Annotated in this window: 112 protein-coding genes and 2 pseudogenes (2 of these 114 running past the window's edge); 42 read left to right on the top strand and 72 right to left on the bottom strand. The window is 70.7% G+C overall.

From position 1 onward, the window contains the following. The 5 genes in view from Q7X29_RS22525 to Q7X29_RS22545 are tightly spaced (at most 36 nt apart) and all read right to left on the bottom strand, a layout consistent with a single transcriptional unit that may run on beyond the window. Positions 1-906: the 5' portion of a cysteine desulfurase gene (locus Q7X29_RS22525; RefSeq protein ID WP_316575296.1), read on the bottom strand. The gene continues 372 nt to the left of window position 1, outside the view; 906 of the gene's 1278 nt are visible here — the first part of the coding sequence; its start codon is at positions 904-906; its stop codon lies off the left edge, out of view. 5 nt (positions 907-911) lie between these two features. After that, positions 912-1679: a Fe-S cluster assembly ATPase SufC gene (sufC, locus tag Q7X29_RS22530; protein WP_316575297.1), complete on the bottom strand. Its 768-nt coding sequence runs from the start codon at positions 1677-1679 to the stop codon at positions 912-914. A gap of 36 nt (positions 1680-1715) precedes the next feature. Then, a complete protein-coding gene (sufD, locus tag Q7X29_RS22535; protein WP_316575298.1) occupies positions 1716-2894 on the bottom strand; it encodes a Fe-S cluster assembly protein SufD in 1179 nt (392 codons plus the stop codon). Further along, a complete protein-coding gene (sufB, locus tag Q7X29_RS22540) occupies positions 2894-4330 on the bottom strand; it encodes a Fe-S cluster assembly protein SufB (RefSeq protein ID WP_218718234.1) in 1437 nt (478 codons plus the stop codon). The genes sufD and sufB overlap by 1 nt, the downstream gene beginning before the upstream one ends. Next, positions 4327-5121 (bottom strand): helix-turn-helix transcriptional regulator, encoded by a 795-nt coding sequence (locus Q7X29_RS22545; RefSeq protein ID WP_308248463.1) that lies wholly within the window; start codon positions 5119-5121, stop codon positions 4327-4329. The genes sufB and Q7X29_RS22545 overlap by 4 nt, the downstream gene beginning before the upstream one ends. A 290-nt stretch (positions 5122-5411) precedes the next feature. Between Q7X29_RS22545 and Q7X29_RS22550 the strand changes: the two genes are divergently transcribed. From Q7X29_RS22550 to Q7X29_RS22570, 5 genes are all read left to right on the top strand, one after another. After that, complete coding sequence (locus Q7X29_RS22550; RefSeq protein ID WP_316575299.1) at positions 5412-6344, top strand: rhomboid family intramembrane serine protease; 933 nt, start codon at positions 5412-5414, stop codon at positions 6342-6344. An 82-nt stretch (positions 6345-6426) separates the two neighbouring features. Beyond that, positions 6427-8145 (top strand): polyprenol phosphomannose-dependent alpha 1,6 mannosyltransferase MptB, encoded by a 1719-nt coding sequence (gene mptB, locus Q7X29_RS22555; protein WP_218718237.1) that lies wholly within the window; start codon positions 6427-6429, stop codon positions 8143-8145. After that, the gene (locus tag Q7X29_RS22560; RefSeq protein ID WP_218718238.1) at positions 8142-9074 is read left to right on the top strand and encodes an ABC transporter ATP-binding protein; all 933 of its coding nucleotides are present in this window, start codon (positions 8142-8144) and stop codon (positions 9072-9074) included. Before mptB ends, Q7X29_RS22560 begins: the two co-directional genes overlap by 4 nt. Further along, entirely contained in the window at positions 9071-9853 is a 783-nt protein-coding gene (locus Q7X29_RS22565; RefSeq protein WP_218718239.1) for an ABC transporter permease, read from the top strand. Before Q7X29_RS22560 ends, Q7X29_RS22565 begins: the two co-directional genes overlap by 4 nt. A gap of 66 nt (positions 9854-9919) precedes the next feature. Beyond that, the gene (locus Q7X29_RS22570) at positions 9920-10894 is read left to right on the top strand and encodes a COX15/CtaA family protein (RefSeq protein ID WP_316575300.1); all 975 of its coding nucleotides are present in this window, start codon (positions 9920-9922) and stop codon (positions 10892-10894) included. 63 nt (positions 10895-10957) lie between these two features. On the opposite strand, the gene Q7X29_RS22575 is transcribed toward Q7X29_RS22570, so the two are convergent. Then, positions 10958-11326, bottom strand: a complete 369-nt coding sequence (locus Q7X29_RS22575) for a hypothetical protein (RefSeq protein WP_218718241.1) — start codon at positions 11324-11326, stop codon at positions 10958-10960. 76 nt (positions 11327-11402) lie between these two features. On the opposite strand from Q7X29_RS22575, the gene Q7X29_RS22580 reads away from it, so the two are divergent. Then, complete coding sequence (locus tag Q7X29_RS22580) at positions 11403-12368, top strand: quinone oxidoreductase family protein (RefSeq protein WP_316575301.1); 966 nt, start codon at positions 11403-11405, stop codon at positions 12366-12368. Between the two features lie 76 nt (positions 12369-12444). Beyond that, positions 12445-13155 (top strand): FAD-dependent monooxygenase, encoded by a 711-nt coding sequence (locus Q7X29_RS33115; protein WP_394358714.1) that lies wholly within the window; start codon positions 12445-12447, stop codon positions 13153-13155. Here Q7X29_RS33115 and Q7X29_RS22590 read toward each other — a convergent pair. Next, complete coding sequence (locus Q7X29_RS22590) at positions 13074-14063, bottom strand: heme o synthase (protein ID WP_218718243.1); 990 nt, start codon at positions 14061-14063, stop codon at positions 13074-13076. The genes Q7X29_RS33115 and Q7X29_RS22590 overlap by 82 nt on opposite strands. Positions 14064-14505: 442 nt before the next feature. Between Q7X29_RS22590 and tkt the strand changes: the two genes are divergently transcribed. The 7 genes from tkt (at position 14506) to Q7X29_RS22625 (ending at position 24313) form a co-directional block, all read left to right on the top strand. Further along, positions 14506-16647 carry a transketolase gene (tkt, locus tag Q7X29_RS22595; protein ID WP_218718244.1) on the top strand — a complete coding sequence of 714 codons (2142 nt, stop codon included), beginning with the start codon at positions 14506-14508 and terminating at the stop codon, positions 16645-16647. Between the two features lie 5 nt (positions 16648-16652). Continuing rightward, on the top strand, positions 16653-17789 hold the full coding sequence (gene tal / locus Q7X29_RS22600; protein ID WP_316575302.1) for a transaldolase: 1137 nt from the start codon (positions 16653-16655) through the stop codon (positions 17787-17789). 4 nt (positions 17790-17793) lie between these two features. Beyond that, on the top strand, positions 17794-19365 hold the full coding sequence (gene zwf / locus Q7X29_RS22605) for a glucose-6-phosphate dehydrogenase (protein WP_218718246.1): 1572 nt from the start codon (positions 17794-17796) through the stop codon (positions 19363-19365). Further along, the gene (gene opcA, locus Q7X29_RS22610; protein ID WP_218718247.1) at positions 19362-20270 is read left to right on the top strand and encodes a glucose-6-phosphate dehydrogenase assembly protein OpcA; all 909 of its coding nucleotides are present in this window, start codon (positions 19362-19364) and stop codon (positions 20268-20270) included. The genes zwf and opcA overlap by 4 nt, the downstream gene beginning before the upstream one ends. Continuing rightward, positions 20263-21048 (top strand): 6-phosphogluconolactonase, encoded by a 786-nt coding sequence (gene pgl, locus Q7X29_RS22615; RefSeq protein WP_218718248.1) that lies wholly within the window; start codon positions 20263-20265, stop codon positions 21046-21048. The genes opcA and pgl overlap by 8 nt, the downstream gene beginning before the upstream one ends. 112 nt (positions 21049-21160) lie before the next feature. Then, positions 21161-21919 carry a PaaI family thioesterase gene (locus tag Q7X29_RS22620; protein ID WP_316575303.1) on the top strand — a complete coding sequence of 253 codons (759 nt, stop codon included), beginning with the start codon at positions 21161-21163 and terminating at the stop codon, positions 21917-21919. 240 nt (positions 21920-22159) lie between these two features. Then, positions 22160-24313, top strand: a complete 2154-nt coding sequence (locus Q7X29_RS22625) for a thiamine pyrophosphate-dependent enzyme (RefSeq protein ID WP_316575304.1) — start codon at positions 22160-22162, stop codon at positions 24311-24313. A 74-nt stretch (positions 24314-24387) separates the two neighbouring features. Here the strand turns inward: Q7X29_RS22625 and secG are convergent, their stop codons facing one another. Continuing rightward, positions 24388-24621 carry a preprotein translocase subunit SecG gene (secG, locus tag Q7X29_RS22630; RefSeq protein ID WP_218718250.1) on the bottom strand — a complete coding sequence of 78 codons (234 nt, stop codon included), beginning with the start codon at positions 24619-24621 and terminating at the stop codon, positions 24388-24390. A 34-nt stretch (positions 24622-24655) separates the two neighbouring features. Next, a pseudogene (locus tag Q7X29_RS22635) lies at positions 24656-26241 on the bottom strand (MFS transporter). Between the two features lie 117 nt (positions 26242-26358). Between Q7X29_RS22635 and Q7X29_RS22640 the strand changes: the two are divergent. Then, on the top strand, positions 26359-27147 hold the full coding sequence (locus Q7X29_RS22640) for an META domain-containing protein (protein WP_255587655.1): 789 nt from the start codon (positions 26359-26361) through the stop codon (positions 27145-27147). Positions 27148-27209: 62 nt separating this feature from the next. Here the strand turns inward: Q7X29_RS22640 and tpiA are convergent, their stop codons facing one another. The 7 genes from tpiA to uvrC form a co-directional block, all read right to left on the bottom strand. After that, positions 27210-27995 carry a triose-phosphate isomerase gene (tpiA, locus tag Q7X29_RS22645; protein WP_255587656.1) on the bottom strand — a complete coding sequence of 262 codons (786 nt, stop codon included), beginning with the start codon at positions 27993-27995 and terminating at the stop codon, positions 27210-27212. Positions 27996-27998: 3 nt separating this feature from the next. Beyond that, positions 27999-29213 (bottom strand): phosphoglycerate kinase, encoded by a 1215-nt coding sequence (locus tag Q7X29_RS22650; protein ID WP_316575305.1) that lies wholly within the window; start codon positions 29211-29213, stop codon positions 27999-28001. A 5-nt stretch (positions 29214-29218) separates the two neighbouring features. After that, positions 29219-30235 (bottom strand): type I glyceraldehyde-3-phosphate dehydrogenase, encoded by a 1017-nt coding sequence (gap, locus tag Q7X29_RS22655; protein ID WP_218718252.1) that lies wholly within the window; start codon positions 30233-30235, stop codon positions 29219-29221. Positions 30236-30438: 203 nt separating this feature from the next. Next, entirely contained in the window at positions 30439-31422 is a 984-nt protein-coding gene (gene whiA, locus Q7X29_RS22660) for a DNA-binding protein WhiA (RefSeq protein ID WP_019047780.1), read from the bottom strand. Then, the gene (locus Q7X29_RS22665) at positions 31413-32459 is read right to left on the bottom strand and encodes a gluconeogenesis factor YvcK family protein (protein WP_218718253.1); all 1047 of its coding nucleotides are present in this window, start codon (positions 32457-32459) and stop codon (positions 31413-31415) included. The genes whiA and Q7X29_RS22665 overlap by 10 nt, the downstream gene beginning before the upstream one ends. Further along, entirely contained in the window at positions 32456-33412 is a 957-nt protein-coding gene (rapZ, locus tag Q7X29_RS22670) for an RNase adapter RapZ (RefSeq protein WP_255587660.1), read from the bottom strand. The genes Q7X29_RS22665 and rapZ overlap by 4 nt, the downstream gene beginning before the upstream one ends. Positions 33413-33531: 119 nt before the next feature. Then, positions 33532-35520 (bottom strand): excinuclease ABC subunit UvrC, encoded by a 1989-nt coding sequence (gene uvrC / locus Q7X29_RS22675; protein ID WP_218718254.1) that lies wholly within the window; start codon positions 35518-35520, stop codon positions 33532-33534. Positions 35521-35643: 123 nt separating this feature from the next. Here uvrC and Q7X29_RS22680 point away from each other — a divergent pair, with 123 nt between their 5' ends. Beyond that, on the top strand, positions 35644-36057 hold the full coding sequence (locus Q7X29_RS22680; RefSeq protein ID WP_218718255.1) for a hypothetical protein: 414 nt from the start codon (positions 35644-35646) through the stop codon (positions 36055-36057). Positions 36058-36114: 57 nt separating this feature from the next. Here the strand turns inward: Q7X29_RS22680 and Q7X29_RS22685 are convergent, their stop codons facing one another. Continuing rightward, on the bottom strand, positions 36115-36819 hold the full coding sequence (locus Q7X29_RS22685) for an HAD family hydrolase (protein WP_218718256.1): 705 nt from the start codon (positions 36817-36819) through the stop codon (positions 36115-36117). 124 nt (positions 36820-36943) lie between these two features. Here Q7X29_RS22685 and Q7X29_RS22690 point away from each other — a divergent pair, with 124 nt between their 5' ends. Beyond that, the gene (locus Q7X29_RS22690; RefSeq protein WP_316575306.1) at positions 36944-38890 is read left to right on the top strand and encodes a gamma-glutamyltransferase family protein; all 1947 of its coding nucleotides are present in this window, start codon (positions 36944-36946) and stop codon (positions 38888-38890) included. On the opposite strand, the gene Q7X29_RS22695 is transcribed toward Q7X29_RS22690, so the two are convergent. The 5 genes from Q7X29_RS22695 to Q7X29_RS22715 all read right to left on the bottom strand — a co-directional run bounded on the left by Q7X29_RS22695 (position 38887) and on the right by Q7X29_RS22715 (position 42442). Further along, a complete protein-coding gene (locus Q7X29_RS22695) occupies positions 38887-39372 on the bottom strand; it encodes a GNAT family N-acetyltransferase (RefSeq protein ID WP_316575307.1) in 486 nt (161 codons plus the stop codon). The two genes, Q7X29_RS22690 and Q7X29_RS22695, sit on opposite strands and share 4 nt — an antisense overlap. 58 nt (positions 39373-39430) lie before the next feature. Next, entirely contained in the window at positions 39431-39928 is a 498-nt protein-coding gene (locus tag Q7X29_RS22700; protein WP_394358715.1) for a PH domain-containing protein, read from the bottom strand. Positions 39929-39939: 11 nt separating this feature from the next. Beyond that, on the bottom strand, positions 39940-40416 hold the full coding sequence (ribH, locus tag Q7X29_RS22705) for a 6,7-dimethyl-8-ribityllumazine synthase (protein WP_218718260.1): 477 nt from the start codon (positions 40414-40416) through the stop codon (positions 39940-39942). Between the two features lie 31 nt (positions 40417-40447). Continuing rightward, positions 40448-41692 (bottom strand): bifunctional 3,4-dihydroxy-2-butanone-4-phosphate synthase/GTP cyclohydrolase II, encoded by a 1245-nt coding sequence (locus Q7X29_RS22710; RefSeq protein WP_218718261.1) that lies wholly within the window; start codon positions 41690-41692, stop codon positions 40448-40450. 126 nt (positions 41693-41818) lie between these two features. After that, positions 41819-42442 carry a riboflavin synthase gene (locus Q7X29_RS22715; RefSeq protein WP_218718262.1) on the bottom strand — a complete coding sequence of 208 codons (624 nt, stop codon included), beginning with the start codon at positions 42440-42442 and terminating at the stop codon, positions 41819-41821. Between the two features lie 542 nt (positions 42443-42984). On the opposite strand from Q7X29_RS22715, the gene Q7X29_RS22720 reads away from it, so the two are divergent. Next, positions 42985-43455 (top strand): hypothetical protein, encoded by a 471-nt coding sequence (locus Q7X29_RS22720; RefSeq protein WP_308248466.1) that lies wholly within the window; start codon positions 42985-42987, stop codon positions 43453-43455. A gap of 13 nt (positions 43456-43468) precedes the next feature. Here Q7X29_RS22720 and rpe read toward each other — a convergent pair whose 3' ends face one another. Continuing rightward, positions 43469-44122, bottom strand: coding sequence for a ribulose-phosphate 3-epimerase (gene rpe / locus Q7X29_RS22725; protein WP_218718275.1), 654 nt, complete (start codon positions 44120-44122; stop codon positions 43469-43471). Between the two features lie 98 nt (positions 44123-44220). On the opposite strand from rpe, the gene Q7X29_RS22730 reads away from it, so the two are divergent. Continuing rightward, positions 44221-44643: an ATP-binding protein gene (locus tag Q7X29_RS22730; protein ID WP_218718264.1), complete on the top strand. Its 423-nt coding sequence runs from the start codon at positions 44221-44223 to the stop codon at positions 44641-44643. Continuing rightward, on the top strand, positions 44643-45518 hold the full coding sequence (locus Q7X29_RS22735) for an RNA polymerase sigma factor SigF (RefSeq protein ID WP_218718265.1): 876 nt from the start codon (positions 44643-44645) through the stop codon (positions 45516-45518). Before Q7X29_RS22730 ends, Q7X29_RS22735 begins: the two co-directional genes overlap by 1 nt. 1 nt (position 45519) lies before the next feature. On the opposite strand, the gene Q7X29_RS22740 is transcribed toward Q7X29_RS22735, so the two are convergent. The 7 genes from Q7X29_RS22740 to Q7X29_RS22770 all read right to left on the bottom strand — a co-directional run bounded on the left by Q7X29_RS22740 (position 45520) and on the right by Q7X29_RS22770 (position 51461). Next, entirely contained in the window at positions 45520-45894 is a 375-nt protein-coding gene (locus Q7X29_RS22740; RefSeq protein ID WP_218718266.1) for an MmcQ/YjbR family DNA-binding protein, read from the bottom strand. A gap of 158 nt (positions 45895-46052) precedes the next feature. Further along, a complete protein-coding gene (locus Q7X29_RS22745; protein ID WP_218718267.1) occupies positions 46053-47417 on the bottom strand; it encodes an RsmB/NOP family class I SAM-dependent RNA methyltransferase in 1365 nt (454 codons plus the stop codon). A 170-nt stretch (positions 47418-47587) separates the two neighbouring features. Continuing rightward, a complete protein-coding gene (locus tag Q7X29_RS22750) occupies positions 47588-47851 on the bottom strand; it encodes a hypothetical protein (protein ID WP_218718268.1) in 264 nt (87 codons plus the stop codon). A gap of 318 nt (positions 47852-48169) precedes the next feature. After that, positions 48170-49093: a methionyl-tRNA formyltransferase gene (fmt, locus tag Q7X29_RS22755; protein ID WP_316575308.1), complete on the bottom strand. Its 924-nt coding sequence runs from the start codon at positions 49091-49093 to the stop codon at positions 48170-48172. Continuing rightward, positions 49093-49632, bottom strand: a complete 540-nt coding sequence (gene def / locus Q7X29_RS22760) for a peptide deformylase (protein WP_218715832.1) — start codon at positions 49630-49632, stop codon at positions 49093-49095. The genes fmt and def overlap by 1 nt, the downstream gene beginning before the upstream one ends. Before the next feature lie 77 nt (positions 49633-49709). Continuing rightward, on the bottom strand, positions 49710-50726 hold the full coding sequence (locus Q7X29_RS22765) for an esterase/lipase family protein (RefSeq protein WP_374104811.1): 1017 nt from the start codon (positions 50724-50726) through the stop codon (positions 49710-49712). Between the two features lie 66 nt (positions 50727-50792). Next, entirely contained in the window at positions 50793-51461 is a 669-nt protein-coding gene (locus Q7X29_RS22770; RefSeq protein ID WP_218715833.1) for a PadR family transcriptional regulator, read from the bottom strand. A gap of 279 nt (positions 51462-51740) precedes the next feature. Between Q7X29_RS22770 and Q7X29_RS22775 the strand changes: the two genes are divergently transcribed. Next, positions 51741-52142, top strand: coding sequence for a nuclear transport factor 2 family protein (locus Q7X29_RS22775; RefSeq protein ID WP_316575309.1), 402 nt, complete (start codon positions 51741-51743; stop codon positions 52140-52142). A gap of 2 nt (positions 52143-52144) precedes the next feature. On the opposite strand, the gene Q7X29_RS22780 is transcribed toward Q7X29_RS22775, so the two are convergent. Further along, positions 52145-52735, bottom strand: a complete 591-nt coding sequence (locus tag Q7X29_RS22780) for a TetR/AcrR family transcriptional regulator (protein WP_218721697.1) — start codon at positions 52733-52735, stop codon at positions 52145-52147. A gap of 73 nt (positions 52736-52808) precedes the next feature. On the opposite strand from Q7X29_RS22780, the gene Q7X29_RS22785 reads away from it, so the two are divergent. Further along, a complete protein-coding gene (locus Q7X29_RS22785; protein ID WP_218721695.1) occupies positions 52809-53654 on the top strand; it encodes an SDR family oxidoreductase in 846 nt (281 codons plus the stop codon). Positions 53655-53671: 17 nt separating this feature from the next. On the opposite strand, the gene Q7X29_RS22790 is transcribed toward Q7X29_RS22785, so the two are convergent. From Q7X29_RS22790 to Q7X29_RS22830, 9 genes are all read right to left on the bottom strand, one after another. Continuing rightward, a complete protein-coding gene (locus Q7X29_RS22790) occupies positions 53672-54322 on the bottom strand; it encodes a maleylpyruvate isomerase family mycothiol-dependent enzyme (protein ID WP_316575310.1) in 651 nt (216 codons plus the stop codon). A gap of 89 nt (positions 54323-54411) precedes the next feature. Then, positions 54412-55194 carry an acyl-CoA thioesterase domain-containing protein gene (locus Q7X29_RS22795; RefSeq protein ID WP_308248679.1) on the bottom strand — a complete coding sequence of 261 codons (783 nt, stop codon included), beginning with the start codon at positions 55192-55194 and terminating at the stop codon, positions 54412-54414. Positions 55195-55341: 147 nt separating this feature from the next. Next, the gene (locus tag Q7X29_RS22800) at positions 55342-57480 is read right to left on the bottom strand and encodes a primosomal protein N' (protein ID WP_316575311.1); all 2139 of its coding nucleotides are present in this window, start codon (positions 57478-57480) and stop codon (positions 55342-55344) included. A 14-nt stretch (positions 57481-57494) separates the two neighbouring features. Continuing rightward, a complete protein-coding gene (gene metK / locus Q7X29_RS22805) occupies positions 57495-58706 on the bottom strand; it encodes a methionine adenosyltransferase (RefSeq protein ID WP_218721692.1) in 1212 nt (403 codons plus the stop codon). Positions 58707-58952: 246 nt separating this feature from the next. Then, positions 58953-60170 carry a bifunctional phosphopantothenoylcysteine decarboxylase/phosphopantothenate--cysteine ligase CoaBC gene (gene coaBC / locus Q7X29_RS22810; protein ID WP_218721690.1) on the bottom strand — a complete coding sequence of 406 codons (1218 nt, stop codon included), beginning with the start codon at positions 60168-60170 and terminating at the stop codon, positions 58953-58955. Between the two features lie 28 nt (positions 60171-60198). Further along, entirely contained in the window at positions 60199-60558 is a 360-nt protein-coding gene (rpoZ, locus tag Q7X29_RS22815; RefSeq protein WP_374104921.1) for a DNA-directed RNA polymerase subunit omega, read from the bottom strand. Next, entirely contained in the window at positions 60506-61090 is a 585-nt protein-coding gene (gene gmk, locus Q7X29_RS22820; protein ID WP_218721686.1) for a guanylate kinase, read from the bottom strand. Before gmk ends, rpoZ begins: the two co-directional genes overlap by 53 nt. A gap of 5 nt (positions 61091-61095) precedes the next feature. After that, a complete protein-coding gene (gene mihF, locus Q7X29_RS22825) occupies positions 61096-61416 on the bottom strand; it encodes an integration host factor, actinobacterial type (RefSeq protein ID WP_043653536.1) in 321 nt (106 codons plus the stop codon). A gap of 347 nt (positions 61417-61763) precedes the next feature. Next, the gene (locus Q7X29_RS22830) at positions 61764-62354 is read right to left on the bottom strand and encodes a TetR family transcriptional regulator (RefSeq protein WP_316575312.1); all 591 of its coding nucleotides are present in this window, start codon (positions 62352-62354) and stop codon (positions 61764-61766) included. 30 nt (positions 62355-62384) lie between these two features. Between Q7X29_RS22830 and Q7X29_RS22835 the strand changes: the two genes are divergently transcribed. After that, positions 62385-62732, top strand: a complete 348-nt coding sequence (locus Q7X29_RS22835; RefSeq protein ID WP_316575313.1) for a DUF6463 family protein — start codon at positions 62385-62387, stop codon at positions 62730-62732. Between the two features lie 16 nt (positions 62733-62748). Here Q7X29_RS22835 and Q7X29_RS22840 read toward each other — a convergent pair whose 3' ends face one another. The 3 genes from Q7X29_RS22840 to Q7X29_RS22850 form a co-directional block, all read right to left on the bottom strand. Continuing rightward, on the bottom strand, positions 62749-63405 hold the full coding sequence (locus tag Q7X29_RS22840) for a response regulator transcription factor (protein WP_218721683.1): 657 nt from the start codon (positions 63403-63405) through the stop codon (positions 62749-62751). After that, the gene (locus tag Q7X29_RS22845) at positions 63396-64520 is read right to left on the bottom strand and encodes a sensor histidine kinase (protein ID WP_316575314.1); all 1125 of its coding nucleotides are present in this window, start codon (positions 64518-64520) and stop codon (positions 63396-63398) included. The genes Q7X29_RS22840 and Q7X29_RS22845 overlap by 10 nt, the downstream gene beginning before the upstream one ends. Before the next feature lie 127 nt (positions 64521-64647). Further along, on the bottom strand, positions 64648-65295 hold the full coding sequence (locus Q7X29_RS22850; protein ID WP_316575315.1) for a DedA family protein: 648 nt from the start codon (positions 65293-65295) through the stop codon (positions 64648-64650). A gap of 155 nt (positions 65296-65450) precedes the next feature. Here Q7X29_RS22850 and Q7X29_RS22855 point away from each other — a divergent pair, with 155 nt between their 5' ends. After that, positions 65451-66545 carry a serine hydrolase domain-containing protein gene (locus Q7X29_RS22855; RefSeq protein WP_218721679.1) on the top strand — a complete coding sequence of 365 codons (1095 nt, stop codon included), beginning with the start codon at positions 65451-65453 and terminating at the stop codon, positions 66543-66545. A 65-nt stretch (positions 66546-66610) separates the two neighbouring features. Here Q7X29_RS22855 and pyrF read toward each other — a convergent pair whose 3' ends face one another. Genes pyrF through pyrR form a run of 7 tightly spaced genes read right to left on the bottom strand, consistent with a single transcriptional unit; the run spans position 66611 to position 75311 of the window. Continuing rightward, the gene (gene pyrF / locus Q7X29_RS22860; RefSeq protein ID WP_316575316.1) at positions 66611-67435 is read right to left on the bottom strand and encodes an orotidine-5'-phosphate decarboxylase; all 825 of its coding nucleotides are present in this window, start codon (positions 67433-67435) and stop codon (positions 66611-66613) included. A gap of 1 nt (position 67436) precedes the next feature. Beyond that, positions 67437-70799 carry a carbamoyl-phosphate synthase large subunit gene (gene carB / locus Q7X29_RS22865; RefSeq protein ID WP_218721675.1) on the bottom strand — a complete coding sequence of 1121 codons (3363 nt, stop codon included), beginning with the start codon at positions 70797-70799 and terminating at the stop codon, positions 67437-67439. Beyond that, complete coding sequence (gene carA / locus Q7X29_RS22870) at positions 70799-71914, bottom strand: glutamine-hydrolyzing carbamoyl-phosphate synthase small subunit (protein ID WP_218721673.1); 1116 nt, start codon at positions 71912-71914, stop codon at positions 70799-70801. The genes carB and carA overlap by 1 nt, the downstream gene beginning before the upstream one ends. Further along, complete coding sequence (locus Q7X29_RS22875) at positions 71911-72417, bottom strand: PH-like domain-containing protein (protein ID WP_218721672.1); 507 nt, start codon at positions 72415-72417, stop codon at positions 71911-71913. Before Q7X29_RS22875 ends, carA begins: the two co-directional genes overlap by 4 nt. Before the next feature lie 13 nt (positions 72418-72430). Next, a complete protein-coding gene (locus Q7X29_RS22880) occupies positions 72431-73729 on the bottom strand; it encodes a dihydroorotase (RefSeq protein WP_218721670.1) in 1299 nt (432 codons plus the stop codon). Continuing rightward, positions 73726-74682 carry an aspartate carbamoyltransferase catalytic subunit gene (locus Q7X29_RS22885; protein WP_218721669.1) on the bottom strand — a complete coding sequence of 319 codons (957 nt, stop codon included), beginning with the start codon at positions 74680-74682 and terminating at the stop codon, positions 73726-73728. The genes Q7X29_RS22880 and Q7X29_RS22885 overlap by 4 nt, the downstream gene beginning before the upstream one ends. Further along, positions 74679-75311 carry a bifunctional pyr operon transcriptional regulator/uracil phosphoribosyltransferase PyrR gene (gene pyrR, locus Q7X29_RS22890; protein WP_255588659.1) on the bottom strand — a complete coding sequence of 211 codons (633 nt, stop codon included), beginning with the start codon at positions 75309-75311 and terminating at the stop codon, positions 74679-74681. Before pyrR ends, Q7X29_RS22885 begins: the two co-directional genes overlap by 4 nt. A 646-nt stretch (positions 75312-75957) precedes the next feature. On the opposite strand from pyrR, the gene Q7X29_RS22895 reads away from it, so the two are divergent. Further along, entirely contained in the window at positions 75958-76245 is a 288-nt protein-coding gene (locus tag Q7X29_RS22895) for a hypothetical protein (RefSeq protein ID WP_316575317.1), read from the top strand. A gap of 46 nt (positions 76246-76291) precedes the next feature. Here the strand turns inward: Q7X29_RS22895 and Q7X29_RS22900 are convergent, their stop codons facing one another. Both Q7X29_RS22900 and Q7X29_RS22905 read right to left on the bottom strand, forming a co-directional pair. Further along, positions 76292-77227, bottom strand: coding sequence for a MerR family transcriptional regulator (locus Q7X29_RS22900; RefSeq protein ID WP_316575318.1), 936 nt, complete (start codon positions 77225-77227; stop codon positions 76292-76294). A gap of 5 nt (positions 77228-77232) precedes the next feature. Further along, the gene (locus tag Q7X29_RS22905; protein WP_316575319.1) at positions 77233-78027 is read right to left on the bottom strand and encodes a helix-turn-helix domain-containing protein; all 795 of its coding nucleotides are present in this window, start codon (positions 78025-78027) and stop codon (positions 77233-77235) included. 44 nt (positions 78028-78071) lie between these two features. On the opposite strand from Q7X29_RS22905, the gene Q7X29_RS22910 reads away from it, so the two are divergent. Continuing rightward, entirely contained in the window at positions 78072-78455 is a 384-nt protein-coding gene (locus tag Q7X29_RS22910) for a hypothetical protein (RefSeq protein ID WP_316575320.1), read from the top strand. A gap of 80 nt (positions 78456-78535) precedes the next feature. Here the strand turns inward: Q7X29_RS22910 and Q7X29_RS22915 are convergent, their stop codons facing one another. The 3 genes from Q7X29_RS22915 to Q7X29_RS22925 are packed head-to-tail and all read right to left on the bottom strand — an operon-like array spanning position 78536 to position 80755. Beyond that, complete coding sequence (locus Q7X29_RS22915; protein WP_316575321.1) at positions 78536-79324, bottom strand: MerR family transcriptional regulator; 789 nt, start codon at positions 79322-79324, stop codon at positions 78536-78538. A 29-nt stretch (positions 79325-79353) separates the two neighbouring features. Next, entirely contained in the window at positions 79354-79860 is a 507-nt protein-coding gene (locus Q7X29_RS22920) for a VOC family protein (RefSeq protein WP_316575322.1), read from the bottom strand. Between the two features lie 43 nt (positions 79861-79903). Further along, a complete protein-coding gene (locus Q7X29_RS22925; RefSeq protein ID WP_316575323.1) occupies positions 79904-80755 on the bottom strand; it encodes an SAM-dependent methyltransferase in 852 nt (283 codons plus the stop codon). A gap of 100 nt (positions 80756-80855) precedes the next feature. On the opposite strand from Q7X29_RS22925, the gene Q7X29_RS22930 reads away from it, so the two are divergent. Then, positions 80856-81413, top strand: coding sequence for a TetR/AcrR family transcriptional regulator (locus Q7X29_RS22930; RefSeq protein ID WP_316575324.1), 558 nt, complete (start codon positions 80856-80858; stop codon positions 81411-81413). A gap of 7 nt (positions 81414-81420) precedes the next feature. On the opposite strand, the gene Q7X29_RS22935 is transcribed toward Q7X29_RS22930, so the two are convergent. Continuing rightward, complete coding sequence (locus Q7X29_RS22935; RefSeq protein WP_218721657.1) at positions 81421-82332, bottom strand: EamA family transporter; 912 nt, start codon at positions 82330-82332, stop codon at positions 81421-81423. Between the two features lie 127 nt (positions 82333-82459). Here Q7X29_RS22935 and Q7X29_RS22940 point away from each other — a divergent pair, with 127 nt between their 5' ends. Further along, positions 82460-83350 carry an RNA polymerase sigma-70 factor gene (locus Q7X29_RS22940; protein WP_218721655.1) on the top strand — a complete coding sequence of 297 codons (891 nt, stop codon included), beginning with the start codon at positions 82460-82462 and terminating at the stop codon, positions 83348-83350. A gap of 15 nt (positions 83351-83365) precedes the next feature. Here Q7X29_RS22940 and Q7X29_RS22945 read toward each other — a convergent pair whose 3' ends face one another. Beyond that, the gene (locus Q7X29_RS22945; RefSeq protein WP_316575325.1) at positions 83366-84892 is read right to left on the bottom strand and encodes an FAD-dependent monooxygenase; all 1527 of its coding nucleotides are present in this window, start codon (positions 84890-84892) and stop codon (positions 83366-83368) included. A gap of 162 nt (positions 84893-85054) precedes the next feature. Then, positions 85055-85753, bottom strand: coding sequence for a MerR family transcriptional regulator (locus Q7X29_RS22950; protein WP_218721653.1), 699 nt, complete (start codon positions 85751-85753; stop codon positions 85055-85057). A gap of 110 nt (positions 85754-85863) precedes the next feature. Between Q7X29_RS22950 and Q7X29_RS22955 the strand changes: the two genes are divergently transcribed. Beyond that, complete coding sequence (locus Q7X29_RS22955) at positions 85864-87087, top strand: erythromycin esterase family protein (RefSeq protein ID WP_218721651.1); 1224 nt, start codon at positions 85864-85866, stop codon at positions 87085-87087. A gap of 36 nt (positions 87088-87123) precedes the next feature. Next, complete coding sequence (locus Q7X29_RS22960) at positions 87124-87747, top strand: alpha-ketoglutarate-dependent dioxygenase AlkB (protein ID WP_218721649.1); 624 nt, start codon at positions 87124-87126, stop codon at positions 87745-87747. A 40-nt stretch (positions 87748-87787) separates the two neighbouring features. Here the strand turns inward: Q7X29_RS22960 and Q7X29_RS22965 are convergent, their stop codons facing one another. Next, complete coding sequence (locus Q7X29_RS22965) at positions 87788-88363, bottom strand: TetR/AcrR family transcriptional regulator (protein WP_218721647.1); 576 nt, start codon at positions 88361-88363, stop codon at positions 87788-87790. A gap of 97 nt (positions 88364-88460) precedes the next feature. Here Q7X29_RS22965 and Q7X29_RS22970 point away from each other — a divergent pair, with 97 nt between their 5' ends. From Q7X29_RS22970 to Q7X29_RS22980, 3 genes are all read left to right on the top strand, one after another. Continuing rightward, positions 88461-89426 carry a quinone oxidoreductase family protein gene (locus Q7X29_RS22970; protein WP_316575326.1) on the top strand — a complete coding sequence of 322 codons (966 nt, stop codon included), beginning with the start codon at positions 88461-88463 and terminating at the stop codon, positions 89424-89426. A 152-nt stretch (positions 89427-89578) separates the two neighbouring features. Continuing rightward, positions 89579-90730 carry a serpin family protein gene (locus Q7X29_RS22975; RefSeq protein WP_394358726.1) on the top strand — a complete coding sequence of 384 codons (1152 nt, stop codon included), beginning with the start codon at positions 89579-89581 and terminating at the stop codon, positions 90728-90730. 114 nt (positions 90731-90844) lie between these two features. Continuing rightward, complete coding sequence (locus Q7X29_RS22980; protein WP_316575328.1) at positions 90845-93361, top strand: NERD domain-containing protein; 2517 nt, start codon at positions 90845-90847, stop codon at positions 93359-93361. 139 nt (positions 93362-93500) lie between these two features. Here Q7X29_RS22980 and Q7X29_RS22985 read toward each other — a convergent pair whose 3' ends face one another. The 5 genes from Q7X29_RS22985 to Q7X29_RS23005 all read right to left on the bottom strand — a co-directional run bounded on the left by Q7X29_RS22985 (position 93501) and on the right by Q7X29_RS23005 (position 97092). Beyond that, complete coding sequence (locus Q7X29_RS22985; RefSeq protein ID WP_316575329.1) at positions 93501-94496, bottom strand: hypothetical protein; 996 nt, start codon at positions 94494-94496, stop codon at positions 93501-93503. An 81-nt stretch (positions 94497-94577) separates the two neighbouring features. Then, positions 94578-94844: a YciI family protein gene (locus Q7X29_RS22990; RefSeq protein WP_308248675.1), complete on the bottom strand. Its 267-nt coding sequence runs from the start codon at positions 94842-94844 to the stop codon at positions 94578-94580. Beyond that, positions 94841-95356: a transcription antitermination factor NusB gene (gene nusB, locus Q7X29_RS22995; protein ID WP_218721639.1), complete on the bottom strand. Its 516-nt coding sequence runs from the start codon at positions 95354-95356 to the stop codon at positions 94841-94843. The genes Q7X29_RS22990 and nusB overlap by 4 nt, the downstream gene beginning before the upstream one ends. Before the next feature lie 2 nt (positions 95357-95358). Beyond that, complete coding sequence (efp, locus tag Q7X29_RS23000) at positions 95359-95922, bottom strand: elongation factor P (RefSeq protein WP_218721637.1); 564 nt, start codon at positions 95920-95922, stop codon at positions 95359-95361. A gap of 48 nt (positions 95923-95970) precedes the next feature. After that, positions 95971-97092, bottom strand: a complete 1122-nt coding sequence (locus tag Q7X29_RS23005; protein WP_316575330.1) for a M24 family metallopeptidase — start codon at positions 97090-97092, stop codon at positions 95971-95973. A 175-nt stretch (positions 97093-97267) separates the two neighbouring features. Between Q7X29_RS23005 and Q7X29_RS23010 the strand changes: the two genes are divergently transcribed. From Q7X29_RS23010 to aroB, 4 genes and pseudogenes are all read left to right on the top strand, one after another. Continuing rightward, positions 97268-97741: an A24 family peptidase gene (locus Q7X29_RS23010; RefSeq protein ID WP_316575331.1), complete on the top strand. Its 474-nt coding sequence runs from the start codon at positions 97268-97270 to the stop codon at positions 97739-97741. 179 nt (positions 97742-97920) lie between these two features. Then, entirely contained in the window at positions 97921-99138 is a 1218-nt protein-coding gene (aroC, locus tag Q7X29_RS23015; RefSeq protein WP_218717195.1) for a chorismate synthase, read from the top strand. A gap of 245 nt (positions 99139-99383) precedes the next feature. After that, a pseudogene (locus tag Q7X29_RS23020) lies at positions 99384-99890 on the top strand (shikimate kinase); the annotation flags it as partial. 584 nt (positions 99891-100474) lie between these two features. Then, positions 100475-101590 carry a 3-dehydroquinate synthase gene (gene aroB, locus Q7X29_RS23025; protein ID WP_218717161.1) on the top strand — a complete coding sequence of 372 codons (1116 nt, stop codon included), beginning with the start codon at positions 100475-100477 and terminating at the stop codon, positions 101588-101590. Between the two features lie 49 nt (positions 101591-101639). Here the strand turns inward: aroB and Q7X29_RS23030 are convergent, their stop codons facing one another. Genes Q7X29_RS23030 through alaS form a run of 5 tightly spaced genes read right to left on the bottom strand, consistent with a single transcriptional unit; the run spans position 101640 to position 107737 of the window. After that, positions 101640-102086, bottom strand: a complete 447-nt coding sequence (locus tag Q7X29_RS23030) for a B-4DMT family transporter (RefSeq protein WP_218717162.1) — start codon at positions 102084-102086, stop codon at positions 101640-101642. Between the two features lie 57 nt (positions 102087-102143). Further along, on the bottom strand, positions 102144-102968 hold the full coding sequence (locus tag Q7X29_RS23035) for a shikimate dehydrogenase (protein WP_316575332.1): 825 nt from the start codon (positions 102966-102968) through the stop codon (positions 102144-102146). Continuing rightward, the gene (locus tag Q7X29_RS23040; protein WP_316575333.1) at positions 102961-104514 is read right to left on the bottom strand and encodes an endolytic transglycosylase MltG; all 1554 of its coding nucleotides are present in this window, start codon (positions 104512-104514) and stop codon (positions 102961-102963) included. Before Q7X29_RS23040 ends, Q7X29_RS23035 begins: the two co-directional genes overlap by 8 nt. Further along, complete coding sequence (gene ruvX / locus Q7X29_RS23045) at positions 104511-105074, bottom strand: Holliday junction resolvase RuvX (RefSeq protein WP_218717165.1); 564 nt, start codon at positions 105072-105074, stop codon at positions 104511-104513. Before ruvX ends, Q7X29_RS23040 begins: the two co-directional genes overlap by 4 nt. Next, entirely contained in the window at positions 105074-107737 is a 2664-nt protein-coding gene (alaS, locus tag Q7X29_RS23050) for an alanine--tRNA ligase (RefSeq protein ID WP_316575334.1), read from the bottom strand. The genes ruvX and alaS overlap by 1 nt, the downstream gene beginning before the upstream one ends. 71 nt (positions 107738-107808) lie before the next feature. On the opposite strand from alaS, the gene Q7X29_RS23055 reads away from it, so the two are divergent. Together Q7X29_RS23055 and Q7X29_RS23060 are read left to right on the top strand one after the other, a co-directional pair. Continuing rightward, positions 107809-108531 (top strand): helix-turn-helix transcriptional regulator, encoded by a 723-nt coding sequence (locus tag Q7X29_RS23055; RefSeq protein ID WP_218717167.1) that lies wholly within the window; start codon positions 107809-107811, stop codon positions 108529-108531. A 54-nt stretch (positions 108532-108585) separates the two neighbouring features. Continuing rightward, on the top strand, positions 108586-108984 hold the full coding sequence (locus tag Q7X29_RS23060; RefSeq protein WP_316575335.1) for a nuclear transport factor 2 family protein: 399 nt from the start codon (positions 108586-108588) through the stop codon (positions 108982-108984). Positions 108985-109111: 127 nt separating this feature from the next. Here the strand turns inward: Q7X29_RS23060 and Q7X29_RS23065 are convergent, their stop codons facing one another. Next, positions 109112-110488, bottom strand: coding sequence for a replication-associated recombination protein A (locus Q7X29_RS23065; RefSeq protein WP_316575408.1), 1377 nt, complete (start codon positions 110486-110488; stop codon positions 109112-109114). 86 nt (positions 110489-110574) lie between these two features. Here Q7X29_RS23065 and Q7X29_RS23070 point away from each other — a divergent pair, with 86 nt between their 5' ends. From Q7X29_RS23070 to Q7X29_RS23080, 3 genes are all read left to right on the top strand, one after another. Next, entirely contained in the window at positions 110575-112251 is a 1677-nt protein-coding gene (locus tag Q7X29_RS23070) for an alkaline phosphatase D family protein (RefSeq protein WP_316575336.1), read from the top strand. A gap of 127 nt (positions 112252-112378) precedes the next feature. Then, the gene (locus Q7X29_RS23075; protein WP_218717170.1) at positions 112379-112732 is read left to right on the top strand and encodes a YciI family protein; all 354 of its coding nucleotides are present in this window, start codon (positions 112379-112381) and stop codon (positions 112730-112732) included. Next, a complete protein-coding gene (locus Q7X29_RS23080; RefSeq protein WP_316575337.1) occupies positions 112729-113976 on the top strand; it encodes an RNA polymerase sigma factor in 1248 nt (415 codons plus the stop codon). Before Q7X29_RS23075 ends, Q7X29_RS23080 begins: the two co-directional genes overlap by 4 nt. 101 nt (positions 113977-114077) lie before the next feature. On the opposite strand, the gene Q7X29_RS23085 is transcribed toward Q7X29_RS23080, so the two are convergent. Together Q7X29_RS23085 and Q7X29_RS23090 are read right to left on the bottom strand one after the other, a co-directional pair. Further along, on the bottom strand, positions 114078-114896 hold the full coding sequence (locus tag Q7X29_RS23085) for a siderophore-interacting protein (protein WP_316575338.1): 819 nt from the start codon (positions 114894-114896) through the stop codon (positions 114078-114080). A 76-nt stretch (positions 114897-114972) separates the two neighbouring features. Further along, on the bottom strand, positions 114973-115343 hold the end of the coding sequence (locus Q7X29_RS23090) for a phosphotransferase family protein (RefSeq protein ID WP_218717173.1). 799 nt of this gene lie beyond the right edge of the window; 371 of the gene's 1170 nt are visible here — the last part of the coding sequence; its start codon lies beyond the right edge, outside the window; its stop codon occupies positions 114973-114975.

Here is a 115343-nt window from a genome sequence, read left to right on the forward strand (position 1 = left end):
GTAGCGGACCGCGGCGGCCAGCCCGACGACCTGCGAGGTCATCGGCGTGCCCGCCTCGAAGCGCTGCGGCGGCGGCGCGTAGGTGGTCCGCTCCATCGTGACGGTCTCGATCATCGACCCGCCGGTGATGTAGGGCGGAGTCTCCTCGAGCAGCGCCCGACGGCCGTACAGTCCGCCCACACCCATCGGGCCGAGCATCTTGTGGCCGGAGAACGCGGCGAAGTCCACGCCGAGCTCCCGGAAGTTCACCGCCATGTGCGGCACCGACTGGCAGGCGTCGAGCACGACCAGCGCGCCGACATCCTTGGCCCGGCGGACCAGCTCGGCCACCGGCGCGACCGCACCGGTCACGTTCGACTGGTGGGTGAACGCGAGCACCTTGGTCGCGGGCGACAGTTCGAGCGAATCCAGGTCGATGCGGCCGTCGTCGGTGATGCCGTACCACCGGAGCGTGGCGCCGGTGCGGCGCGCGAGTTCCTGCCACGGCACGAGATTCGCGTGATGCTCGAGCTCGGTGATGACGATCTCGTCGCCCGGGCCCACCTTGTAGGGGAATCGGTCGTCACCGAAAGCGTTGGCCACCAGGTTCAGCGACTCGGTCGCGTTCTTGGTGAACACGATCTCCCCGGCGTCGGCACCGACGAAGCGGGCGATGGCGACGCGGGCGTCCTCGTAGGAGTCGGTCGCCTCCTCCGCCAGCTGGTGCGCACCGCGGTGCACGGCCGAGTTACGGGTGAGCAGGAAGTCACGCTCGGCGTCCAGCACCTGCAGCGGACGCTGCGAGGTCGCCCCGGAATCCAGGTACACCAACGGTTTCCCGTCCCGGACCGTGCGGTTCAGGATCGGGAAGTCGGCCCGGATCCGGGCGACGTCGAGGGCGGGACCCGAGAGAGACACAGCGGTCATCGTCGTCAGGCTCCAGCGGTGGCGGAGGTGAAGCGCACGTAGCCGTTCGCGTCGAGTTCCTCGGCCAGCTCGGAGCCACCCTCGGCGACGATCTTGCCGTTGACGAACACGTGCACGAAGTCGGGCTTGATGTAGCGCAGGATGCGGGTGTAGTGCGTGATCAGCAGCACGCCGCCGTTCTCGCGCTCCTTGTAGCGGTTGACGCCCTCGGAGACGATGCGCAGCGCGTCGACGTCGAGGCCGGAGTCGGTCTCGTCGAGGATCGCGATCTTCGGCTTGAGCAGGCCCAGCTGCAGGACCTCGTGGCGCTTCTTCTCGCCACCGGAGAAGCCCTCGTTCACGCTGCGGTCGGCGAAGGCCGAGTCGATCTCGAGCTCCTTCATCGACTCCTTCACCTCCTTGACCCAGGTGCGCAGCTTGGGGGCCTCGCCGCGGACCGCGGTCGCGGCGGTGCGCAGGAAGTTCGACATCGAGACACCGGGGACCTCGACCGGGTACTGCATGGCCAGGAACAGGCCGGCGCGAGCGCGCTCGTCGACCGACATCTCCAGCACATCCTCACCGTCGAGGGTGATGGTGCCCTGGGTGACGGTGTACTTCGGGTGACCGGCGATCACATAGGACAGCGTCGACTTGCCCGAGCCGTTGGGGCCCATGATGGCGTGCGTCTCGCCGGACTTCACGGTCAGGTTCACGCCGTTGAGGATCTGCTTGGACTCACCCTCGGGGGTGGTGATCTCGGCGTGCAGGTCCTTGATTTCCAAGGTGGTCATCGAATTCGAATTCCTTCGTGGGGAGTATGAGGGGTGTCAGATGCCGACAGTGGCGAGCTCGGCCTCGATGGCCGCCTCCAGCCGCTCCCGGACCTCGGGGACCGTGATCTTCTGGATGATCTCGTGGAAGAAGCCACGCACCACCAGACGGCGGGCGACGTCTTCGGGAATGCCGCGCGAGCGCAGGTAGAACAGCTGCTCGTCGTCGAAACGGCCGGTGGCACTGGCGTGTCCGGCACCGGCGATCTCACCGGTCTCGATCTCCAGGTTCGGCACCGAGTCGGCGCGCGCGCCGTCGGTGAGCACCAGGTTGCGGTTGGCCTCGTAGGTGTCGGTGCCCTCGGCGGCCGCGCGGATGAGCACGTCGCCGACCCACACGGTGCGGGCATCGCCCTTGGGGGACTTCGGATCGCCCTGCAGCGCACCCTTGTACAGCACGTTGGACTTGCAGTTGGGCTCGGCGTGGTCGACCAGCAGGCGCTGCTCGAAATGCTGGCCCGCGTCGGCGAAGTACAGGCCGAACAGCTCGGCCTCGCCGCCGGGACCGGCGTAGCGCACGGTGCCGGTGAGACGCACCAGGTCGCCACCGAGGGTGGCGGCGAAGTGGCGCACGGTGGCGTCGCGGCCCAGCTTCAGGTGGTGAGCGGTGGCGTGCACGGCGTCCTCGGCCCACTCCTGGACGGCGACGACGGTCAGCTTGGCGCTGTCGCCCAGCACGAATTCGACGTTCTCGGCGTAGGTTCCGCTGCCGCGCTGGTCGAGGACCACCGTGGCGACGGCGAAGTTGTCCAGGCGCACCTGCAGGTGGCCGTAGGCGGTCTTGCCCTCGCCGGGACCGGTGACGGTCACGGTGATCGGGTCGGAGACCTCGGTCTCCTGGCCGACGGTGATCACGGTCGCCGACTCGAAGCCCGAGTAGGCCTGGGCGGCGACGCGATCGGCGGGGGTACCGGCCTGGCCGAGGCGGACGTCGGTGCGGTCCACCGTCTCCACGGTGAAACCGGCGACCTCGCTCACCTCGACGGTGGCCCGACCGTCGCGCACCGCGGTGCCGTCGTGCAGGCCGCGCAGCCGGCGCAGCGGGGTGAACCGCCACGCCTCGTCACGGCCCGACGGCACCTCGAACTGGTCGACGTCGAACGAGGTGAAGACCTCGCCCTTGTTGACCGCGGCACCGGCGCCCGGATTCTGAATCGGCGTCTCGAGCGACGACATCAGCCAACGGCCCCTTCCATCTGCAGCTCGATGAGCCGGTTCAGTTCCAACGCGTATTCCATCGGCAGTTCCTTGGCGATGGGCTCGACGAAGCCGCGCACCACCATCGCCATCGCCTCGTCCTCGGTCAGACCGCGGCTCATCAGGTAGAACAGCTGATCCTCGGAGACCTTGGAGACGGTCGCCTCGTGGCCCATGGTCACGTCGTCCTCGCGGATGTCGACGTAGGGGTAGGTGTCGGAGCGGCTGATCGTGTCGACCAGCAACGCGTCACACTTCACGGTCGACTTCGAGCCGTGGGCGCCCTTGTTGATCTGGACCAGACCGCGGTACGACGCGCGACCGCCGCCACGCGCCACCGACTTCGACACGATGGTCGAGGAGGTGTGCGGGGCCAGGTGCAGCATCTTGGCACCGGTGTCCTGGTGCTGGCCGACGCCGGCGAACGCGACCGAGAGCACCTCGCCGTGGGCGTGCTCGCCGGTCATCCAGACCGCCGGGTACTTCATGGTGACCTTGGAGCCGATGTTGCCGTCGACCCACTCCATGGTGGCGCCCGCCTCGGCCTTGGCCCGCTTGGTGACCAGGTTGTAGACGTTGTTCGACCAGTTCTGGATGGTCGTGTAGCGGCAGCGGCCGCCCTTCTTCACGATGATCTCGACGACCGCGGAATGCAGCGAGTCGGACTTGTAGATCGGGGCTGTACAACCCTCGACGTAGTGGACGTAGGCGTCCTCGTCGACGATGATCAGCGTCCGCTCGAACTGGCCCATGTTCTCGGTGTTGATCCGGAAGTAGGCCTGCAGCGGGATGTCGACGTGCACGCCCGGCGGCACGTAGATGAACGAGCCACCCGACCAGACGGCGGTGTTGAGCGCGGAGAACTTGTTGTCACCGGCGGGGATCACCGAGCCGAAGTACTCCTGGAAGATCTCCGGGTGCTCCTTGAGCGCGGTGTCGGTGTCGAGGAAGATGACGCCCTGCTTCTCCAGGTCCTCGCGGATGGAGTGGTAGACGACCTCGGACTCGTACTGCGCGGCGACACCGGAGACCAGCCGCTGCTTCTCTGCCTCGGGGATGCCCAGCTTGTCGTAGGTGTTCTTGATGTCCTCGGGCAGGTCTTCCCAGCTCTCGGCCTGCTTCTCCGACGAGCGCACGAAGTACTTGATGTTGTCGAAGTCGATGCCGTCGAGGTTGGAACCCCAGTTCGGCATGGGCTTGCGATCGAAGATGCGCAGGGCCTTGAGGCGGATGTCGAGCATCCACTCCGGCTCGCTCTTCTTGGCCGAGATGTCGCGAACGACAGCCTCCGACAGGCCGCGTTGCGCGCTGGCACCGGCCACATCCGAATCGGCCCAGCCGTAACCGTAGTTGCCCAGCGAGGCGATGGTCTCGTCCTGGGTCAGCGGTTGCACCTGGTCGGTGGTCGTCGTCATTCGGCACTCCTTCCGGAGTCGTTCGTTCGTCCCGCCGCGGGCTGTGCGGCGGATGGGGTGGAAGCTGTTTTCGGGAGCGCGACCAGCGGTACGTGGGTGGTGCAGGCGCAATCGCCGTTGGCGATGGTCGCAAGTCGCTGGACGTGGGTGCCGAGCAGGTCCCGGAAAGCGTCCAGTTCGGCGTCGCACAACTGCGGGAACTCCTCGGCCACGTGGGCCACGGGGCAGTGGTGCTGGCAGATCTGCACACCGGCGCCGACCTGGCGGGTGGTGGCGGCGAAGCCGGCCTCGGCGAACGCTTCCGCGATCTCCTCGACCTTGGCCTCGATGACGGGGGCCGTGTGCTCGGCGGCCGGCTCGATGCCGTCGACGATGGTGCGGACCCGCTTGCGCGCGAACTCGGCGATGGCCGCCTCGCCGCCGATCTCGCCGAGCTGGCGGATCGCCGCGCCGGCCAGATCGTCGTAGGCGTGGCCGAGATTGCCCCGGCCCGCCGCGGTCAGCTGGTACTGCTTGGCCGGGCGGCCGCGGCCCTTCTGCTGCCACGGCGCCGACCGGCTCGCCCGTGCCTGTCCGGCGTCGATGAGCGCGTCGAGATGCCTGCGCACGCCCGCGGGCGCGAGCCCGAGCGCGGCGCCGATCGCGGTCGCGGTGATCGGGCCGTCTTCGAGCAGCAACTGGACGATGGCCGCCCTGGTGTGCCCTTCCTGCGCGGTCGCCGCTGGACCGGCGGACGACCGGGCGCCGGTCGTCTTACGACCGGTCCCGTCCACGTCTGTCCGCAAACCCACGGTTTTCACAACACCAGTGTGGCGGAATTGCTTCCCTAAATCTAATAAGGGTCACCTGACAAAGGGTGCCCTGACCTGCGATGAAGATCGTCCGACACCGCAACCGCCGGGTAAAACCGCTGGTGCGGACCACGTGCACGCGCCGGACCGCGCCACCGGGGTGACCCATCGCACACCACCGACGACCGTTCCGATGCCCGCCGAATTACGCAATACCGGTGTTGCGCCCCGGCGCCCTGTCGCGCCGCGGTCGGCCCGACAGGGCGCCGGGGCCGTGGCACGATGACGAGGTGTCCAACCCGCCCGCACCGACGTGTGTCCGCCATCCCGACCGCCCCACCGGCCTCGCGTGCACCCGGTGCGGCAGGCCCGCCTGCCCCGAGTGCCTGCAGCCCGCCGCCGTCGGTCAGCACTGCGTGGACTGCGTGCGCCAGGGCCGACGCGACGTGCGCCAGGTGCGCACCGTCGGCGGCGCCGCGGCCGGGGCCGCCGCGGTCCCGTATATCACCTACGGGCTGATCGCGGTCAACGTGCTCGTCTATCTCGTGACCGCCGCCCAGGCGGGCAGCCCGATGGACAACTATCGCGGCTCGGCGCTGTTCCGGGAGTTCGTGCTGGTCCCGCTGCTGGTGGCCGACGGCGAATGGTGGCGTCTGCTCGGCTCGGGCTTCCTGCACTACGGCGCGATCCACCTGCTGGTCAACATGTTCGCGCTCTATGTCGTCGGCCGTGACCTCGAGCGGGTGCTCGGCCGGGTGCGGTTCGGCTGTGTCTACCTGATCTCCCTGCTCGGCGGTTCCGCCGCGGTGATGGCCCTGTCCGACACGGTCGTCGCGACCGCGGGCGCCTCGGGTGCGGTGTACGGCCTGTTCGGCGCGGTCACCGTGACGCTGATCCGGCTGCGCCAGAGCCCGACGCCGATGCTGGTCGTGATCGGCGTCAACGTGCTGATCAGCTTCTCGCTGCCCGGCATCTCGCTGTGGGGTCACCTCGGCGGACTGGCCGCGGGCACGCTGGCCGCGCTGGGCATCCTGTTCGTGCCCGAATGGCTGTCGGCGCGCTCGCCCGAGGCCGCGCGGCGGATCGGGTGGGCGTCGCTCGGTGCGGTGGCGGTGGCGTGTGTGGCCGTCATCGTGGCGGCCACGCTGACGGTGCGCAGCGACATCCCGGCCGTGCCCATCCAGGTGTCGGCCCCCGGCACCGAGGCGCCGGCGCCGCGCTAGCCGCCCCGATCCGCGCTGGTCGCCGACGCGGCCCCGACCGGAGCGCCACCGGTCGCGGCGCGTCACACTAGGCTCGCTCACCGTGGCGGTACTGGAGGGCGCGGCGCGCAAGACACTGGCGTTCGGGAGGCGAGCTCTCGGGCTCGATGTGTCGACGCCCGATCACACCGTCGCGGTGCTGCACCGCGACGAGAACGAGGTGCCCGGGCTCGATCGGCGCGAGCGCGCGCAGCTGGATCGCATCCGCCTGATGGGCGCCACCGGCGCGGTCCTCATGGCGATCGCGGCGCTGGGCATCGGCGCGCAGCCCGTCCACCAGAACCCCGTCTCCGGCATGCGGGTGCTCGGCATCTTCGCGCGAGCGCACACCGGTTCGCTGGCGATGTGCATGTTCGGCACCGTGCTGGTGATCGGGGCGTGGCTGTTGCTGGGCCGCTTCGCGGTCGGCGGCCTGGCCGGGTCGCCGGTGCACCGGCTGACCCGATCGCAGCTGGACCGCACGCTGCTGCTGTGGATCATCCCGCTCAGCGTGGCGCCGCCGATGTTCAGCAACGACGTCTATTCCTATCTGGCGCAGAGCGAGATCGCCGCGCGCGGCATCGACCCGTATCTGGAGGGTCCGGTCGCCGGTCTCGGCATCGACAACGTCCTGACCAACAATGTGCCGACCATCTGGCGCGACACCCCCGCGCCCTACGGCCCACTGTTCCTCTGGATCGGCCGCGGCATCGCGGAACTGACCGGGGACAACATCATCGCCGGGGTGTGGGTGCACCGGCTGCTCGCGCTCGCGGGCGTCGCCCTGATCGTGTGGGCGCTGCCGCGGCTGTCGGTGCGCTGCGGTGTCGCCCCGGTGAGCGCGTTGTGGCTGGGCGCGGCCAACCCGCTGGTGCTGTTCCACCTGGTCGGCGGCGTGCACAACGACGCGCTGATGCTCGGTCTGATGCTGGCGGGTGTGGAGCTGATGCTGCGCGCGATCTACGGGGAAGGCGGCACACCCGACCGGCTGACCGAGACCGGACTCGCGCCGTTCGACGCCCGCGCCTACGGACTGCTGATCGGTGGCGCGGTGGTGATCACGCTGTCGTCGTCGATCAAGTTCACCTCGATCATCGCGCTCGGCTTCGTCGGGATGGCACTCGCCCGCCGCTGGGGCGGCGATCTCAAAGCCGTCGTCAAGGCCGCGCTGCTGCTCGGCGTGATCGCCGGGGTGACAACACTGTTCGTGAGTTCGGTCAGCGGCCTGGGCTTCGGCTGGATCTTCACCCTCAACACCGCCAGCGCGGTGCGCAGCTGGATGTCGCTGCCGACCGTCATCGGCATCATCACCGGCTTCGGCGGCGTGCTGCTCGGCCTCGGTGACCACACCACCGCGCTGCTGTCGATCACCCGTCCGATCGCGGCGGCGGTCGCGGCCTACATCACGGTGCGCATGCTCGTCGCCACCGGCACCGGGCGCCTGCATCCGGTCGGCGCGCTCGGCGTCTCGCTCGGCGCGATCGTGCTGCTGTTCCCGGTGGTGCAGCCCTGGTACCTGCTGTGGGCGATCGTGCCGCTGGCCGCCTGGGCCACCCAGCCGGTGTTCCGCGTCCCCGCCGTCGCGTTCTCCGCGGTCGTCTCGATGCTGGTGATGCCGCGCGGCGCGGAGTTCCAGGTCTTCCAGATCATCGGCGCCGCACTGGCCGCCGCGGTCTGCTTCGCGTTGTTCTTCGCGCTCACCCGGCACTCCCTGCCGTGGCGGGCTCAGCCGGGGGTGTCGGCTCCGTCACAGGAGGGCACGGCTTACCGTGTGACATCGTGACAAGTCGCTCCGGACCCGCTGTTAGCGTCGACGGCGTGGTCAAGCGCTACGGCGAGACCACCGCGGTCGACGGCCTGCGGTTCGATGTCGAACAGGCCCAGGTGTTCGCGCTGCTCGGTCCCAACGGCGCGGGCAAGACCACCACCGTCGAGATGTGCGAGGGCTTCGTGCGTCCCGACGCGGGCACGGTCCGCGTCCTCGGCCTGGACCCCCTCGCCGATTCCGAGCAGCTGCGCCCGCGCATCGGCGTCATGCTCCAGGGCGGCGGCGCCTATCCGGGCGCGCGGGCGGGCGAGATGCTCGACCTGGTCGCCGCCTACTCCGCCGACCCGATCGACCCCGACTGGCTGCTGTCCACCCTCGGCCTGCAGGACAACCGGCGCACGCCCTACCGCCGCCTGTCCGGCGGCCAGCAGCAGCGGCTGGCGTTGGCCTGCGCGCTGGTCGGCAGGCCCGAGATCGTGTTCCTCGACGAGCCGACCGCCGGTCTGGACGCCCAGGCGCGCCTGATCGTGTGGGAGCTGATCGACGCCCTGCGCCGCGACGGCGTGAGCGTCGTGCTGACCACGCACATGATGGACGAGGCCGAGCAGCTCGCCGACCAGCTGGTGATCATCGACCACGGCGAGATCGTCGCCCAGGGCACGCCCGCCGAGGTCACCGCGCACGGCGCCGCCGGCCAGCTGCGCTTCTGCGCGCCACCGAAACTCGATATCGGCCTGCTGAAATCGGCTCTGCCGGAAGGCTTCTCGCCCCGGGAGACGACACCCGGCACCTACCTGGTCGAGGGCGAGATCAACCCGCAGGTGCTGGCGACCGTCACCGCCTGGTGCGCCAGGATGAACGTGCTCGCCACCGACATCCGCATCGATCAGCGCCGCCTCGAGGACGTCTTCCTCGAACTGACCGGACGGGACCTGCGCGGATGACCGAGACCACCGGCCGATTCCGGCCCGGCACCTTCGCCCCCGCCCCGCGCCCGGCCGCCCGGCGCGCGATGCTCCTCGCGCAGACCGGCCTCGAACTGAAGCTGCTGCTGCGCAACGGCGAACAGCTGCTGCTCACCATGTTCATCCCGATCACGCTGCTGATCGGCCTCACGCTGCTGCCGTTCGGCGAGCTCGGCGAGCACCGGGTCGACAAGGTGGTGCCGATGGTCATGATGACCGCGGTGATGTCGACCGCGTTCACCGGCCAGGCCATCGCCGTCGGCTTCGACCGGCGCTACGGCGCGCTCAAGCGGCTGGGCGCGACCCCGCTGCCCCGCTGGGGCGTGATCGCGGGCAAGTGCGCGGCGGTGCTGATCGTCGTGGTGTTGCAGGCGATCCTGCTCGGCGCGATCGGCGTCGCCCTGGGCTGGCGACCGGGCATCGGCGGCCTGGCGCTCGGCGCACTGGTGATCGCGCTCGGCACCGCGACCTTCGCCGCGATGGGCCTGCTGCTGGGCGGGACGCTCAAGGCCGAGGTCGTGCTGGCGCTGGCCAACATCCTCTGGTTCATCATGCTCGGCGTCGCCAGCCTGGTGCTCGTCGGCGACTCGCTGCCCGATGTGCTCACGGTGCTCGTGCGGTTGGTGCCCTCCGGCGCGCTGGCGTTCGCGCTGGAGTCGGCGCTGACGGGCGTGGTCGACTGGTTCGGAGTCGCGGTGCTCGCCGTGTGGGGCGTGGTGTGCGGCTGGCTCGCGACCCGCCTGTTCCGGTTCAGCTGAGTGATCAACGACGCACTGTAGTAGCCCTGGTATCGGTCGGGATTTCGCGGCCAGTACCATCGTGACGTGCTGTATCGCGCCTTCGTTGGCCTCGTCGACCGGCTGCCGCTCCCCTCGCTGCGGGTGCAGCGGCTCCTCGCGCTCGCGGTGATCCTCAGTCAGGCCGGAATCTCGGTGACCGGCGCCGTCGTGCGCGTCACCGCCTCGGGCCTGGGCTGCCCGACCTGGCCGCAGTGCTTCCCCGGCAGCTTCACCCCGGTGGGGGTGTCGGAGGTGCCGGTCCTGCACCAGACCGTCGAATTCGGCAACCGGATGCTCACCTTCGCGGTGACGCTGTGCGCCGCGCTGATCGTGCTCGCCGTGGTCAGGGCGCGGCGGCGGCGCGAGGTCCTCGTCTACGCGTGGCTGATGCCCGGTGGCACCGTCGTGCAGGCGATCATCGGCGGGATCACCGTGCGGACCGGCCTGCTGTGGTGGACCGTGGCCGTGCACCTGCTGGCCTCGATGGTGATGGTGTGGCTGGCGGTGGTGCTGTACGCCAAGATCGGCCAGCCCGACGACGGCATCGACACCGTCCAGGTCCCCACTCCCCTGCGCTGGCTCACCGCGCTGAGCGGCGTCGCCCTCGCCGGCGTGCTGATCGCGGGCACCCTGGTCACCGCGGCGGGCCCGCACGCGGGTGACAAGAGCATCGAGCGGCCGGTCGCCCGGCTCGAAGTCGAGATCGTCACGCTGGTGCACCTGCACTCGCAGCTGCTCGTCGGCTATCTGGCGCTGCTGATCGGCCTGGCCTTCGGCCTGTTCGCCGTCGGCATCACCCCGGCGATCCGCACCCGCCTGTACGTGCTGCTCGGCCTGGTGCTGTCGCAGTCCCTCGTCGGCATCGTCCAGTACTTCACCGACGTTCCCGCCGCGCTGGTCGCCCTCCACGTCGGTGGCGCGGCCGCGTGCACCGCGGCCACCGCCGCGCTGTGGGCCGCGCTGCGAATCCGCGAGACGGTGGACGCACCCGCCGCGGTGTCCCCGGCCGCCGCGCACTGACCTCCCACGACGACGACAGCCCGCGATCCGAGGATCGCGGGCTGTCGTGCGTTCGTGCCGGGCTCAGGCGCCGGCGAACAGCTTCCAGTTGCGCGCCTTGGGGAACTTGGTCTGATGGGCGACCCAGCCCGCCATCTTCTTCCAGTGCGACGCGGTCGGCGTCACCACGGAGACCAGCTCGCGGTTCCACTCGTCGGTCGCGGTGAGCCCGTCGACCCGCTCGACGAGGGCCTTCGCGGTCGCCAGGTCGGCCACCACCCGGTCACCGAGGATGCCGTCGGCGCCGACCAGCGTGATGCGCACGCCCTGCTCGCCGAGGTACTGCAGCACGGCCGTGCCCGAACCGCCGTGCTCGGCGACGAACTCGGCCACGGACTTCTCGACCTCGGCAGGCACCTTCACGGCGACCGGGGCGGCGGTGGTAGCACTCATGGCCGAGAGTTTACCGGCCGGTAGTCGCGAGTCCACCCCCGAGTGGCGTCGAACACGGGGTGTACAAAGGAGACTCATGCGCGCGATTCAGGTTTCCGAGCACGGTGGTCCCGAGGTTCTGCGGTACGTCGAGGTGGCTGATCCGCAGATCGGGCCCGGTCAGCTGCTGGTCGATACCCGGGGTGTCGGCGTCAACTACATCGACATCTACTTCCGCACCGGCCAGTACCCGCAGGCCACGCCCTATATCCCGGGCTCGGAGGGCACCGGTGTCGTGACGGCGGTCGGCGCGGAGGTCACCGAGTTCGCGGTGGGCGACCGGGTCGCCTGGGCCGCGGCGCCGGGCAGCTACGCGGACCGGGTCGCCGTCGACGCGGCGGTGGCGGTGCGGGTACCCGACGGCGTCGACACGACCGTGGCGGCCGCCGCGCTGCTGCAGGGCATGACCGCCCACTACCTGGTGGAATCGGTGTTCCGGCCCGAGCCGGGCGACCCGGTGCTGATCCACGCGGGCGCGGGCGGGGTGGGCCTGCTGCTCACCCAGATGGCCGCCGCCAAGGGCGCGCGGGTGATCACCACCGTCTCCACCGACGACAAGGAGAAGCTGTCCCGCGAGGCGGGTGCCGCCGAGGTCCTGCGCTACGGCGACGACCTGGCCGCGCGGGTCCGCGAACTCACCGACGGCGAGGGCGTCGCCGCGGTCTACGACGGCGTCGGCGCGAGCACGTTCGAAGCCGGCCTCGCATCGCTGCGGGTACGGGGCACGCTGGCCCTGTTCGGCGCGGCCAGCGGCGCGGTCCCGCCGTTCGACCCGCAGCGCCTCAATCCCGCCGGTTCCCTGTGGCTGACCCGTCCGTCCCTGGGCGCTTACACCCGTACCCGCACCGAATTGCTGTGGCGCGCAACGGATGTCTTCGACGCCATCGCGGCGGGCACGCTGACCTTCCGCATCGGCGCGACCTACCCCCTCGCGGACGCGGCCCAGGCCCATCGGGATCTCGCCGCCCGCAAGACCACGGGTTCGCTGGTCCTGCTGCCCTAGGCACACGGCCCAGGAGCTGGCCGACCGGAACGCGCCCGCGCTGAGCCTGACCCTGACCGATCTGTCCTGGGTCACGGTGTGGCGCACCGACATCCGCCTCGCCGCGCGGTTGCGCGACGGCCGGATCCTGCTCGCGGGCGACGCCGCCCACGTCCACCCGCCGACCGGCGGCCAAGGCCTCGATACCGGGGTCCAGGACGCCGACAACCTCGGCTGGAAACTGGCGGCGGCGCTGGCGGGCGACCCGGCCCCGCTCGACACCTACGAGCCGGAACGCCGCACCGTCGCGGCCCGGGTCCGCGGCCTGAGCACCGAGCTGCTGGACAAGCTGGTCGACGGCGACGAGGACGCGATGCGCCGCGGCCCCGAGACCCGCCAGCTCGGCATCTCCTACCGCTCCCCCACCGACCGGGGTCCGCTCGTCGCAGGCGATCGCGCGCCGGACGCACCGCTCGCGGACGCCACGGGCACGCTGCTGCGTTTCGCGCCGACGACCGAGGCCGCGGGCACACCGCCGCCGTCCGGGCTCGCGGCGAACAGCGCCTCCCTCCGCACGTGCCCCGTGCGCACGGTCGAGATCCGCCCCCGGCACGTCGGTGCTGATCCGCCCGGACGGACATCTCGCCCGCCGCTGGTGAGCCCGAGGTGGACCGACAACGACGGCGGCCGGGCAGTCACTGCCCGGCCGCCGTTGGTCCGAGAGAGCTACAGCCCGATGAACGAGCCCACCGTGTCCCAGCCGAGCACCGAGTCCACGGCCAGACCACAGAACACCACGGCCAGGTAGTTGTTCGACTGCAGGAACAGCCGCAGCGGCTTCACCGACTCGCCGCGGCGCACCCCGGCGTAGAGCTGGTGCGCCATCAGCAGGAACCAAGCGCCCGCGACCAGCGCGACGGCGGCGTAGATGACACCGGTCGCCGGGACCAGGGCGAGCGTGGCCAGCACGGTCAGCCAGGTGTAGATGACGATCTGCTTGGTGACGACCTGCTCGGTCGCGACCACCGGCAGCATCGGCACGCCCGCCGCGCGGTAGTCCTCCTTGTAGCGCATCGCCAGCGCCCAGGTGTGCGGCGGCGTCCAGAAGAAGATGACGGCGAACAGCACGATCGCGGGCCAGCCGATGGTGCCCGTGACCGCGGACCAGCCGACCAGCGCGGGCATGCAGCCCGCGGCGCCGCCCCAGACCACGTTCTGCGAGGTCCGGCGCTTGAGGCCCTTGGTGTAGACGAAGACGTAGAACAGGATCGTCGCGACGACCAGTACGCCGCTGAGCAGGTTGGCCTGCCACCACAGCCACGCGAACGAGATCGCGCCCAGGGCCACACCGAAGACGAGCGCGTGCCTGGTCGGCACCGCATCGCGGGCCAGCGGGCGCCGCGCGGTCCGCTTCATCACCTTGTCGATGTCGGCGTCGGCGACGCAGTTGAGGGTGTTGGCGCTGGCCGCGCCCATCCAGCCACCGAACAGGGTGACCAGGATCAGCCGGATGTCGACGGTGCCGCGATCGGCCAGCAGCATGGTCGGGATGGTGGCGACCAGCAACAGCTCGATGACGCGCGGCTTGGTGAGCGCGATGTAGGCCAGCGGCTTGCGCAGTACCTTGGAGACGAGACCGTCTCCGGTGAGGCGATCGGCCAGTGCCGTCGAGGAATTGTGCGCACCGCTACTACCCGGCTGGGGATCGATCCGCACTGTTTCTCCTCGCACGCTGTGCTTCGCATCCGGCATTGGAACGAGCAGCGCGCGGCTGCGGCGCGGCCACTACTACAGACGATGGTAGACCCACGCCGGTGCCGCTCCACGCCAGGGCCCCGCCACCGTGGGCGCGGTCACTGCGCCGTCGATGGCCTCGCGGCGGCCCCACCCGGTGGTGAACCGGCATCGACATGCAGGTGAACGGCACCGCGGACACGCCACCGTCCGGCGCGCCGATCGATGCCGCCCACACCGGGAGACGACGCCCGGGTCGGCACTAGACTCACAACCAGGGTTCGCGCCGGTCCCACCGAGCACCACCACTAGGGTATGGATGTACATCGGTACGCACCCCCGGCCGCGTGCGATCCGCATCAGACACCCATCGCCGCTGCCATGTATCGCCGTCGACGAAACCTAGGTCAGGAGAACCACGGTCGTGTCAGTCACAGACGACATTCGCGCCCTCACTCAGCGGAACTACCCCAGCGACTGGACGGACCTCGACACCAAGGCCGTCGACACCGCCCGCGTGCTCGCCGCCGACGCGGTGCAGAAGGCGGGCAACGGGCACCCCGGTACCGCGATGAGTCTCGCGCCGGTCGCCTACACGCTCTTCCAGCGCACCATGCGCCACGACCCGGCCGAGCCGCGCTGGGTGGGCCGCGACCGGTTCGTGCTCTCCTGTGGGCATTCCAGCCTCACCCTCTACGTGCAGCTGTACCTGGCCGGTTTCGGCCTGGAGCTGACCGACCTCGAGAACCTGCGCCAGTGGGGCTCGCTGACCCCGGGCCACCCCGAGTTCCGCCACACCGACGGCGTCGAGATCACCACCGGCCCGCTGGGGCAGGGTCTGGCCTCCGCGGTCGGCATGGCGATGGCCGCCCGCCGTGAGCGTGGCCTGTTCGATCCCGAGGCCGCGCCGGGCACCAGCCCGTTCGACCACTTCATCTACACCATCGCCTCCGACGGCGACCTGCAGGAGGGCGTCACCGCCGAGGCCTCCTCGATCGCGGGCACCCAGCAGCTGGGCAACCTCGTGGTGATCTACGACGACAACGAGATCTCCATCGAGGACGACACCGACATCGCCTTCACCGAGGACGTCGCCAAGCGCTACGAGGCCTACGGCTGGCACGTGCAGATCGTCGAGGGCGGCGAGGACGTCGTGGCGATCGAGGCGGCCATCGCGGCGGCCAAGGCCGAGACCGGCAAGCCGTCGATCATCATCCTGCGCACCATCATCGGCTTCCCCGCGCCGAACAAGATGAACACCGGTGGCGTGCACGGCGCGGCGCTGGGCCCCGACGAGGTCGCCGCCGTGAAGAAGGCGCTCGGCTTCGATCCCGAGAAGTCCTTCGACGTCGACCCGGCCGTCATCGAGCACACCCGTGCGGCCCTCGGCCGCGGCGCCGAGGCGAAGGCGAAGTGGCAGCAGAGCTTCGACGCGTGGGCCGAGGCCAACCCGTCGAACAAGTCGCTGTTCGACCGCCTGCAGGCCCGTGCGCTGCCCCAGGGCTGGGTCGAGGCGCTGCCGACCTTCGAGACCGACCCGAAGGGCATGGCCACCCGCAAGGCGTCGGGCAAGTTCCTCGCCGCCGTCGCCGACGAGCTGCCGGAGCTGTGGGGCGGTTCGGCCGACCTGGCCGAGTCCAACAACACCACCATGCCCAACCAGCCGAGCTTCGGTCCGGAGTCGATCTCGACCGGCATGTGGAAGGCGCAGCCCTACGGCCGCACCCTGCACTTCGGTATCCGTGAGCACGCGATGGGCTCGATCCTCAACGGCATCGCGCTGCACGGCCCGACCCGCCCCTACGGCGGCACCTTCCTGGTGTTCTCCGACTACATGCGCCCGGCCGTGCGCCTGGCCGCGCTGATGCGGGTGCCCGCCATCTACGTCTGGACCCACGACTCCATCGGTCTCGGCGAGGACGGCCCCACCCACCAGCCGATCGAGCACCTGGCCGCGCTGCGCGCGATTCCCGGCCTCAACGTGGTCCGGCCCGGCGACGCCAACGAGACCGTGCACGCCTGGCGCACCATCCTCGAGCGCGACTCCGACGAGCACACCTCGCACTTCGCGACCTACGACGCGCCGCACCAGGACGGCCCGTCCGCGCTGGCGCTGACCCGTCAGGACGTCCCGACCCTGGCCGGCACCAGCTACGAGGGTGTCAAGAAGGGCGGCTACATCCTGGCCGAGGCCTCCACCGGCACCCCGCAGGTCATCCTGATCGGCACCGGTTCCGAGCTCCAGCTCGCCGTCGCCGCGCGCACTACGCTGGAGGAGCAGGGCATCCCGACCCGTGTGGTCTCGATGCCGTGCGTGGAATGGTTCGACGCGCAGGAGCAGGGGTACCGCGACGAGGTGCTGCCGCCCTCGGTGCGCGCCCGGGTGGCCGTCGAGGCCGGTATCGCGATGCCGTGGCACCGGTTCGTCGGCGACGCGGGTGAGGTCGTCGGGATCGAGCACTTCGGCGCCTCCGCCAACTTCAAGAAGCTGTACTCCGAGTTCGGTATCACCGCCGATGCCGTCGTCGCCGCCGCGCTGCGTTCGACCGACAAGGTGAAGGGGTAAAACCAATGGCACAGAACGAGAATCTCGCCGCGCTCTCGGCCGCGGGGGTCTCGGTGTGGCTCGACGACCTGTCCCGTGATCGGATCAAGTCCGGCAATCTCGCCGACCTGATCGCGACCCGCAGCGTCGTCGGTGTCACCACGAACCCGAGCATCTTCCAGGCCGCGCTGAGCCAGGGCCACGACTACGACGGTCAGCTGAAAGAGCTGGCCGCTCAGGGCGCCGACGCCGACGCCGCGATCCGCACCATGACCACCGACGACGTGCGCGCCGCCTGCGACGTGCTCGCCCCGGTGTTCGAGGCCAGCAACGGTGTCGACGGTCGGGTGTCGATCGAGGTCGACCCGCGCTTCGCCTTCGACGCGGACAAGACCGTCGCCCAGGCCATCGAGCTGTGGAAGATCGTCGACCGCAAGAACCTGTTCATCAAGATCCCGGCCACCGAGGCGGGCCTGCCCGCCATCACCGCGGTGATCGGCGAGGGCATCAGCGTCAACGTGACGCTGATCTTCTCGGTGCCGCGCTACCGCGCGGTGATGGGCGCCTACCTCGACGGCCTGCGCAACGCCAAGATCGGCGGCCACGACCTGGCCAAGATCCATTCCGTCGCTTCGTTCTTCGTCTCGCGCGTGGACACCGAGATCGACAAGCGGCTGGAGGCCATCGGCACCCCCGAGGCCCTGGCGCTGCGCGGCAAGGCCGGCGTCGCGAACGCCCGGCTCGCCTACGCCGAGTACCAGGACGTGTTCGACGGTGGGGCGCACACCTCCACCTACAACCACCTGGCCGCGCAGGGCGCCAACCGGCAGCGGCCGCTGTGGGCTTCGACCGGCGTGAAGAACCCGGACTACTCGGACACCCTCTACGTCACCGAGCTGGTCGGCCCGAACACCGTGAACACGCTGCCGGAGAAGACGTTGCAGGCCTTCGCCGATCACGGCGAGGTGCGCGGCGACACCCTCAGCGGTCTGGCCGTGGAGGCCGCGCAGGTCTTCGCCGACCTGAGCGCGGTCGGCATCGACCTCGACGACGTGTTCGCCCTGCTCGAGCGCGAGGGCGTCGACAAGTTCGAGGCGGCCTGGAACGAACTGCTGGAAGCCACCACCGGCGAGCTGAACTCCGCGGCGGCGGGGGGCAACTGACCCGATGGCCGGCACAGCATCGACGGATCAGGCGGGGCTGTGGCATAACCCGCTGCGCGACGAACGAGACAAACGGGTTCCCTTCATCGCGGGCCCCTGCTGCATGGTGATCTTCGGTGTCACCGGAGATCTGTCCCGCAAGAAGCTGATGCCGGCCATCTACGACCTCGCGAACCAGGGCCTGTTGCCGCCCGGGTTCGCCCTGGTCGGCTTCGCCCGGCGCGACTACGCCGACGAAGACTTCGCCGCCGTCGTCCTCGACGCGGTGAAACAGCACGCGCGCACCCCCTTCCGCCAGGAGGTCTGGGACCACCTGGCGGAGGGGCTGCGGTTCGTCCAGGGCAGTTTCGACGACGACGCCGCCTTCGCGACGCTCGCCGACACCCTGCGCACCCTGGACGCCACCCGCGGCACCGGCGGCAACTACGCCTTCTACCTGTCGATCCCACCGAACATGTTCCCGGTGGTGCTCGACCAGCTCTCCGAGCACAAGCTCGCCCAGCCCGCCGGCACCGACGCCGACGGCTACCTGCCGTGGCGCCGGGTGGTGATCGAGAAGCCCTTCGGCCACGACCTGGCCAGCGCCAAGGAACTCAACGCGCTGGTCAACCGGGTGTTCCCGGAGGAGCAGGTCTTCCGCATCGACCACTATCTCGGCAAGGAGACGGTGCAGAACATCCTGGCGCTGCGCTTCGCCAACGAATTGTTCGAGCCGCTCTGGAACGCCAACTACGTCGACAGCGTGCAGATCACCATGGCCGAGGACATCGGCCTGGGTGGACGCGCCGGGTACTACGACGGCATCGGCGCCGCCCGTGACGTCATCCAGAACCATCTGCTGCAGCTGCTGGCGCTCACCGCGATGGAGGAACCCACCTCCTTCGAGCCCCAGCAGCTGACCACCGAGAAGATCAAGGCGCTCTCGGCCACCAAACTCGTCGAGCCGCTGGACGAGACGACCGCGCGCGGCCAGTACACCGAGGGGTGGCAGGGCAGCGAGCACGTGGTCGGCCTGCACGAGGAAGAGGGTTTCGATCCGCAGTCGCGGACCGAGACCTACGCCGCGATCACCCTGCACGTGGAGAACCGCCGCTGGGCCGGTGTCCCGTTCTATCTGCGCACCGGAAAACGCCTGGGCCGCAGGGTCACCGAGATCGCGGTGATCTTCAAGCGCGCCCCGCACCTGCCCTTCGACCAGACGATGACCGAGGAGCTCGGCCAGAACGCGCTGGTCATCCGGGTGCAGCCGGACGAGGGCATCACCCTGCGCTTCGGTTCCAAGGTGCCGGGCTCGGGCATGGAAGTGCGCGACGTGAACATGGACTTCAGCTACGGCGAGGCGTTCACCGAATCCTCCCCCGAGGCCTACGAGCGGCTGATCCTGGACGTGCTGCTCGGTGTGCCCTCGCTGTTCCCGGTCAACGCGGAGGTCGAATTGTCCTGGCGCATCCTCGATCCGGTGCTCGCGCACTGGGCCGCCGAGGGCAAGCCCGAACCCTACGAGGCCGGCACCTGGGGTCCGGTCTCGGCCGAGGAGATGCTCGCGCGCAGCGGGCGGGAGTGGCGGCGCCCGTGATCGTCGACATGCCCGACACCACCACGGTCGATGTGGCCAAGAAGATGGTGCAGCTGCGCGAGACCAACGGCGTCATCACCCAGGGCCGGGTGCTCACCCTGGTGGTCTGCACCCTGGACTCCTCCGAGGCCGAGGACGCGATCGACGCCGCCAACGACGCCAGCCGCGAGCACCCCTGCCGGGTGATCGTGCTGGCCCGCGGTGACCGCGACGCCGACACCCGCCTCGACGCCCAGATCCGGGTCGGCGGCGACGCCGGCGCGGCCGAGGTGATCGTGCTGCGGCTGCAGGGTCCGCTGGTGAACCACGAGAGCAGCGTCGTCACCCCGTTCCTGCTGCCCGACACCCCGGTGGTGGCGTGGTGGCCGCGCGGCGCGCCGGAGTTCCCGTCGATGGACTCGGTGGGCAAGCTGGCCAAGCGCCGGATCACCGACGCCACCTTCGCGCCCGATCCGCAGGCCGCGATCAAGAAACGCCGCTACTCCTACGCGGTGGGCGACACCGATCTGGCGTGGAGCCGGATCACCTACTGGCGGGCGCTGCTGGCCGCCGCGCTCGACGAGCCGCCGTTCGAACCGGTCACCTCGGTGACCGTGTCGGGCCTGGCCAGTGAGCCCGCGCTGGACACCCTGGCGGGCTGGCTGGCCGCGCGACTGAACTGTCCCGTCGTCCGCAAGACGGGTGAGCTGCGGGTGGAACTGCACCGCGGCACGGATTCGATCGCCATCAGCCGACCGCAACTAGGAAGGACCGCCACGCTGACCCGCACCGGTGAACCCGACCAGCGCATCGCGCTGGCGCGCCGGGAAACTCGCGACTGCCTCGCCGAGGAACTGCGCCGGCTCGACGCCGACGAGATCTACGCCGAGGCGCTCGCCGGAATCGAGAAGGTGACCTATGAGTGACCACATCGACGTGCACGACGAGCTCGGCGCCGAATTCCCCGCCAACACCATCGAAGTCCACGACGACCCCGACGGTTTGGCCGATGCCGCGGCCGAGCGCTTCGTCGACGTGATCGTCGCCGCCCAGGCCGAGCGCGGCACCGCCTCGGTGGCGCTCACCGGCGGCAGCGACGGCATCCGGCTGCTGGAGCGGGTCCGGCAGAACCCGGGCGACATCGACTGGTCGGCCCTCTACGTCTACTGGGGCGACGAGCGTTTCGTGCCCGACGGCGACCCGGACCGCAACGAGCTGCAGGCCAGGCAGGCGCTGCTCGACTTCGTCCCGCTGAACCCCGCGCACGTGTTCCCGATCGCCCCGTCCGACGGGACCTACGGCTCCCCGGAGGCCGCGGCGGCCGCATACGCGCAGATCGTGCACACCGAGCTCGACGAGCGCGGCGAGTTCGACCTGACCGTGCTCGGCATGGGTCCCGAGGGGCACATCAACTCGCTGTTCCCGCATTCCCCGGCGATCAGGGAGACCACGGATTACGTTGTGGCGGTTCACGACTGCCCGAAGCCGCCGCCCACCCGGGTCTCGCTGACGTTGCCGGCGATCCATCGCTCCCGCCACGTCATGCTGGTGGTCAGCGGGGTCGGTAAGGCCGCCGCGGTCGCCGCCGCCGTCAACGGGGCCTCCCCCGACGACGTCCCGTCGGCCGGCGCGGTCGGCATCGAATCGACCACCTGGGTCGTCGACGAGGCCGCCGCCGCCGACCTGCTCCTCGACGAGGAGTAATCGCGTCGCCGAAGGGCCGGGTCCCGCTGGGCCCGGCCCTTTCGCGTGCGCACCCTGCCTGCCGGCGCCGACGACACATCGATATCGTCGGGGGTGTTCCACGGCCGAAAGGGTGACCATCAGCATGATCCAGACCGAGACGGTGACGATTCCGGCCCATGTGCACGGCTATCCGCAGGTGGCGTTCGGCGGTTACGTCGCCGGACTGCTGGCCCGCCGCTCCGGCGCCGATACCGTGCGCGTCGATTTCCGCCGCGCGGTCCCGATCGAGACGCCGATCGCCCTGCCCACCGCCGAACCGGGACACGCGATCCTGACCGACGCCGCCGGTGCCGTCCTGGCTCAGGCCGCTCCCGCCACTCTCGACATCACCGCGCCGCCCGGCCCGTCCTGGTCGGCGGCCAAGCGCGCGGCCGACGCCGCGCTCGCGAGCCCGCACCGCCCGGTCACCGACTGCTTCGGCTGTGGTGTGGAGTGCTCCCCCGGCCACGGTCTGCGTCTGTTCCCCTGGCCGGTCCCGGACCGGCCGATGGTCGCCGCCGCGTGGACACCCGACCTGAGCCTCGCCGACGACTCCGGCGAACTGCCACCGGAGATCGTCTGGTCCGCTCTCGACTGCCCCGGCGGCATCGCCGCCTGGACGTTCCAGAAGATGGCCCGCGGCGCGGTCACCGCGGCCCTCACCGCCACCCGATTCCGGCCGGTCCCGGCAGGGGCGGAGTACATCACCCACGCCTGGGCGATCCGCAGCGAGGGCCGCAAACACACGGTGGGCGTTGCCCTTTCCACCCGCGACGGCGACCTCTGCGCCCTCGCGGAGGCCCTGTGGGTCGTCCCCCGCGAGCAGACACCGCCGCCTGCCGAGCAGTAGCGCCCGCTCAGGCGGCCCGATCGCCGAGCCGAGCCCGTTCGACGACACCGACGGCAGGTGCTGGTGCCGCGACCACGACATCCACCGGTCGACCTCGCGTGAACGCCCTGGTTCGACCACCGGAGCGCCTAGCATCGGAGTCCTGGGCAGGCCGGCGGAACGGACGTCGACTCGACTCGAGCGAGGAGTGCTGACGATGCGCGAGATTCGTGGAGTCGCCGCTTCGGGTCGGGTTCGACCATGAGCGGGCCGGTCGACCTCGACGCGGCATTCCGTACCGCCCTCACGGAGCTGACGGTCCCGCTGCGCACCGACGGGCCGCCGGCGATCGACGCGGCCGTCGGGATCGAGATCTTCGAATCCCAGGTCACCAGCAGGCATCTCGACCTGACCGCGCGCCGGCTCGGCGCCGCCCGGCAGGGGTATTACAGCATCGGATCCTCGGGACACGAGGGCAACGCGGCGGTGGCGGCGGCTCTGCGCGTCGACGACCCCGCCCTGCTGCACTACCGCTCCGGCGCCTTCTTCGTGCAGCGGTGCCGCCGGGTGATCGGCCTCGACCCGATCCGGGACGTGCTGCTCGGTGTCGTCGCCGCGGCCGCCGATCCCATCTCCGGTGGCCGGCACAAGGTCTTCGGCAGCAAGCAGGCCGCGATCATCCCGCAGACCTCGACGATCGCCTCGCACCTACCGCGCGCCGTCGGTCTGGCCTTCGCGCTGGATCGGGCCGCGCGCGGGGAGGTGGCGTGCCCGTGGCCGGCCGACGCGGTGGTGGTGTGCAGTTTCGGTGACGCCTCGGCCAACCATTCCACCGCGGCGGGGGCGATCAACGCCGCCGTGCACGCGTCGCACCAGGGCGTGCCGATGCCGATCGTGTTCGTCTGCGAGGACAACGGTCTGGGCATCAGCGTGCCGACACCGCCGGACTGGATCGAACGCGACTACGGTCCCCGGCCGGGCCTGACCTACCTCGCCGCCGACGGCTGCGAGCTGCCCGACGTCCTCGGTGCCGCCGACGACGCGGTGCATCTCGCGCGGACCTGGCGGGTGCCGGTCTTCCTGCACCTGCGCACGGTGCGGCTGGGCGGGCACGCGGGTTCCGATGTCGAGGCGGCCTATCGCGGCCCGGCCGAGATCGCCGCCGACCTGGCCCGCGATCCGCTGCTCGGCACCGCCCGCTACCTGGTGTCCGCCGGGATCGCCGACACCGCCGACCTGCTGGCCCGCTACGACCGCATCGGCGGGCTCGTGCGGGAGACGGCCGAGAAGGTGGTGCGCGAACCCCGCCTGAGCTCGGCGGGCGCGGTCACCGCGCCGCTGGCGCCCGCCACCCCCGACGCGGTCCGGGCCGATGTGCTGCGGGGCCACGCCGATTCACCGGTGCCACCGATGACGCTGGCCCAATCGATCAACCACACCCTGGGCGAACTGCTGGCCCGCGATCGCGACGTGCTGGTCTTCGGCGAGGACGTCGGTCGCAAGGGCGGGGTCTACGGCGTCACCAAGGGGCTGCGCAAACGGTTCGGCGCGCGCCGGGTCTTCGACACGCTGCTCGACGAACAGAGCATCCTCGGGACCGCGCTGGGCACCGCGCTGGCGGGCTTCGTGCCCATTCCGGAGATCCAGTACCTGGCCTATGTTCACAATGCCGCCGATCAGATCCGGGGTGAGGCGGCGACGCTGTCGTTCTTCTCGAAGGGGCAGTACCGCAATCCGATGGTGGTACGGATCGCGGGGCTCGCCTATCAGAAGGGCTTCGGCGGCCACTTCCACAACGACGATTCCCTGGCGGCGCTGCGGGACATCCCCGGCGTCGTGCTGGCCGTACCCGCCCGCGCCGACGACGCGGCGGCGATGCTGCGGACCTGTGTCGCCGCCGCCAGGGTCGACGGCCGCGTATGCCTGTTCGTCGAGCCGATCGCGCTGTACCACACCCGAGATCTGCATCCCGGCGACGAATCCTGGCTCGCCGCACCGACATCCGACCATGTCCCGATCGGCCGCGCCCGCGGCTACGGGGAAGGCACCGATCTCACCCTGGTCACCTTCGGCAACGGGGTGCCGATGAGCCTCCGTACCGCGGATCGGCTGGCCGCGCAGGGGATCCGGGTGCGGGTCCTGGATCTGCGCTGGCTCAATCCGCTCCCGGTCGCCGACCTACTCCACCACGCCGAGGCGAGCGGACGCGTGCTCGTCGCCGACGAGACCCGCCGCAGCGGCGGGGTGTCGGAATCGGTGTTCGCGGCCCTCGTCGACGCGGGATTCCAGGGCACGCTCGCCCGCGTCACCAGCGCGGACAGCTTCGTTCCACTCGGCCCGGCGGCGGACACGGTCCTGCTGAGCGAGGACGCCATCGAGGCCGCGGCACAGCGGGTCGTCTGGTCGGTGCGCTGACGACCTCGGCGCAGACGAAAACCTGCCGTCACGCGGTGCGTGGCGGCAGGGTCGAGCGCGGAGTTCGGGCGAACTCAGGCGAACTTGATCTCCAGGCCGATGCCGAGGATCGCGATCAGCCAGACCAGGCCGACGAAGATCGTGATGCGGTCGAGGTTCTTCTCGACCACGGTGGAGCCGGACAGGCTCGACTGGACGCCGCCACCGAACAGGCTGGACAAGCCGCCGCCCTTGGCGCGGTGCAGCAGCACCAGCAGCACCAACAGCACGCTGGTGATCACAAGGAGGATATCGAGGAACAGCGACATGGCGACCATCCTATGGGGTCGACGGGCGGTGGGTCTAACCAGGCTCGACCGCGACCAGGTGGGAGACCGTCTGCGCCCCGGCCGACCAGCCCGCGACCATCAGCTCGATCTCCTCGTCACGCGCGGTCAGGCGGACCCGATGCTGGTGCATGTGCTCGGCCCACGACCGCACGACGAACGCCTCGACGAATCGGTCGACGGTGCCGACATCACGGTAGAGCCGCCATTCCATCGCCCCGGTGCGCTGGCGGGACCGCCCGACCAGCGCCATCGACTCGGTGAACACCGCGACGTCCTCGGGCGGCACGTCGTAGCCGCGCATCACCAGGACCGGGCCGTCCTCCGGGTCGGGTTCGACGACGAGCTGCGGTTCCGGCCAGAAGGCCGCCGGGGAGAGGTCGATCTCCTCCACGTTGTGCCGGATCGGCCACCACACCGTGCTCACCGCGCAGCAGGCCAGCAGGACCGCCGCGATCAGCAGCGCCGCCACCGCACCGTACGCGCCGGCGACCAGGCCCCACAGCAGTGAGCCGATGGCCTGCCCACCCATGAACACCAGCATGTACACCGACAGCCCGCGGGCCCGCACCCAGGCGGGCAACAGCAGCTGCATCGTCGAGTTCAGCGTCGACATCGCCAGCAGCCAGGCCAGCCCCGCCCCGATCAGCAGGATCAGCACGACCGGCACGCTGGGCACCAGCGCGGTCGCCACCGCGCCGAGTCCGAACAGCACCGCCGCCAGCGCGAGCCGCTGGGTGGGCGTGAACAGCACCCGCAGCCGGGACAGCGCCAGCGCGCCGCAGACGGCGCCGAGTCCGAGCGCGCCGAGCAGCAAGCCGTAGCCGTCGGAGGCCAGGCCCAGCCGATCGTGCGCGATCACCGGCAGCAGCGACCACACCGCGCTCGCCGGCGCGATGAACAGGATGGCGCGAAAGAGCACCCGCCGGATCGCGGGCGCCGCGCGGATGAACCGGGTGCCCGCCTGTAGCGCCGCGAGCGGACGTTCGCTGGGCAGGATGCGCGGCCGCGTCGGCCACGTCGACATCAGCAGCACCACGACGATGCCGACGAACGAGACGGTGTTGAACCCGAAGACCACTGTCGGCCCGGCGATCGAGACGATCACACCGGCCACCGCGGGCCCCACCGCGCGGCCGATATTGACGCTCATGCTGCCCAGCGCCGCCGCGGAGGTGATCTGGTCGCGCGGCACCAGCTCGGGCTGGATCGCCTGCCAGGCGGGCGCGGTGAGCGCCTGTCCACAGCCGAGCAGGAACAGCAGGGTCAGCAGGACCGCGGGCGTCGTGTGCCCGGTCGCGGTGGACACGGTGAGGGTCAGCGAGGCCAGCGCCATGCCGGTCTGCGCACCGATCAGCAGTCTGCGCCGATCGACCAGATCGGCGAGCACCCCGGACGGGATGACAGCAGCATCACCGGCAGCGCGAGCGCGGTCTGCACGAACGACACCAGGGCCGCCGCGTTCGGCGCGTCGACCAGGATCCACTGCGCGCCGACCGTCTGCATCCAGGTGCCCAGATTCGACACCAGCTGCGCGATCCACAGCGCCCGGTACACCGGCGACCGCAACGGCGCCCACGTCGACACCGGTTCGGCCGCCACGCTGCTCACCCGCCGAGCATATCCCTGGCGAACGACCGGGAACGGGTGCGCAACGGTGCGCGACCCGGTGCGGTCGGACGACGGATTCGCCGCACCCCGAGACGTACGATGGGCGACATGTCGGCAACACTGATCCGTCTCGCCGCGCTCTGTGTGCTCGCCACCGCCGCGGCCACGGCCTGTTCGTCCGCCGAGGAGCCGAAGGCACCCGACGACACGGCCACCCCGATGGGACACACGTATATCTCCACCGAGGTGGACGGCGACACGATCCCCGGCGGCGGCCCGATGACGCTGACCTTCGCCGACGGCCGTATCTCGGCGAACTCCGGCTGCAACACCAGCAGCGGCACCGTCGACCTGAGCGACCACGTCCTGCGCACGTCCCCGCTGGCGGGCACCATGATGGCGTGCGCCGGCGAGCGCGGCCGCGCCGACGCCTGGCAGAACACTTTCCTGGAGTCCGCCCCCACCTGGCGCCTCGACGGCGACAAACTGACACTGACCGGCACGTCGGTCACCGTCCATCTCACCGACAAGAAGATCGTCACCCCGGACAAGCCGCTGACCGGCACCACCTGGGTGGTCACCACGCTGATCACGCCGCAGGGACAGGTCCGCTCCACCACCCTCGACGAAGTGAGCCCGAACCTGACGATCGGCGAGGGCGGCACCGTCAACGGCATGGCCGGCTGCAACCGGATGACCGGCACGGCCGGCGTCGGCCCCGGCGACGCGGTGAACTTCGCGATCGCCACCACCAAGATGATGTGCGCGCCGGAGGTCATGGAGGTGGAGAGCAGCGTGCTGCGCGCCCTCGACGGCCGCACGACCGCCACCATCGACGGCGACACCCTCACCCTGCGCAACGACAACGGCAACGGCCTGGTCCTGCACGCGCAGTAGCGGCGAACGACACAGGGCCGGAAACCTCGTCGGTTTCCGGCCCTGTGCGTGGCTCTACCCGATCAGGGCAGCGGCCCACCCGCGGCGATCGCCGACAGGGTGGCGAACTCGTCCGCCTTGAGCGAAGCGCCGCCGACCAGCGCGCCGTCGATGTCGGCCTGACCGACCAGCTCGCCGACGTTCTTGGCGTTGACCGAACCGCCGTAGAGCACGCGGACACCCGCGGCGACCTCCGGCGAGGCCAACTCGGCCAGTTCGGCCCGGATCGCGCCACAGACTTCCTGCGCGTCCGCCGCCGAGGCGACCTTGCCCGTACCGATCGCCCAGACCGGCTCGTAGGCGATGACGACCTGCGAGATCTGCTCGGCCGTCAGGCCTTTCAGCGAACCGCGCAGCTGCTCGAGGTTGTACTCGACGTGCGTGCCCGCCTCGCGGATGCCCAGACCCTCACCGATACAGACGATCGGGGTGATCTCGTTCTTCAGCGCCTGCTTGGCCTTGGCCAGCACGGTCGCGTCGTCCTCGTTGTGGTACTGACGACGCTCCGAGTGCCCGACCACCACGAAGGTGCAACCCAGCTTGGCCAGCATCGACCCGCTGATCTCACCGGTGTAGGCGCCCGAGTCGTGCACCGACACGTCCTGCGCGCCGTAGGTGAGCAGGAGCTTGTCGCCCTCGACCACCGACTGCACACTGCGCAGGTCGGTGAACGGCGGGATCACCGACACGTCGACCTTGGCGAAGTACTTCTCCGGCAGCGCGAAGGCCACCTTCTGCACCAGCGCGATGGCCTCGAGGTGGTTGAGGTTCATCTTCCAGTTGCCCGCGATGAGCGGCTTACGTGCCATCGCTCAGCCCTCCAGCACCGAAATACCGGGCAGCTCTTTGCCTTCCAGATATTCCAGGGACGCGCCACCACCGGTGGAGATGTGCGAGAAGCCGTCGTCGGGCAGGCCGAGCGTGCGCACGGCGGCCGCCGAGTCGCCGCCGCCCACCACGGTGAACGCGCCCTTGCCGGTCGCGGTCACGATGGCCTCGGCCACCCCGCGGGTGCCCGCGGCGAACTTCTCGAACTCGAACACGCCCATCGGGCCGTTCCAGAACACCGTCTTCGCCTCGGTCAGCAGCGCGGCGAACCGGGCCACCGACTCGGGGCCGATGTCCAGGCCCATCCAGCCGTCGGGGATCTCGGTCGAGGCGACGGTCTTCGCATCGGCGTCGGCGGCGAACTTGTCGGCCGCGACGATGTCGACCGGCAGGTGCAGCACGTCGCCGAAGCGCTCGAGCAGATCCTTGCAGGTGTCGATCATCTCTTCCTGCAGCAGCGAGGTGCCCACCGAAAGGCCCTGTGCGGCAAGGAAGGTGAAGCACATGCCGCCGCCGATCACCAGGGTGTCGACCTTGGGGGCCAGCGCCTCGATGACCGCGAGCTTGTCGGAGACCTTGGAGCCGCCGAGCACCACGGCGTAGGGACGAGCCGGGTCCTGGGTGAGCTTCTGCAGCACCTCGACCTCGGCCGCCACCAGCGTGCCCGCGTAGTGCGGCAGCTGCTGGGCGACGTCGTAGACCGAGGCCTGCTTGCGGTGCACCACACCGAAACCGTCGGAGACGAACGCGCCGTCGTCGCCGACCAGCTCGACATAGGCGGCCGCCAGCTTCGCCCGCTCGGCGTCGTCCTTGCTGGTCTCGCGCGCGTCGAAACGCACGTTCTCCAGCAGCAGCACGTCGCCGTCGGTGAGGCCTTCCGAACGCGAGAGCGCGTCGTAGCCCACCACGTCACCGGCCAGCTGGACGTTGCGGCCCAGCAGCTCCGCCAGCTTCACGGCCACGGGGGCCAGCGAGTACTTGGCGTCCGGCTCGCCCTTGGGGCGGCCCAGGTGGGCCATGACGACCACCTTGGCGCCGGCCTCCACCAGCGCCTGGATGGTCGGCACCGAGGCGATGATGCGGCCCGGGTCGGTGATCTGTCCGTTGTCGTCGAGGGGGACGTTCAGGTCGGAGCGCACGAGCACGCCCCGGCCCTCGACACCCTCGGCCAGGAGATCCTGCAGTGTCTGAACAGTCATCGCGGTCAGAGCGACTTGCCGACGAGACCGATGAGGTCGGCGAGGCGGTTGGAGTAGCCCCACTCGTTGTCGTACCAGGACACGACCTTGACCTCGTTGCCGATGACCTTGGTCAGCGGGGCGTCGTAGATCGAGGAGTGCGGGTCGGTGACGATGTCGCTGGACACGATCGGGTCCACGTTGTACTTCAGGATGCCCTGCAGCGGGCCCTCGGCGGCAGCCTTCATCGCGGCGTTGATCTCGTCGATGGTGGCCGGCTTCGCCAGGGTCGCGGTCAGGTCGGTGACCGAGCCCGTCGGGACCGGAACGCGAAGCGCGTAGCCGTCGAGCTTGCCCTGCAGCTCGGGAAGCACCAGGCCGATGGCCTTGGCCGCGCCGGTGCCGGTGGGCACGATGTTCAGGGCCGCGGCGCGGGCGCGACGCAGGTCCTTGTGCGGCGCGTCCTGCAGGTTCTGGTCCTGGGTGTACGCGTGGATGGTGGTCATCAGGCCCTGTACGATGCCGAACTCGTCGTTGAGGACCTTGGCGATGGGGCCGAGGCAGTTGGTGGTGCACGAGGCGTTGGAGATGATGTTCTGGCTGCCGTCGTACTTGTCGTCGTTGACGCCCATCACGATGGTGATGTCCTCGCCGGAGGCCGGCGCGGAAATGATGACCTTCTTGGCGCCCGCGGACAGGTGGCCCTTGGCCTTGGCGGCGTCGGTGAAGATGCCGGTCGACTCCACGACGATGTCGACACCCAGGTCACCCCACGGCAGCGCCGACGGGCCCTCCTTGATGGCCAGCGCCTTGATGCGCTGCTCGCCCACGACGATCACGTCACCGTCGACGGAGACGTCCTGCGGCAGCCGACCCAGGATGGAGTCGTACTTCAGCAGCGTGGCGAGGGTGTTGATGTCGGTGAGGTCGTTGACCGCGACGATCTCGATATCGGTCTTGCCGACAGCCTTCAGCGCCTCCACCGCACGGAAGAAGTTACGTCCGATACGACCGAAGCCGTTGATACCTACCCGGACAGTCACGTTATCGCTCCTCAGCTTTCAAGCGGATTCATTCCGACGGGAACCACAGTAGTAGCCGACACCGGCTTCACGACAGCCACCTGCGATTTGTGAGGTTCCCGGCCCCCTGCCTGCGGGAACCACAGAATAGAGGGCAGAGCGGTCATGTATGACCGCTCTGCCCTAAACGTCGGATTCGCCACAGCGCACGGCGAATGCCCGGGTTACGCGTCGTCGAGCAGCTCCGCCGTCACCGCCGACTCGGTGTCGGGAATACCCAGGTCCTTGGCCCGCCGATCGGCCATCGACAGCAGGCGCCGGATCCGGCCCGCCACCGCGTCTTTCGTCATCGGCGGCTCGGCCAGCTGCCCCAGCTCCTCGAGCGAGGCCTGCCGGTGCTGGACCCGCAGCCTGCCCGCGGCGGCCAGATGGTCGGGCACGTCGTCGGCGAGGATCTCCAGCGCCCGCTCCACCCGCGCGGCCGCGGCGACGGCCGCCCGCGCCGACCGACGCAGGTTGGCGTCGTCGAAGTTGGCGAGCCGGTTCGCGGTCGCCCTGACCTCGCGGCGCATCCGGCGCTCTTCCCAGGTGAGCCTGGTGTCCTGCGCGCCCATCCGGGTGAGCAGGGCGCCGATCGCCTCGCCGTCGCGCACCACGACTCGGTCGGTGCCGCGCACCTCACGAGCCTTGGCGGTGATGCCGAGCCGACGAGCCGCACCGACCAGGGCCAGCGCGGCCTCCGGGCCGGGGCAGCTCACCTCGAGCGCCGAGGACCGGCCCGGCTCGGTCAGCGAGCCGTGCGCGAGAAACGCTCCGCGCCAGGCCGCTTCGGCGTCGCCGATACTGCCGCCCACCACCTGGGCGGGCAGGCCGCGAACCGGGCGTCCGCGCACGTCGAGCAAACCGGTCTGACGGGCCAGCGCCTCACCCTCCTTCGACACCCGCACCACGTAGCGGGAGGTCTTGCGCAACCCTCCCGCGCCGAGCACGTGCACGTCGGAGCCGTACCCGTAGAGCTCGAAGATCTCCCGGCGCAGTCGCCGCGCGATGGAACCCATGTCCACCTCGGCCTCGACGATCACCCGGCCCCCGACGATGTGCAGACCGCCCGCAAATCGCAGCAGGGCAGACAATTCCGCCTTGCGCGAGCTGACCTGCGACACCACGAGCCTGCTCAGCTCGTCCTTCACCTCGGCTGTCATCGCCACGAGACGCGCTCCTTTCCCACCGACCCGGAACGCACATCCGATCCCGTGTGCCGTCCCTCGACTCGAAGCCCTGCCAGTTGCGGCCGCGGCGCCCGGATCAGCTGATCCAGTGCGGCGGCAAGTTTTCCGGGATGATGCCGATCCGTTCCCGGCTCGGCGACATCGCAGAACGTTACCCGTGCGCGCAACTGTTCGGCGGCTCTTGCCACATGTTCCCGTTGCCGCCCCTCGGGCACCGACGCCGAGTCGACGAGCACCTCGTCGACCGCGAAATCCGGTGCGTGCTGGGACAATACATGCAGGTGACGTTCGGCGGAAAAGCCGGCCGTCTCGCCCGGCTCGGCGGCCAGGTTCAACACGAGCACCTTGCGTGCCCTGGTGTGTACCAGCGCGTCGTGCAGTTGCGGCACCAGCACATGCGGGATGACGCTGGTGAACCATGAACCCGGGCCCAGCACAACGACATCCGCGTGCTCGATGGCCGAGGTGGCCTCGGGGCTGGCAGGCGGATCGGACGGAATCAGCCGCACCCGCCGGACCTTACCCGGCGTGGTCGCCACCGCAACCTGGCCCCGCACACTGCGCCCGATCCGCGGATCCGATTCCAGGCCCGAGACTTCGGCCTCGATGTCGAGCGGAACCGGCGACATCGGCAGCACCCGGCCGGTGATCCGCAGCAGTCTGCCCACCTCGTCGAGTGCGGCCACCGGATCACCGAGGACATCGGTGAGGCCGGCCAGGATCAGATTGCCCACCGAATGGCCTGCCAGCGCGCCGGTGCCGCCGAAGCGGTGCTGCACCGTCGTCGTCCACACGCCGTCGGCGTCCTCGGACAGCGCGGCCAGCGCCATCCGCAGGTCGCCCGGCGGCAGCATGCCCAGTTCGCCGCGCAGCCTGCCCGAAGACCCGCCGTCGTCGGCCACCGTGACGACCGCGGTGATCCGCCTGGTCAGCCTGCGGACCGCCGTCAGGGTCGCGTAGAGCCCGTGTCCGCCGCCCAGCGCGACGACGGCTGGGTCGGCTTCCCATCCGCTCATTCGCGCCCCAGATCCCGGTGCACGACGCGGACGACGTCCACGGCCGCGTGCCCGGTATCGGCGCCGATGCGCTCACCGAGTGCCTCGGCGATCGCGACGCTGCGATGCTTGCCGCCGGTGCACCCCACTGCCACCGTCATGTATCGCTTCCCCTCTTGGCGGTATCCGGTCGTGGTCAGGTCGACGAGATGGTGGCAGGTCTGCAGGTAGTCCTGCGCACCCGGCCTCGACAACACGTAGTCGCTGACCACCGATTCCTGACCCGTGTGTTCCCGCAGTTCGGGAATCCAATGCGGGTTGGGCAGGAATCGAACATCCAACACCATGTCGGCGTCGAGTGGAACACCGTACTTGAACCCGAACGACTGCACGGTCAGTTGCAGCGCGGCGGGCGCGCCCGCGCCGTAGACCTCCTCCAGCTTGCGGTGCAGCTGGTGGATCGACAGCTCGGTGGTGTCGATGACGACATCGGCCGCCGCCTTGACCGCCGCGAGCCGGACCCGCTCGGCGGTCAGACCGGCCGAAAGGGTGCCGTCGGGGCTGTCGCTCTGTAGTGGATGCCTGCGCCGGGCGAAACCGAATCGCCGGATCAGCACGTCGTCGGAGGCCTCGAGGAACAGCACTCGTGTCCGGATGCCCGCCGAGCGCAGTTGCTCGGTGACACCGGAGAGGTCACCGGTGAAGAAACGGCTGCGCACGTCCATGACCAGCGCCAGACGCCGGATCGGTGGTTCGGCGGCGGCGCCCAGCTCGATCATCCGCCCGATCAGTTCGGGCGGCAGGTTGTCGGTGACGTACCAGCCGAGATCCTCCAATACGCGCGCGGCGGTGCCGCGGCCCGCGCCGGACAAGCCGGTCACGATGACCACTTCTACTGGTTGCTGTGTATCGGAGACCGCCCCGGCCTGTCCGGGTACCGCCCCCGCATTATTGTTCGATTCGACGCGTGTCATGTCCTACCGGATCCGTTTCTGGGTGCCTTTCGATCATCCCGCACCGGTTCGGGTATCGGGCGCAGACACACAACGTACGGCACTCGCAATGTTGCGTCCTGCGATCCGCCCCTCCTCGGCTACGGGCTGTTCAGCGCTTCCAGCACTGCTTTCGCCGTGGAGACCCCGATGCCGGGCACCGATGTGATCTCGTCGACAGTCGCGTCCTTGATCCGGGCGACCGAACCGAAGTGGGTGACCAGCGCGGTCCGCCTCGCCTCACCGAGTCCCTTCACCGAGTCCAGCGCCGAGGCCGTCATCCGGCGCGAGCGCTTGCTGCGGTGGAAGGTGATCGCGAAGCGGTGCGCCTCGTCGCGCACGCGTTGCAGCAGGTAGAGCGCCTCGCTGTTGCGCGGCATGATCACCGGGTCGGGTTCGCCCGGCACCCACACCTCTTCGAGGCGCTTGGCCAGGCCGATCACCGCGACATCGGTGATGCCGAGTTCGTCGAGCACCTCGGCGGCCGCGGCGACCTGCGGCGCGCCACCGTCGACGACGTAGAGGTTCGGCGGATAGGCGAAGCGGCGCGGCTTGCCGGTGGTCGGATCGACCCCGGGGCGCGAGGTCGGCTCGTCGGCGTCGTCGACCTCGACGTCGACGGCCTGCTGCCGGTCCTTGGCGAGCCGGGCGAAGCGGCGCCGGGTCACCTCGGCGATGCTGCCGACGTCATCGGAGCGGCCGTCGCCCGCCGCCTCCTTGATCGCGTAGTGCCGGTAGTCGGACTTGCGGGCCAGCCCGTCCTCGAAGACCACCAGCGAGGCGACGACATCGGTGCCCTGCACGTGACTGATGTCGACGCACTCGATCCGCAGGGGCGCGCTGTCGAGATCGAGGAAATCCTGGATATCTTGCAGCGCTTGGGATCTGGAGGTCAGATCGCCCGCGCGCTTGAGTTTGTGCTGGGCCAGCGCCTCGCCCGCGTTGCGCTGCACGGTCTCGGCCAGCGCCTTCTTGTCACCGCGCTGCGGCACGCGCAGCGAGACGGCCGAGCCGCGCAGCCTGCTCAGCCAGTCCTGGATCTCCTCGGCGTCGGCGGGCAGTTCGGGGACCAGCACCTCGCGCGGCACCACCACCACGTCGCCGTCGGCGTTCTGGTCGGCCAGCGCGGCCTGCTCGCCGTAGAACTGGGTGAGGAACTGCTCGACCAGCGCCGCGAGTTCGGTGCCGGACTCGGCGACATCGAGCGCGTCACCGGACTTGTCGACCACCCAGCCGCGCTGGCCGCGCACCCGCCCGTCGCGGACGTGGAAGATCTGGACGGCGGCTTCGAGTTCGTCGGTGGCGAAGGCGATCACGTCGGCGTCGGTGCCGCTGCCGAGGACCACGGCCTGCTTCTCCAGCGCGCGCCGCAGCGCCTGCACGTCGTCGCGCAGCCGGGCCGCGGTCTCGAAGTCCAGGTCGTCGGCGGCCTCGTGCATACGCCGTTCCAGCGCGCGCACCATCTTGTCGGTCTTGCCGGAGAGGAAGTCACAGAAGTCGTCGACGATCTGGCGGTGCTCGCCGGCGGTGACCCGACCGACGCACGGCGCCGAGCACTTGTCGATGTAGCCGAGCAGGCAGGGTCGTCCGATCTGGTTGTGCCGCTTGAAGACTCCGTTGGAACAGGTGCGCGCGGGGAACACGCGCAGCAGCAGGTCGAGGGTCTCGCGGATCGCCCAGGCGTGCGCGTAGGGACCGAAGTAGCGCACGCCCTTCTTGCGCGCGCCGCGGTAGACGAACAGCCGCGGATACTCCTCGTCGAGCGTCACCGCGAGCACCGGATAGGTCTTGTCGTCGCGGTAGCGGACGTTGAACCGCGGATCGAATTCCTTGATCCAGTTGTATTCGAGCTGCAGAGCCTCCACCTCGGTGGACACCACGGTCCACTCGACGCTCGCGGCCGTGGTCACCATCTGCCTGGTCCGCGGGTGCAGCGAGTACACGTCGGCGAAATAGGAGTTCAACCGGCTGCGCAGGCTCTTGGCCTTGCCGACGTAGACGACGCGGCCGTGCACGTCCCGGAACTTGTAGACACCGGGTTCGACGGGAATGGTGCCCGGCGCCGGCCGGTACGTCGCGGGATCTGCCACCCATCCAGCCTAGCGAGCGCGTCCGACAGAACGGCACCGCCGACCGCGCACCGGCGGTGGGCCGGCCGGGCGCACGCGCTGTGTAGCGTGGAGGCCCGGACTCCGTGCCGGAAAGGACCTTCGATGACCAACGCGCCCACCCTCCCCGCCGACGACCTGTTCGACGACGAGGCGACCCCGGCCGGGGTGATGCCGGGCAGCGTGCGCGGTGCCCGGTTGATCGCCTGCGTCGCGACGCTGGTCGGCATCGTGCTGATCGCGGTCACCGTCGCGCTCGGCACCCACGGTTCACTCGGCGTCCTGATCGCGGGCTACCTGCCGACGTTCGCGCTGGTCCCGTTGGCGGTGCTGTTCGGACGCGGTGGCGACCTCGTCAGAAAGGCCGCGATCGGCGTCGCCGGGCTGGCCGGGCTGGTCTCGTGCACCGGGATCCTCACCGGGCTCCCACCGGGTGCGGTCGGCATCGTCGCCAACGGCGCGATCGTCGCCCTGCTGCTGCGTCCCACGGCCTCGGCCTGGTTCACCCGCGAGCGCTGAGCGGACGCGCGCTCCCGGTGACCGTCGTACCGCGGTGGTTCGCCGGCCCCGCCCCGATCAGGTGGTCGCGGCGCCGTCGAGACCGATGCCGTGGGCACTGAGCGCCGCGATCAGGGCGCGCGGACGGTCAGCGGTCGGCAGTGGCTCGACGAGGGCGAACCGCGCGCCCAGCGCGGCGGCGCCGCCGTCGGCCTCGGCGCTGTCGCCGATCATCAGCACCCGTTCCGGGTCGACGCCGAGCCGGTCGGTGGCGTCGCGGAAGATCGCGGCGTTCGGCTTGATCGCGCCGACCTCGTAGGACAGCGTCATCGCGCCGACCAGTGCGTCCCAGCCGTGTTTCGCGAAGGCGGGGCGGATGTCGAAGGCGATATTGCTGACGATGCCGATCGGAATGCCCTGGGCGGACAGGGCTTCCAGCACGAGGCCGGTGTCGGGGTACGGGGTCCACGCCAGCGGGTCGATGAGGCGGTCGTACAGGCGCGTGGCCTGGGTGTCGGGGACACCGGAGCCGCGCAGCACCTCGAGGTAGGCGTGCCGGTGCAGGGCCGGGTCGAGATCGCGGTGGTCCCAGGCATGCTGACCCGCCGCGTCGAAGGTCATGAACTGCTCGACGGGGGCCGTCATCCGGCGCAGCACTTCGGCTTTCGCGGCGACGTCGAACGGGGTGCCGTCGTCGCCGATCAGCTCGTCGGCCCAGGTCCGATCGTCCTCCAGGCGGAAGACCGTGCCGGAGAAGTCGAACAGCACCGCGTCGATGTCCATGTCGCCAGGGTAGCGAGCCCGCGACCGGTCGCCGGGCGGAAACTGGTTCGTCAACCGAACATTCGCGTGCCCGTCACCGGGAAATAATCGGCCGGGCCGGGCCGCGCGGGGTTACGCTGCCAGGATGACGCCAAGGCGACAGACGTGGATCGGGGCCGCGGCGGCCGGACTTCTCACGGTGGGTCTGCTGACGGGCTGCTCGTCCGAGGACTCCGCGGCAGCCGAGTGCACGAGTACGCCGAACGGTACGCCCGTCTCGGCCGCTCCGGCGACGAACGCCCCGACCACGCAGAACCTCAGCACGAACCCGGAGATCGCGTCGGGCTACCGCTCGGGCATGACCGCGGTGCGCACCCGCACCTACGCGGTCTCCACCGCGAACCCGCTGGCCACCGAGGCCGCGTGCCGGGTACTGCGGGACGGCGGCACCGCTGCCGACGCGCTGGTCACCGCACAGGCGGTGCTCGGGCTGGTCGAGCCGCAGGCCTCCGGCATCGGCGGTGGCGCGTTCCTGGTGCACTACGACGCGAAGTCACGCACCGTCGAGGCCTACGACGGCCGCGAGACCGCGCCCGCCGCGGCCACCGAGAACTACCTGCGCTGGGTCAGCGACACCGACCGCACCGAACCGGCCCCGAACACCCGGGCCAGCGGACGCTCGATCGGAGTGCCCGGGGTGCTGCGGATGCTCGAACTCGCCCATCGCGACCACGGGCTGACCGCGTGGAAGGAACTGTTCGACCCGGCGATCAGCCTGGCCGACAGCGGTTTCGAGATCAGTCCCCGGCTGGCGGGCCAGATCGCCGAGTCGGCCAAGGACCTGGCCGCCGACGAGGACGCCCGCGGGTACTTCCTCGAGGCGGACGGCTCGCCGAAGAAGTCCGGCACCGTCCTGACCAACCCGGCCCTGGCCAAGACGCTGTCCGCGATCGCGGGCGACGGCGCGCAGGCGTTCTACAGCGGCGCCATCGCCCAGGACATCGTCGAGGCGGCGGGCAGCACCGCGGGCGGGCGCACGCCCAGCCTGCTGACCGCCGGCGATCTGGCCGGGTACCAGGCCAAGAAGCGCACCGCGCTGTGCACCGGCTACCGCAAGTTCGAGCTGTGCGGCATGCCCGCGCCGTCCTCGGGCGGCAGCACCGTCGCCGCCACGCTGGGCATCCTGGCCAACTTCGACATCCCGTCGTTGCGCCCCCAGGACCTCGACGCCGACGGCGGTCGGCCCGACGCGCAGGCCGTGCACCTGATCTCCGAGGCCGAGCGGCTCGCCTACGCCGACCGCAACAAGTACGTCGCCGACCCGGATTTCGTTCCACTGCCGGGCAATTCGGTGCTCTCGCTGGTGCATCCGCAGTACCTCAAGCAGCGGTCCACCTTGATCGACCCGCAGCGCAGTATGGGCACCGCGAAGCCGGGCGACCTCGGGCCGGTCCCGCTGGGCAACGGCCCGCAGCCGCCCGAGCACGGCACCAGCCACATCTCCGTCGTCGACAAGTACGGCAACGCCGCCGCCATGACCACCACGGTCGAGTCGGCGTTCGGTTCGTTCCACTTCGTCGACGGTTTCGTGCTCAACAACCAGCTCACCGATTTCGCCGCCGACCCGCTCGACCCGGACGGCACCCCGGTGGCCAACCGCCTGCAGCCCGGCAAGCGCCCGCGCAGTTCGATGGCGCCCACCCTGGTCTTCGACCGCGACGACGCGGGCAACCGCGGCGACCTCACCTTGGTCACCGGCTCCCCCGGCGGCTCGGTGATCATCCAGTTCGTGGTGAAGACCCTGATCAACACCCTGGACTGGGGCCTGGACCCCCAGCAGGCGGTCTCGGGCGTCTCCTTCGGCGCGGGCAACACCCCGGTCACCGGCATCGGCGGCGAACACCCCGCCATCGACGCCACCGACAACGGCGACCACGACCCCCTCGTCCAGCGCCTGCGCGCGATGGGCCACCAGGTCTCGGTAGCACCGCAATCGAGCGGCCTGAGCGCCCTGCAACGGGACGGCAAGGACGGCTGGATCGGCGGCGCCGACCCCCGCCGCGAAGGCGCCGTCCTCGGCGACACCCGCTAAGGCCGCGCCCCCATCGGATACAGCTCGACCTCGGCCACCCGCACCGGGTCGGTCACCCGGAAGCCGAACCGCTCGTAGAACGGCACGTTCGACGCCCGGGTCGCCACCAGGAACGCAGGCCCGGCGGCGCTGTCCATGCGCCGCCGGATCAGCTCGGCCGCGTGCCCACGACCCTGCCGATCCGGGCGGGTGCCGATGGTCGCGAGATACAGGTGCGGCTCGTGCGGCCGGGTGCCGTCGATACTGCGCAGCGCGGGCAGCGCCTTGGGCAGGCTCCGGCCGAGGGCACGCAGCAGCGTGATCCGCTTGGCGAGGGTCGACTCCACCCCGGGCGGCTCCCACATCGCGACGGCGGCGACGGAGCCGTCGTCGGCGTAGGCGAGGTCGACCGCGCCGTGCCGGCGACGAGAGGCGAGACGCGATTCCCACAGCAGCGGCAACGCTTTTCGGCGGCGTGCCGGGTCCGGCCAGACGTAGCTCATCAGTGGGTCGTCGGCGAAGGCGGCGGCCAGGACCTACGCGGGCGTCATGCCCGCGAGACTACCGAGCCGGGTCGGTGCCGGGTGCGGTGTACTTGGCGCCGAGTTCGCGGAGGCGTTCGATGGCGTCGGCGGCGTGGGACTTGTCGTTGGAGCGGATCGCGAGCATGGGGACGTAGTCGTCGTCGGCCAGTTCGAGGCGGGCCCAGGACTTGCGGTCGGGGAAGGACGCGCCACGGATGTAGGACCAGGGGTACTCGTGGTCACCGAGGATGTTGCGGACCGAGACGCCCGCGGCGCCCGCGCGCACCCGGGGACGGGTGAGCAGCAGGACCGCGGCCGCGCCCAGCACGCCGATCAGGATCATCGCGATCTGGTCGGCGAAGCGGAAATTCACACCGGTCGAGCCGGTGCGCAGCAGCAGACCGCCGAAGGTGAAGAAGACCAGGATGACGATCGCGACGACCACCGAGGTCCGGATCGCCCGGCGCGGACGGACCTCGAACTCCCAGGCCGACTCCGGTTCGGGGGCACCCGAACCGCGCCGCCAGGTCCGCACCACCGGCACGGTCACGCCGATCGCAGCGCGCGCAGGGTGAGCGCGGCGTCGAGGGCGGCGGCACAGGCCTGCTCGCCCTTGTCCTCTGCCGAACCGGGCAGCCCGGCGCGGTCGCGCGCCTGCTCCTCGTCGTTGGTGGTCAGCACACCGTTGGTGACGGGAGTGGCCGCGTCCAGCGACACCCGGGTCAGGCCCGCGGTCACCGCGTCACACACGTACTCGAAATGCGGTGTGCCACCACGGATCACCACGCCCAGCGCGACGACGGCGTCGTGCGTGCGGGCCAGTTCCTGGGCGACCACCGGCAGTTCCATCGCACCGGCGCAGCGCACCACGGTCACCTGCTCGACGCCGGCTTCCTTCGCGACCCGCTGCGCGTTGGCGACGAGGGTGTCGCAGATCTCGGTGTGCCAGCGCGAGGCGACGATGCCGAGCTTGAGGTCTTTGGCCTGGGCCAGCGCGAAGGACGGGACACCCGTGCCGCTCATCGTTGTCGCCTTTCGGGAGTGTGCGTGGTGATCACTGCGCGGTTTCGCCCAGATCCAGGTCGTCCAGGCCGATCAGGTCGTGGCCCATCCGATCCCGTTTGGTGCGCAGGTAGTGCAGGTTCTCGGCGTTGGCGCGCAGCGGCATCGGCACCCGCTCGGTGATCCGCAGGCCGTACCCGTCGAGCCCGACACGCTTGGCCGGGTTGTTGGTGAGCAGACGCATCGACCGGATGCCGAGGTCGACCAGGATCTGCGCCCCGGTGCCGTAGTCGCGCGCGTCGGCGGGCAGGCCCAGATCGAGGTTGGCGTCGACGGTGTCGCGGCCGGTGTCCTGCAGCTGATAGGCCTGCAGCTTGTGCATCAGGCCGATGCCGCGGCCCTCGTGCCCGCGCATGTAGAGCACGACACCGCGGCCCTCGGCGTCGACCATCTCCAGCGCCGCGTCCAGCTGCGGACCGCAGTCGCAGCGCAGCGAACCGAAGACGTCGCCGGTCAGGCACTCGGAGTGCACGCGCACCAGCACGTCCTCGCCGTCGGCGATGTCGCCGCGCACCAGCGCGACGTGCTCGGCCTCGTCGAAGATGCTCTGGTAACCGACCGCCTTGAAATCGCCGTGCGCGGTCGGGATCCGCGCCTCGGCCACCCGCACGACGTGCTTCTCGTGCTTACGCCGCCAGGCGATCATGTCGGCGATCGAGATCATCGCCAGGTCGTGTTCGTCGGCGAAGACCCGCAGCTCGTCGGTGCGGGCCATGTGGCCGTCGTCCTTCTGGCTGACGATCTCGCAGATCACGCCCGCCGGGCGCAGTCCGGCCATCCGGGCCAGATCGACCGCGGCCTCGGTGTGGCCGGGGCGACGCAGCACGCCGCCGTCCTTGGCGCGCAGCGGCACCACGTGACCCGGCCGGGTGAACTCGTCGGCCTTGGCCTGGGCGCTGGCCAGCAGCCGCATGGTGACCGCGCGGTCCGCGCCGGAGATGCCGGTGGTGATGCCCTCGCGCGCGTCGACCGAGACGGTGTAGGCCGTGCCGTGCTTGTCCTGGTTCATCGCGTAGGCGGGCGGCAGGCCGAGGCGGTCACAGTCGTCGCCGGTCAGCGGCACGCAGATGTAACCGGAGGTGTAGCGGATCATGAACGCGACCAGCTCCGGGGTGGCCTTCTCGGCCGCGAAGATGAGATCGCCCTCGTTCTCACGATCCTCGTCGTCCACGACGACGACAGCCTTACCGGCCGCGATATCGGCGACCGCGCGCTCGATGCTGTCCAACCTGGTCACGTCTGCTTGCTCCGTAATCTTGGCGGCCGGGGCCGCGTGTTTCTCGGCCTGCCGGCCTCGATTCGCATCGGATACCACATTACGACGTGCGATCGGTGGTTCCGATGACCGCATGCCGCCTGGTGGTCATCCGCGCTGGGCGAGTCGCTCCACGTACTTGGCGATCACATCGACCTCGAGATTCACCATGGTGCCGACCGGGGCGGTGCCCAGCACGGTCAGCGCCAGCGTGGTCGGGATCAGCGACACCTCGAACCAGTCGCGATTGCCGTCCGCGGCGGGCTCGTCGGCGATGCCGAGGCCCGAGACGGTGAGGGAGACACCGTCGACGGTGATCGAGCCCTTCTCCACCACATACCGCGCGATCGCGTCGGGCAGCGAGATCCGCACGACCTCCCAGTTCTCCGACGGGGTCCGCGAGAGGACGGTGCCGGTGCCGTCGACGTGGCCCTGCACGAGGTGACCGCCGAGGCGGCTGTCGAGCGCCGCGGCCCGCTCGAGGTTGACCCGGGAGCCGGCGACCAGCGCGCCGATGCTCGACCGGTTCAGTGTCTCGGCCATGACGTCCACGGTGAAGCTGTCGCCGTCGACCACGTCGACCACGGTCAGACAGACACCGTTGACGGCGATCGAATCACCGTGTCCGGCATCGGAAGTCACCAGCTTGCCGCGGATCGTCAACCGGGCGGCGTCGGCCAGCTGTTCGGTGGCGACGATCTCGCCCAGCTCTTCGACGATCCCTGTGAACATGCCTGCACTCCCTTGTCGCGTCATCCGTACCCGTTGGGCCCAACAGCAGGTGCGTGGCCGCTATTCCCGGCGGTACCCGCTCGCGCACAGCCTAGTGGCGGGGTCCGTGAGCCCCGACGGGTCGGGGTCGAATCAGACCTCGAGCATGATCACGTCCGGGAAAACGAGCGGCGGCGCATCGAACGGTCGGCAAACAGACATCGACATGACGCAACCCCACCGTTAATCATTCCGGCGGTAATCGTTCAATCGAATTTTCGGCGAACCGGTCCCGGCCATTCACTCCACGGCTCTAACCTGGCTTTTACCCCGGAATTCCGAACTCGAAACACGGTGATTCGAATGCTTGCGCCGCGGATGCCATTGACGCAATATTGTTACGTCACCGATTCTTGCCGTTCAACTGATGATCATGGGCAGGTCGGTGGCGCATCCGACCTGCGGCCAGGCCGCGGGGAGTTCGACCCAGGGATAGTCCACCACTCCAGGAAGTCAGACAACACTGTGGGTCACAACAGGTTCGAAAGATGTGGGGGTGCCGCGTGAGCACATTGGTCGATTCCACGCTGGAAATTCGTTGCGTCCGTTATCGGCGGGAACTCCACCTGCCCGCGACGATCGATCCGGACTCCCGTCGCATTCTGCTCCAGATCGGCGCGCATTACGGCGCGGTCACCATGCCGGGTGATCTCGGCGAGCGGGTGCAGGCCCGGTTGCGCGGCGCCGCGATCGCGGGCCCGGTGGTCGACCACCCACGGGCCAGGCGCTGGACGTTCCTGACCGGCCCGTGCCGCCCCGAGACCCTGACCGCCACCGCCTCCGCCGAGTTGTTCCGGCTCTACGCCACGGTCGCGTGCAACGGCAGCCAGATCGTGCTGCCCTCGCCCGACGACGAGCGCACCGGCTACCGCACCTGGGTGCAGGCTCCGGAGGCCGCCGACAACCGGCCCCCGCTGCACGCCGTGATCGACGCGGCGCGGGCGCTGGGCACCCGCAAACTCCGCTCCCTCTGACCGGATTCGCGCGCTACAGCCAAGCCGACGTCGCCATGCTGCGCAGGGTCTGCACGGCGGCGCCGGGATCGGCGGTGTTGTAGACGGCCGAGCCGGCGACGAAACAATCGATGCCGGCCGCGGCGGCCTGTTCGATGGTGTCGGTATTGATGCCGCCGTCGATTTCCACGACGAGCCGCAATTCGCCCGCGTCGACGAGATTGCGCACGATCCGCGCCTTCTCCAGCACGCCCGGGATGAACGACTGCCCGCCGAAGCCGGGTTCCACGCTCATCACGAGCAGGGTGTCGAATTCCTTGAGGATTTCCAGGTACGGCTCGATCGGGGTGTTCGGCTTGACCGAGAGCCCGGCCTTGGCGCCCGCGGCGCGGATGTCGCGGGCCACCGCGATCGGGTCGTCGGTCGCCTCCGCGTGGAAGGTGACGTTGTAGGCGCCCGCCTCGGCGTAGCCCGGCGCCCAGCGGCCCGGGTCGTCGATCATCAGGTGGCAGTCGAAGGGGATGTCGGTCGCCTTGAGCAGACTCTGCACGACGGGCAGGCCGAGTGTGAGGTTCGGCACGAAATGGCCGTCCATCACGTCGACGTGGAGCCAGTCGGATCCTTCGACAGCGGCGGCCTCGGCGGCCAAATTCGCGAAGTCCGCAGACAGGATGGACGGGGCGATCATCGGCGCGGCCGGGCGGGTGAACGTCGGTGTGGACACAGCGCGCAAGTGTAGCGACCAAATGGTGATTGCCCTGCCGGGATGTGGGTAGCCTCCATAGGGTGACCAATTTTTCGGCGGAACAAGGGCTGTTCAGCGCCCCGGTGGAGATTCGCGTAGCAGCATCACTGAACCAGCTGCCGATCCTGCGCGGGCTGGCCGAAACCCTGGTCCTACTCAGCGATTTCACCCTCGACGAGGTCGCCGACGTGCGCCTGGCCGTGGACGAGGTCTGCTCGACGCTCATCGCGATCGCCGCGCCCGATTCGGCGCTCACCTGCGAATTCGTCGTCGGTGACACCGAACTGCTGGTGCGCGTCGACGGGGTGGCCGCGACCGAGGGCATGCCCGACCAGCGCAGCTTCGGCTGGCATGTGCTGCGCACGCTCAGCGACGAGGTGACCGCCGATCAGGCGGGCTTCGACGCGGCCGTGTCCGGCTATCCGACGACGGTCCGATTCCGTCGGGTCCGGGGGAAGGCGTAGTGCACGGCGAAGACACCACCGAAGACCACAAGCCCGACCAGGAGACCCGCGCCGACACCGTCACCGAACCGGAGAACCCCGCCGAGGACACCGTCGACGACACCGAGACCGAGGAACCGGTCTCTGGATACGACGACGTCAGCGTCCTGTTCGAGCGGCTGGCGGCGACCACGCCCGGCAGCGTCGAGCACGCGGTGGCGCGTGACGCGCTGATCAACCGCTGCATCCCCCTGGCCGACCACATCGCCAGGAAGTTCAGCGGTCGCGGCGAACCGTTCGACGATCTGTCGCAGGTGGCGCGTGTCGGCCTGGTGCACGCGGTGGACCGGTTCGACCTCAGCCGCGGCTCGAACTTCCTGTCCTTCGCGGTGCCCACGATCATGGGTGAGGTCCGGCGCTACTTCCGCGACAACACCTGGGCGATGCGGGTCCCGCGCCGGGTCAAGGAGACCCACCTCCGGATCGGGGCCGCGGTCGACCAGCTGTCGCAACGGCTGGGCCGCTCCCCCACCGCGAAGGAGATCGCGGCCGAGCTCGAGGTCGACCCCGACGAGGTCACCCAGGCGGTCATCGCGGGCAACGCGTATCAGCCGACCTCGATCGATGCCGCGTCGGTCGGTCGCGACAGCGACGCGTCGCTGCTCGACACCCTGGGCGAGGAGGAATCGCAGTTCGACCGGGTCGAGGAGTACATCGCGGTTCGTCCGCTGCTGGCCGGGCTGCCCGAACGCGAGCGCCGCATCCTGACGATGCGCTTCTTCGAATCGATGACCCAGACCCAGATCGCCGCCCAGCTGGGAATCTCCCAGATGCACGTCTCGCGCATCCTCGCGAAAACCCTTGCCCGCCTGCGCGAATTGTCCGAACGGGACTGAGCTACCCGTCGCGCCGGGACAACGACGTCCCCGCCGCGCCCTGCCGTTCGCGCCGCATCCGGGCCGGCGCCCGCAGCCACCAGGCACTGTCGACGAGTTCGGCGAGCTGGTCGGGATCGACCGCCGTGAGATCGATCAGGATGAACGGATGCCCGTCGTAGTGCGGTGTCGTATAGAACGCCGGGTCGCCGGCGGCCAGCAGCGCTTCCTTCTCGGCCGGTTCACACAGCAGGGCCAGGCCGCCCTCGGCCTCGACGCGTAACCGCGCGAAGCCCTTGCCACCGACTTTCAGTCCCGGAGTGCGCCACCAGGTGCCTTCCTCGACACCCGGTAGCGCCGTCGCCACCGCGACCACCTGTTCCCATGTCATCGCCATGCACCGATTCTGCGCCGCCGCGGGGCGCGACGATTGGACGAATGTCGCGTGTCTGCCCGTCGCCGGGTCCAACTCCGACGAGGGCAGCGCGGCCCGCGGCGACGCAGCGCAGCGGGTACCTGGCGTGATGTCGACACCGCCGCGTCGGCGGCGCCGGGTCAGCCGAGCGGTTTGCGCAGGGCCGCGAGGAACATCGCGTCGGTGCCGTGGCGATGCGGCCACAACTGTGCCGACGGGCCGTCGCCCAGATCGGTGACACCGGGCAGGTACTCGCGGGTGTCGAGTTGCTCGGCGCCCGAGCGGCGGACGAAATCGCCGACGACGCCGACGGTTTCGGCCAGATGCGGCGAGCAGGTCGAGTACACGACCACCCCGCCGGGGCGCAGCAGGTCCCAGGCGGCGGCGAGCAGTTCGCGCTGCAGGGTGACCAGTTCCGGCACATCGGCCGGGGTGCGCCGCCAGCGCGCTTCCGGACGGCGGCGCAGCGCGCCGAGACCCGTGCACGGCGCATCGACGAGGATACGGTCGTAGCCTGGGGTCAGCCCGCTGTCGCGGCCGTCGGTGACATGCACGGTGACCGGCAGCCCACGGGTGGACTTGCGGACCAGTTCGGCCCGGTGCTCGGCCGGTTCGACGGCGTCGACGGTGAACAGGTCGATCGCGGCCAGCGCGCCCAGCAGGGCCGCCTTGCCACCCGGGCCCGCGCAGAGATCGAGCCAGCGGCCCTGATCCGGGCCGTCCAGGGGCGCCCTGGTCAGCGCGAGGGCGACCAGCTGACTGCCCTCGTCCTGGACGGCCGCGATGCCCTCGCGGACCGGCTCCAGCTGACCGGGGTCGCCGCCGTCGAGGTACACCGCGTACGGCGACCAGCGCCCCTCCTCGCCGCCGGTGACCAGCGCGAGTTCCTCGGCGGTGATCTCACCGGGCCGCGCGACCAGGTGCACGACCGGGCGCTCGTCGTCGGCGGCCAGCAGCGCGCCCAGCTCGCCCGCCCGCGCGCCGAGCGCGTCGGCGAAGGACTGGGCGATCCAGGTGGGATGGGCGTATTCGAAGGCGAGACCGCCGACGGGATCGGCGGGCGCCAGTTCGGCCACCCACTGCTCGACCGTCTTCTCCCCCGCCCGGCGCAGCACCGCGTTGACGAAACCGGCACGGCCCTGGCCGAATTCGGCGCGGGCCAGGTCGACGGAGGTGTCGACCGCGGCGTGCGCGCTCGTGCGGGTGCGCAGCAGCTGGTAGACGCCCAGGCGCAGGATGTCGAGGATCGGCCCGTCGATCTCGGCGACCGGGCGGCCGGCGCACGCCGCGATCACCGCGTCGAGCTGCCCCTGCGACCGGCTCGCACCGTAGGTGAGTTCGGTCGCGAACGCGGCATCGCGTCCGCTGATCTTGCGCTCGCGCAACAGCTTCGGCAGCACCAGGTTGGCGTAGGCATCGCGATCACGTACCGCGCGCAGCACATCGAGGGCCACTTCGCGCGCCGGATCGACGGGCTCGCCGCGCCGCTTGCGCGGACTCGGCACACTCGGATCCGGCCGATCCTCACGCCTGCGCTCGGTACCTCGCCCGGCCTGGCTACCGCCACGCTCACTCGCCGGCCGTTTGCCACCACGCGCGGCATCGCCGCCCGTGCGAGCACCACCGTCGCGCCCCGCGCCCCCACGAGAATCCCCGGCGCCACCGCGCGAATCCGTCACGCGCGCACCGCGATCCCCGGCAGGCCGACCGCCGGTCGCACCACCACGACCCTGCGGACCACCCGATCGGTCGTCCCGACCACGCCGATCGTCGGCGCGACCGCTCGCCCGTGTGCCGTCGCCACCGCGATCATCCGCAGACGCGCGCCGGTCGTCCCCACGACTCCGATCGCCACCGCGACCCCGGAGATCGCTCGCACGACCCCTCTCGCCGCCACCGCGCGAATCGTCCGCGCCACGCCGCCGGTCGCCCGCGCCACGAGCGCCCTCGTCGCTGCCGCTCGAGCCCCGGCCCCGCTCGTCCCGACGCCAGTCGCTCGCGCCACGCCCACTGGCACTCTCGCGCCGGTCGTCCGTACCGCCGTACCGCCGGTCGGCGGCCTCACCGCGAGCGTCCGCCCAGCGCGCACCGCCGGTGCGCTGCGGAGCTGCGCCGCCCGCGCGGACCGTCCCGCCGCCCTTGGCGGCACGCGCCGCCCAGCCGCCGTCGACGTCCTTGCCGGCGACCTTCTTCTCGTCCCGGGGCGTCGTGCCGCCGCGGGCGTCGGCTTCCCGGCGGCGCCGGCGATCGGAGGCGCTCATCCGATCACCTGACCCGGTGCCAGGCGCGCGCCGCGGGCCCAGTCGAGGGCGTTCATCATCTTCTTACCGGGTGGCTGGACCTGCCCGAGCCGGATCGCTGTGGTCGACGTACCGACGAAGACGCCGGACTTGCGCACCTCGATCTCGCTTTCGGGCAAGGTTTCCTCCACCATCTCGACCGGGCCCAGTTTGAGCCGCAGTCCGTTCATCTCGGTCCACGCGCCGGGCGCCGGGGTGACGGCCCTGATGCGGCGGTGGATGGCCAGTGCGGGCTCGTCGAACCGGATCCGGCCCGCTTCCACGGTCACCTTGGGCGCGTAGGACACGCCGTCGGTGGATTGCGGAATCGCTTGCAGCGTCCCGTCTTCCACTCCGTCGAGGGTCCGCTCCAGCAGGACCGCGCCGCCCTCGGCCAGCCGACCGAGCAGCTCGCCCGCGGTGTCGGTGACGTTGATCTTCTCGGTCATCACGCCGTACACCGGGCCGGTGTCGAGCCCGGCCTCGATGCGGAAGGTCGACGCGCCGGTCATGTCGTCACCGGCGTCGATCGCCGCCTGCACCGGTGCCGCGCCGCGCCAGGCGGGCAGCAGCGAGAAGTGCAGGTTGATCCAGCCGTGGACGGGAATATCGAGCACCTGCTGGGGCAGCAGCGCACCGTAGGCGACCACGGGGCAGCAGTCCGGCGCGAGCTCGGTCAGCGCGGCGACGAACTCGGGGTCGGCCGGCTTGCGGGGGGTGAGTACCGGAATGCCGTGCTCGTCGGCGAGCTGACCGACCGGCGAGCGCAGCAGCTTGCGACCGCGACCGGCGACGGCGTCGGGCCGGGTGACCACGGCGATCACCTCGTGCCGATCGCTGTCGATGAGCCGCCGCAGCGACGGCACCGCGGGTTCGGGGGTGCCTGCGAAGACGACGCGCATCAGCGGCCACCGCCGACACCGCTGGACTCACGCACGGTGACGCCGTTGCGGAACCAGTCGGATTCGCGGATGGTCCGCATCGCGTCCTTCCGGTCGCCGGGCTCGAGCTTGCTGACGAACAGCACGCCGTCGAGGTGATCGGTCTCGTGCTGCACACACCGCGCGAGCAGCCCCTCGGCCTCGAATTCGACCGGCGCACCGGCGCTGTCGACGCCGGAGACCTCGACCCGCAACGCCCGGCGCACGTCGTAACGCACGCCGGGGATCGACAGGCAGCCTTCCGGCCCGACCTGCTCCTCGTCGCCGATCGCCGACCACTGCGGGTTCACCACGTGGCCCGCGGCGTCGCCGGTGTCGTAGACGAACACCCGCAGCCCGACCCCGATCTGCGGCGCCGCCATCCCGACCCCGCCGTCGTCGTGCATGGTCTCGGTGAGATCGGCGATGAGCTGACCGAGTTCGGCACCGAACTCGGTGACCGCATCCGCACGGGAACGCAGAATCGGATCGCCGAACAGGCGAACGGGCTGAATGGTCACGCGGCGGCTCCCGGCTGGACGAAGTGCGGTCGTCCCATTCTAGTGACCGCGGCCGATGCTCCCGCCCGGCGTGGTCGTCAGGAGTTCCCGGCGATGATCACCTGGGGAATGCCGGTGCCGAGCGCGACCGGTGTGCACACGGGCGCCGGCGCGTGGGCCGGATCCAGCACCCGCAGCAGCAGCTGCTGCACGAACGGGTCGTAGACCATGTGGAAGTGTCCGGTCAGGTCGTCGGCGCACAGATCCTGCAGGACCAGGTTCTCCGCGCCCGGGCCGTGCAGGGCGATGTTGTCGAAGGGCTGGATCATCTCGTCCACGCGGCTGCCGACGGTGACGTAGCGGACGCCGGGCACGGTGTCGCCGCCCGCGTTGAGCTCGACCATGAGCGGCTCGCCCTGCGCCTGCTGGACCGCCGCCGTCGAGGTGACCTCGGCGAAGACGTCCATCATCCCGGGCACCGCCTGCCCCACCGGGACCAGGCCGTACATGACGCCGCCGTAGCTGGGCGAGGCGAGGCCGACCCAGGTGCCGACCTTCGCCGCCCCGCCGAGCTTGTTGACGTAGTAGCGGCTGACCGTGGCGCCCTGGGAGAAGCCGACCAGGTCGACCTTCGTGGTCCCGGTGACCGCCAGCACGTCGTCGACGAACGCGGCGAGCTGGGCGAAGCTGACCCGCATGTCCTCGGTGCCGTAGGTGTCGGCGCCCGGCGCGCCGCCGTAGTTGAGCGCGAACACGCACATGCCCGCGTCCACGAGCTGCGGACCGATACCCGCCCAATCGGAGTACGCGCTCGAGTCGGTACCGTGCACGAGCACCACCGGACGCGGATGGTCGGCGGTCGGCTTACAGCCGAAGTTGTTGACCCCCAACGGAACCGCGGTGGGATGCGTGTCGAGGTAGCGGGCGGCGGCGAGATGGTCGGTTTGCCGGGGACCCGGCTCGTTCGGCACCAGGGCGGGCCGGTATCCGGCCGGTTCGGCGGCGGCGGGCGAGGTCAGCGTCGCCGCGAACACCGCGGCCACGGCTAAGGCGATCGCGCCCGTTCGTCGCCTTTGTGCCGTTCCCCAAACCCACCTGCGCCGCGGCTGTTCCATATCCCAAAGAATTACACCGTCCGCACAGGTTTCGCACCCCCGGGAAGAGGGTATGAGTGCCCTGAATTATCGGGGGTCGTCCCCGGGCGTGACATCGTCCTCGGCGAGGATCCGATACAGCGCCCGCCGGGTCTCGGTGAGCACCTCGGCGGCCTTGGCCGCCTGCTCCGCCGTCCCGACCTGGGCGACCTGACCGACCGCGCCCATGACCTGCCCGACCAGGCCGCGCAGATCCAGCGCCTGGGCGCCGACGTCCTGCTTGACCTCGGCCCACGGGTCACCGAGTTCCTCGCGATTGGCCTCGACATAGGCCTTGCCCTCGCCGGTGAGCTGGGCGGTCTTGCGACCGGCCACCTTCTCGATAAGCACCAGTCCCTCGTCCTCCAACTGGGCCAGGGCGGGGTAGATCGACCCCGGGCTCGGACGCCAGATGTCGTCGCTGCGCTCGCGGATCTGCTGGATCAGCTCGTAGCCGTGCATGGGCCGCTCGACGAGCAGCAGCAGCACCGCGGCGCGCACGTCACCGCGCCTGCCCCGGCCGCCGCGGCCGCGTCCACGACCGAAGCCGGGACCGAAACCCGGGCCGAACCCGGGGCCGAAGCCCGGCCCGAACTCGGGACCGTGCCCGTGTCGCCCGCCCCGGCGGAACTGCCGCCGATCGGGACCGAATTCCGCGGGGCCGGGTCCACGACCGCGACCGAAGTGTCCGAATTCTCGATTCTCTGCGTTGTGCATGACAGCCTCCTCAGGCTCTCTCGTTGTTCTTGACGTTATCGACGATATATCGACAATGCATCGAGCGCAAGGGGTCCTCTGAAATCACCATGACGGAGCCGCGCCTGGCGCACCGCGGGCAGCCACATCGAGCACATCTACACCAAGATCGGGGTGCACAGCCGTGGCTCGGCCGCGGTGTTCGCGATGCGCCACGGTCTGCTGCCGGACGAGGATCAGCGCGCGAAGATCGGGTGATCGCCCGATGTCCGGCCGCCCCGCGGAGCCGACACTTCCGATATGACCACGTCCACCCTCCCCCCGAAGTCGACCGAATCCCCGGTCGCCGACGCGTTTCTCGCCGCACTGATCCGGCGCGACTTCACCGCCATGACCGCCTGCCTCGCTCCCGAAGCGCGCCTGCGCGGCCTCATCCCGCCCGGCCCGTTCGACGCGCTGGGCCCGGACGCGACCATCGACCGGTTTCGCGGCTGGTTCGGCGGACCGGACGACTTCGCCGTCGTCGACGCCGGTCACGAACGCCGCGGCGACAAGCTCGCCCTGCACTGGCTGGTCCGGATGCGGCCGACCCACGATCCCGGCGCGGCCAGGATCGCCGAGCAGCGGGCGTTCCTGACGACCGCTCGGGACCGGATCACCACGATCGATCTGCTGTGCTCGGGTTGGCAGCCCGCCGGGTGAGCTCAGCCCCGCCCGGCCAGCTCGTCGATCCAGCGCGCCAACCGCGCACCCTCGGTCACCATCAGGCCGGGGTCGCGGAAGGTGTTGGCGAGCAAGGAGATTCCCTGATATGCCGCGACGAAGGCGACGGCGAGTTCGGCAGCGTCGGGCCTGCCGAGTTCGGCGAACTGCCCCCGAGCCCAGTCGATGAGCAGGCTCATCAGCCGTGCCGGTTCGCCGCCGAAGGCATCGGGACGCTTGTCGAGTTCGGCGGCCAGCGAGCCGGTCGGGCAGCCGTAGCGCGCGGCGAGATCGCGCTGCTCCACCCAGCTCGCGACCATCGCCTTCAAACGCTCGGCCGGGCCGGGCAGCGGCTCGATCCCGGCGACGATCTCCGCCAGCACCCCCGCGTGCGTGTCGATGACGGCCTGGACGAACTGATCCTTGGTCTTGAAGTAGTAGTAGACGTTGCCGACCGGCACGTCGGCCGCGGCGGCGATGTCGGCGATGGTCGTCTTCTCGACGCCCTGCTCGTAGAAGACCCGCGCGGCCGCCGCCACGAGCCGCTCCCGCTTCCCGATCTTCGGCCGCCCCTGCGCCACTGAGTCAGTCATGCAACTAACTATAGACAGCCCCGTCGATCGTTGCTACGGTGAGTTAGTCAGCCAACTAACTCAAGGAGTTCTCATGATCGTCGTCACCGGTGCCACCGGCAATATCGGCCGCACGCTCGTCGGCCTGCTCGCCGAGGCGGGTGAGCGGGTCAGGGCCGTGTCGCGTGGCGCCGCGCCCGTCGACCTGCCCGCGGGGGTGGAGCACGTCGTGGCCGACCTGGGCGACCTCGACAGCCTCTCCCCCGCGCTCCAGGGCGCGGACGCACTGTTCCTGCTGATCACCGGCGAGCAGCTGATGACCGGGCCCGAGCCCGCTCAGCTGCTGAAGGCCGCGTCCGCGGCCGGTATCGGCCGGGTGGTGTTCGTGTCCTCGCAAGGCGCGGTGACCCGGCCCGACTCCGCCGGCTACGCGCGCACCATCGCGTTCGAGCGGGCGCTGGCGGAGTCCGACCTCGCCTGGACCGTGCTGCGGCCGGGCGCGTTCTTCTCCAACACCTATGCCTGGATCGAGCCGGTGCGCACCGCGCGCACTGTCGCCGCGCCGTTCGGCGACGTCGGCCTGCCCGCGGTCGACCCGGGCGACATCGCCGCGGTCGCCGCCGTCGCCCTGCGCGCCGATGGGCATGCCGGACGCGCCTACACGCTGACCGGTCCGGCGCTCGTGACCCCGCGAGAGCAAGCGGCCGCGATCGCCGCGGCCGTCGACGAGCCGATCAGCTTCGTCGAACTCGACGCCGCGCAGGCGAAGGCGAACATGCTGCGCTTCATGCCGGAGGCGGTCGCCGACCACACGCTGACCATCCTGGGCACGCCGACCACGGCCGAGCAGGAGGTCAGCGGCGATATCGAGCGGGTGCTCGGTCGCCCGGCGACCTCGTACGCGCAGTGGGTGCTGCGGCAGCGCGCGCTGTATCTCTGAGCAGGGTCCAGGCCCGCTCAGGGCTTCTCGGCCAGGCGGGCTCGCAGCGTCGGCAGGCCGGGCCCGGTGAGGTCGTCGGCGTAGGTGCTGCGGCCCGCCATGACCATCACCAGCGCGATCGTCGGACCGGTGACCAGCGGACCGGCGCCCGTGGCGAAGGGCCCGTCGGTGGCGTCCAGGCGCAGGCCGGCGATGGTGGTCCGGCTGGGCACGGTGAAATCGCGGCTCGCGTAGAAGTCGGCGACCGCGGTGGCGGCGGCCGTCGTCGGGGTGGTGGGCAGCCCGAGCGGACGCCGGATGTCCTGACCGTGCACGACGACCTCGCCGAGCCAGGCCGCGGTGTGCCCGGACGCCGCGGTCGTGCTGGTGGCGATCGATCGGAACCGGGCGAGCGTCTCGGCGGGTGTGGCCCCGCGGTGCTCGGCCAGCCGCCGGGCATTGTGCAGATCGAAGTCGAAGCGGGCGCCGAGCACACTGGCCAGCCAGCGCAGTCGCCCGATGCTCGCCGCGGCGGTCAGGTGGGCGACGACCTCCTCGACCACCCAGGTCCCGCACAGCGACGGCCGGGCCCACTGCGCGTCGTCCAGACCGGCGAGATCGTCGGCGAGGGCCGCCCGTTCGGCGTGGGTCATCGCCCACAGCTCGTCGCGGGAGAGAGGTGTCGCCACGGGGCCTCCAGGCACGGTTCGGGGACGCGCGGGCGTGCGCCGTCGTCAGTGCAGACGACGCGGGCACCCCGAATTCATCGGTGCCGGTCTCAGCCCTCGGCGGTCGCGGGCACCGGTTCGCCACGGTGCGCGGGGGCCGACCGGCGCCGGTCGTTGGCCACGGCGGTGATCACGCAGGTGCCGAGCGGGCCTTCGCGGTCGTACATCGTCGCGGTACTCACCGCGACACCGGCGTTGCCGACGTGGTCGAGGGCCTGCATGCCGAGTTCCGGGCCCACCGGCAGGCGGGACAGGGTGAGCGTCATGTCGGCGTTGATGTAGCCGACACCGCGCGAACCCCAGTGGCAGACGAGGTTGGTGAGGTCGCCGGTGGCGGCGGCCCGCTGGAACGGGGTGAACGGTTCCCCGGCCACCAGCGGCGGCAGGTTCTGCCAGGTGACCTTGCGCTCGGCGTCACGCGCCGCGCCGAAGTCGGTGATCCAGTCGCCGTCACCGGACTTGAACAGTGGAAGGGCACCCCGCGGATCGTCGCGTCGTTCCGTCGGGACCGGCAGCGTCCGCAGCGGTTGCCAGACCGTTCCCGGCGGGTCGTCGGCGGCGGCCAGGAAGGTCACTGTCGCCCTGGCCCGCGTCTGGTCCTGCTGGACGAGCCAGGAATCGACGACCTTGATGCGATTGCCCGCCCGCACCACCGCGCTGTGCAGCGTGATCGGGTCCCGGGTGACCTGCTGGAACAGGTCGACCGAGAGCCGCGCCGGGACGAATCCCGTTCCCGGACTGTGCTTCTCGGCCTCCAGCGCGAGCAGGCCGCACACCGCGACGCCGTGCAGCTGATTCGGCGACCAGCGGCTCACCGCCAGATCGTTCGCCACGTACGTCCCGTCGCGTGTCGTGAAGAACTCCACCACGATCCTCTCTGCTCACCCGAGGTCATGGTAGGACAGGGTTCGGGACCACCACTGCGGCAGGCGCGCGACGACCAGGCCGACCGCTGTCGCCGGGCGCCTCCGACCCGACCGTCAGCCGATGTCGACCGGGTCGATCTGCACCCGCAACGGCGCGTCGGACCGATGCGAGCTGCGCACCGCCTGAGCCGCCGTGAGCGCCCGGGCGAGGGGACCGCCCTCGGTCCGGCCCACCCGCAGCAGCATGCGCTCGACCTCGGCCGGTTGGTCGGAGCCGGAGAAGGGTTTGCGGGCCGTCGGCGGCAGCGGCACCGGTCCGAGGATGTCGACCCGGTCCGGCAGCTGGGTGGCCTCGAGCAATTCGGCGATGGCGGCGGTGGTGCCGTCGATCGCCGCCAGCCGCACCGCGGGCGGGAAGCCGACCTCGGCGCGCGCCGCCAGCTCGGCGGCGGCGTGATGGACCGGGTCCCAGCGCACGAGCGCCTGCACGGTGGGCAGCGACGGCTCGGCCATCACGATCACCTGCCCGCGCGGGCGGACCAGCGCGGCGGCGCCCATCCACCGACGCAAGGTGTCCTCGGTCGCGCGCAGGTCGGCCCGTCCCAGCAGGGCCCAGCCGTCCAGCAGCAGCGCGACCCCGTAGCCGCCCCGCACCAGCGGTTCCGCGCCGACGGTCGCGACCACGACCTGCGCACCCGGTTCGACACTGTCGAGCACTTCCCCGCCACCCGAGCCACGGATCGGGACACCGGGGAAGGCGCGGCCGAGTTCTTCGGCGGTGCGGGCGGCGCCGATGACCATCGCGCGCAGTGCGCGCGCACCGCACGCCTGGCAGCGGAAGGCGGCCTCGGTGATGCCGCACCAGCGGCACTGCGGGCTCGCGGCTTCGCCCGTGCTCGACTGTGGCAACGCCAACGGCCCGTTGCAGTGTCTGCAGCGCGCGGGGGTCCGGCACTTCGCGCAGGCCAGCGAGGGGACATAGCCGCGCCGGGGCACCTGGACCAGGACCGCGGCGTTCTCCTTGATCGCCGCGCGGGCGGCGGCGAACGCGACACCGGGCATACGGACCGCCCGCGCCAGCGCGTCGCGTTCCAGCGCGAAGTCGGTGTCGCCGGGCGCGCTGATCCGGGGCATCACCTCGCGCAGCACCTGGCGTTCGGCGAGCAGGTCCCGCGCCCAGCCGGACTCGACGACGGCCTGGATCTCCGCGGTCCTGGCGAAACCGGCCGCGACGAAGGCGGCGCCGGTCTCGTGGGCACGCAGCATCGCCACTTCCCTGGCATGCGGATACGGTGCCCGCGGCTCGGCGTAGGTGTCGTCACCGTCGTCCCAGAGGGCGATCAGTCCGAGATCACGCGCGGGCGCGAAGACGGCCGCGCGGGTACCGACGACGACGCGCGCCTGTCCGCGCAGCACCGCCAGCCACCGCCGATACCGCGCGGCGGGCCCCAACCCGGCCGACAGCCCGACGGCCGAATCCCCCACCAGCCGAACGCATTCGGCGAGCAGCCGATCCAGGTCGCGCTGATCCGGCACCATCAGCACGGCACTGCGACCGCTCGCGACCACGGTCGCGGCGAGCTCGGCCAGCCGCGCCGCCCAGTCCTCCCCGGGCAGCGCCTGCCAGGCCGCCCGGGGTGCGCGTCCGGCGCTCAGCGCGGCCACGAAGGCGCCGCCGTGCTGGTACCTGTTCCACGCGGTGGTATCGACAGGATCGCTCGCCACCGCGTCCGGAACCGCTGCGGGCGAATCCTTTTCGACGCAATCGCCCGGACCCACCGCTGGTGACGACGGGCCGTCCGCCGGCGAATCGGCTTCAGCAGCAGCCGGTTCCGCTTCGTCGAGCGCGGATTCTGTTGCAGCAGTGGACTTCTTGGTTCCGCCGGTCTCGGTACGGGCGTGGCGGGGCGGGATGGCCAGGCGCAGGACATCGGCGCGGGTGCCCGCGTACCGGGCGGCGACGGCGGTGGCCAGCCGCAGGATCTCCGGGGTGAGGACGCGCTCCGGGGAGACGACGCGTTCGAGCTTCACCATCTTGCCGGTGTGCTCGCTGTGCGGGAGACGTTCGAGCAGGTACCCGTCGACGAGGCGGCCGGCGAACCGGACTCGGACCCGAACCCCCGGCTGCGCGATCTCGTCCAGTTCCGGGGGGACCAGATAGTCGAAGTCGCGGTCCAGGTGCGCAGGCGACAGCAGCGGGAGCACCCGAGCGATCGGGTGTCCCGCTGCTGTCGTCGTGTCGTCCGCTGCCACGCGGGCGGTGGGTCTTACAGGCCGACGGCCGCGCGCAGCTTGTCGGCGCGGTCCGTGTGCTCCCAGGGCAGATCGACGTCGGTGCGGCCGAAGTGACCGTAGGCCGCGGTCGGCGCGTAGATCGGGCGCAGCAGGTCCAGGTCGCGGATGATCGCGCCCGGACGCAGGTCGAAGACCTCCGAGATGGCGGCTGAGATGCGGGCCGGATCGACCTTCTCGGTGCCGAAGGTCTCGACGAACAGGCCGACCGGCGCCGACTTGCCGATCGCGTACGCGACCTGCACCTCGACGCGCTCCGCCAGCTCGGCGGCCACGACGTTCTTGGCGACCCAGCGCATGGCGTAGGCGGCCGAGCGGTCGACCTTCGACGGGTCCTTGCCGGAGAACGCGCCACCACCGTGGCGTGCCATGCCGCCGTAGGTGTCGACGATGATCTTGCGGCCGGTCAGGCCCGCGTCACCCATCGGGCCACCGAGCACGAACTTGCCGGTCGGGTTGACCAACAGGCGGATGTCGGAGGTGTCCAGGGTCGGCAGGTTCAGATCGCCGATGACGGCGTCGACGACCTTCGACCGGATGTCGGGGGCCAGCAGGTTGTCCAGGTCGATGTCGGCCGCGTGCTGGGTCGAGATGACCACGGTGTCCAGCCGGACCGGCTTGTCACCGTCGTATTCGATGGTGACCTGGGTCTTGCCGTCGGGACGCAGGTACGGCAGCACGCCGGACTTGCGGACCTCGGTGAGCTTGCGCGAGAGCCGGTGCGCGAGCGCGATCGGCAGCGGCATCAGCTCGGGGGTGTCGGTGGTGGCGTAGCCGAACATCAGGCCCTGGTCACCGGCGCCCTGCCGTTCGATCTCGTCGTCGGAACCGCCGACACGCGCCTCGTGCGAGGTGTCGACACCCTGCGCGATGTCGGGCGACTGGGCACCGATCGCGATGTTCACACCACAGGAGTTTCCGTCGAAACCCTTTGCGGAGGAGTCGTATCCGATCTCGAGGACCTTCTCGCGGACGATCCGCGGGATGTCGGCGTAGGCGGAGGTGGTGACCTCGCCCGCGACATGCACCTGACCCGTGGTCACCAGGGTCTCCACCGCGACCCGGCTGCGCGGGTCCGCCGCGAGCAGCGCGTCGAGGATGGAATCGCTGATCGCGTCACAGATCTTGTCCGGATGCCCCTCGGTCACGGACTCACTGGTGAATAGCCGACTACCTGTCGTACGCACAGTTATTCCCTCTCCCTCAACGGGTTACTCGTGTCGGCTTGTGACGGTAACTTCTCGGTGCTACCGCACAACCCTTCTTCTCAGACTATTCCAAACCACCGACGAGGTGGCGCAGTGCACACAGACTGTCCCGGACTGTTCACCGAACCGGCGAAGGCGCCCACGGACGGCGTCCACACGCCGTACACTGCGCGACGATCCTTGCAGCGCAACAGATCTCGCGAAGCTATCGGCGACCGTACCCGGTCAGCGCAGGAGCGGGACGAGCGCGTCGAGCACCCGGCTGGCCAGCAGCGCCTTGGACCCGTGATCGAGGGCCTGTTCGGTGCCGTCGGCGCCGAGCAACCAGCCGTCGTTGGTGTCCACCTCGAACGCCTTGCCCTCCCCGACCGCGTTGACCACGAGCAGATCGCAGCCTTTACGGGCCAGTTTGGCGCGCGCGTGGGTGAGCACGTCACCGTTGTCGTCCCCGGTCTCGGCGGCGAAGCCGACGATCGCGGTGCCGGCGAGCCTGCCGTCGGTGCGGGCGTCGACCAAGCCGGCGAGGATGTCCTCGTTCTTGGTCAGCGGGATCACGTCGGGCTCGTCTGCGCCCTTCTTGATCTTCGCAGCGGCCACATGGGTCGGACGGAAATCGGCGACCGCGGCCGCCATGATCACCGCGTCCGCGCCCAGCGCGTGCTTGTCGACCGCGGTCTTGAGCTGGTCGGCGGTGGTGATGTGGACCAGGTCCACGGCGGCGGGCGGCGCGAGCTCGATGGTGTTGCCCGCGATCAGCGTCACCTGGGCGCCACGCTGGGCGGCGACCCGGGCCAGGGCGTAGCCCTGCTTGCCCGAGCTGCGATTGCCGAGGAAACGCACGGGATCGAGCGGTTCCCTGGTGCCACCGGCGGTGATCACCACGCGGCGACCGGTCAGGTCGCGGGGCAGCGCGTCGGGGCGTTCGAGCAGCAGCGAGGCCAGGCCGAAGATCTCCTCCGGCTCGGGCAGCCTGCCCGGACCGGTGTCGGTGCCGGTGAGCCGGCCCGACGCGGGTTCCATGACATTGGCGCCGTGCGCTCGCAGCGTCGCGACATTGGCCACCGTCGCCGGATGCTCCCACATCTCGGTGTGCATCGCGGGCGCGAACAGCACCGGACATCGAGCCGTCAGCAAGGTGGCGGTGAGCAGATCGTCGGCGCGCCCCTGTGCGGCGCGCGCCATCAGATCCGCGGTGGCGGGGGCGATGACGACGAGATCGGCCTCCTGGCCGATCCGGACATGCGGCACCTCGGGCACATCGGCGAACACACCGGTGTGCACCGGTTGGCCGGACAGTGCCTCGAAGGTCGCCTTACCGACGAACTGCAGGGCCGACTCGGTGGGGATGACCCGCACCTGATGGCCGGTCTCGGTGAACCGGCGAACGAGGGCACACGCCTTGTAGGCGGCGATGCCCCCGCCGACCCCGACGACGATCCGCATGGTCTCTACGCCTCCGGAAAAGAGATTGTCACTCGCCCTCGGTGTGCTCGAGCAGGTCGGAGTGGATTTCACGCATGGCGACCGACAGCGGCTTCTCCTGCAGGCCGGGCTCGACGAGCGGGCCGACGTACTCGAGGATGCCGTCACCGAGCTGGTTGTAGTAGTCGTTGATCTGACGCGCGCGCTTGGCCGCGTAGATCACCAGGGCGTACTTGGACGACGTGCGCTCGAGCAGCTCGTCGATCGGCGGGTTGGTGAGGCCGATCGGGGTGTCGTACGCGGGCGCGGCTGCGGTGTCCGTACTCACTAGGGGAGGCTCCTGCGGGGTTAGTGGGTCAAGAACTCGAATTTGTGCTAACGAATAACGATACCAACTGCTCGCAGGCAGTCGTCACCTCGCTGTTCACGATGACCGTGTCGAACTCGTCACAGGCCGCCAATTCGACCCGGGCGGTCTCGAGTCTGCGCTCGATCACCTCGGGTGTCTCGGTGCCGCGGGACCGCAGGCGCGAGACCAGTTCTTCCCAGCTCGGCGGTGCGAGAAACACCAGCAGTGCTTCGGGCATCGCCTGCCGAACCGATCGCGCACCGGCCAGATCGACCTCGAGCAGGACGTGATGTCCGGCCTCCAGCGCTTCGCGCACCGGGGCCGCGGGGGTGCCCGAGCGCTGCAACCCCCCGTGGATGTCTGCCCATTCGAGCAGTTCGTCCGCCTCGATCATGGCGTCGAACTCGGCTCGGGAAACGAAACGGTAGTCCCGGCCGTCGACTTCCCCGGGCCGGGGGGCCCGGGTCGTCGCCGACACGCTGAAAACCAGTTCGGGCAGGCGTTCCCGCACGCACCGCACGACCGTGGACTTACCCACGGCCGAGGGGCCGACCAGTACAACCAGCCGACCCTTCCGCGTGTGTTCGACCACCTGAATCAGGCGTCGAAGTCGAAGCGAGCCAGCAGCGCCTTGCGCTGACGGTCGCCCAGGCCACGGAGCCGCCGGGTGGGGGCGATCTCCAGCTCGGTCATGATCTCGGCAGCCTTGACCTTGCCCACCTTCGGCAGAGCCTCGAGCAGCGCAGAGACCTTCATCTTGCCGAGAATCTCATCGGATTCGGCGTCGGTGAGGACCTGCTTCAGGTTGGTACCGCCACGCTTCAGGCGCTCCTTGAGCTCCGCCCGAGCACGGCGAGCGGCAGCCGCCTTCTCCAAAGCAGCGGCGCGCTGCTCGTCAGTCAGCTGGGGAAGGGCCACGGTTCCTCCGTCTCATCGTTCATTGCTAGATCTACCGCCGGTTACCCGGACGGTCTGTGCGACCGTACCCACGACGCCCGCCGATTGCGAACCCGACCCCCAGGTCAGGGCCGGATTACGCATGCCGTATGGGGCGCGCGGGCCCGATGCGGTGACCGGCGATTCTTCCGCCCCGATCGTACCGCCGAATTCACAAAATGCATCTCCACCTGCGGTTATGCCGATATGGGCGATGTTAGCCATTCGGTTGCGCCCGTGGCGGTCACAGGCCCCGCAAACCCGGTGGCGCGCGACCAGCGGGTTTCCGGAAAATCCCCGCGTGTCGCAGGATTTCGCACAGTGTGTCGTCAAGATCGGGAATGGAAACGATCCAGAACTGCGCCGGTGGCGGTCGCGGCGACCTCGTCGATCCACGCCGGAATCGGCGCCGCGCGGGCGATGTAGTCACGTACCAGGCCGTACGGAATCGCCTTCACCGCGGCCTCTGCGACGGCGGTGGTCTCGGCGTCGGCGGTGCCGAATTCGGTGACCACCGCGGCCAGCAGGGCGGCGTTCATGGCGTCGTTGACCGTGGCGATCTCGTGCCGCAATTCGTCGGGACCGACCGCGAGCAGTTCGTCGCGATGGAACATCTTCATCGCCCTGGCCTCGGTCGGGTGCTCGCGGCAGTACCGGGGCAGGTAGGTCGCCGCGGCCAGCAGCGGCGACGGCCCGGCGAGCGCGTCGAGCAGGCCCTCGTGGAAACGCCGGATCGAGCGCAGCCAGAGCCGGGCGAGCAGTTCGTCACGTGAGGCGAATCGCACATAGATCGACCCGGTGTGCACGCCGGCGGCCTTGCCGATCGCGGCGATGGCGGGCCGGATGATCGCCGGATCGACCAGCAGGTCACGGGCCGCGTCGAGCACCTGGTCGTCGGTGAAGAGACGGGGTCTTGCCACCGGCTCAGCCTAGTGGCACTGTTTATGAACATGAATTCAAGAACTAGATTTCCGCTGGCTGGGGCCGCCCTGGTGTTCATCGCGACCGTGCACACGATCATGGGGGTGGCGTTGCTCGCGGCCGGCGATCAGGGCACCGAACTGTCGTTCTGGTTCACCCTGTTCGGTGTGGTCGGCATCGGACTCGGCCTGGCCATGATCGAGCTGGAGCGCGCTCGCGGTTTCGTCCCGGTGCCGGTCCTCGCCGCCCTCGCCGTCACGACCGTCGCCGGGCTGGCGTACATGCCGCTGTCGGGGTTCCTCACCCTGCTGGTGCCGCTCGGTGTCGGCGCGCTGGGCTGGTGGCGCGGCCGGATTCCCGCCGCGGCGCACGCCTGACCGCGACGAGCACCGGCTAGGCGTCGACCGCACCCGCGCGCAGGTGCTGCAGGATCGCGAGAACGCGCCGGTTGTGCGCTTCGCCCGCGGGAAGGTCCAGCTTGGTGAAGATCGCGTTGATGTGCTTCTCGACGGCGCTACGAGTGACGAACAGCTGCTGACAGATCGCGGCATTGCTCAGGCCCTGCGCCATGAGCTCGAGCACCGCGCGCTCACGCTCGGTCAGCCGGTGCAGCGGCGCATCGGCGCGATTGCGCAGCAGCAGCTGACGCACCACCTCCGGATCGAAGGCGGTGCCGCCCGCGCCGACCCGCTCGACGGCGTCCAGGAACGCGCCGATCGCGGCGACCCGGTCCTTGAGCAGGTAGCCGATGCCGCCCGTGCCGGTCAGGAATTCCGCGGCGTGCCTGCGCTCGACGTACTGCGAGAGCACCAGGACCGCGATACCCGGCTGGTCCCGGCGGATCTCCAGTGCCGCTCTGATGCCCTCGTCGACGTGATCGGGCGGCATCCGGACATCGGCGATGACCAGATCGGGCGGCCGGACCCGCACGGCGGCGAGCAGCTCGGTCGCGGTGCCGACGGAGTCCACGATCTCGTGGCCCTCGGCGGTCAGCAGCTGGGCCAGGCTCTCGCGCAGCAGCGCGGAATCCTCGGCCAGGGTTATTCGCACGGAACCTCCACGGTGACGGTCGTCGGGCCGCCCGGCGGGCTGTCCACCCTCATCGTGCCGTCCATCGCGGTGACCCGGGTGGCCATCCCCGCGAGCCCGTGGCCGGTGGGGTCGGCGCCACCGATGCCGTCGTCGCGCACCCGCAGGCGCACGACCGGCCCGTCGCGCTCGACGCCGACCGCGACGGCCGCGGCCCCGGAGTGTTTGATCGCGTTGGTGATCGCCTCGCTGGCGGCGAAGTAGCAGGCCGATTCGACCCGGTGCGGGGCACGCTCGGTGAGCGCGTAGTCGAGCCGGGTCGGCAGCGGGGTCCGATCGACCAGGGCCTCGAGCGCGGCGTGGAGTCCGTCGCGGGCGAGCATCGCCGGGTAGATGCGCCACGACACCTCACGCAATTCGTCGAGGATGTGGCCGGTCTCGGTGATCGCGCGCCGCTGCAGCTCGGCCCTGGCGGCGCCGTCGGATTCGCGCTCCACCCGCCCGAGCAGGATGGACAGGGCGACCACGCGCTGCTGTACGCCGTCGTGCAGGTCGCGTTCGATGCGGCGGCGCTCGTCGTCGATGATGTCGACCACCTCGGCCCGGGTCGTGGTCAGCTGCGCCACTCGCTGGGCCAGCTCGCCCGAGCCCGGCCGCACGCTGCGCCGCAGCGCCCACGCCTCGGCCCGCACCACTCCGACCAGCCCCTGCACCCCGAGAAAACACAGCACCGCGCCGGGCAGCACGACCACCGCCACCGTCGTCCAGGTGATCTGCCCCGGTGCGGTGGCATCGACGATCGCCACCGCGGCGCCGGTGCTCGCCCCGTACACCAGGGCCGCCGCAACCACGACGCCCGCACCGCACAGCGCGAGCACCACCGCCCCGACCGACCCGATCACCGCGCGAACCGCCAGATATCCGGCCGCCCGCGCGCCCCCGGGGGCAGCGGTCGCGCGAACACCGAGCAGCCGCGTCACCCGCCACCGCTCGACCGCCACGATCCGATCGGTGACCGGCATCGCGACCGGCGCGGCCAGCACACCGAGCAGGTCGAGCGGCGCGGTGACGACGCCGAGCAGATACCCCGCGATCGCCGCGGCGCCGCGCGACGATCGCGCCGGAGAAGAACCCATCACCCGATCCTCCCGTGCCCCGGCCACATCGATGACCGCCGCACGGTCACAGCAACGTACGGGGCGAACGGCGGCGACACGACGGTCTCGGCCCGCCGCCCCGACATCGGCGGTGCGGTAACCGTCGTCATCGGACGTCGATCCGGCCGCGTCGGTCACGAAGACGGCCGACCAGCAACCACGTCGTGGCCACGAGCACCGCGGCGATGACCAGTTTCTGCAGCACACCGGCGTAGGTCTGCACGACGTGCCAGTTCTCCCCGAGAAAGTACCCCGCGAACACGAAGACCGCGTTCCACAGCAGACTGCCCGCGGTGGTCAGCACGGTGAAGCGCCCCACCGGCATCCGTTCGACACCGGCCGGGATCGAGATCAGGCTGCGGAAAATCGGGATCATGCGGCCGAAGAACACCGCCTTGTCGCCGTGGCGGGCGAACCAGTCCTCGGTGCGGTCCAGGTCGGACAGGCGCAGCAGGGGCAGCCGGTCGACGATGCGGCGCAGCCGGTCGCGGCCCAGGGCGGCACCGAGGCCGTAGAGGGCCAGCGCGCCGAGGACCGAACCGAGCGTCGTCCACAGCAGCACCTCGGCGAGGCCGAACCGGCCGCGGCCGGCCGTGAACCCCGCCAGCGGCAGGATCACCTCGCTGGGCAGCGGGGGGAAGAGGTTCTCGAGTGCGATGGCGACGCCGGCGCCGAGTCCGCCGAGCTGTTCCATCAACTGGACCGCCCATCCCGCGATGCCGGTCAGTTCGGTCGAAGTGCCTGTCGTTTCCATGCTTTCGACGCTAGGAACGCGGCGCTCGGCGATCAGTAGCGCCAACCATCCGGTCGGCGGGGTGCGACCGCAGTCGAGGGGTGGGGTTTTCCGCACCCCGGTCGCGGGGCCTGCACCCTCGTTGGCGGCACGGAGCGCCCCTAGCGTCGAACCCTATGCGACAGAAACTGTTTCGTGCCTCTGCGGTCGTTCTGGGCACCGTGCTGACGGCCGTGCTGGTGGCCGCCACCGTCCTCGTGACGGCGCGTTGGCGGGTGGTCGGGGACACGGTCGAGGCCGCGGCGCGGTGGACCGATACCGACATCGTGCTTCGGATCTCCGAGGGGGAACGGCAACGGGAGTGGCAGTACGGCGGCACCGGGCAGTCCACGCCCGACCCACACAGCAGGTTCCGGATCGGCAGCATCACCAAGACCTTCGTCGCCACCGTGGTGCTGCAACTGGTCGACGAAGGCAAGGTCGACCTGGATGGTTCGATCGCGGCACAGCTACCCGACCCGATTCCCGACGGAAACCGGATCACGGTGCGGCAGTTGATGAATCACACCAGCGGGCTCTACGACTACATGAAGGAACCCGGCCTGTCGACGAACCGGTGGCGCGGCGACGATCGATTTCGCAGTCACGCGCCCCGCGATCTGCTCGCCACCGCGGTGCGCCACGACCCGTATTTCGCGCCGGGCGCCCGCTTCCGGTACTCGAACACCAACTACATCGCGCTCGGCCTGCTCATCGAGCACGTGACAGGCCACCGCTACGGCGACGAGATCCGCAACCGCGTTCTCACTCCCCTGCGGTTGACCGCCACCACCGTGCCCGGCGACGACCCCCGCCTCCCCGCACCCGCCCTCACCGCACATCGCGACATCGACGGCGCGGGCCGCGTGGACGTGACCGAGATGAACCCGTCGCTGGACTGGGCCGCAGGCGAAATGCTCTCCACCACAGCCGATCTCGATGCGTTCTACGCCGCGTTGCTGGGCGGGCGGCTGATCAGCCCCGCCTCGCTGGACCGGATGCGCGAGACCGTCCCGATGGGCATGGGTTTCCACTACGGTCTGGGCCTGCAGCGTTTCGCCCCACCGTGCGGTGACGAGCTGTGGGGGCACGGCGGTGAGCTGCTCGGATACGTCTCGTATGCGTTCCGGTCGACCGATGGCCGCTCGCTGACGATGGTCCTCGGCTCGGCGGCGTCGTCGGACGCGTTGTCGCTGTTCGCGACGGTCACCGCGACCTACTGCCTCGCCTGACCGCGGAACGCGATGGAAACGACGAGGCCGGGGCAGCATTTCGCCACCCCGGCCCCTCGTTGTCGTCAGGCCTGAAGGAAGGCGAACTCCTCCTGCAGCTGAGTCATCTTGTCGCACAGCTCCGTCACCGACGGGCCCGCGTTGAGAACTTCGCGCGACACATTGGGCACCACGGCCGTCAGGTTCGCCGCGGGGACCAGGGCGCGGATGGAGTCCGCTCCCCCGCCCTGCGCGCCGACCCCGGGCATCAGGATGGGGCCGTTGAGTGCCGACAGGTCCGGCGCCTCGGTGAGCGTCGCGCCGACGACCACGCCGACCGAGCCGAAGCCGTGGCCCGCGTTGCGGGCCGCCGCCTCGTCGACCATGGTCTGGGCGATCGTGCGGCCGTCCGCGGCGGTGATCCGCTGCAGTTGCGCGCCTTCGGGATTCGACGTCGCCGCGAGGACGAACACGCCGCGATGGTTGGCCTGCGCCAGACTCAGCGCCGGGTCCAGGGACCCGAACCCGAGATACGGCGAGACCGTCACGGCGTCGGAGCCCAGCGGGCCGTCACCGAGCCAGGCGTGCGCGTAGGCGTCCATGGTGGAACCGATGTCGCCGCGTTTGGCGTCGGCCAGCACCAGGGTGCCCGAGGCCCGCAGCACCTCGATGGTCCGCTCGAGCACCGCGAGACCGCCCGAGCCGTAGGTCTCGAAGAACGCGACCTGCGGCTTGACCAGGGCGACGCGGCCGTCGAAGGCCTCGACGCAGATCTCGGCGAACGCCTCGAGCCCGTCGACGTCCTCGGTGAGCCCCCACGCCCGGAGCAGGCCGGGGTGGGGGTCGATGCCGACGCACAGCGGGCCGAATTCCCGCATGGCGTGCTGCAACCGGTGACCGAAGCTGTGCATGTCAGCCCCGCAGCACCGAGTGCAGCTGCTGCAGCGAGCGCACGCCGATGCCGCCGTTGATGCTCGCCTCGATGCCCTGCACCGCCGCGGCCGCGCCCTGCACGGTGGTGATGCACGGGATGTTCGCGCCCACCGCGGCGGTGCGGATCTCGTAGCCGTCCACGCGGGGGCCCGAGTTGCCGTAGGGGGTGTTGAACACGATGTCGATCTCGCCGTCGCGGATCTGCTCGACGATCGAGGCCTCCGGCATGCCGGTCGCCGGGTCGGTGGCTTCCGGGTCGGAGTGCTTGCGCACCTGCTCGCACGGAATGCCGTTGCGGCGCAGGGTTTCCGCGGTGCCCTCGGTGGCGAGGATGCGGAAGCCCAGATCGTGCAGGCGCTTGATCGGGAACACCATGGCGCGCTTGTCGCGGTTGGCGACGGAGACGAACACGGTGCCCTCGGTCGGCAGCGAGCCGTAGGCGGCGGCCTGGCTCTTGGCGAAGGCGGTGCCGAAGTCGGCGTCGATGCCCATGACCTCGCCGGTGGACTTCATCTCCGGCGACAGCAGCGAGTCGACGCCGGAGCCGTCGGCGCGACGGAACCGATGGAAGGGCAGCACGGCTTCCTTCACCGCGACCGGCGCGTCCAGCGGCACGTGGCCGCCGTCGCCCTCGGGCGGCAGCATGCCTTCCTTGCGCAGCTCGGCGATGGTGGCGCCGAGCATGACACGCGCGCAGGCCTTCGCCAGCGGCACCGCGGTCGCCTTGGAGACGAACGGCACCGTGCGGCTCGCGCGCGGGTTGGCCTCGAGCACGTAGAGGATGTCGTCCTTGAGGGCGTACTGCACGTTGAGCAGGCCCTTCACGCCGATGCCCTTGGCCAGCGCGATGGTCGAGCGGCGCACGGCCTCGATGTCGCTGCGGCCCAGGGTGATCGGGGGCAGCGCGCAGGCGGAGTCACCGGAGTGGATACCGGCTTCCTCGATGTGCTCCATGACGCCGCCGAGGTAGACCTCCTCGCCGTCGCACAGGGCGTCGACGTCGATCTCGATGGCGTCTTCCAGGAAGCGGTCGACCAGCACCGGGTGCTCGGGGTTGAGCTCGGTCGCGCGGGAGATGTAGCCCTCGAGGGAGGTCTCGTCGTAGACGATCTCCATACCGCGACCGCCCAGCACGTAGGAGGGGCGCACCAGCACCGGGTAGCCGATCTCGGCGGCGATCTTCTTGGCCTGCTCGACCGTGGTGGCGGTGCCGTACTTGGGCGCGGGCAGCCCGGCGGCGACGAGCACGTCACCGAACTCGCCGCGGTCCTCGGCCAGGTCGATCGCGGCCGCGGAGGTGCCGACGACCGGCACGCCCGCGTCGGTCAGCCGCTGCGCCAGGCCCAGCGGGGTCTGTCCGCCGAGCTGCACGATCACACCGGCGACGGTGCCCGACTCGGTTTCGGCGTGGTACACCTCGAGGACGTCCTCGAAGGTGAGCGGCTCGAAGTAGAGGCGATCGGCGGTGTCGTAGTCGGTGGAGACGGTCTCGGGGTTGCAGTTGACCATGACGGTCTCGTAGCCCGCGGCCGAGAGGGTCTGCGCCGCGTGGACACACGAGTAGTCGAACTCGATGCCCTGGCCGATGCGGTTGGGGCCCGAGCCCAGGATGATCACCTTGTCGCGCTCACGCTGCGGCGCGACCTCGGACTCCGCGCCGGGATCCAGCTCGTAGGAGCTGTAGTGGTACGGGGTCTTGGCCTCGAACTCGGCGGCGCAGGTGTCGACGGTCTTGTAGACCGGCCGCACACCCAGGCGGTGGCGCAGCGAGCGCACGCCCGACTCGCCCGCGAGCTCGGGCCGCAGGGCGGCGAGCTGACGGTCCGACAGGCCGTAGTGCTTGGCGCGGCGCAGCAGGTCCTCGTCCAGGACCGGCGCGTCGAGCACTTCCTGGCGCAGCGCGACCAGGCCGGCGACCTCGGCGACGAACCACGGGTCGACACCGGAGGCCAGCGCGACTTCCTCGATGCTCGCGCCGAAGCGCAACGCCCGCTCGACCTGGTAGATGCGACCTTCGGTGGGCACGCGCAGGTCGGCGAGGATAGCCTCGATGGCGTCGCGCACCGACGCCGGATCGCTGGGATCCTGCGGGGCCCACTGTCCGTCGTCGAGGGTCCAGAAGCTGGCGGCCTTGGTCTCGAGCGAACGCAACACCTTGCCCAGCGCTTCGGAGAAGTTGCGGCCCATCGACATCGCCTCGCCCACCGACTTCATGGTGGTGGTCAGGGTGGCGTCGGCGCCGGGGAACTTCTCGAACGCGAACCGCGGCGCCTTGACGACGACGTAGTCCAGGGTCGGCTCGAAACAGGCCGGGGTCTCACCGGTGATGTCGTTGACGATCTCGTCGAGGGTGTAGCCGATGGCCAGCTTGGCGGCGATCTTGGCGATCGGGAAGCCGGTGGCCTTCGACGCCAGCGCCGAGGAGCGCGAGACGCGGGGGTTCATCTCGATGACGATCAGGCGACCGTCCTTCGGGTCGACCGCGAACTGGATGTTGCAGCCGCCGGTGTCGACGCCGACCTCGCGCAGGATCGCGATGCCCAGATCGCGCATCTTCTGGTACTCGCGGTCGGTGAGCGTCATGGCCGGGGCGACGGTGACCGAGTCACCGGTGTGCACGCCCATCGGGTCGACGTTCTCGATCGAGCAGACGATGACCACGTTGTCGCGGCCGTCGCGCATGAGCTCGAGCTCGAATTCCTTCCAGCCGAGGATGGACTCCTCGATCAGGACGTTCGCGGTCGGCGAGGCGGCGAGGCCGCCACCGGCGATACGGTCGAGGTCCTCGTCGTTGTAGGCCATGCCCGACCCGAGGCCGCCCATGGTGAACGAGGGGCGCACGACGACCGGGAAACCCAGGTCGGCGACGGTCTCGCGGACCTCGTCCATGGTGTAACAGACCCGGCTGCGGGCACTCTCGCCGCCGACCTTGGCGACGATGTCCTTGAACTTCTGCCGGTCCTCACCGCGCTGGATGGCGTCGAAGTCGGCGCCGATCAGCTCGACGTTGTACTTCTCCAGCACCCCGCGCTCGTGCAGCGCGACCGCGGTGTTGAGGGCGGTCTGGCCGCCCAGGGTGGCGAGAATGGCGTCGGGACGCTCCTTCTCGATGACCTTCTCGACGAATTCGGGGGTGATCGGCTCCACGTAGGTGGAGTCGGCGAACTCGGGGTCGGTCATGATGGTCGCCGGGTTGGAGTTCACCAGCGATACGCGCAGTCCCTCGGACCGCAGCACCCGGCACGCCTGGGTACCGGAGTAGTCGAATTCGCACGCCTGGCCGATCACGATCGGGCCAGAGCCGATCACCAGGATGTGCTTCAGATCCTCGCGGCGAGGCATCAGGCTCCTTCCATGAGACCGGCGAAACGGTCGAACAGGTATGCGGCGTCGTGCGGGCCTGCGGCGGCCTCGGGGTGGTACTGCACCGAGAAGGCGCGACCGTCGATCAGTCGCACACCCTCGACGGTGCCGTCGTTGGCGCAGATGTGGGAGACCTCGGCTTTGCCGAAGGGGGTGTCGAACACCTCGCCCTTCTCACCCTCGAGGGCGAAGCCGTGGTTCTGCGCGGTGATGGAGATGCGGCCGGTGCCCGCTTCGACCACCGGGATGTTGATGCCGCGGTGGCCGAACTTCATCTTGTAGGTCTGGCGGCCCAGGGCCCGACCCAGGATCTGGTTGCCGAAGCAGATGCCGAACAGCGGGATTCCGCGCTCGAGCACACCCTGGGTCAGCGCGATCGCGCCGGTCTGGGTGGCCGGGTCGCCGGGGCCGTTCGAGAGGAACACGCCGTTGGGGTTCAGCGCCAGGATGTCGTCGAGGGAGGTGTTCGACGGCACCACGTGGGTGCGCACGCCGCGCTCGGCGAACATGCGCGGGGTGTTGGTCTTGATGCCCAGGTCGACCGCGACCACGGTGAAGCGGTGGTCGCCCACCGGCTCGATCGTGTACATGCCGTCGGTGCTGACCTCTTCGGCCAGGTCGGCGCCGAGCATCGAGGGCTGACCGTTCACGCGAGCCAGCAGTTCCGCGTCGTCGGCGAGGGCGGCGCCGGAGAAGATGCCCGCCTTCATCGAGCCGCGGGTGCGCAGGTGACGCACGACCGCGCGGGTGTCGATGCCGGCGATGCCGACCACGTTCTGCTTGTCGAGCTGGTCCTGCAGGGTGCCGGTGGCGCGCCAGTTCGAGGAGATCGTCGAGGGGTCGCGCACGGCGTAGCCGGCGACCCAGATCTTGCCCGACTCGTCGTCCTCGTCGTTCCAACCGGTGTTGCCGATCTGCGGGGCGGTGGCCACCACGATCTGGCGGTCGTAGCTGGGATCGGTCAGGGTCTCCTGGTACCCGGTCATCGCGGTGCAGAACACCGCCTCGCCCAGGGTCTGGCCCTCGGCGCCGAAGGCGGTACCGCGGAACACGCGGCCGTCCTCCAGCACGAGGGCTGCCTTTGTCTTCGTCATTCGTCGTCTCCCGTCGTCGCCCTGGTCGCATCCGCGGTCCATGCCGGGTACACCGTCTTGTCGTCGCCCCGGAATCCGGTATCGATCTCGGTTCCGGTCGGCAGTGTCCAGCGAATTACCAGCACACCATTCTCTGTCATCACTTTGCCCGCGTGTCCGCGTTCGGTCCGCACGGCGACCACGGATTCCTGCGGAATCCAGATCACCGTCGCCCCGTCGCGTTCGAGCAGGATTCCGCGTTCGAACCGCGTCAGTTCGGCGGTCGCCCGGAATCCCAGGTCACCGACCGCGATCCGGTCCTGCCAGCTGGGCGCGATGGTGCTGCCCAGGTAGAGGCCGGTGGTCGGTTCCAGTAGTTGCGCGCCCAGCTCGGCGGGCACCGTCGGCAGCTCGCCGATGCGTGCCTGCTGCCGCGCGGCCTTCTTCTGCCAGGCTCGGTACATCAGCCACAGGCACAGGAGGAACAGGGCCAGACACCCCAGTACCCACAGAGTTCTTTCCACGTTCCTGGCCTCCCTAGATCCCGACCGCCTTGCCCTCGCGGGCAGTTACCCGGCCGCGCAGCACGGTGGCTGACACCTGAGCCGGGAACGTCATGTCCTCGAACGGGGTGTTGTTCGAGATGCTCGCCAGCTCGGCGCCGTGCACCGTCCACTCGGCGTCGGGATCGATCAGCGTGAGGTTGGCCGGTTCACCGACGGCGATCGGGCGGCCGTGGTCGTCGAGGCCGACGATCGCGGCGGGCTTCTCGCTCATCACCCGGGCGACGCCGCGCCAGTCGAGCAGACCCGGTCGCACCATCGTCTGCACGATGATGGACAGCGCGGTTTCCAGCCCGAGCATGCCGGGGCGGGCCGCCGCGAACTCGCAGCACTTGTCCTGCTCGGCGTGCGGGGCGTGGTCGGTGGCGACGCAGTCGATGACGCCCTCGGCCAGCGCCTGGCGCAGGGCGGTCACGTCGGCGGACTCGCGCAGCGGCGGGTTGACCTTGTTGACCGCGTCGTAGGTCTCCAGGCGCGAGTCGTCGAGCAGCAGGTGGTGCGGGGTGACCTCGGCGGTGATCGAGATGCCCTGGGACTTGGCCCATTTCACCAGCTCGACGGTGCCCGCCGTGGAGGCGTGGCAGATGTGCACGCGGGCGCCGGCGTCGCGGGCCAGCAGCGCGTCGCGCGCGACGATCGACTCCTCGGCGGCGCGCGGCCAGCCGGCCAGACCCAGGCGGGCGGCGTTGGGGCCCTCGTGCGCGACGGCGCCCTTGGTCAGGCGCGGCTCCTCGGCGTGCTGGGCGATGAGCACGCCGAGGGAGTTCGCGTACTCCAGCGCGCGACGCATGATCAGCGGGTCGTAGACGCAGTGACCGTCGTCGGAGAACATCCGCACCTGGCCGACACCCGCGGCCATGGTGCCCATTTCGGCGAGCTGCTTGCCCTCGAGCCCGACGGTGACCGCGCCGACCGGGAACACGTCGACCAGGCCGACCTCCTGGCCGCGTCGCCACACGTGATCGGTGATGACGTGCGAATCGGCGACCGGATTGGTGTTGGCCATCGCGAACACCGCCGTGTAGCCGCCGAGTGCGGCCGCGGCCGAACCGGTTTCGATGGTCTCGGTGTCTTCGCGGCCGGGCTCGCGCAGGTGGGTGTGCAGGTCGACGAAGCCGGGCAGCAGGATCTGGCCGCCGCCGTCGATCACCTCGGCCTCGGCCGACGCCGCGATGCCGCCGCCGATCTCGGCGATGACGGTGCCGCGCACCAGCACGTCGACCGGCTCGCCCTCACCGTAGGGCCGGACATTCTTGATCAGCAGTTCACTCACGCCGCCACCTCCTGGGTGCCGACGAGCAGCCGGAACAACACGGCCATTCGCATGTGCACTCCGTTCGTCACCTGTTGCAGGACCGCCGCTTTCGGCGAGTCGGCGACCGCCGAGGCGATCTCCATGCCGCGCAGCATCGGACCGGGGTGCAGCACCACCGCGTCGTCGCCGAGCAGGCCGAGCCTGCGCTCGGACAGTCCGTAGTTGATCGAGTACTCGCGGGCCGACGGGAAGAAGCCGCCGTTCATCCGCTCGGCCTGCACCCGCAGCATCATGACCGCGTCGGCGCCGGGCAGTTCGGCGTCGAGCGAGGTCGCGACCCGGCACGGCCAGGCCTCGACCCCGACCGGCAGCAGGGTGCGCGGGGCGACCAGCACGACCTCGGCACCGAGGGTGTTCAGCAGGATCACGTTGGAGCGGGCCACCCGGCTGTGCAGGATGTCACCGACCAGCACGATCCGCTTGCCCTCGATGTCGCCGAGGCGCTGGCGCAGGGTCAGCGCGTCGAGCAGCGCCTGGGTGGGGTGCTGGTGGGTGCCGTCGCCGGCGTTGATGATCGAGGGCGCGGCGCGGTTCTCCTCGCGCGCCCACTGCTCCATCCAGCGCGCGATCTGGTGCGCGGCGCCGGAGGCCGGGTGGCGCACGATCAGCGCGTCGGCGCCGGCCGCGTGCAGGGTCAGCGCGGTGTCGCGCAGCGATTCGCCCTTGGAGACCGAGGAACTCGACGCGCTCACGTTGATCACATCGGCGCTCATCCACTTGCCCGCGACCTCGAACGACACCCGGGTGCGGGTCGAGTTCTCGTAGAACACCGTCATCACCGTGCGGCCGCGCAGCGTCGGGAGCTTCTTCACCTCGCGGCCGAGCAGGGCCTGTTCGAAGCGCTCGGCTTCGTCGAGGAGTTCGGTGGCGGTGCCCCGATCGAGATCGGCGACCGTCAGCAGGTGCTTCACGCTTGCGCCTCCTGGTGCAGATACACACCGTCGTGTCCGTCGTGTTCGGTCAGCAGGACCGAGATGTCCTCGGCGCGCGAGGTCGGCACGTTCTTGCCCACGTAGTCGGCGCGGATCGGCAGTTCGCGATGGCCGCGGTCGATGAGCACGGCGAGCTGGACGGCGCGGGGGCGGCCGAGGTCACGCAGGCCGTCGAGGGCCGAGCGGACGGTGCGACCGGAGAACAGCACGTCGTCGACGAGGACCACCAGGGCGTTCTCGATGCCACCGTCGGGCACGGAGGTGCGCTCGAGCGGGCGGTGCGGACGGCTGCGCAGGTCGTCGCGGTAGAGGGTGATGTCGAGCGAGCCCAGCGCGGGCCGCACGCCGGAGAATTCCTCGATCTTGGCGGCGAGCCGGTTGGCCAGGGTGGTGCCGCGCGTCGGGATACCCATGAGAACCACCCGCGGTGCGTCGGCGTCGCCGGAATCCAGGGCGGTCTTCTCGATGATCTGATGGGCGATGCGCGCGACGGTCCGATTCACGTCCGAGGGCGACAACAGCTCGCGCCCGGCTGCCACCCACTCCGGAGTGTGCCGTTGCGATGTTTCGCCCGCGCCGGTTTTGGCCGCCCGTTCGGGCACAGCCATGCCGACCTCCTTCCCCGCCTCACCGGACGGTCCGTTAAAGGATGTCTAACTCGCGCTCCACCCTATCAGCGTCCTGACCGGCCTTTGACCAGGTAGGCCCGCCTGTGAGCGCGGCCACGAAGCCCCACGCGGCCCGGGGCGGTGCGTCGCCGATCACACACCGACAGAAAGCCCAGTGAGCGCTGGGGTTTCACGTCTCGGCAGCGCCGACCGGCCGAGACAGCACGTGACGGTATTCACGAGCCGTCCGCGCCCTGGTCGGTGGCGGGCCCGAACCACACCGACAGTCGTGCGCACAAGGCCGCGAGTCCGGCGTCGTCGAGACGTTCACGGATCGGGCCACGAGTCCACGTCGTGCCAGTCGAAGTGCGCGGGCATCGCCCGGGGCCGCGCGAACACGTGTGGGTGCTTGTCGGCCCCCGGGGCGCCGACTACACTGTGACGCGCGCCACAGCCGTTCGCGCGGGGTGGTGCTGACGCTCAGCGCACAGCGTGGCCCGATCGGAGCGCCGGGTCGCGGCGATCCTCTCCGACCCCGTTCGTCGACGAGCCGGGCCCGACAGTCGCTCCACTCCAGCTCGGCCGCCGTGGCGGCGAGCGATCCCGTGCGCACTTCCGCACGACCCTTCGGCAAGGAGATGACGTCATGGCTGTAGTCGTCGAACTCGATTTCACCGGCGCGACGCTCGATCAGTACGACCAGGTGCTCGACAAGATGGGCTTCGTGCACGGCGGGGCGGGCGGGCCAGGGATGGTCTTCCACGTGGCGCGCAAGACCGACGACGGATTCCATGTCACCGATGTGTGGGAGTCGGCGGGCCAGTTCCAGGAGTTCGCCGAGACCACCCTCCGGCCGCTGAGTCGGGAGGTCGGGATGAGCGCGGAACCCACCATCACGATCCACGAGGTCTACAACTATCTGACGCAGGGCTGAGCCTGCTCGCCGACCGTGGCGCGGGGTCACAGTCGGCGAGCGGCAATCAGGCGGTGGCCGCCCGCAGAGCCTGGGCGAACCAGGTGAACACCGGCGTCAGGTCCGGCTGTTCCGGCCAGCCGTTGACCACGGCCAGCAACCGCCAATAGCGGTGCACACGTGGATCGTTCGCGACCGCGAGGCGTTCGAGGATCCATCGGCGCAGCGCCGGGTCGTCGGGGCGCTCGAACGTGCTCGCGTAGCGGGCGGTGAGCGCGTCGAGCACCGGTCGCGCGGCCGGACTGTCGGCAGCCACACCCGCGTCGACGGCTGCTGCGACCTCGGTACGGACCGCTTCGGTGAGTTCGTGGTGCAGGCCGGTCGTGTCGCCCGCGGCACGTTCCCTGGCCTGGTAGGCCGCCATGCGCCGCACCGCGTCACGGAAGTCGGTGTCGCGCACCAGTTCCGCCAGTTCCATCCAGGCCGCGAGCTGATCGGGCGACGGATCGTCGGGTAGTTCGGGCACCGCGGCGCGGACCAGCTCGACCATGGCGGGGTTGGCGGCGTAGCGGCCGAAGGTGTCGTCGACGAAGTCCTCGATGAGGCGGTGTCGTTCGGCGGCGGACAGGGTGGCGAGTCGGTGCATGAGATCCATCTCCGGTGGGGTCGGTTCCCGGGCGGCCACCGCGCGCAACACCGCTCGACGGACCCGCAACGCCCGGATCTCGACGTCGAGCGCGTCGACGTGGGTCGCGGCGACCTCGGTCATCGAGGCCTCGCGGGCGAGCACCCGGCGCACCGTGGCGAGGTCGATGCCGAGAGCGCGCAGCGTGCGCACCAGTTCCAGGCGGGCGAGGGCGGCGGTGTCGTAGCGGCGGTGGCCCGCCGGATTGAGGGTGGTCGGCGCCACGATGCCGCGGTCGGCGTAGAAACGGATCGCCTTGACCGTCAAGCCGGTTCGGGCGGCCACGTCGCCGATCGTGAACAGGGTGTCGTCGTCCATGACGCTCAGCGTGCCGTCTCCCCTCGGGGGAGAAGCAAGCCCGGATCCTCGACGACGATCCGGACCCCGGACCCCAGCAGGTCGGCGGCGGTGAGCCCGAACAGGGCGTGGAAGGTGTCGCTGAAATGCGACGGGCTGGCGAATCCGGCGTCGGCCGCGGCGGTGGTGAGGTCGGCGCCCTCGGCTACCGCCCGGCCGACGGCGAGCATGCGCGCCCACACCCGGTACCGCCGGAAGCTGGTACCCGCCTGGGCGGAGAACAGGTGCAGCAGCCGCGATTTCGACAGATGCACCGCGGCGGCGAGCTGATCGGCGGAGAGATCCGCAGCTGGGTGCGCGCACAGGAGGGCGGTCGCGGCGGCGATCCGGGGATCGAGGTCAGGGCCTGCCGTTCCGGACACCAGGTCCAGGAGATCGTCAGGGGCGGTGTCACCCTCGGCGAGCCGGATCAGTGTCGACTCGTCGACGTGGGCGATGCCGAAACCACCGGTGTCCGCGCGCATCCGGCTCCGGCAGCCCGCGGCGCGCGGTGAGCCGGGATCGAGGTAGCAGAACAGCATTCGCCCGTCGGCGACGATCCGGTGCGGTGTGCGTGGCGGCACCAGAACGCTGCGCAACGTTCGGGTGCCGATCGCGTCGGCGTCGATCGTGAACGGCCCGTCGAGCCCGACCGCCAGGCAGCCCACCGACCCGCAGTGGCGGTCCAGCCGCAGCGACGGCCCCCGGTAGATCGCGTGCCCGGCCCACAGCCACACCGTCGGCGCAGGACGGCACGTTTCCGGAAGTGGTGCTGCGCCCATAACGCCATGCTTGCACGAACGGTGTCGGAGGAGAGGGTGGATATATGGTCGCGGAGGTCGTCGGCGCGGTGTTGCTGGTGGTCGTGGGGCTGGTGCATGTGCTGCCGGGTGTGGTCGCGATCGCGCCGGGGCGAGCAGCGACGGCCTACGGCACAGACGTGCCGAACCGGGATCTCGAGTTGTTGCTGCGGCATCGGGCCGTGCTGCTCGCGCTGGTCGGGATCGGGCTGATCGTCGGCGCGTTCGTGCCGTCGGCGCGGCCGGTGACCATCGCGGCCGGAATCCTCAGCACCGGTTCGTTTCTCGTGCTCACGATGGCGATCGGTCCCCGTGCCCTCGATACGCGGACGCTGCGGGTGGCACGGATCGACGTGGGTGCGCTCGCCACGCTGGTGCTCGCGGTGCCGCTGTTCGGGTTCGCCGAATGAGGTGCGTCGAGCGGATCCTGCCCGCCGCATCGTTCGGCTCGCCGCCGGATCATCACTGTGACAGCTCGTTCGGCGACGAACTAGTCCCAGGTAGCCGTCTCCGGATCGACGCCGTGCGCCCTGGCGTTGGCATCGATGACCGCGCTCAGCCAGCTGGTCAGGCCGGGCTCGATGGCGTCGTAGAAGGCCGTGTACTCCGGGTCGCCGACGTAGCGGCGACCGAGACACACGTGCATCGGGTGCGTGCAGTCGAAGTACACGGCGATCGACGCGCGATGCCGTTCGGCCAGCGAGTCGGCGCGGGCACTGCCCGGCGCGACGCCCGCGCGGAGGGCATCGGCCAAGTCGGCGTGCAGGGCGGCGGTGTCTTCGGCGATGCGCTGCCAGTCCTGCGCCGATCGGTCGACCGCGCGTTCGGCGTACTGGGTCCACTGCGGGGTGTCGCCCCATTTCTCGCGGGCCTGCGCGACCCAGGAAGGTTGCCAGTCGCCGCCGAAGATCGCGACCTGATCCTGAGGGCTGAGCCGGATGCCCGACTCCCTGGCCTCGATCATCCGGTCCATCGCCTCGGTCGTGCGCCGCAGCCGCCGCATCCTGGCGTGCAGGGCGTCGCGCTGCCTGCGCAGAGTGGCCAGGGCGTCGGCGGCTGGCGCGTCCAGGAGCGCGCCGATCTCGTCCAGGGGCACCCCCAGCTCGCGATAGACGACCACGCGCTGGGCACGGACCAGGTCGGCCGCCGTGTACAGGCGACAACCGGCGGACGTGCGGTCGGACGGGTGCACCAGCCCGACCGCGTCCCAATGGTGCAGCGTGCGCGTGGTGACGCCGAGCAGTTCCGCCGCGACGCCGACGGTGAGCGGTTCGGACACGGCCTCCAGTGTGCCGTGCCCGGCGCTCGTCATCGCTCAGGCGCCTCGATGCCGATCGACCGCAGGTGCGCGGCGGCCGGGCTGTCCGGGTCCCACCGCTGGGCCGCCGTCATGATGACGCGGAGGTTCTCCGGGGTACGGACCTCCACTTCGACGGAATTCCACGGCATGACCCGGGGCCCGGCCGTGCAGCCGGGCGTCACCGCCTCGCAGGCGGCGACGATGCCGTCGATCTCGGCGAGCACACAGGAGAAACTCACGGTCGTGGTCGGCGCGTCGGCCGGACGGTCCCCCGGGACCAGCAGCACGTCCTGAAATGCCCAGCGGCGCAGGTGGGTCAGCTGACCCGGCACCGTGAACAGGTCGAAGAAGCCGAGCCCACGGACCCAGAAATCGACCGACGCGGTGAGGTCCCCGGTCGGGACGGTGACGAACATCGGCATGCCGTAGATCCCGCGGAACGGTTCGGGCGCCACAGCATCCGGGCCGGGAACGGGGACGGGGCTGATCTCGAAAGCGGGAAACGATGTGTTCATACCCGCATCGTCGACCCTGACGCCACGTCAGGGTCAACCACGATCAGTCGCGCACCGCGAGCACCACGCCGACCTGCGGATCACCGACCGCCACCGGGCGTCCGAGCGGTGCGACCAGGTCGTCCCAGGCGCGGAACTCGGTGCGCCAGCCGTGTTCGATCAGCCAGCGCTCCCCCGGCCGCGCGGTGTCGTCCCGTGAGCCGGGCGCCGCCGCGTCGCCGGAGACCAGGCGACGCAGCTCGGCATAGTGCGGTGCTTCGGGGTCGACTGCGAAGCGGCTCAGGCCGAAGCGACTGCCCGGCGCGGACAGACAGCTCAGCGTCTCCAGCACCCGGACGTGGTCTGCGACGGGGAGATACGGGAGCGCGCCCTCGTCGACCCAGTGCGTCGGCAGGTCGGGGCGGAAACCGCGCTCGCGCAGCAGAGTCGCCCAGTCCGCGCGCAGATCCAGCGGCAGCACCTCCCGTCGCGCCGTCGGCCGCGCGGCGACCGCGCGCAGCACGGGCTCCTTGAAGGCGAACAACTCCGGCAGATCGAGCTCGAAGACGACGACGTCGGCGGGCAGTTCCATTCGGTAGGCACGGGTGTCCAGCCCGGCGCCGAGCAGGACTAGCTGGGTCACGCCGTCGGCGACGACCTCGGCGACCCGGTCGTCGGCCAGCCGCACCCCGGCCGAACGGCCCTCGAAGAACGCCTCGGCCAGCGACTCGACCCGGGCCCACCGTGCCGCGCCTTCGTCGGTGCGGGTGAAGTCGCGGCGCGCGGCGTCCACGAAGGCCGCGGCGAGCGGGTCGCCGTAGAGCCGGTCGGGCCTGCGCGTTTCGCGGGCCCTGATCAGCGCGACGCCGAGGGCGGTCAGCGCGGCTCCGGCCGCGGGTGCGTGGGTCTTCGTCATGGTGCCCCTCCTCACAACTAACTTGACGACCGGCTAGTGATCTCGGTCACGAATCGACGGTAAGCTCCTCCTAGCCGGTCGTCAAGCAAAGGAAAGCCCCGTGGACGGACGTCGAAGCGATACCAGGGAACGCATTCGCGCGGTGGCGATGGCGTTGTTCTCCGAACGCGGGTACGAGAAGACGTCGCTGCGCGAGATCGCCGAACGCCTCGGCGTTACCAAAGCGGCGCTGTACTACCACTTCCGCACCAAGGAGGACATCGTCGTCAGTCTCTCCGACGACCTGCGGCGCGGCATCGACGACATCGTCACCTGGGCCGAGCAGGCTCCCCCCGGACCCGAACGTGCCGAACAGATCCTGCGCCGCTACAGCGACCTGCTGCACAGCCTGGGCCGCGACATGGTGCGGTTCTGGCACGAGAACCAGCCCGCCTTCCGCGATCTCGGATTCGGCGCGGGATTGCGGTACCAGTTCCGGGTGCTGGCCGATCTCATGACGGCCCCCGATCACGCGCCACTGGACGTCTATCACGCCCGCCAGGCGCTGCTGGCGATCAGCTGGAGCGTGTCGATGATGGGCGACCTCGACCTGTCCGACGACGACATGCGCACCGCCGCGACGGCTGTCGCGGTCGACATTCTCGCGAAGATCTCCTGACGGAGCGCTACAGCGGGGCGGGCGGTTCCGGGGCGGTCTGCCGGGTGGGCAGCGCGCTGACCGTCAGCGCCAGCATGACCAGGGCGATACCCGTCAGCTCGGGGACAGTCGGGCGCTGGGCCAGCGCGACCGCGCCGACCACGGCGGCGGTGGCCGGGAGCAGCGCGAGCAGCAGAGCGAAGCGGGCCCGGCCGACCGCGGTCAGGACCACCTGGTCCAGCGCGTACGGGACCGCGCTCGACAGCACGCCGACGCCGAGCCCGAACAGCCAGGTGCGGGGATCGGCGAAGACCGACGGGTCGATCGCCGATTGCGGGATCAGGACGAACGGCGCGAGCAGGGCCGCGGCGACCGCCATGCCGACGGCGAGGGAGTCCAGGCCGTCACCGGCGTCGGCCACCCGCTTGCCGACCAGGATGTAGCCGGCCCACAGCACCGCCGACGCGACCGCGAACCCCACCCCGACCGGCTCGACATCGAACTGCACCCCGGCCAGCAGCAGCACCCCGACGGTGACCAGCGCGACCGCGAGCACGTCCCTGGCCCGCCGCGAGCCGAGTGTGGCCACGGCCACCGGGCCGAGGAACTCGATGGCGACGGCGGTACCGAGCGGAATCCGCGCGATCGCCTCGTAGAACACGATGTTCATCGACACCGTCACGACGCCGAAGCCGGCCGCCACCGCGATCCCCCGCCGGGTCCACCGGCTGCGCCACGGTCGCCGCCAGGCCAGCAACGCCAGCCCGGCCGCGGCGGCGCGCAGCCACGCGACGGTCGCCGGTTCGGTGGTGTCGAACAGGAACACGCCCAGGGCGGCACCGAGATACTGCGAGGTCGCGCCGACGACGAACACCAGCGGCACCGACCAGCCGGGCAGGACGGTACGGGCGGGCCGCTCGGTCGTCGAGATCGCATCCATTCCCGGAGTAATCCACAGCCGGGGACGGATTTCAACGCGGAACCGGAGCGTGACCGACCCCACTGTCACATCACGGCGGGCGGCGGCGTCTCATGGGCATGACCGGCACCGACAGACAGGACCATCCATGAGCGACGGAACCGATGCCGCCACCGCGGCTTTCGTGACGCACCGCAACCTGCTCTTCACGGTCGCCTACGAGATCCTCGGCTCGGCCGCCGACGCCGAGGACGTGCTACAGGAGACCTGGTTGCGCTGGGCCGACGTCGAGCAGGCCGAGATCCGTGATCCGCGCGCCTATCTCGTCCGCATCGCCACCCGGCAGGCACTGACCCGGCTGCGCACCCTCGGCAGGCGCAAGGAGACCTACGTCGGGCCGTGGCTGCCCGAACCACTGCTCACCGCGCCGGATGTCGCCGAGGACGTCGAGCTGGCCGACAGCGTCTCGATGGCGATGATGCTGGTGCTGGAGACGCTCGCGCCGATCGAACGGGCCGTGTTCGTCCTGCGTGAGGTCTTCGACCTGGCCTACGACGAGATCGCCGCGGCCGTGGACAAGAGCCCGGCCGCGGTGCGCCAGATCGCGCACCGGGCCAGGGCCCACGTGGCCGCGCGCAGGCCACGCGGCCCGGTGTCCTCGACGCAGAGCCGCGACGCGCTCGCGGCGTTCGCGCGGGCGGTCGAGACCGGCGACCTGCAGGGACTGCTCGATCTGCTCGCGCCCGAGGTGGTGCTGCTCGCCGACGGCGGCGGCGTGGTCAAGGCGGTCGTGCGGCCGATCGTGGGGGCCGACAAGGTCGCGCGGCTGATGGCGGGCGGCCTGCCCCGGTTCCCCGGGGTGGTGTCGACCGAGCCGACCCAGATCAACGGCGCGCCCGCCCTGCTCCTGCGGCTCGACGGCAAGCTCGACAGCATCGTCACCCTCCGGCTCGACGAGGGTGCGATCACCGGCCTCTACGTGGTGCGCAATCCCGAGAAGCTGTCGCGGATCCAGCAGGCGACCACCGTCGTCCGCTGATCCGCGACGGCCAGGTCAGGGCAGACCGACCCAGGTGTCGAGCGCGGCGCGCAGCACGGGTGTCGCGACATCGGCGGATTCGTCGATGCCCGCGGCCCAGGCGACGTAGGCGTCGGGCCGCAGCAACAGCGCGTCGGCGGGCCGGTCCTCGGTCTCGGCCGTGACGATCACGATCCGCGGTTCCCGGTCGAGGGCCAGTTTGCGCAGATCCGCGCGGTCGGCGAGGTCGAGGAAGACCGGACGCGCGGTGTGCAGGAGTTCGGCCACGCTGGTCGTGCCCTGCTCGGTGCGCAGCGGGAGATCGGGCGCGAAAGCGCCGGCCAACGGGTGCGGATCGGTGCCGGGAACCGAGTAGCGGACATCGTCGGCCGAGATCATGCCGGCCAGCCTGCGCAGCGCGGGCTCGTCGGCGAACAGTTCCTGGAACACCGCGCGCAGGGCATCGGCGGCCTCGTCCTGACCGCGGCGCAGTGCGGCCTGAGCACGGGTCTGCTGCAGGGCCCGGCCCGCCGCGGCGTGGCGTTCGTCGTGGTAGGTGTCGAGCAGTCCGGCCGGGGCGGTGCCCCGCACCGTGGCGGCCAGCTTCCACGCCAAGTTGACCGAGTCGAGCATGCCGACGTTGAGCGCCGTGCCGGTGGCGGGCAGCAGGTGCGCGGCGTCACCGGCGAGCAGGACCCGGCCTGCCCGGTAGCGCTCGGCCCGCCGGGCCTGGAACTGGTAGCGCGACAACCGGACCGGTGCGCCCAGCGGCAGCTCGGCGCCCAGGACCCGCTGGGCGCTGGCACCGAGTTCGGCGAGCGTCAGCGGATCGTCGTTGTCGTATTCGGTGAGGTCGTCCTCGGTGGTCTGGAAGAACATCACCCGCTCGTCGGCCCGCACCGGACCGATCGCGAAGACCCCGCGCTCGGTCCTGGTGAAGCCGGGCCGAATCGGACCGAGGCCGGGCACGTCGATCCCGCCGTCGTCGAGGACGGCGACCGAGTCCGGCAGCGCCACCACACCGAGTCGGTTGACCTCGGGAAAGGTGTTGCCGGGGAACGGGATCGCGGCCAGTTCCCGGATCCGGCTGCGCCCGCCGTCGCACCCGACCACATACTGCGCACGGACCCGGTACGGCCCGTCCGGTCCGGTGACCTCGACGGTCACGGCGTCGTCGTCCTGATCGAGCGCGGTCACCTCGTGTCCGCGGCGGATCTCGGCACCGAGTTCGACGGCCCGCTCGGCGAGCAGTTGTTCGACCCGCGCCTGCGGAATGCCCATCGCGTCCATCGGCCCGTCCGCCAGCGGGGTGAAGTCGACGTGCATACCGCCGAACGGGAAGATCGGCGCCGGGATCGGGCTGCCGACGGCGGCGAAGCGGTCGAGCAGACCGCGGTAGCGCAGCAGGTCCAGGATCCGGCCGCCGAGGCCACTGGCCTTGTGGGCGGTGCCCGGCTCCGCGCGCCGCTCGAGCACCATGGGGCGCACCCCGGCCAGGGACAGCTCCCCGGCGAGCATCAGTCCGGCAGGTCCGGCGCCGACAACGATCACGTCGGTCTTCATTTCACGCACGTGCGTCACTCCCATTTTCGCCGGTCCGAACGTCGAGGAGCGATTCTGCAGGACGACCGGGGTCTTGCCGCAAGCCCCCCGGTCGGCTATACCTTGGAAGGGGCGAGGAACGTCTTCGGTTCGCCCACTCCGGCTTTCGCCGACCACCACGCGCTATTGTGGCTCGTCGAGCATGCGGAGGTAGCCGTCGAGCTGGGCCGCACCGGCGAGCAGGTGTCGACTACGCGCGGTCAGCCGGTCCTGCCAGTCCTGCAGAAAGGTGCTCAGCGCGGCGGCCCCACCCGCCGCGCGCAGCGACGCGACGAACTGCGCGACCTGGGTCAGCCGATAGCCGCCGCGCCGCAGCTGGCGCGCGATCTCGGCGTCGCGCACTCCCGCCGCCTCGTAGTGGCGATAGCCCGTTGCGGGGTCGCGGTCGGGGCGCAGGATGCCCGCGGTTTCCCAGGTGCGCAAGGTCGCCGGATGCACTCCGATCCGGCGCGCGAGCTCGCCCACGCTCAGCGCTCGACCGGCGATCGGGGCGGGCGCGGTGGTCGACAGACTCCCCAGCGCGGTGGCGACCTCGGTGCGGGTGGCGCGCTCGTCGAGCAACGCGACATGCGCGCCGTCGATGAGCCGGTACGCGGATTCACGATCGCCCCGGTGGACGGCCCGCAGGATCGCGGCCGCCTGCTGATGCCCGTGTCCCCCACGCAAAGCGAGAAAGGCTCGCAGCGCCTGTGCGTTCCGGGGCGTGTAGCGCCGGTAGCCGGACGCGCCGCGGTCGGCGGGTCCGAGGATTCCCGCCTCGTCGTAGTTGCGGATCGCCTGGGCGGACAAGCCGTGTTCCCTGGCCAGATCGATCGGCCGCAACACCCCTCCTTTGAGGCTTTTCTCGGCTTTCACCAGTAAAAATCCGCGAAAGCTTCACCCGAACCTTCAACGATACTGTCGAAGGCATGCCCGCCGATCAAGGAGTGTTCATGCCTACCGCCACCACGCCCCGCGAACTCGCACGCGAACTCGACGACGCGGCGAGCCTGGGTCGTGCCGTCGACGATCTGCTCGCGTGCCGTGCCGAACCGCCGGTCCTGCTCGCACTCGGCGAGCCCACCCACGGGATCGCGGCATTTCCGTTGCTGCGCAACGAACTCCTGGCGCAGCTGGCCGAGCGCGGATTCCGGTCGATCGCGCTGGAGTCCGATCTGTTCGCCGCCGCGATCGTCGACGACTACATCAGCGGGACCACCACCACCGACCTCGAGACGGTGCTCGCCACCGGATTCAGCCACCGCTTCGGCGCCGTGCCCGGCAATCGCGAACTCGTCGAATGGCTGCGCGGCTACAACGCGAGACGCTCCCCCGCGGACCGTCTGCGCTTCTACGGCTTCGACGCGCCGCTCGAGCAGACCGACGTCCCCAGCCCGCGCGCTACCCTGACCGCGGCCGGCGGGTATCTGCCCGAACCACTGCGACCGGCCGCCCTGCGCGACCTCGAGACCCTGCTGGGCGAGGACGCCGACTGGACGAACCCGGCGGCCGTGTACGACCCCGCCGCCTCGATCGGCGGTTCCGACCGCGCCCGCGCGCTGCGCGTGGTGGCCGACGACATCGTGAGCGCGCTGCGCCGCGCGGCACCGGCGCTGCGGCCCGCCGACCCGGCCGGCTACGACCTCGCCCTCGCCAACGCGCGCACGGCCCTCGGCCTGCTGCGCTACCACGCGGCCGTGGCCGCACCCGGCGCCGATCGCATCGCGACCCTGCTCAGCGTGCGCGCCGAGATGATGGCCGACAACCTGCTCGCGATCGTCGCCGCGGAGCAGCACCGGGGACCGGCCCTGGTCTTCGCGCACAACGTGCACCTGCAGCGCGCCGGATCCACGCTGACCATGGGCGGCGACGACGCGCACTGGTGTGGCGCGGGCGCGCTCGTCGCGATGAGCCTCGGCGAGAGCTACGCGTTCGTAGCCACCGACGCGAACCCGAAGAGCCTCCCGGGCACCCTCCAGGGCGAGCTGGCCGCGGCCACGTACCGCCGCGCGCTGTTCCCCGCGTCCGCGCTGCGCGCCGCGCTCCCGGCCTCGATCGGCGTGGGCGAGCCGATCGTGCCCGGTCACCTGCCGTTCGAGCCCGCCGGGCTCGCGGGCGCCGACGCGATCGTCTTCGTCGCCGACACCGATGGCACACGGCACGAATACTGGCACTGACCGAACATACGTTCGAACGCGCGCTAGACTGTCGACATGTCGCTGCCCCTGCAAGGTTCACTGTTCGACGGTGATGCGGTTGCGCTGGGTTCGATCGAGACGATCCGGCGCACCCGCCTCGACGCCACGGCCTGGGTGGATGTCCTCCCCGGCTGGCTGAGCGGCGCGAGTGTGGTGTTCGACCGGTTGGCGGAGCGGGTGCCGTGGCACGCCGAACGCAGACCCATGTACGACCGGGTCGTCGACGTGCCACGGCTCGTCTCGTTCTTCGGCGAGCACGATCCGCTCCCCGACCGAATTCTCGTCGCCGCGCGCGACGCGCTGAGCAGCCATTACGCGGCCGAACTCGGCGAACCCTTCCGCACCGCCGGATTGTGCTTCTACCGCGACGGCCGCGACAGCGTGGCCTGGCACGGCGACACGATCGGTCGCGGCGCCACCCACGACACCATGGTCGCGATCGTCTCCGTGGGCGCGCCTCGCGCCCTGCTGTTGCGCCCGCGCGGCGGCGGAGCCAGCGTGCGATTCACCGCCGGACACGGCGATCTGCTGGTGATGGGCGGCGCCTGCCAGCGCACCTGGGAGCACGCTGTCCCCAAGACCACGCGACCGGTCGGACCGCGCATCAGTATCCAGTTCCGCCCGCGCAACGTGCGCTGACGACGCCTCCTCGGCGGCATGGACCGCGCCGCCGCCGGGCTTAGGCTGCGATCAGCACCGAACGCACCAGTTCTCGCACCCCCGCGCGCAACCGGTCGACCTCGCCCGCCCTGGCCAGTTGCTGCGCGAGTTCCCCACCGAGGGTCGACAGCAGGAGCGCGCCGACCGTCTCGGCGTCGATCTCCGGGCGTACCTCGTGCAGCAGGGTGGTGATGTGCTCGGCCCAGAACGCGTGGAATTCCGCGCTGCGAGGGTGCGGGGGCATGGCCCGGTAGGCCGCGATCAGTTCGACGTCGTCGGTGACCATGCTCGTCATCGCGTCGAAGAAGGCCAGTAGCCGGTCGGTCGCCGGGGCGCCGGGACCCAGCGGCGGCGGCCCGCTCGTCACAGCCGCCATCAACGCGATCGCCCCCTCGGCCACCAGCTCGTACAGCAGGCCGGCACGGCTGCCGAAGCGGTGGAAGATGGTCCCCTTGCCGACGCCCGCAGCGGCGGCGACCCGATCCATGGTCACCCCCGCCGCGCCGTGTTCGGCCAGCAGCGCGGCGGTGGCGTCGAGGATCGCTCGACGGTTGCGCGCGGCGTCGGCGCGCTCGGTGGGGCGTGGGCCTGTCATGACATCGCTTCCTCGGCGGCCGCCGATCCGTTGACAAGTTGACCGCCGGTCCATATCGTTCGGATATCTGGACCGGCAGTCAACTTATGGAGTTCTGATGCAGGCAATCGTAATGACCGAGACCGGCGCACCCGAGGTGCTGGTGCCCCGCGCGGTCGACGCACCGCGACCGGGCGCCGGGCAGGTCCTCGTCCGCGCCGAGGCGATCCCGGTGCTCTACCCGGAGACCCTGGTGCGAGCAGGGACGTTCCCCTTCCCCGCCCCGCTGCCCGAGGTCTTCGGTTTCCAGGCGGCGGGCACGGTCACCGAAGTCGGCGTCGGCGTGGATGCGGCACTGCTCGGCGCCAGGGTCGTCGCCGCCACCAGCGGTTTCGGCGCGTACGCCGAACTCGTGGTGGCCGAGGCGGATGCGCTGACCGTCATCCCCGACGGCCTGAGCACCGATCGCGCCGCCGCCACCCAGATGCCGGGTTCGGTCGCCTTGGCCCTGGTCGCCACCGCGGCGCTCACCCCCGGCGACACCGTCCTGGTCGAGGCGGCCGCGACCGGCGTCGGCAGCGTCCTCACCCAGCTGTGCGCGGCGGCCGGGGTCCGTGTCGTCGCCACCGCGGGCGGCACCGAGAAGGCCCGCCTCGCCCGCACCCACGGCGCCGCCGAGGTGATCGATCACACCGCCCCCGACTGGGCCGATCAGCTCCGCGCCACCCTGGCCACCGACACCGTGGATGTCGTCTTCGACTCGATCGGCGGCGACTCCGTGACACCCCTGCTCGACCTGATCACCCCGCGCACCGGCCGCATCCTCAGCTACGGCTGGCTCGCCGGCCTGCCCACCCAGCTCACCGCCGTCGACCTCATCCTGCGCGGCCTCACCCTCACCGGCTGCGCGGGCGCGGCCTGGCTCGCCGAGGTGGCACGTCAGCGCGCGGCCGCACTCGACGCCGCCGCGCGAGGACAACTGACCGTCGCGATCGATTCCGTCGTGCCGCTCACCGAGGCCGCGACGGCTCACCGCATGCTCGAGCAGCGAAGCGCCCTCGGCACGATCCTGCTGCGGCCGTAGGAAGCACGCCGGCGTCGTCGACGGACAACCCCGCGCGAATCGGCCTCCGGGGTGGCCGATAGGCAGACGGCGGCGGTCGGTGAGCCGGTCGGGGTCGTAGGATTCCGGGCATGGGGAGTCGATTGGCGTTGCCTGTTCGTTCGTCGAATGCGCTGACCGCACGATGGACTACGACCTTCGCCGACGATGATGCCGTGGTGTCGGGGGCGGGTGCGTGGCCGTTGCTCGCGGTGCTGGCGGGGGCGGCACAAGGGGCAGCTCAAGGGGAACTGGCGGCGGCGGTAGGGGTTTCGGCCGAGTCGGCACACGCGGCCGGGCTGGCGCTGCTGCGGTCGCTCGATTCCTCGGCCGAGGTCGCGGTGGCGACCGGCGCGTGGGTACGACCCGGGATCACCCTGCGCGACGCATGGGTCCGCAGCATGCCCGCCGGTACCGCGGGCACGCTGCTGGATCAAGCCGCCCTCGACGCCTGGGCGAGCGAACGCACAGGCGGCCTGATCGAGAAGTTCCCGGTCACCGTGGACGCCTCGACGGCCTTCGCACTGGCCACGGCCCTGGTCGCCCGGACCCGCTGGGTGCGGCCGTTCCAGCTGATCCGGTGGTCCCCGGAATCCGGGCCGTGGCAGGGACATCAGGGGCCGGGGCTGTCCCGGCGCAGCCACGCCGACGGCAGCGTCACCGTCCTCGGCGGCGACGTCACCCGGGTGATCGTCACCGGCACCGGCGATCTCGACGTCCACCTGCTGATCGGCACACAGGGGCCGCGGCAGGCACTGGCCGTCGGCCTGGCCGCGCTCGACGACGAGAATTCCGCACCGGGCACGCCCACTCCCGACACGACGGCCCCGTGCCTGACGGTGACGCGGTGCAAGACCTTCGGCGGGGACAGTGTCGACCTCCAGCTCCCGCCGTTCGAGGTCCGCAGCGCACACGACCTCACCGACCACCCCCAGCTGTTCGGGTTGGCCGCAGCGAGCAGCGTGGAGTCCGCGCGCCTGCCCGGGATCTCCGACTACCCGCTGGCCGTGAGCACGGCCGGGCAGCACGTGATGGCCCGGTTCGACGCGGCCGGGTTCGAGGCCGCCGCGATCACCGCCGTCGCGATGCGCACCGGCAGCGCACCTGTCGAACGGTGGGCGACCGTCACCGCCGTGCACATCGATCGGCCGTTCGGCTTTCTCGCCGTGCACCGGCCGACGGGAACGGCCGTTGTCGCAGGTCAGGTGACCCGCCCACCGCGGGAATGGGATTCGCCGTCCCCCGCCGACGCCACCGCCCGGCCCGCCTCCGGCGGTGCTCGGTGAGAGCGGTAATCGATATTGCCGATCCTGTTGCTCGGCAACAAGATTCGGTTTCGATGTCGCCGACGGAGGTCGTATCCTGGTAGGGGTCCGCAATCGGTTGCTCAGGGGGTCGTGGTGATCGTCGTTGTCGCGGACGAAACCGAACTCGAAGGCGCAGAAGAGATCGTCGCGGCGGCGATCCGGGAATGGGCCGCGTCCGAGGTAGGGGGCGTGGCGATCTTCCGCTGCCATGTGCCGGAAAGCCGGGGCGGATCGGTCGAGGTCGACGCCCTGGTGTGCACGCCCCAGGGCGCCACCGTGGTGGAGGTGAAGGGGTTCACCGCACGCCAGGACGGCGTGCTCGCCACCCCGCCCAACGGTCCGTGGACGGTCGACGGCGAGGAAGCCGCGCTCTATCACGCGGTGCGGGTGCCCAATCCGTTCGTCCAGGTGCGCAGGCAGGTGTTCGCCGCCAAGAATCTGCTGCAGCAGTCCGGGATCTTCGGGTGGGTGAACGCGGTGGTCGCGCTGGTCCCCCAGCCCGGCGCCCAGATCACCCTTGAGGAGGCTCGCATCGCCGATGGGTACCGGGCGGTGCTGATCGAACGCGAGGATGCCTCGTCCCTGCGCGACTATTTCCACGCCGAGACAGGGCGCACGGTCCGGCTCAGCGTCAACGATGTGCGCCGGGTCTTCGCGGCGCTGAACCTCAGCCGCCTGCTGCCCTCCCGGGTAGCCCTGGCCGACCAGGGATTTCCGGCGCGGCTCGCCCCGTCGACCACGAGCAAGCCGGCGCCCACCTCGGTCGGGCTCGGGCAGGCCGACGACGGCGCCGCAGGCGCGGGGGCAGGCGGCACGTCGCGGGCGGGTACCCGGGTGGCGCAGGCGAGCACTCCCGGATTCCTCGCGGCGATCGATCGGCTCACGCATCGGCCGTGGCCGTCGAACGGGGCGCCGGACGCGGATGCGGTGGCATCCCAGCAGGAATCCGCCGAGCAGGCACCGAGCGCGGTCACCACGACCACCGAGGATGACCCGACGCCCGGCGAGAACTCGATCGGCGCCGCCGCGCCGTTGGCGGGGTTGGTGAGTATGACTGCCACAGCGGACGACTCGCGGGATGCGTCGTCGCCGAGCACAGCGGACTCGGCCGAGCTTTCCGAGGAAACAGCGGATGAGCAGGAGCGGGCGGTGGAGTTGCCCGCGGCGGACTCTTCCGACGAAACCGGAACTCCCGTTTCCGCGCCGGACAGTGCCCCCAGCGCGGAAACCGCCCCTGCGCCAGGGTCTGCGCTGGTCGCCCGCACCGGGCCCGACAGCGCGGACCCCGACGGACAGGATGTCGATCTGCCCGAGAGCACAGGCGACGGATCGGTCGGGGCGGTGAGCGAAGGATCGGCCACGGAGGAAGCGAGCGTCGCGGTTTCCGGCAGTGGCGGCGCAGCCGAGGATGATCCGTCACCCGACGAAACGGCTACCGGCGTGGTGGAGCGGAACGAATCCGTCCCCCGGACGGACTCCGTCGCAGCGATGCCGACCAGCGAAGGTGCGGGAGATGCTGTGTCGCTGGTCAAGTCGACCGACGATCGGTTCGCCGAACCGGAGGTAGCGCAGGTCATCGAATCTCCGAGCAGTTCCCCCTCGTCGAGCAGCGCCGCGAATACCGGGATCCCGCACGAAGCCGAGCCGTCATCGACCGACGACGAGGAGGCCTACGACGACGAACCCTGGTCCGAGGACGAGGATCCCGACGATCCGGAAGTCGCGGCACCCGGCTACGCCGTCGCGGCAGGCACCGTCGCGGCCGGTACCGCCGCGGCCGGTACCGCCGCGGCCGCGGCATGGTCGTCATCGGCACCGCACGAGCCCGATTCCCTCCGGCACCCCGACCGGTTCGACGATTCCGAACACTGGAGCGACTGGGTCGATCAGGGGCGGACACCGGCTCGTCCGGTCGCGTCGAATCGCACGCGGGCACGGGCATCGAACCGGTCCGGCGGGCCGTCCCTGCTCGAACGCTGGCGCAATACTCCGGTGCGCGAGCGCCGCCCCCGCGAGCGACGGCGACTGCGGATCGGTCCCGGAATCGGCTTGCTGCTGTTCATCGCCCTGTTCGGGGCGGGGTTCTTCGCCATCACCGCGGTGCAGGCGAGCCGGTTCGAGATGGCGGACTACGACCGGATGTGCGGTGACCGCAAGCCGTTCCCGAACGCCGCGGAGTACCAGCGCGACGGTGCGCGCCCGATCTATCTCTCGGGTGAGCTCGCCACCATCGTCGGGGCCAGCGATTCGCCGGCGTGGAATCCCAGCGACACGTCCTCGGTCCAGCTCATCGCCTGCATGCGGCAGACCAGCCTGGGCGATCTCGTCCAGACCTGCCAGCTCCCGGCCGCGCCGGGCGCTCCCATCGGACGCACCGTCAATCTGTTCCGGGCGACCTACGAGATCACCGTCTACGAGCTGCGCACCGGACGGGAGGCAGGGCGCGCGATCATGGTCGGCGAGCGCTACTCCGCCGATCCCGCCAACACCGACCCCGATCGATGCCGCGCCGTCGCCGACGCTCCCGATGTCCTCGGCCGCAGGCTGGGCCTGCCCTCGACAGCGCAGGTCACCGGGTTCCTCGCGCCGCTGGTCCACGCCGATCGTTGAACCGGCTTGACCTCGAGCGCACTCGAGGTTGCAAGATCATTCGCGTGCCCAGCGCACACCCGACACCACGCCACCCAGCGTCGGTCGTGCCTCCGCCGGTTTCCCGTACACCCACCGGCGGAGGCCGTCGGGATCGGGCTCAAGCCACCGGCGCCGCGGGCGTGGCGTGCTGGTCGCCCTCCGCCTCCTGCGCGCGAGTGAGTTTGGCCTGCGCGCGCCGCAGATCCTCGGCGATGATCTGCAGGGCGGGCGGTGTCGTGAGGCCACGCGCGCGAATCAGGTCGCCGACCGATTCCAGCCGGCTCAGCGACGCCGCGACATACCCCTGCAGGACGGCGATGCGGTCGGCGGGCACCGACTGGATCGTCTTGCTCACCAGCGATTCCAGATCGCGTTGCGCCTTGAGGGTGTCGGAGGTGAGCACCGCGAACAGGCCCCACAGATCATCGACCGGTTCACCGGCGACCTGCGCGCGCAATGCCTCGTAGGTCTCGTTGCGCCGGGCCGAGGCCTCCATGACATCGCGCAGCGCGTCGTTGAGGTGCGACCTGGTCGCCTCCGGAATCCGGTACACCCGCGTGGTTTCGGTGGTGCCGATCCGGTCGGCGACTCGGCTGACGATGGCCAGCGCGTCGTCGAGATCGGTGAGCGCCACTCGCAACAGCGGCGCCGTCGTGTGGAAGCGGGGCTCCATCGCCTGCAGGTCGTAGAACTCGTTGATCCGCTTGCTCGCCACCGCGATATCCCGGCTGAGCAGGGCGACATTCTCGTGCAATCCCATCGCGTGCAGCCGCTGGTCGACTGCGGAATCCAAGGCGGCCAGCACATTCGGATCGCGCGGTTCGTGGATGTGATGCACCGCGGAGGCGATGCCCGACCGGGAGAACGCCTTGGTGAAGAAGATCGTGCTGATCGACAGCGACAGGCCGAGCACGAAATCCGGCTGCACCTTGAAGATCTCGCGCACGCTGCCGCGCGCCATGATCAGGATGGCGAAAACGACCGCCAAACCGAGTGCGGCCCAGAGCAACTGCGCCCGGGTCAGGTGCCAGCTGCTCAGTGATGGTCGTTCACTCACGGTCTCCCCCAGCCCGCCGATCCGACGGCGTTCGATGCTGGTTGCATTCTCCGGCATGTCCCGATGATTCGCATCGGAAGTGGCCGGAACGGCGACAGCCGCGCATCCGGTGGGATACGCGGCTGTCGCCGGAAGGTCTCACGCCGAGACGGCGATCTCCCATTCGTAGATCGTCAGCTCCGACGCCCCGGTGGTGTGAACCGGATCGGCGTGCGCGATAGCCGTTGCGGCGTCCAGGCTTTCGGCCAGGACGACGTATGCGCCACCGGTGCCGTCGGTGAACCGGCCGCTCTCCTGCAGCCGTCCCTCGGCGAGCAACTCCTGCAGGAACGCGCGGTGCGGTTCGACCACGGACTGATCGAACGCCGGCGTGCGCATGACCATCACGAGGTACTTGTTCGTCACGACCGATCCTCCGGCGCGGGACGCGCGGCCCTGGTGGCCGCCGCGGCGGCACGCACCTGCGGCGCGACCTGCACGACCTGGCCCAGCACACCGTTCACGAACGACGGCGAGTCGTCGGTGGACAGTTCCTTGGCCAGCTCGACGGCCTCGTCGACCGCGACCACCGGGGGGACATCGGTGGCGTGGAACAGCTCCCACACCGCGATCCGCAGGATCGCCCGGTCGACGGCGGGCAGGCGCGACAGCGTCCAGTCCTGCAGGTAGCCCTCGATGGTGCCGTCGACCCGGTCCAGGTCGTCGGCGACGCCTTCGACCAGGACCGAGGTGTAGGCGTGCACGGGAGCCACGCTCTGGTCACGGGTCGCCAGCTCGGCGCGTTCCGTGAGCAGGTCGGAGACGTCGACGTCACGCGCCTCCGCCTCGAACAGCAGGTCCACGGCCCGGCGGCGCGCCTTGTGGCGTGCGCCGAGCTTCTTGAACGAGCCCTTTTTGTCTGCCGGGGAGTCCGTCACGATCAGGCGTTGACGCGGCCGAGGTAGTTGCCGTCGCGCGAGTCGATCTTCAGCTTGTCACCGGTGTTGATGAACAGCGGGACCTGAACCTCGGCGCCGGTCTCCAGGGTGGCGGGCTTGGTGCCGCCGGTGGAGCGGTCACCCTGCAGGCCGATGTCGGTGTGCTGCACGACCAGCTCGATGGTGACGGGGAGCTCCACGAACAGCGGCGCGTCCTCGTGCACGGCCACCTGCACGCCCATGTTCTCCAGCAGGAAGCGCGCACCGTCGCCGATGGTGGACTCCGGGATGGAGATCTGGTCGTAGGTGTCACCGTCCATGAAGATGTAGTCGGTGCCGTCGTGGTACAGGTAGGTCATGTCGCGCCGGTCGACGGTCGCGGTCTCGACCTTGACGCCGGCGTTGAAGGTCTTGTCGACGACCTTGCCGGACACGACGTTCTTCAGCTTGGTCCGCACGAACGCGGGGCCCTTACCCGGCTTGACGTGCTGGAATTCGACGATCTGCTGGAGCTGACCGTCGATTTTCAGCACAAGGCCGTTCTTGAAGTCGCTGGTGTCCGCCACTGTCCTCGGATCTCCTCGTTCGTTTACTGCGGTCTCTGGGGACCGGCGTCACTCGACGACGGTCAGGTCCTTGCTGGTGAGGGTGAGCAGGTCCGGGCCCGCCTCGCGTACCACGAGCGTGTCCTCGATCCGGACCCCGCCGCGGCCGGGAAGGTACACACCAGGTTCGACGGTCACCGCCACGCCAGCAAGTAGTGTACCGGTACTCGTTTTCGCCACTCCGGGCGCTTCGTGGATCTGCAGCCCGACCCCGTGTCCGAGGCCGTGCACGAACTGCGCGCCGTAGCCAGCCTCCTCGATGACGACCCGAGCGGCGGCGTCGACCTCGGCGGTCCCGGCGCCCGGTTTCAGCGCCTCACGCCCGGCCCGCTGGGAGCGGGCGACCAGCTCGTAGATCTCGCGCTGCCAGTCCTCGGGGGTGCCGAGCACGAGGGTGCGGGTCATGTCGGAGTGGTAGCCGTCGACGACCGCGCCGAAATCGAGTTTGACGAAGTCGCCGGTGGCCAGCACCGCACCGGTCGGGCGGTGATGCGGAACCGCCGAGTTCACCCCGGCGGCGACGATCGTCTCGAACGAGACGGCGTCGGCGCCGTGTTCGAACATCGCCCACTCGAGGTCGCGCGCGACCTGCCGTTCGGTGCGCCCCGGCCGGATCGATCCACGCTCGAGCAGGCTCGCGAGGCCAGCGTCGGCGGCCGCGCAGGCCGCGCGCAGCTGCGCGATCTCGTACTCGTCCTTGACCATGCGCAGCTGCTCGACCAGGCCGTTGGTCGGCACCAATTGCAGTCCGGTGCGCAGTTGCTGGAACGACGTGTGCTCGGCGACGGTCACCACATGGCTCTCGAAGCCGATCCGGCCCAGCTGCCATTCACCGGCCAGCTCGATGATCCGCCGCGCGGTGGCCCGGGAGATCTCGGCGCTCAGATCGGGGACCTGCGCGGCCACCTGCGCGGAGTAGCGGCCGTCGGTGCCGATGACGGTGCGGTCCTCGGCACCGCGCATGTCCCAGGAGTGCACCAGGAGCACGGCATTGGATCCGGTGAACCCGGTCAGGTAGCGGATATTGACCAGATCGGTGACCAGCAGCGCGTCGACGCCGTTCTCCACCAGCAGGCTCCGCAGAGCACCACGCCGTGCCGCGTGATCAGGACGCGGGGTATCAGCACACATGTGTCAACGCTACCGCTCGACGACCGACACGTCGGCACCGAACGCCGCACTTTCCCGCCATCGGCGCGTCCGCTCCCGGCGGGACTGGACACCGCGTTGTCCACATCGCGCCGAGTTGTCCACATTCGCCGATCGGACCTCGATCGGGCGGCCGCCGCCGCGCACGATCGAACGCATGACCACTGCCGCGTTCTGCCTGCTCATCGCCTGGTGCTTGCTGCTGGGTGTCATCGATATCCATGCCCGCCGACTGCCCAACGCCCTCACCGGCGTCGGCGCGGCGGCGGTATTCCTCTACGCCTGGCACACGGGCAATCTGGCGACCGCGGTCATCGGGGCCGCGTTGCTGACGATGCCGTACCTGGTGACCCACCTGCTCTCGCCCACCGCGCTCGGCGCCGGTGACGTGAAACTGGCGGTAGGTCTCGGGGCCGCCGCCGCGCTCGCGGGACCGCCGGCGTGGGTGTGGGCGGCCATCGCCGCGCCCGCGCTCACGGCGGCGATCGCGGTGGGCGTGCTCGGTGGGCAGCGGCTGCGGGCGGCTCTGGGTCGCGGGGGCGACAGCGTGCCGTCGATACCGTCGTGGCGACCGGTGCCGCACGTTCCGGCCATGTGCCTGGCCACCGTCACCGCGATGGCGCTGGCATGAGCGCCACCGCGACGCGCCGGGCCGATCACCGACCTGGCGTCGGCGCCCCGGTGCCGGTGGCCACCGCCTCGACGCTGCGCCATCCAGGCGGTGGCCGCCACCGCGCGGCCCGGCGCGGCGGCGACGTGCCGCTCGTCACGTCGGCCCACGTTCCCGACCACGCGTGTCGACATGGGAAGATGGTCGGCGTGTTGCGCTGGATAACTGCCGGAGAATCCCATGGTCCCGCTCTCGTCGCCCTCCTGGAAGGGATGGTCGCCGGAGTCGAGGTGACATCGGACGATGTCTCCGCACAGCTCGCGCGCCGTCGGCTCGGTTACGGGCGCGGCGCCCGGATGAAGTTCGAGGCCGACAAGGTCACCCTGGTCGGTGGCGTGCGCCACGGCCGGACCATGGGTGGTCCGGTCGCGATCGAGGTCGCCAACTCCGAGTGGCCCAAGTGGACCGAGGTGATGTCGGCCGACCCGGTCGACGCGGACGCGCTCGCCGGGATGGCGCGCAACGCGCCGCTGACCCGTCCGCGCCCCGGTCACGCCGACTACTCCGGCATGCTCAAGTACGATTTCGACGACGCTCGTCCGGTGCTCGAGCGGGCCAGCGCCCGCGAGACCGCGGCCCGCGTCGCGGCCGGCACGGTCGCCCGCAACTTCCTGCGTCAGGCCTTCGGCGTCGAGGTGATCTCGCACGTGGTGTCGATCGGCACCGCGGCCAACACCACCGGCGTCATCCCCGGCCCGCACGATCTCGACGCCATCGACGCCAGCCCGGTGCGCGCGTTCGATGCCGACGCCGAGGCGGCGATGATCGCCGAGATCGAGGCCGCCAAGAAGGACGGCGACACCCTCGGTGGTGTCGTCGAGGTGATCGTCTCCGGTCTGCCGATCGGGCTCGGCTCGTTCATCAGCGGCGAGCAGCGGCTCGATTCCCGGCTGGCCGCCGCTCTCATGGGCATCCAGGCGATCAAGGGTGTCGAGGTGGGCGACGGTTTCGAGACCGCGCGCAGGCGTGGCAGCCAGGCCCACGACGAGATGCGTCCCGGGCCTGACGGTGTGCTGCGCTCGACCAACCGCGCGGGCGGTCTGGAAGGCGGCATGACCAACGGTGAGGCACTGCGGGTGCGCGCCGCCATGAAGCCGATCTCGACCGTGCCGCGCGCGCTGTCGACCGTCGACATGTCCACCGGCGAGGAAGCCGTCGCGATCCACCAGCGCTCGGATGTGTGCGCGGTGCCCGCGGCCGGTGTGGTCGCGGAATCGATGGTCGCGCTGGTGGTGGCGCAGGCCGCGCTGGAGAAGTTCGGCGGCGACTCGCTGACCGAGACCCTCGCCAACATCACCGGCTACCTCGAGCGGATCGGCAACCGCCCGCACGTGCCCGCGGACAGCCGTACGCCGTGACCGGGCCGGGACAGGAGGGGGCCGCGGAGGACAACGACGCGGGTCCCCCATCGACTGTCGACACCGGCGGGCAGGCCGACCGAGCCGTCGGCTCCGCTGACGCGGTCGGCACCGTCGACGCGACCAGCACCCGCGCCGCCGACTCGACCGGTGACCGCAGTGCCACCGTTGCGATCGCTGAGGCCGCCGCGAGCAGTGCCACCGACGCGACCGGTGCCACCGACGCGAGCGCCGATACCGAGGCGGTGACCGTACCCCGTGCCTGGGTGGTGCTGGTCGGGCCGCCGGGGTCGGGGAAGTCGACCATCGGACGCAAGCTCGCCAGGGAGCTCGGGGTCGAGCTCTACGACACCGACGCCGGGATCGAGGCCGAAACCGGCCGCTCCATTCCGGAGATCTTCGCCAACGACGGTGAACCGGAGTTCCGGCGGATCGAGGAGCTGGTGGTGCGGCGTGCCGTGCTCGAACACGAGGGTGTCGTGTCGCTCGGCGGCGGGTCGGTGCTGTCGGCACGGACCCGCGCGGTGTTGCGCACCGCGACCGTGGTCTACCTGGAAATCAGTGTGGCCGAAGGACTTCGGCGCACCGGCTCGAGCAATGCCCGCCCGCTGCTCAACGGCACCGATCCCGGTGCCAAGTACCGGGAGCTGATGCGGATCCGGCGCCCGCTCTACCGCGAGGTCGCCACCGTGCGCGTGCGAACCGACGGGCGCAGCCCCGGCCGGGTCGTGCGGATGATCCTCACCAAGCTGGGCTTGGAATCGGTGCGTACCGATCTCGACGCCGAGCGCGCCGGCGGATCCGGTACCGCCGCTTCGGGTTCGGCCACCAGCAGGCCCGGAATCGGCAGCAACCGGTCGCGGGCGCGTCGCCGCGCCAGGGCACGCGCCGCGGCCGCGCGCCGGGCGAACGAGCAGGCCACGATCGACCGGACCGCGTCGGCGGCGACCCGATCCGCCGACGCCGGGTCGAGCGGTGACGCGGGCACAGCGCAGGGCGAAGCCCGCACGACCGGCACTCGACGCTCCCGGCGTACCAGGTCCCGTCGCGGCGGGGTCCGCATCCGCTCGGCCGCGGGCACGAATCGCGACGCCGACGGCAAGACGGCGACGCGCGCCACCGGCGGCGACCAGGCAACGCAATCCGCGGCGTCACCGGATCGCCCGGCAGGTCAGCGCGCGGGCACCCCCGTGCCGACCGGACAGCGTTCCGGATCGGGCCAGACCGGCGACGCGGACCGCTCGACCGCTCAGGGCGAGCGCACACGGCGCAACCGGCCGCGGCGACGCGGCGGCCGACGCAAGACCAACGACCAGAAAGAATCGGAGCAGCGCACGTGACAGAGCCGACCACCATCCAGGTCCGCACCGCCGACCCGTACCCGGTGATCATCGGACGCGGGCTGCTCGGCGATCTCGTCGAGGCGGTCACCGCGGGCAACGCCGTGCGGACCGTGGCGATCTTCCATCAGCCGCCGCTGGCCGAGACCGCCGAGGTGGTCCGGAAAGCGTTGGCCGACACCGGGATCGACGCGCACCGCATCGAGATCCCGGATGCCGAGGACGGCAAGGATCTGGCCGTGGCCGGGTTCTGCTGGGAGGTGCTCGGCCGGATCGGGCTGACCCGCAACGACGCCATCGTGAGCCTCGGCGGTGGCGCGGCCACCGACCTGGCCGGCTTCGTCGCCGCCACCTGGATGCGCGGCGTGCGCATCGTGCACGTGCCGACCACGCTGCTGGCGATGGTCGACGCCGCGGTGGGCGGCAAGACCGGCATCAACACCGAGGCGGGCAAGAACCTCGTCGGCAGCTTCCACGAGCCGAGCGCCGTGCTGGTCGACCTGGCCACGCTGGAGACGGTGCCGCGCAACGAGATCGTGGCGGGCATGGCCGAGATCATCAAGGCCGGTTTCATCGCCGACCCGGTGATCCTGGACCTCATCGAGGCCGACCCGGAGGCCGCGCTCGATCCCACCGGTGACGTGCTGCCGGAACTGATCCGGCGCGCGATCCAGGTCAAGGCCGACGTGGTGGCGGCCGACCTCAAGGAGTCGAGCCTGCGCGAGATCCTGAACTACGGCCACACCCTGGGGCACGCCGTGGAGCGTCGCGAGCGCTACCGCTGGCGGCACGGTGCCGCTGTCTCCGTCGGCCTGGTGTTCGCGGCCGAGCTCGGCAGGCTGGCGGGTCGCCTCGACGACGCCACCGCCGACCGGCACCGCACCATCCTGGAGAGCGTCGGCCTGCCGGTCAGCTACGACGGTGACGCGCTACCGCAGCTGATGGACGCGATGCAGACCGACAAGAAGACCCGTTCGGGTGTGCTGCGATTCGTGGTGCTCGACGGGCTGGCCAAGCCGGGCCGGCTCGAGGGTCCCGATCCGTCGCTGCTGGCCGCGGCCTACTCCGCGATCGCGCGCGAGGCGTCCACCGGCGGCCCGATCCTGCTCTGAACGGCACTGTGCCCGGCGAGCGCGCTCGCCGGGCACAGTACCAACGGACTCAGACTGCCGGAGCGAACTCCGGTTGCGTAGTGGGAGAAGGGGATTCGGGGGTGCGCCGCGCGCGGCGGCGACCGAAGGCGACCCCCGCGAGCCCGGGCAGGAAGATCAGCAGCATGATGAACGACGCCGCCGAGGTCAGTTCGAACAGCGCGCCGGAGTCGCCGAGTTCGACGCCGGGCACCTGATCGAGGATCAGGCACACGGCACCACTGGCGAGACCGGCCACGGCCCCGGCGGCCAGCCAGCGCACGGTGAGATCATCGGTGGTGCCCGACCGGCCGTCGCGCATCCCCCAGACGACCACGACACCGACGATCACGACGAGGCAGGCGACCCGCCAGATCATGCCGTAGGTCGGCCAGAACGCCATCGCGAAGCCGAGCAGCAGCCGTAAGCCGACGACCAGCGCGCCGAGGACGGTGGCTCGTAACACCCAAGCGGTCATGTGCAACACCTTAACCGGAAAAAACTAGAACAGGTATCAATTCCGGCGATAAGGCGATCAGACCGAGGGCAGGGCCTCGTCGAGCGCGGCCGCCATCGCCGCGCGCGGCGCGGGCTGCCCGGTGAACAACTCGACCTGACCGAAGGCCTGGTTCAGCAGCATCTGCAGGCCGCTGACGACCGTGTGCCCGGCGGCGGCCACCGCCTCGGCCAGCGGGGTCGGCCACGGGTTGTAGATCGCGTCCAGCACCACCGGCGCCGCCGCGACCTGGGCCGCGACCGGGGCGGCCGCCGTCGCGGGAATCGTGCTGACCACCGCGCTCGCCGTCGCGCAGACGGCGGCGAGGGCCTCGACCTCGAAGCCGATCGTCGACACGGCCAGGCCCAGCCGTTCGGCGAGTTCCAGCGCGTCACGCGCGCGGCCCGCGTCGCGTGCGACCACGGTCACCGATTCCGCGCCCAGTTCCGACAGCGCCAGCAGGGCGGGCCGGGCGGTGCCACCGGCGCCCAGCACCACGGCCTCGCGCACCCGGTCGACGCCGCCCCCGCGCAGCGCGCCGAGCACCCCGTCCACATCGGTGCAGTCGGCCAGCCAGCCCGCCTCGGTGCGCACCAGGGTGTTGGCCGAGCCGACCAGGACCGCCCGGTCGGTGCGCGTGTCCGCGCGGGCCAACGCGGCCTCCTTGCCCGGCATGGTCACCGAGAGCCCGACCCACTCCGGTCCGAGCCCGTCGACCAGTCCCGGCAGCTCTTCGGCCGTGCACTCGACGCGCTCGTAGGTCCAGTCCAGCCCGAGCGCGCGGTAGGCGGCCAGATGCAGCTGCGGCGACCGTGAGTGTGCGATCGGCTTGCCGAGCACCGCCGCCTTGCGCGACTCAGCCACCGTAGGGCTTGGAGCTGTCGAGGATGCCGCTGCGCTGAGCCTGGGCGACCAGGCGCAGGTGTTCGGAGTAGCTGTCGGTGAACAGGGTGGTGCCCTCCTTGTCGACGGTGACGAAGTACAGCCACGCGCCCGGCTCCGGATTCTCCATGGCCCGCAACGCGTCCAGTGACGGTGCCGAGATCGGCGTCACGGGCAGGCCGCGCATCGCGTAGGTGTTCCAGGCGGTTTCCCTGGCCCGGTCGGCGTTGGTGGTCGCCACCTCGGTGGTGTCGAGGGTGTAGTTGACCGTCGAGTCGAACTGCAGCATCTGATCGACCTTGAGCCGGTTCACGATCACCCTGGCCACTTTGCTCATGTCCTGTGGCTTCGCCTCCCGCTCCACCAGCGACGCGGACACCAGGGTCTGATACGGCGTCAGGCCCGTGGTGGCGCCCGACTGCAGCAGGCCGGTCGACTCGTAGCGCTGCACGCTCGAGGTCACCAGCTGGCGCAGGATCTGCTGCGGAGTCCCGCTGGGATCGAAATCCCAGGTGCCCGCGGCGATCAGGCCTTCCAGCTGCCGGGACCGGTCCGGGGATTCCCGCACGCCCTTCATCGCCCAGTCCGGCACACCGAGGGCGGCCAGGTCCGTGCTCGCGCCCGCGGCGTCGAGCTGTTCGTAGGTCACGCACTTCTGCTCGGCGCCGTAGCAGCTGGCCTGGGCGACCTTGCGGTAGATGCCGTCGTAGCGGCCGCCGGTGTTCGCGTCGTGCTTGTCGTGCAGCAGCCTGCCCTCGGAGACGGTCACGTTGCCGACCCGCGACTTCCCGCCGACCAGCGTGGCGACGGCGGTGGCGGCCGGGCTGTTCACACCGATCGCGTAGTACCCGGGCTGCACGTTGTTCATCCCCGAATTGCGCACGGCCGCTTCGTAGAAGGCCTCGGGGCTGGCGACCACGCCACGGTCGTGCATGGCACCGGCGATCTGCGAGGCGGTGTCGCCGGGATGCACCTGCACCACGACCAGCGCCCCGGGCGGACCGGCGAAGTCCTCGGCCGGGGCGAACCGGCTCATCAGCTTGTAGCCGGCGAAACCGGCCGCGGAGACGATCAGGACGGCCAGCAGCGCACCGACCACCCAGAGGTTGCGGCGACGCCGTTTGCGCTCGGCGGCCTTGCGCGAGGCGATCCGCGACCGCTTGCGGCCCGACGCCGCCTTGCCGCGGCCCGCGGGCTGCTTGTCGCGTCCGGACGACGGCGTGCCCCGGCCACGGTCGGCGGGGTTGCGTCCGCCCGCGCCGCGGCCCACCGGAGCGGCCCGTTGGCCGACCCGACGCGGCGGAGCCACGGGCTCGGGCTCGGGTTCGGGCTCGGCGTCGTAGAGCTCGTCCTCGTAGCGCGGAATGACGTTGGTGTCGTCATCGTCGTCCCAGCCGGGCGGACCGGCCGGCTGCGGCTCCTCGCGCGCCTCGCGGGCGTCCAGGCCCCAGTCGTCGCGGCGGGGATAGCGCCGATCAGCTTCCCGCGCCCGGTAGCGTTCCTCGGCCCTGGCCCATCGGTCGGTCATGCATCGTCTCCGACCACGCTCGCGTCTGCTGCGTCCTTCAACACCGAACTCCGCTCGTCCAACCATCCTTGCAGAATCGACACGGCTGCCGCCTGATCGATCACCTGCCGCTGGCCACGTGCGCGAACTCCGCTGTCGCGCAGCGCACGTGCAGCAGACACCGTAGTCAAACGTTCGTCGGAAAGGCGTATCGGAATCGGGTCGATCACCCGGCGCAACTCCCGGGCAAACCGACGTGCGATACCCGCCGCCGTGCCGTTTTCACCGCGCAAGGTGCGGGGCAGCCCGATGATCACCTCGACGGCTTCGTACTCCCGCACAATATCGGCAATTCTCGAGATGTCGGCGGGCGGACCCGCCGCGCGCCCGCCGGACTTCGACGGCTTGGCGCGCGGCACGGTCTCCACCGGGGTCGCGAGAATTCCGTCGGGGTCGCTCGAGGCGACCCCGATCCGGACGCTGCCGACATCGATCGCGATCCGGCGGCCCCTACCGGGGTCGGTCGCCGGATCCGGTCGGTCGGCCGGTTCCTGTTCGGCTGGACCTGCGGTGGGTGGCATCAGCCGGCGAGTTCGGCCACCCGGGCACGGACCGCGGCCAGACCGGCCGGGATACCCGACGGATCCGAACCGGAGCCCTGCGCCATCTCCGGCTTGCCGCCGCCGCGACCGGCGATGCTCGGGCCGAAGCTGGCCACCAGGTCGCCCGCCTTGAAGCCCAGATCCTGGGCGGCCTTGTTGACCGACACCACGAACGGCGCCTTGCCGTCGGTGTTGCCGAGCAGCACGACCACCGCGGCCTCGCTGCCGAACCGGCCGCGGATATCGGTGGCCAGGGTGCGCAGGTCGCCCGCGGCGACGCCCTCGGGCGCGGCAGCGGCGACCAGCAACACCGAGCCGACCCGCTCGGCCTGCTCGACGAAGGTGCCCGCCGAGGACAGCACCGCGGCGACCTTGGTGCGCTCGAGCTCCTTCTCCGCCACCTTGAGCCGCTCCACGAGCTGCTCGACCCGACCGGGCACCTCGTCCGACGGCACCTTCAGCGCGGACGCGACACCGGCCAGCAGCGCGCGCTCCTTGGCCAGGTACTTGTAGGAATCCAGGCCGACGAACGCCTCGACGCGACGCACGCCGGAACCGACCGAGGACTCGCCCAGCACCGTGATCGGGCCGATCTGCGAGGAGTGCTCGACGTGCGTACCACCGCACAGCTCCATCGAGAACGGGCCGCCGATCTCCACGACGCGCACCTCGTCGCCGTAGTTCTCGCCGAAGAGGGCCATCGCGCCCATCTCCTTGGCCTTGGGCAGGTCGGTGACGAAAGTGTTCACCGGGAAGTCGGCGCCGACGGCGTCGTTGGAGACGGCCTCGATGTCGGCCTTCTGCTGCTCCGACAGCGCACCCTGCCAGTTGAAGTCGAACCGCAGGTAGCCGGGCTTGTTCAGCGAACCGGCCTGCACGGCGTTGGGGCCGAGCACCTGCCGCAGCGCGGCGTGCACCATGTGTGTGCCGGAGTGGCCCTGGGTAGCGCCCCGGCGCCAGGCCGGATCGGCCTGCGCGAGCACGACATCGCCCTCGGTGATCTGCCCCTGCTCGACGGTGGCCTTGTGCACCCACAGCTTCTTGGCGATCTTCTGCACGTCGTTGATGCGCAGCTTCAGGCCCGAGGCGGTGATGGTGCCACGGTCGGCGATCTGACCACCCGACTCGGCGTACATCGGGCTGCGGTCGAGGATGACCTCGACGTCGGACCCGGCCTGGGCGACGGGCACCCGCACGCCGTCGGCGATCAGGGCCAGCACGTTGGCCTCGGAGGTGAGCTCGTCGAAGCCGGTGAACTCGGTGGCGCCGCGGTCGACCAGTTCCTTGTAGACGGTCAGGTCGGCGTGCGCGTGCTTGCGAGCCTGGGCGTCGTCCTTGGCGCGCTTGCGCTGCTCGGCCATGAGCGAGCGGAAGCCCTCCTCGTCCACCGACAGACCCGCCTCGGCGGCCATCTCGAGGGTGAGGTCGATCGGGAAGCCGTAGGTGTCGTGCAGCGCGAAGGCGTCCGAACCGGTGATCTGCTTGCCGCCCTTGGACTTCACCGCGGTGGCGGCGTTGTCGAAGAGGGTCTCGCCGGTGTTCAGGGTCTTCAGGAAGGCCGTCTCCTCGCCCACCGCGACGGTCTCGATGCGGGAGAAATCGGTGGCCAGCTCCGGGTAGGACGGCGACATCAGCTCGGAGACGATCTTCATCAGCTCGCCCATCACCGGCTTCTCGGCGCCGAGCAGGCGGGCCGAGCGCACGATGCGGCGCAGCAGCCGGCGCAGCACGTAGCCGCGGCCGTCGTTGCCGGGGTTCACGCCGTCGGCGATGAGCATCGCGGCGGTGCGGGCGTGGTCGGCGATGACGCGGAAGCGCACGTCGTCGGTGTGCTCGACACCGTAGGACCGGCCCGTGAGCTGCTCGGCCTTGTCGATGATGGGGCGCATCAGGTCGGTCTCGTAGACGTTGTCCACGCCCTGGAGCAGGAACGCCACGCGCTCCACGCCCATGCCGGTGTCGATGTTCTGCTTGGGCAGCGGGCCGAGGATCTCGAAGTTGTCCTTGCCGATGCCGGCACCGCGCTCGTTCTGCATGAACACGAGATTCCAGATCTCGATGTAGCGGTCCTCGTCGGCCTCGGGGCCGCCCTCGACGCCGTACTCGGGGCCGCGGTCGTAGTAGATCTCCGAGCACGGACCACACGGGCCCGGAATGCCCATCGACCAGTAGTTGTCGGCCATACCGCGGCGCTGGATGCGGTCGGCGGGTACGCCCATCTCGAGCCACATCCGCTCGGCCTCGTCGTCGTCGAGGTAGACCGTCACCCACAGGCGCTCGGGATCGAAGCCGTAGCCGCCGTCCTCGACGCTGCTGGTGAGCAGTGTCCAGGCCAGGGTGATGGCCTCGCGCTTGAAGTAGTCACCGAAGCTGAAGTTGCCCGCCATCTGGAAGAAGGTGTTGTGGCGGGTGGTGATGCCGACGTTCTCGATGTCGAGGGTGCGCACGCACTTCTGCACGCTGGTCGCGGTGGCGTACGGCGGGGTCTGCTGACCGAGGAAATACGGCACGAACTGGACCATGCCTGCGTTGACGAACAGCAGGTTGGGGTCGGCCAGGATCAGCGAGGCGCTGGGCACCTCGGTGTGTCCGGCACGGACGAAATGGTCCAGGAAACGCCGTCTAATCTCGTGGGTCTGCACAGCTGTCCAGCTTACCGCCTGCAATCCACCGGTTTTGCGCCGGAGTCGGTGGTCTCGGCGACAATCCGAACGTGACCAAGACCGAGCGGCTCTACGCCCTCGCCGAAGAGCTGCGCGCCTACAGTCCGCGGCCGCGCACCGCACGTCAGCTGGCCGCCCGCTTCGAGGTGTCGACCCGCACGATCGAGCGCGATCTCGCCGCGCTGCAACAGTCGGGGCTGCCGATCCGGACCGTGCCGGGCCGCGCCGGCGGCTACGCCCTCGACCGGCACCGCACGCTCGCGCCGGTCAGCCTGACCGCGGCGGAGGCGACCGCACTGGCCGTCGCGCTCCCCCGGCTGGCCGGGACACCGTTCGCGGCGGCCGCGCTGTCGGCGGTGCACAAGGTGGTGGCGGTGCTGCCCGAGCAGGACCGGCTGCGGGCGACGGCGCTGGTAGAGCGGGTGCGGTTCTTCCCGGTCGCGCCCGCACCCGTCCTGTCGCCCGCGATCCTGGACGCCCTCCTCGGCGGGCGGGTGCTGCGGATCGAGTACCTGGATCGGCTGGGCGCGCCCACCGAGCGCGAGGTCGAGCCGCTCGCGTTCGTGGCGGGCCGCGAGCACTGGTTCCTCTACGCCTGGTGCCGGATGCGGTCGGGACTGCGCGGATTCCGGCTCGATCGCGTGGTGCGCGCGCAGGTGCTCGACGACGTGGCGGTGGACCGGGGCATCGACCTGTCGACCATCCCGACCGGCGACGGGCGACTGATCGATGTGACCCCGATCACCGACACACCGTTGTCGCGGACGGACTGAACCCTGGACAGCGCCGGCCGTCACCGGGGCGGCCACCTCACCGGGGAGCAACCCATGACCACCACCGCACCGACCGTCGCCGACCAGCTCGCCGCCCGCTGGACCGCACTCTGGAACACCGACCCCGATCTCGCCAGGGAGCTGCTCACCGACGACTTCCAGCTCCGTTTCGCCGCCACCACCCGCGAGGCCACCGACGGGTTGCGCGGTCCCGCCGACGTGACCGCCTTCGTCACCGGATTCCGGGCACAGCGGCCGGACGTGCGCTTCGTCGTCGACTCGGCCGCGACCGGCACGCTCGATGCCGAAGGTTCCGGCACCTTCGCGGTCCGCTGGCATTCCGAGCGATCCGGGGAACCCGAGCACGGCGGCATCGACATGATGGAGGCCGTCGGGGGCAGGCTGCGCCGGATCTGGTCGGTCGGTGGGTCGGCGCCGTTCGCCGTCGACTGATCCGCCGGAGCCCGCCGCACGGGCACTTCGCCTGCCGGCGGACCGCGCCGTTCACCGTCGACACGATCCGGCCGGATACTCGTCCATCGGCGGATCGGCGCCGCTCGCTGTCGACGACGCGGCCGGGCTAGGTCCCCCGGACGATGCGGCGCAGTTTGGCGACGCGGGGGCCCACTTCGCGTTCGAAGCCGTGGTCGGTGGGCGCGTAGTAGTCGGTGCCGACCAGGTCGTCGGGTGGGTACTGCTGGGCGAGCACGCCGTCACGGGCGTCGTGCGGGAACTTGTAGCCCTGGGCGTTGCCCAGCGCGGCCGCGCCGGCGTAGTGGCCGTCGCGCAGATGCGGGGGCACCGCGCCCGCCTTGCCCGCGGCGATGTCGGCCATGGCCGCGCCCAGCGCCGAGGTCACCGCGCCGGACTTGGGCGCGGTGGCGAGGTGGATGGTGGCCTGGGCCAGGGCCAGCTTGGCCTCGGGCAGGCCGACCAGCTGCACCACCTGGGCGGCGGCGGTGGCGGTCTGCAGGGCCATCGGATCGGCCATGCCGATGTCCTCGCTGGCGTGGATCATCAGCCGGCGGGCGATGAAGCGGGGGTCCTCACCCGCGGTGAGCATGCGCGCCAGGTAGTGCAGGGCGGCGTCGACATCGGAACCGCGGATGGACTTGATGAACGCGCTGATCACGTCGTAGTGCTGATCGCCCGCCCGGTCGTAGCGGACGGCGGCCTTGTCGACGCTGGCCTCGACCAGTGCCACATCGACGACGCCGTCGAGCGAGGACTCGGCCGAGGCCTCCAGGGCGGTCAGCGCGCGGCGCGCGTCACCGCCGGCGATCCGGACGATGTGGTCGAGCGCGTCCTCGGCGACGGCGTACTGCCCGTCGAGCCCGCGCGGGTCGGTGATCGCGCGGTCGAGGACCTGGCGGATGTCGTCGGGCGTGAGCGACTGCAGTTGCAACACCAGCGAGCGCGACAGCAGCGGCGACACCACCGAGAACGACGGGTTCTCGGTCGTCGCGCCGACGAGCAGCACGATCCGGTTCTCCACCGCCGCCAGCAGCGCGTCCTGCTGGGTCTTGGAGAAGCGGTGCACCTCGTCGATGAACAGGACGGTCTGTTCACCCACGGTCAGCCTGCGCCGCGCGACGTCGATGACGGCGCGGACCTCCTTGACGCCCGCCGACAGGGCCGACAGCGCCTCGAAACGGCGCCCGGTGGCCTGCGACAGCAGTGAGGCCAGGGTGGTCTTGCCGGTGCCCGGCGGGCCGTAGAGCAGCACCGACGCCGCCCCGGAGCCCTCGACCAGGCGGCGCAGCGGCGATCCCGGCCCGAGCAGGTGCTGCTGACCGATCACCTCGTCGAGCGACCGCGGCCGCATCCGGACGGCCAGCGGCGCACCGGAATCGCGCCGGATCACCGCATCGAGACCGTGCTCGGGCGCGGCGGGTTCTCCGGGCACGTCGAACAGGCTCTCGCTCACGTCCAGCAGGGTACCGAGGCGGTCGGACAGGTCCGGGACGGCGCAGGTGACCCGCCACAAAGTTGAACGATTGACCAACTTTACGAACAGGACTTGCGCGTCACCCCGTCGGTGGGATGAGATCGCTCCTCGTGGTCGAAAACAACGGCGTCATCACCTCCGCGACAGGGCAGTTCGCCCGGCGCACCCTGTTCAAAGGCGGGACGGCGGCGGCCGCGGCGGTGTTCGCGAGCACCGCGACGGCGCACGCGGCGGGCGCGGTGTTCCGCCACGGTGTCGCCTCCGGTGACCCGCTGCCCGGCGCGGTGATCCTGTGGACCCGGGTCAGCGTGGCCGAGGACGCGGTCCCCGGCTCCGGCCTCGGCGCCCCCGCGACGGTGCGCTGGGAGATCTCCGCGAACGAGTCCTTCGCCGGGATCGCCGCCTCCGGCACCGTGACCGCGACCGCCGACGCCGATCACACCGTCAAGGTCGACGCGACCGGCCTGGCACCGGCCACCGACTACTACTACCGCTTCACCGCCCTCGGCGAGACCTCGCCGGTCGGGCGCACCCGCACCGCGCCCGCGACCGACAGCGCGGTCGACCGCCTGCGCCTCGGCCTGGTCTCCTGCTCGAACTGGGAAGCCGGCTGGTTCGGGTCCTACCGGCATCTGGCCGCCCGCACCGATCTGGACGCGGTGGTGCACCTGGGCGACTACATCTACGAATACGCCCGCGGCAAGTACACCGGCCGCAACGGCGCGGTGCGCGGACACGAGCCGGCGAACGAGATCGTCAGCCTGGCCGACTACCGGACCCGGCACGGCCAGTACAAGACCGACCCCGACCTGCTGGCCCTGCACGCGTCGGTGCCGTTCATCTGCACCTGGGACGACCACGAGTCGGCCGACAACTCCTGGCGCGAGGGCTCCGAGAACCACGACCCCGCCGTGCACGGACCGTGGAGCGCCCGCCGGGCCGCATCCGCGCAGGCCTACCTGGAGTGGATGCCGGTGCGCGCCGCTCGCACCGGCACCGACGTACAGATCTATCGCCGCCTGCGCTTCGGCACGCTGGCCGAACTGTCGATGCTGGACCTGCGCAGCTACCGCGACCACGAGGCAGGTCCCGGCGCGGGCTGGCGCCAGGCCGACGATCCGGCGCGCACCCTCACCGGCCGCGCCCAGATGGACTGGCTGACCGCGGGTCTGAGCTCCTCACCCGCCCGCTGGAAGCTGATCGGCAACTCGGTGATGATCGCGCCGCTGGTGTTCCCGCCGCTCGAGCCCGCCACCACCCAGGCGATCACCGAGGCGATCGGCGTGCCCCAGGGCGGCCTGACCGTCAACGGGGACCAGTGGGACGGCTACACCGCCGACCGGCGCACCCTGTTCCGGACCATCGTCGAGGACAACGTGGCCGATGTCGTCTTCCTGACCGGTGACATCCACACCTCCTGGGCCGCCGACCTGCCGCTGGATGCCGCGAACTACCCGGGCGGACCGACGGTGGGCGCGGAGTTCGTCATCCCCTCGGTCACCTCCTCCAGCGTCGGCGACCTGCTGAAGGTGCCCGCCCGCACCGCGTCGGTGGCGGCCGAGGAGGCCATCAAGGCGGCCAACCATCACCTGCGCTACACCGAACTCGACTCGCACGGCTTCGGCGTGCTCGAGGTGACGCCCACCCAGACCCAGATGGACTGGTTCTACGTTCTCGACGTCACCGACCCGGCGACCGGTGTGCGCCACGGCGCCTCGTTCGCCGTGCCCGCGGGCGGCCGGGTGGAACCGCGGCCGAACCCGGTGGCCTGAGGGCGGTCACGCCTGGAGGAAATCGGCGCAGAATCTTCGGTGAGGCTGTCGATCGCAGCCACTGCCGCTCGTCGGGTGAGTACGGCTACCCGACGAGCGGGCAGCCCTCATCCGAAGGAGCACCGTCATGAGCCAGTATCTGGTCCTGATCTACGGCGACGAAGCCGCCTACGCCGCCCTGTCCCCCACCGAACTCGACGACATGCTCGCCGCCCACCGCACCTTCCAGCAGCTCGCCGGTGACGCCAACCTCGGCGGCCAGGCCCTGCAGCCCACCGGCACCGCCACCTCGATCCGTCACACCGCCGACGGCGAGGTCGTCATCACCGACGGGCCGTTCGCGGAAGCCAAGGAAGCCCTCGGCGGCTACTACCTGCTGGAGGCCCCCGACCTGGACGCCGCGATCGCGATCGCCGCGCAGGTGCCCGCGCCGGAGGGCGGCGTCGAGGTCCGCCCGATCAAGGTCTTCCCGCAGCCGTGACCACGACGGCGGCCGCGGCCGTCGAGCAGGCGCACCGTCGCGAGTGGGCCTTCGTGCTCGCCGCGACGGTGCGGCTGGTCCGCGATTTCGACCTGGCCGAGGAGTGTGTGCAGGACGCCTACGCGACGGCGCTCACCGCGTGGGCCACCGATGGTGTCCCGGCCAAGCCCGGCGCCTGGCTGACGACGGTCGCCCGGCGCCGCGGTCTCGATCTGCTGCGCCGCGACAGCACGTTCCGGCGGGCGCTGCCCCGCCTCGTCGTCGACGAGCAGGTCGACGACACCGCCGACCTCGCCCTGGCCGAACTGGACGACCCCGCGATCCCCGACGATCGGCTGCGCCTGATCAGCACCTGCTGTCACCCGGCGCTGGCGCCCGAGGCCCAGATCGCGTTGACACTGCGGCTGGTCTGCGGTGTGACCACCGCCGAGGTGGCGCGGGCGTTCCTGGTCAGCGAGTCGACCATGGCCGCGCGGATCACCAGGGCCAAGCGCAAGATCGCGGTGGCGGCGATCCCGTACCGGGTGCCGTCGGTGCGCGAGCTGCCCCAGCGTCTCGATGCGATCTGCGCGGTCATCCATCTGCTGTTCACCACCGGCCACACCGCACCGGCGGGCGAGCAGCTGGTCCGCGCCGATCTCGTCGAGCGCGCACTCCAGCTCGCGCGGATGATGCGCGCGCTGGTCCCCGACGACCCGTCGGCCACCGGGCTGCTGGCGTTGATCCTGCTGACCGACGCGCGCCGGGCCGCGCGGGTGGACGCGGCGGGCGAGCTGCGCACCCTCGAGCACCAGGATCGCGCCCGCTGGGACCGCGTGGCGATCGCCGAGGGCATCGCCCTGGTGAAACAGGCGCTGCCGCACCTGGATCCGTACACGCTGCAAGCCGCGATCGCCGCCGTCCACGACGAGGCACCCAGCTGGGCCGAGACGGACTGGCCCGAGATCATCGGACTGTACCGGCTGCTCCTGCGGGTGTGGCCGTCACCGGTCGCCCAGCTCAACCACGCGATCGCGGTCGGCCTCGGCGGCGATCCGGAGCGGGCGCTCGCGCTGCTGCGGCCGCTCGGCGCGGAGCCCGCCCTGGCGACCTACGGCTATCTCGATGCGGCCCGGGCGGCGTTCCTGGCCGAGGTGGGCCGGGTCGACGAGGCGGTCGCCGCCTACGAGGCAGCGCTGCTGCTCACCGATAACACGGTCGAGCGGGCGCATCTTCGGAGCAAGCTGGCAGCACTGATCACCTGAGCGCGGGCCGACCCGCCGCGGAGCTGCGGCGCCCCGCTGTCTCGGCCGGGCGCCACGACACGGGCAACCCCACCGCCGCTTCCGCAGGTGCGGCGCGCCGATCAGGCGCCTTCGGCGGCCAGCGCGCGCTTCCACTCGCGGAAGCCTTCCTCGGTGCGACCACGCCGCCAATACCCGGAGACGGACAGCCATTTCGGCGCGACGCCGCGTTCCTTGCGCAGGTAGGGGCGCAGCTGCCGCATGACGGCCTCGGCCTCGCCGTGCACGAACGCCTGCACCTGGCCGGGCAGCCACTCGGCCGCACGGACCGCCGCCACCAGCGGAGCGTGCTCCCCGGCGAGATCGTCGGGAATCCGGTCCGAGGACACACCGCGATGCACCCAGTGCAGGCGCAGGTCGCCGGGAGAGCCGAGTTCGATCTCGTCCTCCGGGCCGCCCACCTCGACGAACACCTGCGCGGGCGCGCCGGCGGGCAGCGCCTCGACCGCGGCCGCGATGGCGGGCAAGGCCGACTCGTCACCGGCGAACAAGTACCAGTCGGCCGCCGGATCGGGCGCGAACGCGCCACCGGGTCCGGTCAATCGGAACCGCGCGCCCGGCTCGACCGAGCGCGCCCACGGACCCGCGATGCCCTCGTCGCCGTGCACCACGAAGTCGATGCTGATCTCGTGCCGCTCGGGAACGTAGGAGCGGACGGTGTAGGTGCGCAGCACCGGCTGACTCTCCGGGCCGAGTGTGGCGCGCACGGTGTCGAGATCGAACGGCTCGGGATACTCGACGCCGGGCGGGGCGAAGATCAGCTTCACATAGGCGTCGGTGAAGACATTCGGTGTGAATCCGTCGGCGGTGCCGACCACGCGCACCAGGTGCGGGGTCAACCACAGCTTGCGGACGACGGTGACGGTAACCGGTTTCGGCACTACTGCTCCCAACTCCTCGGACCCTCGCCGACGGTACTCCCGTCGGACCGGGAAGTGGGGAGCCTGCGCCGCGCGGCTACTCCGACCAGCGCTCTTCCAGCATCGCCGACACCTGCTCGGCGAAATCACCGACCGCGTCGTCGCCGGTGACGCGCGCGTCCTCGGCCAGCGCCGACCAGCGGTTGATCAGCGCCTCCGAACGCGGCACGGACAGACCGTGTTCGCGGGCGGTGGCGATGCGGGTGTGATCGGCGGGCAGGAACCAGTACGTCGACAGCCACACCCAGATCAGGCGGGCCTCGAGGATCCGCTCGGCGAGCACGGTGTCGTCGGCCAGCGACGGCCACACCCCGACCACGGCCGACCGCCAGGCCTCGACCATCTCCCTGGCGCGGCTGCGCGAGAGCTCGAAATCGCAGAGGCAGCCCGGGAAGGACACGAGCGCGT

It is taken from the genome of Nocardia canadensis, from assembly GCF_032656385.1.
Lineage (GTDB): Bacteria > Actinomycetota > Actinomycetes > Mycobacteriales > Mycobacteriaceae > Nocardia > Nocardia canadensis.

Coding starts and splice junctions, on each gene's coding strand:
- sufB (WP_218718234.1), bottom strand. CDS start 4,330: ATGACGACGACCACCGACCAGGTGCAACCGCTGACCCAGGACGAGACC.
- ruvX (WP_218717165.1), bottom strand. CDS start 105,074: ATGCCACCCACCGCAGGTCCAGCCGAACAGGAACCGGCCGACCGACCG.
- Q7X29_RS22785 (WP_218721695.1), top strand. CDS start 52,809: ATGATCGTCGTCACCGGTGCCACCGGCAATATCGGCCGCACGCTCGTC.
- rapZ (WP_255587660.1), bottom strand. CDS start 33,412: ATGACACGCGTCGAATCGAACAATAATGCGGGGGCGGTACCCGGACAG.
- Q7X29_RS23040 (WP_316575333.1), bottom strand. CDS start 104,514: ATGACCGACCGATGGGCCAGGGCCGAGGAACGCTACCGGGCGCGGGAA.
- Q7X29_RS22680 (WP_218718255.1), top strand. CDS start 35,644: ATGACCAACGCGCCCACCCTCCCCGCCGACGACCTGTTCGACGACGAG.
- carB (WP_218721675.1), bottom strand. CDS start 70,799: ATGCCTCGCCGCGAGGATCTGAAGCACATCCTGGTGATCGGCTCTGGC.
- Q7X29_RS22965 (WP_218721647.1), bottom strand. CDS start 88,363: ATGACAGGCCCACGCCCCACCGAGCGCGCCGACGCCGCGCGCAACCGT.
- Q7X29_RS23005 (WP_316575330.1), bottom strand. CDS start 97,092: ATGTGTGCTGATACCCCGCGTCCTGATCACGCGGCACGGCGTGGTGCT.
- Q7X29_RS22855 (WP_218721679.1), top strand. CDS start 65,451: ATGCGACAGAAACTGTTTCGTGCCTCTGCGGTCGTTCTGGGCACCGTG.
- Q7X29_RS22665 (WP_218718253.1), bottom strand. CDS start 32,459: ATGAGCGGATGGGAAGCCGACCCAGCCGTCGTCGCGCTGGGCGGCGGA.
- zwf (WP_218718246.1), top strand. CDS start 17,794: ATGGCCGGCACAGCATCGACGGATCAGGCGGGGCTGTGGCATAACCCG.
- Q7X29_RS22740 (WP_218718266.1), bottom strand. CDS start 45,894: ATGGCGATGACATGGGAACAGGTGGTCGCGGTGGCGACGGCGCTACCG.
- pgl (WP_218718248.1), top strand. CDS start 20,263: ATGAGTGACCACATCGACGTGCACGACGAGCTCGGCGCCGAATTCCCC.
- Q7X29_RS23075 (WP_218717170.1), top strand. CDS start 112,379: ATGAGCCAGTATCTGGTCCTGATCTACGGCGACGAAGCCGCCTACGCC.
- secG (WP_218718250.1), bottom strand. CDS start 24,621: ATGTCGCTGTTCCTCGATATCCTCCTTGTGATCACCAGCGTGCTGTTG.
- Q7X29_RS22850 (WP_316575315.1), bottom strand. CDS start 65,295: ATGGAAACGACAGGCACTTCGACCGAACTGACCGGCATCGCGGGATGG.
- Q7X29_RS23010 (WP_316575331.1), top strand. CDS start 97,268: ATGACCACTGCCGCGTTCTGCCTGCTCATCGCCTGGTGCTTGCTGCTG.
- Q7X29_RS22580 (WP_316575301.1), top strand. CDS start 11,403: ATGCGCGCGATTCAGGTTTCCGAGCACGGTGGTCCCGAGGTTCTGCGG.
- Q7X29_RS22945 (WP_316575325.1), bottom strand. CDS start 84,892: ATGAAGACCGACGTGATCGTTGTCGGCGCCGGACCTGCCGGACTGATG.
- Q7X29_RS22775 (WP_316575309.1), top strand. CDS start 51,741: ATGACCACGTCCACCCTCCCCCCGAAGTCGACCGAATCCCCGGTCGCC.
- Q7X29_RS23030 (WP_218717162.1), bottom strand. CDS start 102,086: ATGACCGCTTGGGTGTTACGAGCCACCGTCCTCGGCGCGCTGGTCGTC.
- Q7X29_RS22895 (WP_316575317.1), top strand. CDS start 75,958: ATGGCTGTAGTCGTCGAACTCGATTTCACCGGCGCGACGCTCGATCAG.
- pyrR (WP_255588659.1), bottom strand. CDS start 75,311: ATGGCTGTGCCCGAACGGGCGGCCAAAACCGGCGCGGGCGAAACATCG.
- Q7X29_RS22765 (WP_374104811.1), bottom strand. CDS start 50,726: ATGGAACAGCCGCGGCGCAGGTGGGTTTGGGGAACGGCACAAAGGCGA.
- Q7X29_RS22835 (WP_316575313.1), top strand. CDS start 62,385: ATGAATTCAAGAACTAGATTTCCGCTGGCTGGGGCCGCCCTGGTGTTC.
- sufC (WP_316575297.1), bottom strand. CDS start 1,679: ATGACCACCTTGGAAATCAAGGACCTGCACGCCGAGATCACCACCCCC.
- Q7X29_RS22905 (WP_316575319.1), bottom strand. CDS start 78,027: ATGGGCGCAGCACCACTTCCGGAAACGTGCCGTCCTGCGCCGACGGTG.
- Q7X29_RS22640 (WP_255587655.1), top strand. CDS start 26,359: ATGTCGGCAACACTGATCCGTCTCGCCGCGCTCTGTGTGCTCGCCACC.
- Q7X29_RS22780 (WP_218721697.1), bottom strand. CDS start 52,735: ATGACTGACTCAGTGGCGCAGGGGCGGCCGAAGATCGGGAAGCGGGAG.
- Q7X29_RS22845 (WP_316575314.1), bottom strand. CDS start 64,520: ATGGGTTCTTCTCCGGCGCGATCGTCGCGCGGCGCCGCGGCGATCGCG.
- coaBC (WP_218721690.1), bottom strand. CDS start 60,170: ATGCGGATCGTCGTCGGGGTCGGCGGGGGCATCGCCGCCTACAAGGCG.
- rpe (WP_218718275.1), bottom strand. CDS start 44,122: ATGATCGCCCCGTCCATCCTGTCTGCGGACTTCGCGAATTTGGCCGCC.
- tpiA (WP_255587656.1), bottom strand. CDS start 27,995: ATGGCACGTAAGCCGCTCATCGCGGGCAACTGGAAGATGAACCTCAAC.
- tal (WP_316575302.1), top strand. CDS start 16,653: ATGGCACAGAACGAGAATCTCGCCGCGCTCTCGGCCGCGGGGGTCTCG.
- Q7X29_RS22770 (WP_218715833.1), bottom strand. CDS start 51,461: ATGCACAACGCAGAGAATCGAGAATTCGGACACTTCGGTCGCGGTCGT.
- Q7X29_RS22925 (WP_316575323.1), bottom strand. CDS start 80,755: ATGACGAAGACCCACGCACCCGCGGCCGGAGCCGCGCTGACCGCCCTC.
- Q7X29_RS22970 (WP_316575326.1), top strand. CDS start 88,461: ATGCAGGCAATCGTAATGACCGAGACCGGCGCACCCGAGGTGCTGGTG.
- Q7X29_RS22935 (WP_218721657.1), bottom strand. CDS start 82,332: ATGGATGCGATCTCGACGACCGAGCGGCCCGCCCGTACCGTCCTGCCC.
- Q7X29_RS22985 (WP_316575329.1), bottom strand. CDS start 94,496: ATGCCGGAGAATGCAACCAGCATCGAACGCCGTCGGATCGGCGGGCTG.
- aroC (WP_218717195.1), top strand. CDS start 97,921: ATGGTCGGCGTGTTGCGCTGGATAACTGCCGGAGAATCCCATGGTCCC.
- Q7X29_RS23070 (WP_316575336.1), top strand. CDS start 110,575: ATGAGATCGCTCCTCGTGGTCGAAAACAACGGCGTCATCACCTCCGCG.
- Q7X29_RS22920 (WP_316575322.1), bottom strand. CDS start 79,860: ATGAACACATCGTTTCCCGCTTTCGAGATCAGCCCCGTCCCCGTTCCC.
- Q7X29_RS23060 (WP_316575335.1), top strand. CDS start 108,586: ATGACCACCACCGCACCGACCGTCGCCGACCAGCTCGCCGCCCGCTGG.
- pyrF (WP_316575316.1), bottom strand. CDS start 67,435: ATGCACAGCTTCGGTCACCGGTTGCAGCACGCCATGCGGGAATTCGGC.
- Q7X29_RS22960 (WP_218721649.1), top strand. CDS start 87,124: ATGTCGCTGCCCCTGCAAGGTTCACTGTTCGACGGTGATGCGGTTGCG.
- Q7X29_RS22575 (WP_218718241.1), bottom strand. CDS start 11,326: ATGAGTGCTACCACCGCCGCCCCGGTCGCCGTGAAGGTGCCTGCCGAG.
- Q7X29_RS22910 (WP_316575320.1), top strand. CDS start 78,072: ATGGTCGCGGAGGTCGTCGGCGCGGTGTTGCTGGTGGTCGTGGGGCTG.
- carA (WP_218721673.1), bottom strand. CDS start 71,914: ATGACGAAGACAAAGGCAGCCCTCGTGCTGGAGGACGGCCGCGTGTTC.
- ribH (WP_218718260.1), bottom strand. CDS start 40,416: ATGAGCGGCACGGGTGTCCCGTCCTTCGCGCTGGCCCAGGCCAAAGAC.
- Q7X29_RS22690 (WP_316575306.1), top strand. CDS start 36,944: ATGACGCCAAGGCGACAGACGTGGATCGGGGCCGCGGCGGCCGGACTT.
- Q7X29_RS22940 (WP_218721655.1), top strand. CDS start 82,460: ATGAGCGACGGAACCGATGCCGCCACCGCGGCTTTCGTGACGCACCGC.
- Q7X29_RS22685 (WP_218718256.1), bottom strand. CDS start 36,819: ATGGACATCGACGCGGTGCTGTTCGACTTCTCCGGCACGGTCTTCCGC.
- fmt (WP_316575308.1), bottom strand. CDS start 49,093: ATGCGCGTCGTCTTCGCAGGCACCCCCGAACCCGCGGTGCCGTCGCTG.
- Q7X29_RS22955 (WP_218721651.1), top strand. CDS start 85,864: ATGCCTACCGCCACCACGCCCCGCGAACTCGCACGCGAACTCGACGAC.
- Q7X29_RS22900 (WP_316575318.1), bottom strand. CDS start 77,227: ATGGACGACGACACCCTGTTCACGATCGGCGACGTGGCCGCCCGAACC.
- Q7X29_RS22565 (WP_218718239.1), top strand. CDS start 9,071: ATGACCGAGACCACCGGCCGATTCCGGCCCGGCACCTTCGCCCCCGCC.
- Q7X29_RS22625 (WP_316575304.1), top strand. CDS start 22,160: ATGAGCGGGCCGGTCGACCTCGACGCGGCATTCCGTACCGCCCTCACG.
- Q7X29_RS22650 (WP_316575305.1), bottom strand. CDS start 29,213: ATGACTGTTCAGACACTGCAGGATCTCCTGGCCGAGGGTGTCGAGGGC.
- Q7X29_RS22715 (WP_218718262.1), bottom strand. CDS start 42,442: ATGTTCACAGGGATCGTCGAAGAGCTGGGCGAGATCGTCGCCACCGAA.
- sufD (WP_316575298.1), bottom strand. CDS start 2,894: ATGTCGTCGCTCGAGACGCCGATTCAGAATCCGGGCGCCGGTGCCGCG.
- Q7X29_RS22695 (WP_316575307.1), bottom strand. CDS start 39,372: ATGAGCTACGTCTGGCCGGACCCGGCACGCCGCCGAAAAGCGTTGCCG.